Here is a 115,343-nt window from a genome sequence, read left to right as displayed (position 1 = left end):
GAACCATGGCTGTCACTTCAACTGAAGGCGACGCCCCTGGCCGAAAACCAGCCCAATTCAGGCCGGCCGAATATAGCACGGCCGGCGAGGTGCTTCAATTGGCGTCGCGGCGGCGGTATGATGCGCCCCATGCGAAGTACACCCCCCTCCGATACGGCCTCTGCGGCCACACCTTCCGATACCTGGAACCCCTCTGGCGGCGTGCAGTTGCTGACCGTGCCCGGCGAGCTCGCGGGCCAGCGAATCGACAACTTCCTGCAGGCGCGACTCAAGGGGGTTCCCCGGTCGCGCATTTATCGCATTCTGCGCAAGGGAGAGGTCAGGGTAAATAAAGGAAGGGTAAAGGCGGAGTACAAGCTGTGTGCTGGCGACGTGGTGCGCGTGCCGCCGATCCGCGCTGCCGAACAGGCGCCGGCGCCCCTCGCGGGCGACCAGCTGCGCCAGCTGGTGGAAGAATCCATACTTTACGATGCGAAGGGTCTGCTGGTGATCAATAAGCCGCCGGGTCTCGCAGTGCACGGCGGCAGTGGTGTGCGCCTGGGGCTGATTGAGGTCTTGCGGCAGATGTACCCGCAGAGCCCGTTCATAGAGCTGGTTCACCGTCTCGATCGGGATACCAGCGGGGCAATCCTGGTGGCGCGTAAGCGCTCGGTGCTGCAGCATGTGCAGGCTGAACTCCGCGGCGGCCGGGTCGGGAAGTCCTATCTGGCTTTGGCGTCAGGCAAGTGGCCGCGCGGTCGCCGCGTGGTGGAGGCGCCGCTGCGCAAGAATACGCTGAAAAGCGGTGAGCGCATGGTGTCCGTCGATCCGGACGGCAAGGCATCGGAAACCCGTTTCCAGGTGTTGGAGCGCTTCAAGGGGGCAACGCTGGTCTCCGCGGAGCCGGTCACCGGGCGCACACACCAGATCCGCGTGCACGCCCAGTTTGTCGGTTGCCCGCTTGCCGGTGACACCAAGTACACCGCTGACGAGGTCAATCGGGAGTTTCGCGATCTGGGGCTCAGGCGCCTGTTCCTGCATTCGGCCAGGGTGCGCTGCACATTGCCCGACGGCGAGCCGGTGGCAGTAGAGGCCCCGCTGTCGGCGGAGCTGGAAGCGGTGCTGGTGGCGCTGCGCAAGCAATAGAAGTGGTTGGACAGCTATGTTGGTAATCCTCGACTGGGATGGCACCGTGTGCAATTCCGAGGCGCGCATCGTTTCCTGTATGCAGCGCGCCGCCGACAGGGTGGGGCTGCCGGTGCTGGCGCCGGAGGCGATCGGCAATATCATCGGCCTCGGTCTGCCGGAGGCGATTCAGTCGCTGTTCCCCGAGGCTGCCAGTGATCAGCGCCATAAGCTGCGCGAACTGTACTCGGAAGAGTGGCTGGCTGCGCGCAGTGAGCCGCTGCCGCTGTTTGACGGCGTGCTGGAGACCCTGGATCAGCTGCTGGGCGGCGGCCACCAGTTGGCAGTGGCTACCGGCAAGAGTCGCAGGGGGCTCAATCGCGAATTTGTCGAGCACGGCCTGGAGGGGCTGTTTATCGCCAGCCGCTGTGCCGATGAGACGGCATCGAAACCGGACCCGCGGATGTTGCGTGAACTGCTGGACGAGACCGGCTGCGCGGTCGAGTATGCCGTGATGGTTGGCGATACCGTGTACGACCTGGAGATGGCCGCGTCGGCGGGCATGGCGTCTATCGGCGTCAGCTATGGCGTGCACTCTCCGGAGCGTTTGTCGCACTTCAGGCCGCGCGCGATCATCGATCACTTCTCCGAGCTGCTCGCCTGGCCCCCGCTGATCCCGTGATCGGCGATCGCCAGCGGGTCGATGCCAAATTCCAGCAGCAGATCGACCAATCGAATTAATGGGAGGCCAATCAGGGAATTCAGGTCTGACCCTTCCATTTTTTCGAATAATACTATGCCCAGGCCTTCCGCTTTGAACGAACCCGCACAGTCGTACGGGGTTTCCAGTTCCAGGTAGCGCCGGATCTGCCGGTCGCTGAGCTTGCGGAAGTGCACGGTGAATGTCTCCACCGCCGTCCGCTGTTTGCCACTGGCGGCGTCCAGCAAGCAGATGCCGGAGTGAAAGTGCACGGCGCGGCCGCTGCTGGCGCGCAGCTGTGCTGCGGCCCTCTCCGGGGTGCCCGGCTTGCCCAGCGCGCGCCCCCCGCACTCCGCGACCTGGTCTGAACCTATGATCAGTGCGTCCGGATAGCGGGGCGACAGTGCCTGTGCCTTTTCCTGCGAGAGTCTCCGCGCCAGCGCAATCGGTTGCTCGCCCGGCATTGCCTCTTCATTTATATGGGCTGGTGCGCACTCGAAAGGTATTCGCAGCTGTTTAAGCAGTGCACTTCGGTAAGGTGAGCTGGAGGCTAGAATCAAGGGGCGAGCCATATCGAAAGAGTCCAGTGAACGTGATGGAAACCGGCCGCAGAGCCCGATACTGCGGTGGTTGAATTGTTTTGACAAGGGTAGGGCTTGTCCATAGAATTGCGCGCTTATGTCGATACCCCCCTCTACAGCAGCACTTCCAAAGATCGTCGATGCGCGGAAGTTGGTGCAGCGCGAGCAGCATCTGGTCGGCATTCTGCCGCACGGCTCGCTGGGGCGACTCAGTGCTGCAGTGGAGTCGATTGACGGAGATGTCCGCGCCGATCTCCAGTTCGGGCGGGATCTGCAGAGACACCTCACGGTGAGCGGCAAGTTGCAGTGCAGCGTGCAGCTGCAGTGTCAGCGCTGCCTGCAGCCGATGCCCGAACAGGTGGAGGCGGAGTTTCGCTGGGGTATCGTGTGGTCCGAAGAGCAGGGCAAGGCTCTGCCGAAGGACTTGGATCCAGTCGTGCAGGACGGCGATGAACTGAACCTGTACCAGATACTGGAAGATGAGATTTTGCTCAATCTGCCGATGGTGGCCTACCACGAGCAGGAGTGTGTCGCCCGCGACCGCTTCCAGTTCGGGGCGGATGCCGACAAGGCGGATGAGCAACGGGAAAACCCCTTTAAAGTGCTGGAACAGTTGAAGGGTTCATCGAACAAACCGTAAGGCTGTTGGGTGAGTTTGGGCTCGCCGGTAGGCGCCCCGGTTCCAGTGAAATCTGTTTATTTTAGGAGCAAGACATGGCTGTTCAGCAAAACAAAAAGACTCGTTCCCGTCGCGGTATGCGTCGCTCTCACGATGCCCTGGGCGCCGGTGCGACCCTGTCCGTTGACCCGACTACCGGTGAAAAGCACCGTCGTCACCACGTGACCAAAGACGGTTTCTACCGCGGTCGCAAGGTGATCGAAGTCGGCGGCTCTGAAGAAGAGTAAACTTTGTCCAGCCAATTGCGATTGGCCGTGGATGCGATGGGCGGGGACTTAGGTCCCCGCTCTGTCGTTCCGGCCTGCATCAGATTCCTCAAAAAATTCCCCGAAGCTGAGCTGAAATTATTCGGCCCCAGCACCCAACTCCAAGCGCTGATCGATGAGGCGCGCCAGCCACAGTTTTGCAGCCGGCTGCAAATTGCGCCCTGCGAACAGGTCATCACCCAAAGCTGTAACCCGCTTCAGGCAGTGCGCCACAAGCGCGAATCCTCTATGGCGCTGGCATTGCAGGCTGTGGCCAGTGGCGAGGTGCAGGCCATGGTCACCTCGGGCAACACCGGCGCCCTCCTGGCGCTGAGCCGCAGCATTCTCGGCAATATAGAAGGTGTGCGAAAACCCGCGCTGGGCAAATCCGTGCCAACGGAGCAGGGATCCTGCTTCCTGCTGGATCTCGGTGCTAACATCGACTGTAGTGCCGAAGACCTGCTGCAGTTTGCCCGCATGGGGATCGAGGCTCAGCGGGTTCACACCGGCAGGCGAGACCTGAAAGTCGCGCTGCTCAATATCGGTGCGGAGGCGCACAAGGGCACCGAAGAGATTCGTCGCGCGGCCGAGCTGCTCAATGCGGATCCGAAGATCAACTACGCTGGATTCGTCGAGGGGCACGATATTTTTACCGGTGTGGTGGATGTCGTGGTCTGCGACGGCCTGATGGGAAATGTCGCGATGAAGTCCGCCGAGGGCGTCATTCGACTAATGGGTCAAAAAGCGTTCACCATCGAGAAAAAGGGGTATTTCAAACGTTTTTTTGGCCAATTAGCCATAAAGCTGTTGCGAAAATGGCGCACACAGGTAGAACCCGCCCGCTATAATGGCGCCAGCTTTTTAGGGGTGAAAGGCAACGTGATCAAAAGCCATGGCGGTGCCAGCAGTGAGGCATTTTACCGGGCCCTGGTCACCGCCAAAGAGTGTGCCGAAGCCGATCTGGCAGCGAGAGTCGGTCGCGCCATGGCTCAGCCCTGAGTACCCCGCGATCGAACAGTGCAAACCAGGTTTAAGGATGTGCCATGACCAATGCAAGGCTCGCATTCGTCTTTCCCGGCCAGGGCTCCCAGCAGATAGGTATGCTGGCGGAAGCTGCGGCTGAATTTCCCGAGATCCACGCCACTTTCTCCGAGGCGTCCGACGTCCTCGGCTACGACCTCTGGGACCTGTGCCAGACCGGCGAGCAGGCCGATATCAATCTGACCGAGCGCACCCAGCCGCTGTTGCTGACTGCCAGTGTAGCGCTGTACCGCGCCTGGTGCGCCCGCGGCGGTGCGCGTCCCGCGCGCATGGCGGGTCACAGTCTGGGCGAGTGGTCCGCGCTGGTATGCGCCGGCACTCTGTCGTTTAAGGATGCCGTGCGCCTGGTGCGCGAGCGCGGTCGCCTGATGCAGGAGGCCGTGCCGGCCGGTGAGGGCGCCATGGCCGCCGTTATCGGATTGGACGATACCGCGGTGGAATCCGCCTGTGCGGAAGCCGCCCAGGGGCAAGTGGTCGCGGCGGTGAACTACAACTCGCCGGGCCAGGTGGTGATCGCGGGCAGCAGTGCCGCAGTCGCAAGGGCAATTGAGGCCTGTAAGGCCGCGGGCGCAAAGCGCGCCATGCCGCTGCCGGTCAGCGCCCCGTTTCACACCGAATTGATGCGTCCGGCGGCGGACAAGCTGGCCCCGCAAATCGAAGCCACGGTTTTTCACGCGCCGGAAATTCCAGTGATTCACAATGTGCACGCCAAGCCGGAGGCAGAACCTCACGCGATCAAGGCGCTGATGGTGGAGCAGATCTACAGTCCGGTTCGCTGGACCGCCTGCGTTCAGGCGATGGTCGCCGGCGGAACAGCAGAACTGGTGGAATGCGGTCCGGGCAAGGTGCTCGCCGGCCTGGCCAAGCGCATCGATCGAGATCTCGCCTGTCACAATATCGACACACCCACTCAATTCAATGAGGCTTTACTGGCTACTGCCGGCTGAGCACGCCTTTGGCAAAAGCGTCTTTTGCCGAAATTACGTGGAGTAACAATGACACTAACAATTTCCCTCAACGACAAGGTGGCACTGGTCACTGGCGCCAGCCGCGGTATTGGCGCCGCCATTGCCGATACGCTCGGCAGTCTGGGTGCCACCGTAATCGGAACGGCCACCAGCGCCGCCGGCGCCGAGAAGATCAGCGCGCGTTTTGCTGAAAAAGGCATCGCCGGTGCCGGCAAGGTGCTGGACGTGACCAGCCCAGAAAGCCTGGTCGAGCTGCTGGATTCTGCCAAGAGCGAATTCGGCGCGCCCACCATATTGGTGAACAACGCCGGCATCACCAAGGACAACCTGCTGATGCGCATGAAGGACGAGGAGTGGGATTCGGTGATCGACACGAATCTCTCCGCAGTGTATCGCGTGACCAAAGCCTGCCTTCGCGACATGACCAAGGCTCGCTGGGGGCGCATCATCAATATCAGTTCAGTCGTGGGCAGTATGGGCAATGCCGGGCAGAGCAACTACGCTGCCACCAAGGCGGGCGTTGCCGGTTTTGCGCGTTCGCTGGCAGCCGAGGTCGGCTCCCGCGGTATTACGGTCAATACAGTTGCTCCCGGTTTTATCGATACCGATATGACCAAGGTATTGCCCGAAGCGCAGCGGGAAGCGCTGATGAGCAAGATTCCGCTGGGTCGTCTCGGCGCACCCGAAGAGATCGCTTCCGTTGTTGCATTTTTGGCCAGCGACGCCGGTGGATATGTCACCGGTGAGACTATCCATGTAAACGGCGGCATGTATATGGCGTGAGATTTTTTCTCAAAAAGCCATATAACGTATTGATTTAAAAGGCTTTTGTATTCAAGCTAACGGCAATGACAGGCTGCGCATTACATCCCGAAAAAGTTGGGGTACAATGCCGCCTCGCATTAACCAGAAGCTGTGTGAGCCGGTCGTTATCTCCGCAACTCAGTGCGGCCCAATCCCAATAATCAGGGAACAATAACGACTACAACAGATTTTTATCCACTAGGAGTTAAATTGAATCATGAGCAGCATTGAAGAGCGCGTTAAAAAGATCGTTGCTGAACAACTGGGCGTGAAGGAAGAAGACGTTAAGCCTGAAGCCTCTTTTGTTGAAGATCTGGGCGCTGACTCCCTCGACACAGTTGAGTTGGTAATGGCTCTGGAAGAGGAATTCGAAACTGAAATTCCCGACGAAGAAGCCGAGAAAATTACTACTGTTCAGCTTGCTATCGATTACATCAAGGAAAACCTTGGTTAATCCCCGCTGGGTAGTTTAGCTCCGGATAGCCGTTTGCTATCCGGCGCCGAATATATTGCGAGAGCCGTTCTATGTTGAGTAGTACGGCTCTCCTTTTATTGGCACTAAAGAATTGTGACTGCTGACATTGACTTTGTCCGGCTTAATCGAGGCGGTATCGTCAGCAGGCAGGAGAGTATTTCGGGGGAACACGAGTGTCGCGTAGAAGAGTTGTCGTAACCGGAATGGGTATGGTGAGCCCGCTGGGCAATACCCTGGGCGAGACCTGGTCTGCCATCCTCGCTGGCACCAGCGGTGCAGCGCCGATCGAGACGTTTGATGTTTCGGCATTTTCCACCCGCTTTGCGGCGACGGTTAAGAATTTCGATCCCACTCCCTATATGCCGGAAAAAGAAGCGCGCAAAATGGACGTGTTTCTGCAGTATGGCATGGCTGCGGCTATCCAGGCGGTGGAAGACAGCGGTCTCGAGGTGAACGAGGAGGATGCCCAGCGCATCGGTGCCTGTATCGGCTCCGGAATGGGCGGCATTCAGGCAATTGAAAACAATGCCATGCTGATCGCGGAAAAGGGCCCGCGCCGGGTGTCCCCCTTCTTTGTGCCGGGCGCCATCATCAATATGGTCGCCGGCAACCTGTCGATCAAGTACGGCATGAAAGGCCCGAACCTCTCCACTACGACTGCCTGCACCACCGGCACCCATGCGATTGGCCTGGGTATGCGCTGTATTCAGTACGGCGACGCCGATGTCATGGTTTGCGGCGGTGCGGAGATGGTCACTACACCCGTTGGTCTGGGCGGTTTCTGTGCGGCCCGCGCGCTGTCTACGCGCAATGACGACCCCCAGAGCGCCAGTCGTCCCTGGGACAGGGATCGCGACGGTTTCGTGCTGGGTGAGGGTGCCGGGGTGCTGGTACTCGAAGAGTACGAGCGGGCCAAAGCGCGCGGCGCCACTATTTATGCGGAGTTGACCGGATTCGGCATGAGTGGCGATGCCTACCACATGACCTCCCCGCCGGAGGACGGTGCCGGTGCGGCCCTGTCGATGCGGAATGCGCTGAGCGATGCCGGTCTTGGCCCGGACGGGATTCAGTACATCAATGCCCACGGTACCTCGACCCCCCTGGGCGACAAGGCGGAAATCACGGCGGTGCACTCTGTCTTTGGCAGTGCCGCCGACAAGCTGGCCGTCAGCTCCACCAAATCCATGACCGGCCATCTGCTCGGCGCTGCCGGCGCCGTAGAGGCGATCTTCTCGGTCCTGTCTCTGCGCGACCAGGTGGCGCCGCCGACCATCAACCTGGACAATCCGGATGAGGCCTGCAACGGCATCAATCTGGTGCCGCAGGAGGCCCAACAGCTGGCCATTGAGGCTGTGCTGTCAAACTCCTTTGGCTTCGGTGGCACCAACGGCTCGCTGATCTTCAAGCGCGTCTGATCCACTGCGCCCGCCACTAAGCCCAGAGCTGAGGCGGGCGTTTCTGTTTTTGGGGGAGGTATGACAGAGCTCCCGCAATTCTTCTGCCGCGGCCTGGCCGTGGCCTCGCTGCCGCAAGACCATGTCTACGACCTTGGGCTGCTCGAGACAATGCGTTGCCAGCATGGCTCCGTGCCACTCTGGGCGCTGCATCGGGCCCGCCTGCAACGCGGCGGGCATCTGAGCGTAGCGCTGCTGGCCGAAGTGGACAGGGCCGTGCGGAAGATCGCAGCGAACTGCCCATCTGCATCCGCAAAGCTGCGCCTGCGCTGGGGGTTGGTTGACGCCGAGGAGCGGTGGGATTTGAGCCTCCTGCCGCTGGAGCCGACCCCGGAGCTGACACAGGGCGCCCGCCTCTTTCCATGCGCCACGCGACTCGAATCTCCCGATTCTGCCAACCTGGGCTGCAAAACGCTGCGGCGCACGCGATATAATCGCGCCAGGAGCGAGTTGCCGGCCGGAGAGCCGACTGACGGGCTGTTGCGGGACAGTCGCGGCTGGGTTATCGAGAGCCTGCGCTGTAACCTGCTGGCCCGGATCAGTGGCACCTGGGTTACCCCGGACCTGAGTCGATGCGGCGTGCGCGGTGTGATGCGGGACTGGATAGCGCGTCACATCGAGTTGTCTGAAATGAACCTGGATCTCGAGTCTCTCTGCCAGGCGGATGAAGTGGCGCTGTGCAACAGTGTACGCGGCGTGATGCCGGTGACAGAGTTGATTGGCTATCGCAACTGGCCCATCGGGCCTGAGACGCGGAAGCTGCAGCAGCTGATAGCGGAAGAATTGTGGTGAAGAAGAAGCAAGTTAAGCCCCGTAAGAATATCTGGCGCTATGTCGTTGGTGCGCTCGTTCTGGTGCTGCTGTCGGCATTCATTGGACTCTGGGCCGCCAAGACAGCCCTGGTGCAGCCGCTCGCCGTGGGCGAAGACGGAATGCGCTTCGAAGTGGCAAGCGGCAGCAACCTGTCGCGGGCGCTTCGGGACCTGGGGCGTGAGGGAGTGATCAGGTGGCCGCGCCTGGTGCTGGCCTACGCCTACTGGCAGGGCGAAACGCGTATCCACGCCGGTGAATATCTGTTGCCCTATGGCAGTAATGCCATGGACCTGGTGGCCCGCCTCAATCGCGGCGACGTGACCCGCTACCGCCTCACTCTGGTGGAGGGCTGGACCTTTCGCCAGGCGCTGGATCAGATACGGGCGGGGCGAAACATCATCAAGTCGGAGGCGGGTAGCAGCGTGGAGAGCGCCAGCAGCGCGCTGGGTTTAGACGGCGCGACTGCCGAGGGATGGATTTTTCCCGACACCTACATCTACCGCTCGGGCACAACCGACATCGAGTTGCTGCGCCAGGCCTACCAGCGCATGCAGGGGGTGCTGGAAGAGGAGTGGCGGGCACGCGATGACAACCTGCCGTATGACTCCCCCTACGAAGCACTGATTATGGCCTCGCTGATTGAAAAGGAGACGGGCCAGCCTTCTGAACGCAGTGAAATCGCGGGCGTCTTCGTGCGCCGTCTCAACAAGGGCATGCGCCTGCAAACAGACCCAACCGTTATCTATGGACTGGGCACCGAGTTCGATGGCAACCTGACCCGGGCGCACCTGCGCCAGGCGACGCCGTACAACACCTATGTCATCAGCGGCCTGCCGCCCACGCCTATTGCACTGCCGGGGCGGGAGGCGATTCGCGCGGCGTTGAATCCGAAGCCCGGCAACAGTCTCTATTTCGTCGGCAAGGGTGATGGTTCCCATCACTTCTCGGCGACGCTGGCGGAGCACAACAGGGCCGTGCGCGAATATCAGCTCAAGCGCCGCGCTGACTACCGCTCCAGTCCGACAGAAGGAAATTGATTTTGCCGCGCGGAAAATTTATCACCCTCGAGGGTGTCGAGGGGGTGGGCAAGTCCACCAACCTGCAGTTTGTCACCGACTGGCTGCGCAAACAGGGGGTTGCATTTGTTCAGACCCGCGAGCCGGGCGGAACACCGCTGGCGGAACAGCTGCGGGAACTGCTTCTTTCGAAGCGCGAGGAGGTCGTGGACCCGACGGCTGAATTGCTGATGGTCTTTGCCGCGCGCGCGCAGCACCTGGCGCAGGTGATTATGCCCGCGCTCGAACGCGGGGACTGGGTGATCTGTGACCGCTTCACCGACGCCACCTATGCCTACCAGGGCGGCGGCCGCCAGCTGGACAGGTCGCTGATCGCGCTGCTGGAGCAAACGGTGCAGGGGGATCTCCGCCCGGATAGGATCCTGCTGCTGGATCTGGATCCGGACGTCGGCCTGCAGCGCGCCGCCCGCACCGGCGCGGCCGATCGTTTTGAGAGCGAGCAGCTGGCATTCTTCCAGCGCGTGCGGGCCGCTTATCGCGAGAGAGCCGCAGCCGACCCGTCCCGCTACGCGGTCATCGATGCGAGTCGTCCGCTGGAAGAGGTGCAGCAACAGCTGCAATCAGAGCTGGAAAAACTCATCCTGTAGGAGCGGCGGGGCGGCCATCCGCCCATGGCCGCGATCGAGCTCGGGAAACCACCCACCGCCGATCGCGGCCATGGGCCGCTCATACACAAACACTGTAAGACCGATATCAAGTGTCCGAAACCGACGAAATGCCAACTATTCCCTCACCGCTGCCCTGGCAAGCGGACCAGTGGCAGCGCCTCGGCGCCCAGTGGCGCGCCGGTCGCTGTCCGCACGCGCTGTTACTGAGTGGCCAGGCAGGCCTCGGCAAGCGGCGCTTCGCGGAGGCGTTTGCGGCGCTGGTGCTGTGTGAGCATCCGCGGGATGGTCTCGCCTGTGGCCAGTGCCGGGGCTGCCGCCTGTGGCAGGCCGGTTCTCACCCCGATTTTCTGCGGGTCGAACCGGAGAAGCCCGGCGGGCCACTCAAAGTCGAGCAGATCCGCCAGCTGGGCGCTTTCGTCGGTCGCACCAGCGGTCGCGAAGGCGCGAGGGTCGTGTGGCTGGCGCCGGCAGAGGCGATGAACGTCAATGCAGCGAACGCGCTGCTGAAGAATCTGGAGGAGCCGGCGGCCTCAGTGATTTTCCTGCTGGTTACCGATTCGCCGTCGGGCCTGTTGCCGACCATACGCAGCCGCTGCCAGGCCATTGCCTTTCCGGCGCCGGGCGAGGAGGCGGCACTGCGCTGGCTGCAAAAGGGGGGGCTGGATGGGCAGGCAGCGCGGCGCGCGCTGGTGCTTTCCGGGGGCGCACCGCTGCTTGCGCTGACGCTGGCGGAGCCGGCATCGCGCGAGGCCCGCGAGCAATTCCTGGGCGATCTCGCCACCCTGGCGCAGGGCAGTGCGAGCGCGGTGCCCCTGGCCGGGCGCTGGGAGAATCCCCCGGAGGGCGTCGAGCTGAGCCAGTTACTGCAGTTTTGGCAGCAGTGGCTGGCGCAGATGCTGCGTGTACGCAGCTGCGATCTGACTACGGACGCACAGATCATGGGGCTGTTGCAGCGCCTGCCGGGTACCGGCGAGGCGAGTCTCCGCCCGCTGTTCAGCTTCTATGACAAGCTCCTGCAGGCGCGCCAGGCGCTGAGTAGTGGGGCCAATCCCAACAAGCGGCTGCTGATCGAGGATTTGATGATTCATTGGGCAAAACTGTACGTTTAGTGAGCACCGCTCGCTGTACAGTTTTGCGACCGGCCATGGGCCGAAGGCGCCGTGAATACTTGGAGCGGCCGGACTGGCCGGGCCGGGCGGTGCTCCAGGGACGGCTGCTTGCGATAAGTCGGATTCGAGCCGGAGCTCCGCGAAGCCCAACTGGTGCCATGATCAAGCGCAGAGGCGGCCCTACTGCCGGTGGAAGTATGCGGGACACGGGCTAGGCGCCCCCCTTAAATACGTCCCTGTACGCTATCCTCGGCCATCCATGGCCGTGAAATGTCCCGCATACTTCCCCCCGGCATCAGATCCTGCGCTTCGAACTTAGGAATTCTTTTCCCGAGTCCCGAGTCCCGAGCCCAGGAATTCTGGACAGAACCGGTACGCTCAGATAAGTTACCGATAACCAAGAACAACGAGGTGCGGCAATGAAAGCCATGGGGGGCGGTGCCCGTAACGGCATCCTTTCACTGAAAATTCAGGACAAATCCGTACTCTATGCGGCTTATATGCCTTTCGTTAAGAACGGCGGCCTGTTCATCAGCACTGACAAGTCCTACAACCTCGGTGACGAGGTGTTTCTGCTGCTGAGCCTGATGGACGAACCGGAAAAGGTTCCGGTAGCGGGCAAGGTCGTCTGGATCACGCCGAGCGGTGCACAGGGCAACCGCACGCCGGGTATCGGCGTGCAGTTCGGTGACAAGGACAACATTGCGCAAAACAAGATTGAGACCTACCTGGCGGGCTCGCTCGAATCCAGCCGTCCCACCCACACGCTGTAATGCATTCAGACTTGCCCCTATCCCATGCTTGTAGATAGCCACTGCCATCTCGACAGACTCAAACTGGACAAGTTCGACGGCGGACTCGATGACGTACTGGATCTCGCCCGCAGTCGCGGTGTGGGCAAGTTCCTGTGTGTGGGCATCAGCCTGGAAAACGTCGATCGGGTAGTGGAACTGGCCGGGAAATATGACGACGTGGTCTGTTCCGTGGGCGTACATCCGCTGGATGTGGATTCAGGGCTTGCCGGCGTGGACGAATTGCTCGCGATGGCACAGAGGCCCAACGTCGTCGCCCTCGGCGAAACTGGTCTCGATTATTACTACAGCACCGAAACCAGGGAAATCCAGCAGCAGAGCTTTATCGCCCACCTGCAGGCGGCAGGGCGGGCGCGGCTTCCCGTGATCGTGCACACCCGCGATGCGCGCGAAGATACCCTCGCGCTAATCCGCGAACACGGCGACTCCGATCATGCCGGGGTGCTGCACTGCTTTACCGAGAGCTGGGATATGGCCAGGGCGGCGCTCGACCTCAATTACTACATTTCCCTCTCCGGTATTGTGACCTTCAAGAATGCCGAAGAGTTGCGCGATGTCGCGCGCAAACTGCCCCTGGAGCGCCTGCTGGTGGAAACCGATTCCCCCTACCTGGCGCCGATACCTTATCGAGGCAAGCCGAACATTCCAGCCTATGTCCGCGAAGTTGCGGAATTTATTGCCGAGTTGCGCGGCATGCCTTTCGAGCAGTTGGCCGAGATCACTACCGAGAACTTTTACCGTCTATTCCCCCGGGCCGCCTGAGCCCGGATACCGAATGACAGGAATCCCTCTCAATTACAGGAATCCCTCCCCAATGATGAAACAGCAATTGCAGGCCATGCTGGTACTGCAAGACGAGATCAATACGCTGGTTAACGACAACTGGCGCGCGCAAAACTTCGCCTGGTACCGTGCCATTTGGGTCGAGAGTGCTGAACTGCTGGACCACTTCGGCTGGAAGTGGTGGAAGAAGCAGGAGCCGGATATGGATCAGGTCAAGCTCGAGCTGGTAGATATCTGGCACTTCGGACTCAGCCTGGAACTGCAGCAGGGCAGCCCCGAGCAGGTAGCGGCGCATATGCTCGAAGAGCTCGGGGCAGGGCAGCGCAGTGTTGGGGACTTCCGTACCGACCTGGAGGCCTTCACCCTGAATACCCTGGCCAGCAAGCAGTTCGACCTGGTGGGTTTCGCGCAGTTGCTCGCGGATGCCGATATGTCCTTTGACGAGCTTTACCAACGCTATGTGGGCAAGAACGTCCTCAACCGTTTTCGTCAGGACAACGGTTATAAAGACGGCACTTACGTGAAGAGCTGGGCGGGCCGCGAGGACAATGAACACCTGGCTGAGATAGCCAACACGCTGGACACTTACGCCGCAGACTACAGCCAGCAGGTCTACCTGGCTCTGCGGGAACGCTACCGGGAAACCGCGATTGCGTAATGGGACTCAGGTTAAGTTGTTCATTAAATGCGCAGAGTCCAGCCTACGACCTAGGTCCTGGATCTCGCATGGCGAGATGAAATTTGCTCGCAAGGCTCTATAATGCGGGCCGCTTACAAACGAGGGAGAACTATCGTGAAAGCACCTGTTCGTGTTGCTGTTACCGGCGCTGCCGGTCAGATCAGCTATTCGCTGCTGTTCCGCATCGCCTCCGGCGAAATGCTGGGCAAAGATCAACCGGTCATCCTGCAGCTGCTGGAAATCACCCCGGCCCTGGAAGCACTGAAAGGCGTGGCCATGGAGCTCGAAGACTGCGCCTTCCCGCTGCTGGCAGGTATCGTGCAGAGTGATGACGCCACTGTCGCTTTCAAGGACGCCGACTACGCACTGCTGGTCGGTGCACGTCCGCGCGGTCCGGGTATGGAGCGCAAGGACCTGCTGGAAGCCAACGCCGCCATCTTCTCGGCCCAGGGCAAGGCGCTGAACGACGTCGCCTCCCGCAATGTGAAGATCCTGGTTGTCGGCAACCCCGCCAACACCAACGCGCTGATCGCCCAGCGCAATGCGCCGGATCTGGATCCGCGCAATTTCACTGCCATGACGCGTCTGGATCACAACCGCGCGCTGTCGCAGCTGGCCGGCAAGACAGGCTCAAGCGTGAACGACATCGCGCATATGACTATCTGGGGCAACCACTCGTCTACCCAGTACCCCGACCTGTACCATGCCAAAGTTGCCGGTGCTGCCGCTATGGATAAGGTTGAGCAGGACTGGTACGAGAACGACTTCATACCGACTGTACAGCAGCGCGGCGCGGCCATTATCAAGGCGCGCGGCGCTTCTTCTGCGGCCTCTGCCGCCAATGCGGCCATCGACCATATGCGCGACTGGGCTCTCGGCACCAAAGACGGCGACTGGACCAGCATGGCCGTTTACAGCGATGGTTCCTACGGCATTCAGGAAGGCCTGATCTACTCCTTCCCCTGCACCTGCAAGAATGGCGACTGGGAAATTGTCCAGGGTGTCGATATCAATGAGTTCTCCCGCGAGAAAATGACTGCCACCGAGCAGGAACTGGCGGAAGAGCGCGACGCAGTGGCACATCTGCTGCCGTAATTCCTGCGCCTAGCCGTTAAAAAACCCGCATCTCGATGCGGGTTTTTTTATGGTCTCTATATCGCGGTTATGTCGTTTCCGCGAGACTGCTTATTACGAAACGCCGCAGTCGATACGTCCCGCGCTTGAGCTGACATTCAGATTCCGTCCTGAAGGTCTGAAGTTTCACTATGTGTCCCTGCCTCGGAACCGCACTACACTGAAATCGAATGCCACCCGGAGCCGCGTGCTATGGTCACCGAAGTCGGCCGCAATTCTTCTCGTTGTGCGTGCATTCTCCTGCAGCCCAACCAGTCCCTGTCACTTTCCGGCAACCTCTGGGTATTCGTGTCGCTGGTGGCGGTATCCCTGGGTATCAGCCTCGCCTTCGCCCTGGCGGGTGCCTGGATGATATTGCCCTTCGCCGGCCTGGAGCTGCTGTTGCTCGCCGTACTGTTTGGCTACGTCTATCTGGAGGGCACGCGACGCGAAGTGATTCGAATCAGTAATGAACGGGTGGTGCTCGACTGTTGCAAGGGTCACAGGCAGCAGAGTGTCTATCACCGGGAGTTTGCCCGGGAGAGCCTCGCGGTACTGGTGCGGATGGGAGGTAGTGCAACGGAACCGGCCTCAGTCAGCTTCAGCGGGCCGGAAGGATGCCTGGAAATAGGGGACTTCCTGACCGATGCCGAAAGGGCGGACCTGGTGCGGAAGCTCGGCCAGTGTGGTATCTGCGCGCGGAGGGAGAAGGAGTTCCGGCTGCAAGAGTTTTGATGCGGGCTATTAGGAGCGACCGCAACCAATCACTTTGGCTATAATGCCCCGCTGACAATCAGCAGCAGCTAACAGGGGCTACACATGGCTTTTCCCAAGATCGGCAACCTGGCGCCGGCCTTTACTCTGACCAATCAGAATGGCGACAAAGTATCCCTGAAGGATTTTCGCGATAAGCGCAATGTCGTGCTCTACTTCTATCCGAAGGCGCTGACACCGGGCTGCACCACTCAGGCCTGCGGTATTCGCGATAGTGCCGGGGACTTTGAAAAGTTGGACACGGTAGTCCTGGGGGTCAGCCCCGACCCCGAAGCCAAACTCCAGAAGTTTATTGAAAAACACCAACTCAATTTCGATCTGCTCGCGGATGAGGACCACGGGATCGCTGACAAGTACGGCTGCTGGGGGCTCAAGAAGTTTATGGGCAAAGAATATATGGGCCTGCTGCGCACCACCTTCATTGTCGACAAGAGTGGTCGCTTGCGACACATTATCGACAAGGTGAAGACCAAGACCCACCACGAGGACGTACTTCAGTGGATAGGCGACAATCTCGCCTGACGTGCACAAGCGCTTTTATTGGCATGGGGTGACACCAAAGTCACTCCTGGCATCATTTCCCATCTACGGTTCGCCCGAATCGGCATAATAACGTCCCAAATGGTACTTTCGTGCCATTGTGGCGCTGATTTGCCTTTTGCGCTGGATTTAAAAAAATTTGCTGTCGCCCCTTGCATTCGGATTTCTTGGTCTATACTGGCTGGTGTGAAGGAAAGGTGCGCCGGTGAGAGAGTTGTATCCCGCTGGGATTTAGCCGGGGCAGAAAGTTTAAAAATTGTACAGCTCTGTGAAGGATTCGATGTCTGTTTCAGGTGCATCCCGCACCCGGGTAGTAGCCCGCTCTTTGTAAACAGTGTTAGGGGCAGGTTGAGGCAATAGGGATTCGCAGGAAGCGGACAAAGAAAAATAACTGCGGCTCACGGAACTCAAAAGGAGCAGCTCGATGAATCATATTCAGCCCGACCAGACTTCGCTCTCAGAAGACAAACCGCTACAGCAGGCCAGGATATCCGGTGATCCGAATATTCTCGATCAGCTGCTGGCACCGCCGGAAGCTACCAGCTTTGGGATTGCCGCGCGGGTCATCGATGTGCTGGAGCAACGTATCGGTAAGGCTTCCCTGGCTATTCGCCCGGTCGCTTCAGACCTCAGCATGTCAACCCGTACATTGCAGCGTCGCTTGCAGGAACACAATCTCAGTTTCGCTTCGCTGCGCGATCATGTGCGCTTCCGCCATGCGGTGCATTTCCTGAAAGACACGGCGCTCAGTGTGGACGGCATTTCGCGGATCCTGGACTTCTCTGACAGGACCAGCTTTACGAGTGCCTTCAAACGCTGGACCGGCATGTCGCCGACCGGCTACCGTCGGCAGGTGCGTCAACGCTTCTGACCGGGTAGAGAATCGGGTCGCCTCCAGAAGGGGGCGCTCCGATGCGTTGCCTCGGCAGGGTAAACCCGCTAGAGTTGGCGAAAATTTTATTGGCTGACTCTTAGTAGAGGTTTTGCATGAGCTTTTTTATTCCCGCTGCTGTGGCACAACAGACAGCTCCGGCGCCGCAGGGTAATCCGATGGTAACCCTGTTGATGTTCGCGGGCCTGTTTGCATTTATGTGGTTTTTTATCATTCGCCCGCAACGCAAGCGCCAGAAGGAACACCAGGAACTGGTCAGTGCGTTGAAAAAAGGCGATGAGGTCGTTATGACCAGCGGCATGCTGGGCCGCGTGGACAAGGTCGATGATGACTATATCGTGCTGGAAGTGGCCGACAATATGTCGCTCAAGTTCCAGAAAGTCGCCGTTCACGCAATACTACCTAAGGGCACCATCAAAAAGATCTGATGTGTCTGAAGCGCTTTCGACAAAAGAAACCCGGCAGTTGCCGGGTTTTTTATGGCGCACTATTTCATCGGCCTTCCAGCTTGTGATCGCGAGATCGCAGCCCATTGCCGGGAACCTGACCAGGAGGGGTAAAGTTTGACTGCGAAGATGCCTCTCTCATATCCCCCGCGAGTGGACCTGGCCCGCTTACCTACCCCTTTACAACCACTGGACCGTATTACGGAGAAATTCTCCACCCCCCACGGCGGGCCGCGGATCTGGGTAAAACGGGACGATCTGACGGAAACGGCAATGTCCGGCAACAAATTGCGCAAGCTGGAATTTGTAACGGGTGAGGCGCGAGCGCAGGGATGCGACACATTGATAACCTGTGGCGGGGTTCAGTCCAATCACTGCCGAACTACCGCGCTGGTCGGGGCAAGGCTGGGGATGCGCGTGCAACTGATACTGCGCGGTGAATTTGAAGGCATTCCCGACGGCAACCTGCTGGTCGATCAGCTGGCCGGGGCATCGACCGCTTTCTACCCGCCTCGCGAGTATTTCCAGGACCTCGACAAACTCTTCGCGCACTGGCTGCATTGCTATGCCGAGCGCGGCCACACGGCGTTCCTTATTCCTACTGGTGCCAGTGATGGACTGGGCATCTGGGGCTACATCGCCGCGTCCGAGGAGTTGTTGGCGGATTGCCTGAACCTTGGCTTCGAGCCCGAGCACATCATTTGTGCTACCGGCAGCGGCGGTACCCAGGCCGGTCTGACACTCGGCTGTCACCTAATGGGGGCGAGCGCCGAGGTAACAGGATTTGCGGTCTGCGACAACGCCGAGTATTTCCAGCGCAAAGTGCGCGAGGACATCCGGCACTGGCGTGAATTGACGGGCCACTCGGTCGATGAAAATGCGCTCAAGATACGGGTCAACGCTGACTACATTGGGCCCGGTTATGCGATCGCCGAAGAGCCGGTTTACCGCTCGATTGCGGAAGCCGCCAGTCTCGAGGGGCTGTTGCTGGATCCCGTCTATACCGGCAAGGCTTTTTACGGCTTGTTACAGGAACTCTACAAGGGGACGTACCGCGACTGCGAAAACCTGGTGTTTGTCCACACCGGCGGGCAGTTCGGCTTGTTTCCACACCGGGAAAACTTTCCGTTCCTGCTGTAAAAAGCCCCGTTACTGTTCTAGTGTTGCGGAAGCTGCTAATCTGCGCAACAAATTACAGATACAACTGTACAGAAAGCAATCAAAAATAAGTCAGAGTAGTGGGGGTTAGATTGGAATCCTTTAATCAACTGCTGTTGTCACTTGACGGCATGCTCGGTTCAGCGCCCTGGTTTCCATGGGTGCTGCTCGGCGTCGGTTTCTTTTTCACCATATACCTGGGATTCCCGCAGGTGCGCTATTTCGGGCACGCGATCAAGATCGTACAGGGTAAGTACGACAAGCCAGGTGATCCCGGTGATACCTCCCACTTCCAGGCACTCGCCACCGCGCTGTCCGGTACCGTCGGTACCGGCAATATCGGCGGCGTCGGACTGGCTATCTTCCTCGGTGGGCCGGCCGCGCTCTTCTGGATGTGGATGACCGCCTTCCTCGGTATGACAACCAAGTTCGTCGAAGTGACGCTGTCGCACAAATACCGCATCAAGGCCGCCGATGGCTACTACGCGGGCGGCCCGATGTTCTACATGGAGCGCCGCCTGAACATGAAATGGCTGGCAGTGATGTTTGCCATCGCCACTGTGATCAGCTCGTTCGGTACCGGCAGCCTGCCGCAGGTGAATAACATCGCCCAGGCCATGCACGACACCTTCGGCCTCAATAAGGCAATCACCGGCGGTGTGCTGGCGATTCTTCTGGGTATGGTGATTATTGGTGGCATCACCCGTATCGCCAAGGTGACTTCAACCATCGTGCCCGTGATGGCGGTGCTGTATATCATCGGTGCGCTGGGGGTCATCCTTTATAACTACCAGAACATTATTCCGTCCTTCGTCACCGTATTCCAGGATGCCTTTAGTGGCAGTGCCGCGGCCGGTGGCTTCCTCGGCGCGACCTTCGCCTATGCCTTTAACCGCGGCGTAAACCGCGGCCTCTTTTCCAACGAAGCAGGGCAGGGCTCGGCGCCGATCGCGCACGCCGCGGCACGTGCCGATGAGCCGGTTTCCGAGGGAATGGTGTCTCTGCTTGAGCCGTTTATCGATACCATCATTATCTGTACGCTGACCGGCCTGGTTATCCTGTCTTCGGGTGTCTGGACCGAGAAGCACATGAACAGGTTCGAGCGCGCCGATATGGTCGTCGCGGCCGGCAGTTACACCGATCAGAAGCCGGAAGACGTGCAGAAGCTGTTCAACTTCCTCAGTGGTCACGAGAGCGATGTCCAGCCCTATAGCGGATCTGTCGTCGTCGCCGACGGCCGCGCGCTGAACGGCAAGGAGTTTACTCTGATCCACGCGCGTTCCGTTGCCGAAGATCTCGAGTTCCGTGTGGGTGATGACAACTTCAGCGGAGTGCTGACCGTGGTGGACGGCAGGTTTGCCAACCCGAACGTCGATATCTGGGGCAATTCACTGGTGCATTCGGTGGCGCTGACCAACAAAGCCTTCCAGCGCGGATTCTTTGGCGATTACGGCAGCCTGATCGTGACTCTGGGCATTCTGCTGTTCGCCTTCTCGACGGCAATTGCCTGGTCTTACTACGGCGACCGCTCGATGATCTATCTGTTTGGCCCCCGCGCGGTGATGCCGTATCGACTGGTCTACGTGGTGGCCTTCTTCTGGGCGGCAATCGAGGACACCACGATTATCTGGAACCTGTCCGCAGTCGCTATCGTGATCATGACGCTGCCCAACCTGTTCGGTATCAGCGTGTTGGCGAAAGAGATGAAAGACACGGTGAAAGAGTATTGGCGGGATCCGCGCCACAAGTAGCAGCGCCCGCGGTGATTGCCGCGCGCAAACGCAATTGAGAGAGGGGGGCGGCCGGTTGGTCGTCCCCTTGTTTGTACCTCACTGCCTGCATGACGACAGTCCCATGCCCTTCCGGGGCGCTAAAGTTTCCATGCACAAAAAAGCCCCGAATTCGGGGCTTTTTTGTCGGCATTACCGTTTGAGCCTTTAAACATTCAGCAGCAGGTATTCCCGCTCCCAGGAACTGATCACCCGGTTGAACTCCTCGTACTCGTCGCGCTTGATTGCGCTCCAGGCGCGCACGAATTTCTCGCCGAACATTTCCGCCGCTTCGTCGCAATCCAGCAGCATGCTGAGGGCGTGCTCCTGGGTGCGCGGCAGGGTGATCGGCTCGGAGGAGCAGTCGCCTTTATAGGGCGCGCTGGGTTTCACCCGGTTGATCATGCCCAGGTAGCCGCAGGCGAGCGAGGCCGCGATCGCCAGGTAGGGGTTGCAGTCCGCACCCGGGAAGCGGTTCTCCAGACGCTTCCCCTGGGGCGAGCTGTCCGGAACGCGCAGGCCGGTGGTGCGATTGTCATAACCCCAGTGCAGGCTCGTGGGTGCCGCCATTTCCGGTGTGAACCGGCGGTAGGAGTTCACGTTCGGGGCGAAGAAGCTGATAAAGCCCGGGGTGTATTTCTGCATACCGCCGATAAAGTGCAGGAAGGTATCGTTTTCCCTGCCGTCGTCGTCGACAAAAATGTTCTTGCCGGTTTCGGCATCCACGATGCTCTGGTGGATGTGCAGTGCACTGCCGGGCTCATCTTCCATGGGCTTGGCCATGAAGGTGGCGTAGATGCCGTGGCGCAGCGCGGTCTCCCGCACGGTGCGCTTGAAGGTGAACACCTGGTCCGCAAGCTTGAGCGGGTCGCCGTGGAGGAAGTTGATTTCCATCTGCGCGGTGCCGGACTCGTGAATCAGCGTATCCACATCCAGGCCCTGTGCCTCGGAGAAATCGTACATGTCCTCGATGATCGGCTCGTATTCGTTGGCCGCATCGATACTGTAGGACTGACGGGTTTTTTCCGTGCGTCCGGAGCGGCCCACCGGTGCAGACAGCTTCTCGTCCGGGTCCAGGTTGCGCTTCACCAGGTAAAACTCCACCTCCGGCGCAACAATCGGTTTCCAGCCCCTGGCCTCGTACTTTTCCAGTACGAACTTGAGGATGTTGCGTGTGCTGATCGGGTGAGGTTTGCCCTCGCGGGTATAGCAATCGTGAATGATCTGCGCCGTGGGCTCGTTGGCCCAGGGGTTCAGTCGCACAGAATCCGGATCCGGTTCCAGCAGCATATCGGTATCTGCCGGGTCCACCAGTTCATTGTGTTCATCGACGTAGTCGCCGGTCACCGTCTGCACCAGAATGCTTTCCGGCAGGCGGCTGTCTTCGGTCAGGAATTTGTCCGTGGGGGTAAATTTGCCCCGCGCATTGCCGGACATATCGGGCACCAGACACTCGACTTCAGATATATCGTGTTCTGCAAGCCACCGTGTAATCTTGTCCATTTTGCACCTTGATCGAAATGATCTTCCCCGTTTTGGGTTGCATTAGTATACGCCCGGTCCCGCAGTCCGCGGCCACGAGTACTGCCACTCGCTGAGTGGGGTCGCCGCCGCGGGAGAAGTGCCGGGGAGGCGATCGGCAGGGAAAAACCGATCGCGGGCTTTGATTATGGCAAGAAACCGAATTATTATTCAATATAAATTGAATGATTGTTCGGTTTTGCCGCAATGTAGGCCCGAGGGCCCTGCTTGGAGACGCATCTATGACTGCCACTGGCACAGTGAACACCGGTACCGTGAGTAAACTCGTCGGCCACACCGATTCCTATTACGCCGCGAGCGCCAACCCGGCCCGCACTTGGCCGTCACTCGAGGGTACAGTGCAGGCGGACGTATGTGTGATCGGGGGCGGCTATACGGGCCTTTCCTCGGCACTGCACCTGGCGGAGCGCGGTTACAAAGTGGTCGTGCTCGAAGCCGAGCGTATCGCCTGGGGAGCCTCGGGCCGCAACGGCGGACACGTCGGCGTAGGGCAGCGCCGCGGCCAGGAGGATCTGGAAAAGATGCTGGGGCTGGATACCGCCAGGCAGCTGTGGGATCTGAGTGTCGAGGCCGTGCGGTTGGTCGAGGATCTGATCCACAGGCACAGCATTCAGTGCGACCTGAAACGCGGGATTATGCATCTGGCCGCTAAGCGCAGCCACAACCAGCATCTCCAGGAGGAGACAGACCTGCTGCGCGAGCGCTATGCGTACGAGCAGATGCGCTATGCGGATGAAGATGAGGTGCGGTCGCTGGTGGGTTCCGAACGGTATTTCGGTGCCCAGATAGACAGCGGCTCTCTGCACCTGCACCCGCTCAACTATGCGCTCGGGCTCGCGGATGCGGCCGCTGCGGCCGGGGTCGAGTTTTACGAGCACAGCCGTGTGACCAGGTATCGGGGCGGTGCGAACTGTGTCGTCGAGACAGCAAAGGGGCAGGTTCAGGCCAAGAATGTGGTGCTCGCCTGCAATGGCTATCTGGGTAACCTCGAGCCCCGCATGGCGGGGAAGATCATGCCGATCAACAACTTCGTGCTCGCCACAGAGCCGCTGCCCGACTCACTGGCCGGGGAGCTGATCGCCAACGATTACGCGCTGCAAGATACCCTGTTTGTCATCGATTACTGGAAGCTGTCCGGGGACAACCGCTTGATTTTTGGTGGCGGTGAAAACTATAGCTCGCGCTTCCCGCACGATATCCGCAGCTTCGTGCGCAATTACATGTTGCGTGTCTATCCGCAGCTCGCCGATACGCGCATCGATTTCGGCTGGGGTGGCACCCTGGCCATCACCCTTAACCGCATGCCGCACCTGGGCCGGCTGGAGCCCAATGTTTACTACAGCCAGGGCTACTCGGGCCACGGCGTGCCCACCGCCACCTTGGCAGGCAAGTTGATTGCGGAAGTCATTGCCGGGACGGAGGAGCGCTTTGATATACTGGCGCAAATTCCAACGCCGACCTTCCCGGGCGGTACCCTGCTGCGCTGGCCGGGGCTGGTGGCCGGGATGCTCTATTACAGCCTCAAGGACAAGCTGGGCAGCTGATGGCTGTCCTGCAATAGGGGGGCTGTGGCAACTTCGCTAGGAGCAAAATCTCAAATTTGAATAAACATTCGGTTTGTGGGATAACAGACCTTCAAGTTCACTCGCTGGGTTAGCGCCATCGGCGGTTTTGGATGAGCAACCCTGAATAAAAAAAATGACGGGGGCGACCATGCCTGTATCAACTAGACCTTTACACAGCCACAAGCACGCTCTGGCCACGGCCATAGGCGCGGCAGTTATTGCCGTGACCACCGGGGCCTCGGCCGCGGAGATCGAAGAGGTGACCGTTACCGCGCAGATGCGCGCCGAGTCACTGAAGGATGTACCCATGGCGGTGAGCGCCTTTACCGGTGACACCGTCAAGAACAGCAACCTGAGCGATTTCAAGGATCTGTTCGCGCTGACCCCGGGGGTATCCGGGGAGACCAATGATTCCTTCTTCGACTCGGTTTCCGTGCGCGGCGTCAACAACAACAGCTTCGGCAGCGGCAGCGATCCGGCCCTCGGCGTCTTCCTCGATGGCGTCTACCAGAGCCGCGCCGGCGCCACGCCGAGCATGTACGACCTCGAGCGGGTCGAGGTGGTGAAGGGCCCGCAGGGGACCCTGTTCGGCCGCAACACTGCGTCCGGCGCCATCTCCATGGTGTCCCGCAAACCGGGCGAGAGCTTCGCCGGTGAGATCTCCGTCGGGGCCGGCCAGTACGGTCGCCAGGAGTTTGAGGGCAGCATGGACATGCCACTGGGCGAGAACCTGGCCGTGCGCATTGCCGGTATGCACCAGCAGGAAGACGGCCACGTGGAGAACCTGGCCGGCGGCCGCGACCTGGGCGCCAGCGAAACCGATGCGATGCGCTTCACCGCGGTCTACGACGGCCTGCAGAACACCACCGTCACCCTGATGGCGCAGTACGAAGACCGCGTCAGCGACGGCACCATCTACCGCGCCTTCGATTCCGGTGCCGGCTATAACTACCCGATTCCGGAAGGGGATTACGACCAGGTCTACAACGACGTACAGGGTACCGACGAAGCCGAAATCGGCGACGTCATCCTGACCGTCGAGCACGAACTGGCCGGCGGTAATACCCTGTCGTCCATCACCGGTTACAAGACCCACAACTACACCTACATCGAGGATTTCGATGGCACCGCCGAGCCCGTCGATACCTTTGTGCGCGATCAGTCCGGCGATTTCTTCAGCCAGGAGTTCCGCCTGACCTCCAACAACAGCGGCCCGTTCAACTACGTGCTGGGTGCCTCCTACTACCAGGAAGACATCAAGACCTTCTTTGCCGGCATCGACCGGGAAGACTATATCTGTGACGGCATCTACGCGGACGAATGGGAAGAGGGTCTCGACAGCTTCGTGACCTGTGACATGCTGCCGCAGGACGTGCTGGACGAGGCCTTCGGGTTCGAGGGCGAGCCCTGGGAGTATGCTCCGGGCGGGCTATCCATCGAAGCGGCCGACACTGTCGGCGAGTATTCCGGCTGGGGCGTATTTGCCAACACGACTTACGACCTGACCGAGGCCACGACGCTGGGTCTGGGCGTGCGTTACACCGAAGACGAGAAGACCTACAGCGTCGACTCCCCGTGGCCGGATACCTGGACCGGGGGCTGGAATTACCAGTCCATGTATACCAGCGGACCGATCACCGGCGACAACACCTGGAGCAATGTGTCCGGCCGCGCGACCCTGACCCACGTGATCAGCGACGAGCTGACCACCTACGCCAGCGTTGCCACCGGCTACAAATCCGGCGGTTTCGACTACCTGTCCTACCACATCACCGATCCGGCCTATGGCACGGACGAGGACAGCCAGTATGCCTGGCTGGACGAGCAGGGCTATGAAGTCGATGCCTCCAACGCCGAGCCGAGCAAGTTTGACGAAGAGAACGTGCTCTCCTACGAATTGGGTGTGAAGGCGCGCCTGCTGGACAACCGCCTGGCCCTGAACGCCGCGGCATTCCAATACACCTACGACAACCTGCAGCAGGCCTTCTTCGTGGGCGCGGCGGCCATCACCCGCAACGTCGGCGAGTCTGAAGGTCGGGGCCTGGAAGTGGATGCCCGCTGGCTGATCACCGACAACCTGGACCTGTATATGGGCCTGGCCTGGCTCGACACCGAGTTCACCGGTGCACCTGCCGAGCTGTGTGAAGACTGTGACGGGAACGAGATGGCCTTCTCGCCGAATTTCTCTTCCGCCACCGTGCTGACCTACAGCCGCACGACCGGTCTCGGTGAGCTCTCCGTTTCCGGTGAGTACACTTTCACCGGCGAGCAGTGGTCAGATCTCGAAAATACCGAGGCGGTAAGACTGGACAGCCGCAATGTCTTCAACTTCCGTGTCGCCTTGACCTCTCCGGCGGACAGCTGGACCGCGGGCATCTATGCGGAAAACCTGACCAGCGAAGAGTACTACCACTGGGGTTACGCCGAAGCGCTGTACAACCTGCCGGCCACCAAGACTGATCCTTCCCGCGGTCGGGTGCTGGGTGTGGACCTGAACTACCGCTTCTGATCGGCATCATCGCTTTCGGTTGGGTAGCGAACAAAACCGGCGCTTCGCGCCGGTTTTTTGTTGCCGCAGATTGCCGTCCCGGGCAGTCGAAATGCGGGGGCAAATTGGTGGTAAACTGGCGGCAGTTCTACTCAGGGAAACTGACCTTGTCCAATACCGAGCAGAGAAAGCGCAAGAGCCAGCTGACCCCGCGCCGCGAACCGGTGCAGGCCCGCGCGCGTGAGCGAGCGCGGCAGATTCTCGATACGACGGGGCGTCTGCTGGAAGAGGTGGGTCTCAATGATCTGACCACCATTCTGATCGCCAAGGAGCTGGGCGTGTCCGTGGGGTCTCTGTACCACTATTTCCCCAATAAGCACGCGATTCTCTACGCAATGGGCGAACAGTGGTTGGCCAGCATGACTGCCGCACTGGACGAGTTGGCGCAGCAGGATCTGGAATCCATAGAATTGCAGCAGTTTATCGCCGAGCTGCTGCAACGTTTACTGACCGTTTACCGCGAACAGCGCGGCCTGCTGCCTCTGGTGCAGGCGATGTGGGGGATCCCGGAACTTCACGAGCTGGACGAGCGCCATGATGAGCTGGTGATCAGCCATCTGACCGCCATGTACCAGCGCCAGGGGTTTGTTTGCCCTCCGCACGAGATGAACCGCCTGGCCAGGGCCACGCTGGAAACCTGCCATGCGCTCTTGCTGGTCATAGTCAACCAGCGCGGTGTGCGCTCGCGGCGCACACAGGAGGATCTGCAGCAGATGCTGTTTACCATGCTGGACAGCCGCCGGCATGAGCCGCGCCCCGCCGGCCTCGATGATGTGGAGGCGCCCTGATGACACCGCGTGCAGAGAAATTGGTGATCGCGATTTCCTCGCGGGCGCTCTTCAACCTGGGGGACAGTCACCGCATCTTCGAGGAGCAGGGGCTGGAGGCCTTCTCCACCTACCAGGTAGAGCGCGAAAATGATGTCCTGGAAAAGGGCGATGCCTTCCCCCTGGTGGAGAAATTCCTGCAGATCAACGACTGCCTCGAGGGCGAGCCGCGGGTGGAAGTTATTCTGCTGTCCCGCAACAGCGCCGATACCGGGCTGCGCGTGTTTAATTCCATCGAGCACTACGGCCTGAATATCACCCGCGCGGCCTTTTGTAATGGCGAGAGCCCGTATCGCTATATAGCGCCGTTTGGTTGTCACCTGTTCCTGTCCACCGACGGTCTCGACGTGCGCCGGGCGCTGGAGCAGGGCGTGGCCGCGGCGACGCTGATCGCCGGCGGCGCCCGTGAGCGCCGCGACGATATCCTGCGCTTTGCCTTTGACGGCGACGCGGTGATTTTCTCCGACGAGGCGGAGCAGATCTTCAAACGCGACGGCCTCGCCGCCTTCACCGCCGCGGAGCGCGCCTCGGCACAGAAACCCCTTGGCGGCGGGCCGTTCAAAGGTTTTCTCGAGGCCCTGCAGCGGTTGCAGGCAGAATTCGGCGCGGATAGCTGCCCGATTCGCACGGCACTGGTGACGGCGCGCTCCGCGCCGGCCCACGAGCGTGTTATTCGCACGCTGCGCGCCTGGAATGTGCGAATCGACGAGTCGGTATTTCTCGGCGGCCTGCCGAAGGGGGAGTTCCTGCGGGCCTTTGGCGCCGACGTGTTTTTCGACGATCAGCCCAGCCACTGCGCCTCTGCCGCCCAGCACGTGGCCACCGGCCACGTGCCCCACGGCGTCGCCAACGAGATCAGCTGAGGACAGGGCCGTCAGCAGCATCCCGAGTCTCGGTCGAATGAACAGGCTTTGCCTCAAAAGGCCCGGTCATCGAATGTGGGATCATAGCGGCGAATATAGGCCTGTAAGGTCTGGTGTTCCTCTATTTGGAAAGTTTCGCCGGACGGCGCCAGATTGCGAATGCGATCCAGCCGGAACAGCCGGTGGTCCTCGCGCAGTCGGCACCAGGCGACAAGCGTCCAGGCCGCGCCCCAGTAGATCAGGCCGAGAGGATAGATACTGCGCTGCGAAGAATTGCCCTGTTCATCGCAATAGTCCAGCCAAACGGTTTCGCGCGCCCTGATCGATTGCCGAATACGGGCGCCGAACCGGGATTTCTCCGTGCGCTGATGTCCCGGTACCAGGAACACCGATTTCTGCTGCTCCTGATCCCTTAGCATTCGCTCAGGCAGCACCGAGCGAATTTTATGTAGTGCCGAATCTGCCGCCGTACCGATGTCCTCGTCTGCCCATCCCTGTACCATCCGCACGCCCAGCAGCAGGGCTTCTATCTCCCGGTCGTCGAACATCAGTGGCGGCAGAAAGGAATCGCGCCGCAGGCGGTAACCGACCCCGGCTTCACCCTCAATCGGCACGCCGGACAGTATCAGCGACTGAATATCGCGATACAGGGTCCGCACTGACACCCGCAGACGCCCGGCCAGCACCGCGGCGGTAACCGCCGTGCGTCGCGCGCGCAGCAGGATCAGCAGTTGTAAGAGTCGTTCGGATTTGGTCATGTTGTCGCCCCGGCAGTGGGGCAGAACGATAACCGGCAAATCGCGCATCGCCTAGGGAATCAGGCCGGTTGGGCCTTGCGCTCATCCCAGTGCATCGCCTCTATCTTGTGGCCGTCCGGATCGCGCAGGAAACAGCCGTAGTAGGCATCGCCGTACTGGGGGCGGGCGCCTGGCTCTCCCTCGGGTGTGGCGCCGGCGCGAATCGCCGCGGAATAGAAGCGGTCGACTGATTCGGGGCTGTCGGCGAGGAAGGCGAAGTGCGTGCCGTTGCCGACGCTCGCCGCCTCACCGTCGTGGGGCGGGTGTACCCAGAACTCCGGGAACACCTTTCCGTAGGCAACGGCTTCGGGAAAATCGAGAATGCGGCGCGCACCCAGCACCGAGAGTATCTTGTCGTAAAAACTCACCGCCTCATGGAAGCGGTTGGTGCCGATGGAGATATGGCTCATCAGGGAAGGGTTGGCGTTAACCGATTTATTTTGAGTCATGCTGAATTCCAAATGTTGTCGAATCCAGAGGTCAGCATAAAGAAAGCTTTTGTCAGTTAGTGTCAGTAGCCTGGTGCGGCTGGGGCAGGCAAGGCCCTGATGGCGCTATTCTGTTGGCCCCCCACTGGATTCACTGCTATTCTTTTCTCGCATAAACTTAGATAGTTTTTATAACCGGTCTGACTGCCAGGTTGGCGGTGATCGCGGCGACGGATATTTGAAGCATTAGGGAGATTCTATGAAGCTGCAGCAGTTGCGCTATATCTGGGAAGTGGCCCATCACGACCTCAATGTTTCTGCGACAGCACAGAGCCTCTACACATCTCAGCCGGGCATCAGCAAGCAGATTCGCCTGCTGGAAGACGAGCTTGGCGTGGAAATCTTTGCGCGCAGTGGCAAGCATCTGACACGCGTGACGCCGGCCGGCGAAGCCATCCTCAAGACCGCCGGCGAGATTATGCGCAAGGTGGAAAACATCAAGCAGGTTGCGCAGGAATTCAGCAACGACAAGAAGGGCAGCCTGTCGATTGCCACCACCCATACCCAGGCGCGCTATGCGCTGCCACCGGTCATCAAGTCCTTTATCGCCCGCTACCCGGATGTCTCACTGCACATGCACCAGGGCACGCCGATGCAGATCTCCGAGATGGCGGCGGACGGCACTGCGGACTTTGCCATCGCCACCGAAGCCCTGGAGTTGTTCAGCGACCTGGTGATGATGCCCGTGTACCGCTGGGACCGCTGTATTCTGGTGCCCAGAGATCACCCTCTGTGCCAGTTGAGCAAGCTTGAACTCGAAGACGTAGCCAAGCATCCGATCGTCACCTATGTCTTCGGCTTTACCGGGCGCTCGAAACTGGACGAGGCATTCCTGGAGAAGGGCCTGTCCCCCAAGGTGGTATTTACCGCGGCCGACGCAGACGTGATCAAGACCTACGTCCGTCTCGGCCTGGGTATCGGTATCGTTGCCGACATGGCGGTAGATGAAGCGGACGAGGATCTGGTGGCGTTGGATGCGAGCAAATTGTTCGAGTCCAGTGTAACCAAGATCGGTTTCCGCAAGGGGATATTCCTGCGCGGCTTCATGTACGACTTTATCCAGCAGTTTGCCCCCCACCTGACCCGCGAGTTGATAGACCGGGCCGCGCACGCCACGTCGCGCTCAGAGGTCGACGAACTCTTCTCGAGTATCGAACTGCCTGTCTATTGAGGCGTTGCTCCAGAAAAAAACGCGGCTTCTAGCCGCGTTTTTTCTCAGTTTCAGGTTGTCGGGCCTTTATTCGGACTGAGCCAATTCCGCTGTCTTCTTGGCCAGTACTTCTTTGACGAGCTTGAAATAAACCGTGTAAATCTCCGGCTCGCGCCCCTCCTGCTCCACCAGAAAAAACGGTGCGCGGTCCACGCCGTACTTGCGCGCAATCTGCATCCCCGCACTTTGTTCATCGCGTACGTCGGCGATCAGCGTCCGGTCGATAAAGCGCAACTGGTTGTGTTCCTCCAGCTTCTGCTGCACGTCGCGACACTTGGCGCAGGGCGCACCGTCGGCGAGTATCTTCTTGACCAGGGTAATTTTCACAGCGACTCCATCGATAAATGCCCGGCGGACCGGTCCCAATGGCGCTGAATCTACCAAAGTGCATAATAACTTTGAAATATCAATAGTGGATAGGTTTATAACTTTAAGGACTGGAAGTTGGGGGTTTGCGGCTGGGTGGGAAAGGGCGACGAGCGCAATGCGAAGGCCGCCGGCACCGGGGCCGCCCGGCCACTCGCCGATTACGGGCACTCCTCCAGAGTCTCCAGCAGCAAGCGCACCTTGTTCAGGCACTCCTCGTGTTCGGCGGCGGGGTCTGAATCGGCAACTATGCCGCCGCCGGCCGCACAGGTGATGCGCCCTTGGCTCGCGGTAAAGGTGCGGATGGCGATATTGGTATCCGCGCGGCCGCAACTGCTGATGTAGCCGATGCTGCCGCAGTAGACGCCGCGGGGGCTCAGCTCCAGCGCGCGGATAATCTCCATCGCGCGGCGTTTGGGCGCACCGGTGATGGAGCCGCCCGGGAAGCAGGCCGCCAGCAGGTCGGTGTAGCCGTACTCCTCCGGCAGCTCGCCGGTAATTACGCTGACCAGATGGTGCACATTGGCAAAGCTGGCGAGCTGGAACAGCTGTGGTACCCGCACACTGCCGCGCCGGCACAGCTTGCCGAAATCATTGCGCAGCAGATCGACAATCATCAGGTTCTCGGCCCGGTCCTTGGCACTCTGCTGCAGTGCCAGAGCGGCGCGCGCATCCTCCTCTGGCGTGGCCGCTCTAGGTGCCGTGCCCTTGATCGGTTCCGTTTGCAGGCTGGAGCCGTCGGCGCGGATAAAACGCTCCGGCGACATGCTGAGCAGGCTGCCCTGCGGCAGCGCCAGATAGGCCGAGAAGGGGCCGGCCGCACGCGCGCGCAGCGCCAGGTAGGCGGCGAACAGGTCGCCTTCATAAGTGGCGCTGAAACGCTGGGTAAAATTGGCCTGATAGATATCGCCGGCACGGATGTAGTCCAGCACCCTGCGAATGCGCGCCCGGTACTCGTCAGTGGAAAACTCGTGTGCAAAAGGGGACAGCAGCCGGAAGTCATCGCGGCGGACCTCCGTCTGCCAGCGCACCGCGGTGAAGCGGGCGATCAGGTCGCGCACCTGGACGCGGGTACAGGCCGGGTGGAACACCAGGTGCGTGGCTCCCAGCTGGTGGTCGACGATCAGCGCCCAGCCGTAGAGCCCGAAAAAGCCCGCCGGCAGGTCGGTGGGGCGCCGATCGAAGGGCAGGTAGTTGCCCTGCATGCCCAGTTCATAACCGGCATAGCCGATAACGCCGCCACAAAAGGGCAGTTGCGCATCGCTGTCCTGAGGGCTCAACTCACACAGCAAGTCGTCGAGCTGCACGAAGGGCTCTGCGCTGTCCGCCTGCAATGTAAGGGTGTTGAGCGGATCGGCACTGATGATGTCGTAGCGACCGCCGCTGGCAAGCGGCCGGCCGCTGTCCAGCCACACGGGAGCGGGCAGGTCCGCGATGGCCTGGAAGGCCACGGCAGTATTGATGGAATAGGGCAGAGAGACGATTTGCATTTAGGAATACGGCTGTCAGAAGACGGCGCACACTACACATTTTGCGCGTGCAAGAAAAGGTCGCGAGCAGCTCGCGCCCCTCAGCCGGCGCGCCGCTCGATACCCGCCTGTGACATCAGCCGCGTGGCCAGCTCCTCCACTGACAACTGAGTCGCGTTCAGGTAGGGCACCTGCGCCCTGCGCAGCATCTGTTCCACCTGGCGCACTTCGAATTCGCACTGCTCCAAAGAAGCGTAGCGGCTGTTGGCCCGGCGCTCCTGCCGGATCTGCATCAATCGGCGCGGATCGATCGTCAGGCCGAACAGCTTGTCGCGATAGGGCCGCAAAATCTTTGGCAGCGCGGTGGAATCCATGTCCTCTTCGGTAATGGGATAGTTGGCCGCACGCAGACCGAACTGCAGCGCCATATACAGGCAGGTCGGTGTCTTGCCGGACCTGGAAACGCCAACGAGGATCACGTCGGCGCGCTCGAACTCCCGCACGCGGCGGCCGTCATCGTTGTCCATCGCAAAATGTACCGCCTCGATGCGGTCGCTGTAGCGGCGGTCGTCGGCGATGCCGTGGGAGACGTTGACCGACTGCGCGGGGTCGCAACCGAACAGATTGGCCAGCGGTGTCAGGTAGCTTTCAAATACGTCCAGCATCAGTGCCGAACTCTGGTGCAGCTGCTGGCGGATCTGGTCGGAGACGATACTGGTGATCATGATCGGCTGCATGCCCGATTCGCTCGCCACCCGCTCAATTCGCAGTAACGCCTGCTGGACCTTTTCGGAGGAATCAATATAGGGCAGGGTGACCTGTTCCACGGTCTGATCGCGGAACTGCGCGAGCAGGCTGTGCCCGATAGCCTCCACCGTCAGGCCCGTGCCGTCGGAAATAAAGAACGCGGTGCGCTTGCCTTTTGCCATTTTTCTTCCATATTGAGTCGCTGAGACGCGGAGTGTAAAGCGTTTTGAAGTCCAGGGAACCTCTGCATAAGTCCATAGCCTCTATGGCTTTCAGAGCGGTTCACAATCAAGGCGCGGTTTCGCAGGAATGTCTAGACCTTTCAAGAAGCCCCAACGCGGAGTGTGAATCGCTCTGAAAGCCCCGCAGGGCGGGGCCTGAAGCGTGCATCTGCGGTGTTGCAGCTCTTGCAAAGGGCCCAGCCATTAGCGGCTAGCTGTGCCTTGCATCTGCACGCTTCAGATCCCGCAGAGAGGCTATGGGCTTATGCAGAGGTTCCCTAAGTCGCGGCCGATCTTGTAGAAAATTTACAACATTTTTCGCGATTTTTACGGGCTATTTTTTACAAGCCCCATCCTTATAATCGGCCGCCACAATTCCTGCTTCAGAGGGCCTTCACTTGACGAACTTCACCATCGAATTCGCAAAACTGGGTATGGGGGATGTCGACAAGGTCGGCGGTAAGAACGCATCGCTCGGCGAGATGATCTCATCCCTGGCCGGCGCCGGTGTCAGTGTGCCGGGCGGCTTTGCCACCACCGCGGAGGCGTTCCGTGCCTTCCTGTCCCACGAGGCGCTGGAACAGCGTATTGCCGCGCGCCTGCAGGAGCTGGATGTATCCGATGTCACTGCGCTCGCCGCCGCTGGTGAGGAGATCCGCGGCTGGATCCTGAACACGCCTTTCCCCGCGCAGCTGGAGCGGGAGATCCGCGCGGGCTACGAGGCTCTGGGCGGCGGCGAGACCGCGGTCGCCGTGCGCTCCTCGGCCACCGCGGAGGACCTGCCGGACGCCTCTTTTGCCGGCCAGCAGGAGACCTTCCTCAATATCCGCGGTATAGACGCGGTGTTGCGGGCAGTGCATGAGGTCTTCGCCTCCCTGTACAACGACCGCGCCATCGCCTACCGCGTACACACCGGCTATGCGCACGCCGGCGTAGCCCTGTCGGCCGGTATTCAGCACATGGTGCGCAGTGAGACGGGCGCGGCCGGGGTGGCGTTCACGCTGGACACCGAAAGCGGCTTCCGCGACGTCATTTTTATCACTGCCGCCTTCGGCCTCGGGGAGACGGTGGTCCAGGGCGCGGTCAACCCGGACGAGTTCTACCTGTACAAGCCGGCGCTCGATGCCGGGCGCCCGGCGATACTGCGCCGCAACCGCGGCAGCAAGGCGATCAAGATGGTTTACGACCAGAGCGGCGAGTGTGGGCGCTCGGTCAAAACAGTGCCGGTGCCCGACGAGGACCGCCTGCGTTTTGCGCTCAGCGACGAAGAACTGACCAGTCTGGCGCTGCAGGCGCGCAAGATCGAAGAGCACTACGGCCGCCCGATGGACATCGAGTGGGCCAAAGACGGCGATACCGGCAAGCTGTTTATCGTGCAGGCCCGCCCGGAAACCGTGCGCTCCCGCGACCAGGGTACCAGCATCGAGCGCTACCACTTGCGCGAGCGCGGCGAAGTGCTGTGCGAGGGCCGCGCCATCGGTCAGCGCATCGGCGCCGGACGCGTGCGGGTGCTGGAGTCCGTCGAGGACATGGCGTCCATGCAGGACGGCGAAGTGCTGGTGACCGATATGACGGACCCGGACTGGGAACCGGTGCTGAAGAAGGCCAGCGCGATTGTCACCAACCGCGGCGGCCGCACCTGTCACGCGGCGATTATCGCGCGCGAACTGGGCATCCCGGCGGTGGTCGGTTGTGGCAATGCCACCGAGCTGCTCGCCCCCGGCACCCCGGTAACCGTGTCCTGTGCCGAGGGCGATACCGGCTTCGTGATGTCCGGCGAGCTTAATTTCGAGCGCGAGGAGACCGAAGTCAGCGACATGCCCGAGCTGCCGTTCAAGATCATGCTCAACGTCGGCAATCCGGATCGCGCCTTTGCCTTCAGCCACCTGCCGAACCAGGGCGTTGGTCTGGCGCGCCTGGAGTTTATTCTCAATCGCATGATCGGCATTCACCCCAAGGCACTGCTGGAGCTGGATTCCCTGCCGGATGACCTGCAGCAAACCATTCGCGAGCGGATCGGCGGTTACGCCTCTGCGGAAGACTTTATTGTCGAGAAGCTGGTCGAAGGTATCGCCACGCTGGCGGCGGCCTTCGCGCCCAACCGCGTTATCGTGCGCCTGTCGGACTTCAAATCGAACGAGTACGCGCACCTGATCGGTGGCCAGCTGTACGAACCGAGTGAAGAGAACCCGATGCTGGGCTTCCGCGGTGCGGCCCGCTACCGCTCCGCGGATTTCCGCCAGTGCTTTGCGCTGGAGTGTCGCGCGCTGAAGAAAGTGCGCGATGAAATGGGGCTTACCAATGTGGAAATCATGGTGCCCTTCGTGCGCACGCCGGAAGAGGCCGCAGAGGTAGTCGGCTTGCTGGCGGAGAACGGCTTGCGGCGCGGCGAGGCGGGACTGAAGGTGATCATGATGTGCGAGCTGCCGTCCAACGCCTTGCTGGCCGAGGATTTCCTGCAGCATTTCGACGGCTTCTCCATCGGTTCCAATGACCTGACTCAGCTGACGCTGGGCCTGGATCGCGATTCCGGGCTGGTGGCGGACCTGTTTGACGAGCGCAACCCGGCAGTCAAGGCTCTCCTTTCCCGCGCGATAAAGGCGTGCAAAAATGCGGGTAAATATGTCGGTATCTGCGGTCAGGGACCGTCGGACCACAAGGATTTCGCCCGCTGGCTGATGGATGAGGGCATAGACAGTGTTTCCCTCAATCCGGACACGGCAGTAGATACCTGGCTATTCCTGGCCAATGAACAAGATTAATGTTGTCGTCAAAGCGGCCCCCACGGGGCCGCTTTTTCTTTTCTCGCCAAGTGAAGTCGCGTCGAAACTCATCTCCGATCGCGCCGCGTTTGCTGTTCCGTTTTTAGATTTCTGTTGCAACGACAGCCATTAATTTTCAGATTTTTTCCTGCCTTTTATATGGGCGACGTTTCGCTCACACGTTATGGTCAAGCTCCATTTCAATAACGCTTGGTGCATCGAGAATAATTCAATCTAAGTATCCACAACTCCCTCAATAGAATCGAATTAGTGCTAAGGCGAGGCTGGAAGCGGAAACCGCGTTGCGCTTATCGCCGCAAGGCATTTCTCCCGAGCTGTGAAATTACCGAGCGCAGCTCCCGGGAGGTCAGCAGTGCCGGGCGGACTATTTCTTCGGCCGGACTTCAAGCCAAGCAGACAGAGTAGTTGAGGTGAGCTATGCACTCGAACATACGAACCAGAATTTCATCGCTGTACGCCTGCCTGGTACTGGTGCTGGCTGTCTCAATGGGCCAGCCGGCCGCCTGGGCCGATCCCCGCGGGGTCAACTGGTTTGATGATCACGCCGCGGTAAACTCGTCCGGTCCCGCTTCAATCAGGATCAACCTGAGCGAGCAGCGTGCCTATTTCTACAAGGGTGGCAGGCTCATCGGTGTGTCCAGGGTCTCATCCGGTAAAAGCGGATACAGTACACGGCCGGGCCATTTCCGCGTACTGTCAAAGCATCCCAATCATCGCTCGACAATCTACGGCAGCTATGTCGATAGCCGAACCGGCCGCGTCGTGAAGGCCGACGTCAACACGCGCAAGGATCGCCGCCCGCCGGGCACCTATTATCGCGGTGCGAAGATGAATAACTATATTCGCTTCAACGGCGGTATCGGCCTGCACGCCTCCGGCCATGTGCCGGGCTATCCCGCCTCCCACGGCTGTGTGCGTATGCCGCCGCATATGGCTCAGAAGTTTTTTCAGCATGCGCGCGTCGGTACTCCGGTCAGGGTGACTTACTAGGTTCTCAACCCAGGCTCCTACCTCAGGCGCTGACACAGGCGCGTCGATACCGGGTGTTATCCACCGGGGTGATGCCCGGTATTTCTTTGGACGACTGCAATCGCCGGCCGGACTCGCTATTATCCGCCGCACTGACAGTGATTATTCAGAGGGAATTTACGGTGATTTCCACTCCAGATCTTTGCGATGCCCACCCGGAGCTGGTACAGGTGCTCGAGCCGATGTTGATCAACTACGGCGGGCGCGAGCGCTTCGGCGGACAGATTGTGACCATCAAGTGCTTTGAAGATAACTCCCTGGTGCGCGAACTGGTGGCAGAGCAGGGGGGTGGCAAGGTGCTGGTTGTTGACGCCGGCGGCTCAATGCGGCGGGCCTGTCTCGGCGACATGCTGGCGGAGAAAGCCTGTGCGAACGGTTGGGAAGGCATCGTCATGTATGGATGCATTCGCGATGTGGATGAGATTTCTGGGCTAGAGTTAGGGGTACAGGCACTGGGAACTCACCCGATGAAAACGGACAAGAAGGGCATCGGCGAGAAAAACCTGGCCGTGACTTTCGGCGGAGTGACTTTCCGGCCTGGTGAATATCTGTACGCAGACAATAACGGCGTTATCGTTTCCCCGCGGCAGTTGCTCTGACCGCCTGTACAGCTGCTGGGAATCCTGCGCCGAGCGTGACAAAACGAATAGAATCTTGGGTTTTATCACTTGGTTGTACCGGAAGCGCTTGTCTACGGGCTGGTCCTGCTGTCGGCACTGGCCCACGCCGCATGGAATGCGGTGGTCAAACACAGTACCGATGCATTTCTGCAACTGGCGATGATTCGCAGCGTCGGGTTGCTGACGGGCTTACTGTTAGCTTCTCAGCTGCCTTTGCCGGAAGCTGAATCCCTGGGCTTCCTGCTGGGCGGTGCCTGTTGCCAGTACGCCTATTTTTTTCTCCTGACCCGCTCCTACCGCGCACTCGATTACAGTACCGCCTATCCCATTGCCCGCGGTGTCACGCCGCTTCTGGTGACGGGGGCCGCACTGTTTTTTCTCGACGAATCGCTGCGCCCGCTGCAGTTGACCGGGGTGCTGCTGGTCAGCTGCGGCATTCTCGCGCTGCTGCTGAAGGATCGGCGTGTATCGGGCACGGGCATACTGCTGTCCCTGGCCACCGGTATCGCGATAGCGGGGTATACGACCCTGGGCGCCGCGGGAGTGCGGACGGTAAGTCATCCCCTGAGCTTTGTGGCGTGGCTGGAAATACTGTCGGGCGCCGGCATTCTGCTCTCCGTCCTGCTGACGCAGCCGGTGCAGGGGTTCGCCTTTGCGCGCGCCAATATCTTGCGCGGTTCGACATCGGGCGTCATCGCCTCGGGGGGATTCGCCGTCGCGCTCTGGGCGACCTCGGTGATGCCGGTGGCTGCGGTCGCCGCCACCCGCGAGAGTAGCATTCTGTTTGCTTCGGTGATCTCTGTCTGTGTGCTCAAGGAGCGCTTGTCGGTGCGGCGGTGGATTGCGGCGCTGATTATCTTTACCGGCATCGGCGCACTGGCACTCGCTTGAGATCGTCGCCTATCATTGTGACCGGATGTCCCTCACCGTCTTGCGGCGCGGCAACTGCCGAGCCGTATCTGCTTGCCCACGGAAGGTAACAATGAGCGACTTGCGCAAAAAGTGGATCACGGCGCCACTGCTGAACCTGATCAAGAAAATCCTGCCGCCAATTTCTGAAACAGAGCGCGAGGCCATGGAGGCCGGTGAGGTCTGGTGGGATGCCCAGCTGCTGTCCGGCAAGCCAGACTGGGAGCAGTTGCTCAGCATGGGGCCGCCGACCCTGAGCGATGAGGAGCAGGCGTTCCTCGACGGTCCGGTGGAAGAATTGTGCCGCATGGTGGACGACTGGAAGATCTCCTTCGAGGAGCACCGGATCCCCAAGGACATCTGGGATTTCCTCAAGAAGGAGCGCTTCTTCGGCATCATTATTCCCAAGGAATACGGCGGTCTCGGCTTTTCTCCCACCGCGCACGCGGAGATCGTGACCAAAATTTCCACCCGCAGTACCAGCGTCGGCGTGACTGTGATGGTGCCCAACTCCCTGGGGCCGGGCGAACTGCTGATGGCCCACGGTACCGATGAACAGAAGCAGCATTACCTCCCCCGCCTGGCCGACGGCCGCGATATCCCCTGTTTCGGCCTGACAAGCCCCGAGGCCGGCTCGGATGCGGCGGCCATGGTGGACAACGGCGTGGTCTGCTACGGCGAATACAAAGGCGAAAAGACCCTCGGCATGCGCGTGAACTGGCACAAGCGCTATATCACCCTGGGCCCGGTGGCGACGGTGCTCGGGCTCGCCTTCAAGCTCTACGATCCGGAGCATATTCTCGGCGAAAAAGAGGAACTGGGCATTACGGTAGCCCTGGTTCCCACAGATACCGAGGGCGTCACCATCGGCCAGCGCCACCTGCCGGCCATGCAGGCATTCCAGAACGGGCCCAACTGGGGCAAGGATGTGTTCATCCCCATGGACTGGATTATCGGGGGCCAGGAAAACGTCGGCCGCGGCTGGCACATGCTGATGAGCGCACTGGCCGCCGGCCGTGGCATTTCACTGCCGTCGCTGTCGACCGGTGGCGCGAAAATGGCGGCCCGCACGACCGGTGCCTATGCGCGCATTCGCGAACAGTTCAGCATTCCGATCGGAAAATTCGAGGGCGTGCAGCGGCGCCTGGCGGAAATCGCCTCGATCGCCTATGTACTCGACAGCGCCCACAAGACAACCACCCGCGCGCTGGATGAGGGGCGCAAACCCGCCGTGGTATCCGCCATCATGAAGGCGCACGCGACGCACGGCCTGCGCGAGGCGATCAATGACGCCATGGACATCCACGCCGGCAAGGCGATCATGGATGGCCCGCTGAACTATATCGGCAATGTATACCGCGCCGTACCGGTCGCCATTACCGTGGAAGGCGCGAATATCCTCACACGCAGTCTGATGATCTTCGGCCAGGGCGCCATCCGCTGTCACCCGTATCTGCTCGAGGAAATGATGGCGGCGGAAAATCCGGATACCGATGCCGGTATCGAGGCGCTGGACAAGCTGTTGCCGAAACATATGTGGTTTCAGTTCAAGACCTTGTTGCGCGGCGTGTTTCACGGCTGGACCGTGGGGCTCTTTGCCAGCAGCCCGCGCGGCGTGGGCGCCGCGGCCAAGTACTACCGGCAGCTGAATCGCTACTCGGCCGTACTGACGCTGGTGACAGAGATATCACTGATGTCGCTGGGTGGGGAGCTGAAGAGAAAGGAACTGATCTCCTCGCGTCTCGGCGATGTACTCAGCGAACTGTACCTGCTGAGCTGCGCCCTGAAGCGCTTCAAGGACGACGGCAGCCCGAAAGAAGACCGGCCATTACTGGAATTCGCGATGCGCGCCGGCCTGCACCGGATCGAAGTCAGTCTGCTGGAAGTCTTCCAGAACTTCCCGCGCCGATTTATCGGCCCTTGGCTGCACTTCCTGACCATGCCCTGGGGCCACAGTGTCCACACTGCCTCGGATCGCCAGGCGCGGGTCTGCGCGGACCTGCTGATGACGCCGTCGGAAACACGCGACCGCCTTACCAAAGGGGTGTTTCTGGGCAATCCCGGCGACGGGGTTGACCTGGTGGAGCAGGCATTCCTCAAAGTCTGTGCCACGGAAGAGGCGCGGGACAAGCTGAAAAAAGGCGGTATTCGGACCCTGAGCCGCGCGACCATCGACGAGGGCCTGGAACGAAAGTTGATCAATGAGGAAGAGGCGGCGTCATTGCGGGATACCGCCGACGCTGTGGATTTGGCAATTCAGGTGGATCACTTCGATCACCTCGGCCGGGAGAGCGCCGTCGCAGGTTAGGATCGGCAACTGACAAGAGAGCGTATGGATGAGTCCCAGGGCGAAAGTCCGCGGCGCTTCGATTGCGCCGAAAAATGCGTGGATGCGGTGCTGGAAAAAATCGGCAAACGCATCGTGCTCGGCTTGCCGCTGGGTATTGGCAAGGCCAACCATTTTGCGAATGCGCTCTATGCCCGCGCCGCCGCCGATCCATCCATTTCCCTGACCATCTTTACCGCGCTTACCCTGGAACGCCCCGTCGGCAGCGGGGAACTGGGGCGGCGTTTCGTGCAGCCGCTGCTGGACCGCCTCTACAACCATTACCAGGACCTGGGCTATACACCAGCGCGGCGCAAGGGATTGCTGCCGGGCAATATCGAGGTGTGCGAGTTTTTTATGCAGCCCGGCACTTATGTCGGCAACGCCAGCGCACAACAGGGCTATGTGAGTGCGAATTACACCCACGTGCCGAGAGACCTGCTGGATCGCGGCGTCAATGTCATTGCACAGATGGTGTCGCCGGGTGGGGCGGATGGGGAGTGTTTCAGTCTCAGCTGCAACCCGGACCTCACGCTGCCACTGCTCCGTCTGGCCGGGGAGCGGGCGGATTACCCGCTGTTGCTGGTGGGCGAGGTCAATCCACAGCTGCCCTATATGGTCGGCGACAGCGAACTGGCCGCGTCTGAATTTGATTTCCTGCTCGAAGGGGATACTTTCGACGCGCCGCTGTTCGCCGCGCCTTCGCTGCCGGTCAGCAATACCGACTACGCGCAGGCATTTCATATTGCCAGCCTGGTTCCCGATGGCGGCACGCTGCAGGTGGGCATCGGCGCACTCGGCGATGCCATCTGCCACGCGCTGCGTTTGCGTCAGACAGATAACCGTGTCTATCGCGACCTGGTACGCGACCTTACCAGCGACGATTCGCTGCAGTTGCGGGAAAAGCTGCCGCCGATGCTCGAGCCGTTCAAGAAGGGGCTCTACGGGGCCAGCGAAATGGTACCGCCGGGCTTCCTGCACCTGCGCCGGGCCGGTGTGCTGACCCGTGAAGTCTACCCGGATGCGGTACTGCAGCGGTTGCTGGACTGCGACGAGATTACTTCCACCGTCAATGAAGAGATGCTGCTGGCGCTGAAAAACAGCGGCCGTATCCGCTGCCCGCTGACGCCCGCGGATACGGAATTTCTGCAGGCACTGGGCATTGTCGATCCCAGCTACAGTTGGCGCGGCCACAAGCTACTGAACCCGCAGGGCGAAGAGGAAGAATGCGACCTGCACAGCGAGCACGGCCGGCGACGCCTGTTGGGCCGTTGCCTCAATGAACAGCTGCAAGGGGGCATCTGGCTGCACGGCGGCTTTTATCTCGGGCCCGAATCCATGTACCAGGAGTTGCGCGAGCTGCCGGACCCGGAGCGCGCGGGTATCGGCATGACATCGATTGATTTTATCAACGACCTGCAGTCGGATCGCGAACTCAAGGCCGCCCAGCGCCGCGATGCACGCTTTATCAATTCGGCGATGATGGTGACGCTGAACGGGGCCGTTGTTTCCGACACTGTAGCCGGCAATCAGGTGGTCAGCGGGGTAGGGGGGCAGTACAACTTCGTCGCCCAGGCCCACGAACTGGCGGGCGCCCGCTCGATCATCGCACTGCCGAGCACGCGTCACAGCAACGGTGAGCGGAGCAGCAATATTGTGTGGGAGTATCCGCAGTGCACAATTCCCCGCCATCTGCGCGATATCGTCGTCACCGAATACGGTGTCGCCGACCTGCGTGGCAAGAGCGACCGCGATGTGATGGTGTCGATGCTCTGTATCTGTGACAGCGCCTTCCAGGACGAGCTGCTCGACAAGGCCAAGGGCGCGGGCAAGGTGGAGAAAGACTACGCAATACCGCTGCAGTTTACCGCCAATACGCCGGAGCGAATCGCAGCGGTTTTCGGCGATGCCGCGGCAATGCAGTTACTGCCGTACTTTCCGCTGGGTACCGACTTCACCGACGAGGAGGCGCTGCTGGCGATTGCCCTCAAGCAACTGAAAGTCGGCAGCAAGAAGTGGTGGAAAATGCTGCCCCTGGTGCTCGCCGGACGCCGCATCTGGAAAGACCACTCAGAGCAATTCGCCTGGGTGCACCGCTGCCTGGCGCGGATGGAGTTCGAGCGCACCGACACCTATGAGCACCGGCTCGAGGCCTATGCCGTAGCGGGCGCCCTCGATAAATTTGTCGACCGAAAGCGCCCCCTGCGCTGGGACTGAGACGCTATCAGCACTTGCTCACCTTGCTCACCTTGCTCACCTTGCTCCCCTTGCTCTGAGCCGCCTGAATGGCAGTCAGGGCGATGGTGTAGACGATATCGTCCACCAGTGCGCCCCGGGACAGATCATTCACCGGCTTGCGCAGCCCCTGCAGCATTGGACCGATACTGACCAGGTCCGCGCTGCGCTGCACCGCCTTGTAGGTGGTGTTGCCGGTGTTCAGGTCCGGAAAAATAAATACCGTTGCCCGCCCGGCCACAGGGCTGTCGGGCGCCTTGGCCTCGGCGACATTTTCCATCACCGCCGCGTCGTACTGCAGCGGTCCGTCAATGATCAGGTCCGGGCGTTTTTCCTTGGCCAGGCGCGTCGCTTCGCGGACTTTCTCTACATCCGAGCCGCCACCCGAACTGCCGGTGGAGTAACTGATCATCGCCACGCGCGGATCTATGCCAAAGGCCCGAGCCGAGTCCGCGGACTGTATAGCGATCTCCGCCAGCTCCTCGGCATTCGGGTCCGGATTGATGGCACAGTCGCCGTAGACCAGTACCTGCTCCGGCAGCAGCATAAAGAACACCGATGACACCAGCGCCGCATCCGGGGCGGTCTTGATCAACTGCAGCGCCGGGCGGACGGTGTTTGCGGTGGTGTGCTCCGCACCGGACACCAGGCCGTCCACCTCGCCCCGCGCCAGCATCATGGTGCCCAGTACCACGTTGTCCTGCAGCTGCTCCCGTGCGACCACCTGGGTCAGTCCTTTATTCCGGCGCAGCGCCACCATCGGCTCCACATAGTCCTCGCGCACCTTGTCCGGCTCGACGATTTCGATTGCGTCCGGTAGCTCCAGCCCCTGTTGTTCCGCCACGCGGTGGATTTCAGCCAAGATGCCGAGCAGCACCGGCCGGGCGATACCGCGCTCGGCGCAGATCACCGCCGCCTTTACCGTGCGGGGCTCGGTGCCCTCCGGCAACACGATACGCTTGTCGGCCTGCCGCGCCAGCTCCGTCAGCTGGTAGCGGAACGCGGCGGGTGACAGGCGTTTCGGCCGCTCCGATTCGACCGCGAGTGACTCGATCCAGCGCTGGTCCAGGTGCCCGGCGATAAAGTCCTGTACCCTGTCGATGCGCTCCAGATCGTCCGCGGGCGTGCGCGTATTGAAGGTCTGCAGCTGCATGGCCGTCTGCCAGGTGTTGGTCTGCACCAGCAGTAGCGGCAGGCCAGTCTCCAATGCCGGCGTGCATAGCTTGTGCACCGTGGCCTGCATCTGGTAACCGCCGGTCAATAGCAGGCAGCCGATTTTCACGCCGTTCATCGCCGCCAGGCAGGCCGCCACTACCACATCGGGACGGTCACCGGAGGTCACCAGCATGGCGCCGGGCACGAAGCGATAGATCATGTTGCCCAGGGAGCGGGAGCAGAAGGTGATGCTGTGCAGCCGCCGTGTTTCCAGTTCGCCCCAATGGATGATTTCCGCATCGAAGTGCCTGGCCAGATCCACCGCCCGCGGTGCCAGCAGATCGGCACTCCAGGGGATGCAGCCGACGATTCGCAGCGGACTCTTGCTATAGAGCGACAGGATATCGAGCTCGCTGCGATGTGCACCGGTTTGCTGCAAGACCCCGCTGATCTCCGCACCCGGTGCATCGGCCATCCACAGCGGCGCGCCCACCTTGTTGATAATGCAACCGACCACCCGCTTGGCTTCCGCGCCGCCGAACAAGGTCGTGGCAAATTCCAGCCGCTCTCTGAGTTGCTGGGTGGAATTTCGGCTGGGGCAGGCCACCAGGACAACTTCCGCATCCAGGGCTTTGGCGATCTGATAGTTCATCTGGTTGGTAAACTGGCTGTCGGGCAGGGGCAGCAGGCCCTCCACCAGCACCACATCAGCGGCCGCGGCGCCCGCGCGGTAGCGTGCCACTATCTCTTCGAGCAGCTCCGACTGCTTGCCGGAGGTGATCAATGCCTCCGCATGCTGCGCACTGAACGATTCCGGGATTTCCAGACCCGATGCCTTGCGCAGTATCGCCGTGGAGCGTTCGTTCCCGGATTCGTGTGTCGGTGGCTCGGCAATCGGCTTGAAAAACGCGACTCCGACGCCGTTGCGCTCCAGCGCGCGGAGTATTCCCAGGCTCACCGACGTTATACCTACGCGGGCATTGAGCGGAACCAACATGATGGTGCGGGACATAGTTCGCTATCCCCGCGCGTCGCGCACCAGCGCCGCTGCGTCCCGCGCAATGATCCACTCCTCGTTGGTCGGTACGACCAGCGCTGCGGGCCCGGGGGCGGTGATGCGGCCCTCGGCGCCGAAGCGGGTCTGCTGATTGCGGGCAGTGTCGAGTTCGTAGTCGAGGCAGCGCAGCCACTGCAAGACCTTCTCGCGGACAAAGCAAGAGTTTTCGCCGATGCCGCCGGTAAACACCACGGCATCGACGCGCAGCAAAGGCACATGGTAGGCGGCGACATACTTAGCCAACCGGTAACAGAAAATTTCCAGTGCCAGGCGCGCGCCCCTGTGGCCGTCTGCAGCGGCTCGCTCCAGCTCGCGGCAGTCACTGCTGAGCTCGGAGACGCCCAATAGCCCGCTGTCGCGGTTCAACAGACGGCTGATCTGGCCGAGGGAATAGTCCAGCGACTCCGCCAGATGGATCAGAATGCCGGGATCCAGGTCGCCGCAGCGGGTGCCCATCACCAATCCTTCTAGTGGCGTCAGTCCCATACTGGTATCGACACTGACGCCGCCTTTTATCGCCGCCACCGAGGCGCCGTTGCCCAGGTGCGCGGAGACGATGTTGGCTTCAGAAATCGGCTTGTTCAGCAGTTGTGCCGCGCGCTCGCTGACAAAGCGGTGGCTGCTGCCGTGCATGCCGTAGCGGCGAATGCGGTGATCGCGGTAAAGCGCATAGGGCAGGGCGTAGAGATAGGCGTGTTCCGGCAGCGTCTGGTGAAAGGCGGTGTCGAACACCGCAACCTGCGGCAACTGCGGAAAGGCGGCCAGGGCGGTGCGGATTCCCAGTAGTCCGGCCGGGTTGTGCAGCGGTGCCAGATCCGAGCACTCGGCGATCGCGTCGATGACAGCGCGATCGATCAGCACCGAGCGGGAAAAATACTCACCGCCGTGAACCACACGGTGGCCCACCGCGATCAGTTGACGCCGCAGCTCCGGCAGATCCTGTTGCAGCATATCGACCAGGAAGTCGATAACGGCACCGTGGGCGGCTCCCGCAGGCAGTTCGCGTTCGGATTTTTCGTCGCTGTAGTTCCACGACAGGGACGGCGCCGGTGTGTCCAGCGCATCGCCGATGCCATCGAGTGCCGTCTCTCCGGACTCCGGGTCCATCACCGCGAACTTCAGTGAGGAACTGCCCGAATTGAGTGTCAGCACTAAACCGGAGCTACGCATGGGGCCCGCCAATAAACCAGACGTATGCCATAAGGCTAGACGCTTCCGGCACATTCTTCGTGGTTGCGGCGGCGAGTCTGCTGGTGGCGCGCAAAAAGGGGCCGCGTCAGCGGCCCGAATCATGCGTGAAGGGATATAGAGGCGTTGCTTACTTGAACTGCTCTTCTTCGGTAGAACCGGTCAGTGCAGTCACGGAGGACTGGCCGCCCTGAATCACATTGGTCATATCGTCGAAGTAGCCGGTACCCACTTCCTGCTGGTGCGCGACGAAGGTGTAACCGCGCTCGGCATCGGCAAATTCCTTCTCCTGCAGGCGCACATAGGCGGTCATATCCTCGCGGGCGTACTCGTAGGCGAGGTTGAACATGCCGTTCCACATGTTGTGGATACCCGCGAGCGTGATGAACTGGAACTTGTAGCCCATCGCGGACAGCTCGCGCTGGAACCTGGCGATGGTGGCGTCGTCCAGGTTCTTCTTCCAGTTGAAGGAGGGCGAGCAGTTGTAGGACAGCAGCTGGTCCGGGTACTCCTTGCGCACCGCCTCGGCGAATTTCTTCGCCTCGTCCAGGTTCGGAGTGGCGGTTTCACACCACAGCAGGTCGGCGTAGGGTGCGTAGGCCAGGCCGCGGGCAATTGCCTGGTCGATCCCGGCTTTCACGCGATAGAAACCCTCCGCCGTGCGCTCTCCGGTGAGGAAGGGGGCATCGCGTGCGTCGCAGTCTGAAGTCAGCAGGTCGGCGGCGTTGGCGTCAGTGCGGGCCAGGACGATGGTCGGCACACCTTCCACGTCGGCCGCCAGGCGTGCGGCGATCAGTTTCTGTATCGCTTCCTGGGTCGGAACCAGTACCTTGCCGCCCATGTGGCCGCACTTCTTCACGGATGCCAGCTGGTCCTCGAAGTGCACACCGGCGGCGCCGGCGCGGATCATGTTCTTCATCAGTTCATAGGCGTTCAGCACGCCGCCGAAGCCGGCCTCGGCGTCCGCGACGATCGGCGCGAAGTAATCGATATAACCGGCATCGCCCGGGTTCTTGCCGGTCATCCACTGGATCTGGTCGGCGCGCTCGAAGGCGTTGTTGATGCGGCGTACCACGGCCGGCACGGAATCCACCGGGTAGAGGGACTGGTCCGGGTACATGGTCTCGGAGGTGTTGGCGTCAGCCGCTACCTGCCAGCCGGACAGGTAGATTGCCTGGACGCCGGCCTTAACCTGCTGAACCGCCTGGCCACCGGTGAGGGCGCCCATGGCGTTCACGAAGTCTTTGTCCGGACGGAAGGAGGGGCGGCCGCCCTCGTTGACCAGTTGCCACAGTTTCTCGGCGCCGCGCTTGGCGATGGTGTTCTCGCGCTTGATGGAGCCGCGCAGGCGTACCACGTCCTCGCTGCTGTAGGTGCGCTTCACGCCTTTCCAGCGCGGATTCTCAGCCCAGTCTTTCTCAATGGCGGCGATCTCCGCCTTGCGATCGTAGTTGCCTGTCGTCATCTCTTGTTCTCCCTCGAAGATCTCGTAAACCAATGGCTGCGATCAGGTATTGAGTGTCTGGCGCCTGCGCAGCAGATTCGGCGATGGCATCGATGACATTCTGGTCGATCAAGACCGAATGGGCGAACCGCTCAATCACTACGGCGTGTGCCGCGTCGCTGCCCAGCGCCGCGCTGCGCTTCTGTCCCGGGGACTTACAGGGGAGCAATGGCCCGGGACTTCCCGGAGCCTTGCCGATACCGCTCATGTACTTTTCGCCACAGTGGGGGTCGAGCAGCGCAAACTTGAGCGAGGAGCTGCCGGAATTCAATACCAGAACCCGGCTTGAAGCTGCCATAGCATCCGCCAAGTCGACACAGTCATTCCCTAAGGCTAGTCGAATTTGGCGCGGTTTTTCCCGCTTCGAACAGATACAAAAAAGGGGCCACAAAGTGGCCCCAAAAAGTGAGTGAATAAAAGGCAGGAGCCAGCTATTCCGAGTTACTTGAACTCCGGTTTGCTGACTGCGAGGCCGCCATGGATGGCGGTCATGCAGGTCAAATGGCCGGGAGCAATTTGGCACAGCGAAGCTGCCCGAAGGGGCGGGCACATGGATGTGCCCGGTGCAAACGCAGGGAGCATTTTTCTGCCTTAGCCGAACTGGTTCATGGTGTTGTCTTTACCCGCAGCTTTCAGTGCGGCCTCGCCGGAGAAGTAATCCTTATGGTCGTCGCCCATGTCGGAGCCGGCCATATTCTGGTGTTTCACGCAGGCGATACCCTGGCGGATTTCCTTGCGCTGCACGCCTTCCACGTAACCCAACATGCCTTTTTCGCCGAAGTACTCTTTGGCCAGGTTGTCGGTAGACAGGGCGGCGGTGTGGTAGGTCGGCAGGGTGATCAGGTGGTGGAAGATACCCGCTTCGCGGGCGGCATCCGCCTGGAAGGTACGGATCTTCTCGTCCGCGACCCTGGACAGTTCGGAGTCGTCGTACTCGGCGCTCATCAGCTTGTCGCGGTTGTACGCGGAAACGTCTCTGCCTTCTTCCTTCCAGGCATCGAATACCTGCTGGCGGAAGTTCAGGGTCCAGTTGAAGGACGGGCTGTTGTTGTACACGAGCTTCGCGTTCGGAACCTGCTTGCGAATCTCGTCCATCATGGCACCGATCTGGCCCACGTGGGGCTTCTCGGTTTCGATCCAGATCAGGTCGGCACCGTTCTGCAGGGAGGTGACGCTGTCCAGGACGCAGCGGGCTTCACCGGTACCTTTGCGGAACTGGAACAGGTTGGAAGGCAGGCGCTTCGGTCGCAGCAGCTTGCCATCGCGATTAATGATGACGTCGCCATTGGCCAGATCGCCCGGTGCCACTTCATCGCAATCCAGGAAGGCGTTGTACTGGTCACCCAGGTCGCCCGGCTCTTTGGTGACGGCAATCTGCTTGGTCAGGCCGGCACCCAGGGAATCGGTGCGGGCAACGATTACACCGTTGTCGACGCCCAGTTCGAGGAAGGCGTAGCGCACCGCACGTATCTTGGCCAGGAAGTCCTCGTGGGGAACGGTTACCTTACCGTCCTGGTGGCCGCACTGCTTCTCGTCAGAGACCTGGTTTTCAATCTGGATACAGCAGGCGCCGGCCTCGATCATTCTCTTCGCCAGCAGGTAGGTGGCTTCCGCGTTACCGAAACCTGCGTCGATGTCGGCGATAATCGGCACCACGTGGGTGACGTGGTTGTCGATTTTTTCGATGATCGCCTTTTCCGCGGCCTTATCGCCGGCTTCACGGGCCGCATCCAGCTCGCGGAACAGGCCGCCCAGCTCGCGTGCATCCGCCTGGCGCAGGAAGGTATACAGCTCTTCGATCAGACCGGAGACCGCAGTCTTCTCGTGCATGGACTGGTCCGGCAGAGGGCCGAAATCGCTGCGCAGGGCGGCCACCATCCAGCCGGACAGGTACAGGTAGCGGCGGTCGGTGTTGCCTGCAAAATGCTTCTTGATGGAAATCATTTTCTGCTGGCCGATAAATCCGTGCCAGCAACCCAGTGACTGGGTGTACTTGGTGAAGTCCCGATCGTAGGCCGCCATATCCCTACGCATGATATCGGCGGTGTATTTGGCGATATCCAGGCCGGTCTTGAACTTGTTCTGGAGGCGCATACGGGCCACAGATTCCGGGTTGATGGCGTCCCAGGAGCTCCCGTTGGCTTCACAGAGCTTGGCTGCCGCTTCGATTTCTTGAGAATAAGTGGGCATGGCGGTATTTCCTTGAAAAGATGACTGCGAAATGTTGTTGCATATGCTAGAGGGCCAGGCATAATTTGCCCAATTTATTGATTTTATTTTCGCTATCAGTCTTACGAATACCCTATGAATCTGGAAAGAGCCGACCTGAACCTGCTGGTCTACCTGGATGTGCTGCTGCGCGAGCGCAATGTGACCCGCGCCGCCAATTACCTGGGGTTGTCCCAGCCCGCGATGAGCAACGGCCTGAAACGGCTGCGGGAGCTGTTCGACGACCCGCTGCTGGTGCGCACCCGGGAGGGCATGATGCCCACCGAGCGCGCGCTGGAACTGCAGCCGATGGTGCGCGAGGCGCTCGCCTCCATCGACCGGGTGATCCAGCCCAACCGGGATTTCGAGCCCGCCGAGGCGCGGCGCACCTTCCGCATTATGGCCAGCGACTACGCCGAGTCCACGCTGATTCCGGCCCTGCTGATCCTGCTGCGGGAGCAGGCGCCGGGTATCAGCCTGGACATCATGACCCCGAGCGACGTCAGCTTCGTCGATGTGGAGCAGGGCAAGGTGGACATGGTGATCAACCGCTTCGACAGCATGCCGCAGAGCTTTCACCAGGCCACCGTGTGGCGGGACTCCTTCTCCTGTGTCATGCGCGCCGATAACCCGATCCTCGAAGACTACAATCTGCAGAGTTACCTGATGGCCCAGCATATCTGGGTCAGCAAGACCGGTATGGGCGTCGGTGTGGGCGTCAATCCGGAGGATGTGCAGCGGCTGGGCTGGGTGGATGAGGCTATCGGACGCCTGGGGGAGAAGCGGGATATCTCGGTTTTCACCCGCCACTACCAGGTGGCCATGCTGCTCGCCGAGCAGAGCGACCTGATCGTCACGGTACCGACGCGGCTGGCGCAGCTGGCGAAAGACAACCCGCGCGTGGCGCGCCGCGACCCACCGCTGGAGATACCGCCATTGGAACTGAAGATGGCCTGGAGCCCGCTGCTGCAGCAGAGCGCGCCGCATCGCTGGTTGCGGCGGTTGATTCTGGATATCGGCCGTCAGCTATAAGAGCGTACCTAGTAGCGACCAAGTGGCGGCCCAGCTACCGCGGGCTGTTTGCGGGACACGCCGTGAATACATCCCTGTAGGCTTGTCTGCGAGGTCCCTCTCGCAGACAGTCCCGCAAACAGCCCCCGGCATCAGGGCCTTAGCATTGAGCGCTTCGCGAGAACAAGCTTTCTCGAAGCGAACACAACGACCTCAAAACAAAATTCAAAATGTGAATAGTGAGAATTGCGCCTATAAATTAGCGATATGGAATGCCGGCTGTTTAGAATGCCGCAACACCGACCATTGAGTTCCCACGACCAGCGAGAGGCCCAGGATATGACGGAACGAGTCCAAATCGGCGAACTGCAAGTCGCAGCAGTACTGCACAAACTGGTCAACGAAGAAGTCATTCCCGGCACCGGAGTCAGCGCTGATGTGTTTTGGGCCGAGTTCGAGAGAATCATCCACGACCTGGCACCGGTGAACCGGGCCCTGCTGGAGAAGCGCGACCAGCTGCAGGAAAAGATCGACCGCTGGTACAGCGACAACCCCGGTTCCTATCGCGATCTGGAGCGTTACAAGTCTTTCCTGCGTGAGATCGGCTATCTGGTCGAGGAGCCGGCGGACTTCACCGCGACGACGGAAAACGTCGACCCGGAAATCGCCACCATGGCCGGACCCCAGCTTGTGGTACCGGTAATGAATGCGCGCTATGCGCTGAACGCCGCCAATGCCCGCTGGGGCAGTCTCTATGACGCCCTTTACGGCACCGATGTGATCAGCGAAGAGGGCGGCGCTGAAAAAGGCGGTCAATACAATCCTGTCCGCGGGACAAAGGTCATCGAGTACGCGCGGGATTTTCTCGACCAGTCGGCGCCCCTGACCTGCGGCAGTCACAGGAATGCGGTGCAGTACCGCATTAACGGCTCGCTGCTGGAGATCGAACTGTCGAACGGCGATATCGCCACGCTGAAAAAATCCAAGCAGTTCGTCGGCTACAGCGGCGATTCGGAAAACCCGAGCGGGATACTGCTGAAGCAGCACGGTCTGCGTTTTGAAATCCAGATCGACCGCGCCAACGCGGTTGGCAAGGCCGATGCCGCCGGTATCAAGGACATCCTGCTGGAATCCGCGCTGACCACGATCATGGATTGCGAGGACTCGGTGGCCGCCGTCGATGCCGAGGACAAGGTGCTGGTCTACCGCAACTGGCTGGGGCTGATGAAGGGCGACCTGAAGGAGACTATCAGCAAGGGCGACAAGACCATCGAGCGCAAGCTGAATGCCGATCGCGAATACACGACACCAAACGGAAATTCCCTGACACTGCCCGGGCGCAGCCTGTTGTTTATCCGCAACGTCGGCCACCTGATGACCAACGACGCGGTGCTCGACGCCGATGGCAGAGAAGTGCCGGAAGGCATCCTCGACGGCATGATCACCAGCCTGATAGCGCTGCACGATATTCGTGGAAAGGGGCCGCTGAAAAATTCCCGCACCGGCAGCATCTATATCGTGAAGCCGAAAATGCACGGGCCGGAAGAGGTCGCCTTCGCCAATACGCTGTTTGATCGCATCGAGGATGCGCTCGGGCTCGCGCGCAATACGGTGAAGATGGGCATCATGGACGAAGAGCGCCGCACGACCGTCAATCTGAAGGCCTGTATCGCCGTGGCCAAGGAGCGGGTGGTATTCATCAATACCGGCTTCCTCGACCGCACCGGCGACGAGATCCATACCTCCATGCTCGCCGGCCCGATGATTCGCAAGGGCGACATGAAGCAGTCCAAGTGGATCAGCGCCTACGAAGACTGGAATGTGGATGTCGGCCTGGCCACCGGACTCAAGGGCAGGGCGCAGATCGGCAAGGGCATGTGGCCGATTCCGGACCAGATGGCGGCGATGATGCACGCCAAGCTGGCCCATCCGATGGCCGGCGCCAACACCGCCTGGGTGCCGTCGCCGACCGCCGCCACGCTGCACGCGCTGCACTACCACAAGGTGGATGTGGCCAAGCGCCAGCAGGAACTGGCCGGCCGACCCCGCGCGAAGCTGGACGACATCCTGACGGTGCCGGTAGCGGAAAATCCCAACTGGAGTGCGAAAGATGTTCAGCGCGAGCTGGACAACAACGCCCAGGGCATTCTCGGCTATGTCGTGCGCTGGGTGGAGCAGGGTGTCGGTTGTTCCAAGGTGCCGGATATCAACGATGTCGGCCTGATGGAAGACCGCGCGACGCTGCGGATCTCCTCGCAGCATATCGCCAACTGGCTCAGGCAGGGTGTCGTGACCAGGCAGCAGGTCATGGAGACCATGCAGCGCATGGCGGCGGTGGTGGACCGCCAGAATGCCGGGGATCCCGACTACCGCGACATGTCGCCCAACTTTGACAGCAGCATCGCCTTCCAGGCGGCCTGCGAACTGGTGTTCGAAGGCTGCGCGCAGCCAAACGGTTATACCGAGCCGGTGCTGCACCGCCGGCGCCGCGAGTTCAAGGCCAGCGTCGGGAACGCCTGATAGCGATAGCTTTCCTACGAAAACCCCGCCCTGCGCGGGGTTTTTCTTGCCTCACTTTTCCGGCCTGCCTCGCTGAATCTCACGCCTTTCGCTGTAATCGGCGACGCCATCGGTGAAGTGGCGCCCGAGCCATCCGCACACAAAATACGCCCGGTATATTCTTGGCCCTGTGACAATTGGCGATGCAGCGGCAACGAGGATGCGACCATGTCTGCTACGTCTTCGAAAACGACCAAGGCCGTTCCCGCGGTGCGAGGGTCGGTGGATAAGCTGATGCGAGAGGGGATTCAATACGCAATCCGGGCGGAAAGGGCTGCCGGGGAAGCTGCCGTTGCCGGCTTTCAGCAACTGGCTGAGGAAACCGCGGTGGCCATCAGCTACAACGGCGTCAACCACGCGGTGATGATGGCGACGCCTGAGGACCTGGAAGACTATGCCATCGGCTTCAGTGTCGCCAACGGCATAGTCCAGGATCTGCATCAGATCCTCGATATCCAGTTGCAGCGCGCGTGCGATACGGTCCGACTCGAAGTGCGGCTCAACCAGCGCGCACACCACGAGCTCAGGCTCGCGCGCCGGGCACTCGCCGGAAGCAGCGGCTGCGGGCTCTGCGGCGTCCAGGCACTGTCACAGGCGCTGGCACCGCTACCGCGATTCCAGCCGGAATCCGGCAATGCGCCGCCGCCCCCATCCGCGCACTTGCGTGGCCTGCGCGAGCGGTTCCGCAAGGCGCAGAAACACGGACGCCGCAGTGGCGCCATGCACGCGGCGATCTATGTCGATAGCGATGGTGAGACACTGCTGTGCCGGGAGGATATCGGCCGTCACAATGCGATGGACAAATTGCTGGGCGCCTGCCTGCGACGCGGTCTTGCGCCGCGCAGCGGTTTCGTGGCCATCACCAGCCGCTGCAGCCTGGAACTGATTCAGAAAGCCGCGCGGGCTGGTGTGGGAACGCTCGTCAGCCTCTCTTCACCCACCGACATGAGTGTGCGCTGGGCCCGGGAATACCACCTCAACCTGTTGCACCAGCCCGCCCAGGGGCCGGCGCGCCTCTATTCCCCTCTGGCGCAGAGCGGCAAGGAGCCCGGATGAAACCGCCCGCCGATCGATTCCGTTTCCGTCCCTACCAGCGTCCCGCGGCCGGCTGGGGCGCGTTGCGCAGCGTGGCCCATGCCTGGCGCGACAGCAAGCAACCTTTCAAGAACCTGCGCGCGATGTTGCAGACGAACCAGCACGGCGGCTTCGACTGCCCCAGCTGTGCCTGGGGCGAAGCGCCGGAAGAGGGCCGCATCCGCTTCTGCGAAAACGGCGCCAAAGCGGTCAACTGGGAGGCGACCGGGCGCGGCGTGGACGCGGCGTTCTTTCAGGGCAACAGTATCAGTCAGTTGCTGAAGCACGACGATTACTGGCTCGAGTACCAGGGGCGTTTGACCGAACCCATGTACTTTGACGGCCGCGCGGATCACTACCGGCCGATCAGCTGGGACCAGGCCTTTGCCATCATCGCCGACCACCTCAACGGCTTGGCGTCGCCCGACGAAGCCGCCTTCTATACGTCCGGCCGCGCCAGCAACGAAGCGGCCTTTCTGTACCAGCTGTTCGCCCGAAGCTACGGCACCAACAACCTGCCTGACTGCTCGAATATGTGCCACGAGGCGAGCGGTGTCGCGCTCAGTGAGAGTATCGGCACCGGCAAGGGTACGGTGACCTACGAGGATTTCGGGCTGGCCGATGCCATCTTTGTCGTCGGGCAGAATCCGGGCACCAATCACCCGCGCATGCTGGAGCCGCTGCGGGAGGCGGTGCGGCGGGGCGCCCAGGTAGTGGTCTTCAATCCGCTGAGGGAGCGGGGCCTGGAGCGCTTCCAGGCCCCCCAGGACCCAATGCAGATGCTGACCGACGGGGATTCCGCCATGAACACGGCCTATTTCCGCCCGGCGCTCGGCGGGGATATGGCAGCAATCCGCGGCATCGCGAAATTTCTGTTCCAGTGGCAGCGCGAAGCCGACACGGATGGCGCGAAAGCCCCGCTCGACCTGGAGTTTATTGCCAAGCACTGCAGCGGATTCGAGGAATACCGCGCGGCGGTGGAAGCGAGCAGCTGGGGGCATATCCTCGCCCAGAGCGGCCTGCAGCGCGCGGAGCTGGAAAGGGCCGCGCATATTTTCAGCCGCAGCGAGCGGGTCATCTTCTGCTGGGCCATGGGCATTACCCAGCACCGGCACTCGGTGCCGACCATTCAGGAAATCACCAACCTGCAACTGCTGCGCGGCCAGATCGGCCGTCCCGGCGCCGGCCTGTGCCCCGTGCGCGGGCACAGTAACGTCCAGGGCGACCGCACCATGGGCATCGCCGACAGACCACCGCCCAAATTGCTGCAGGCACTCGAGCAGCGTTTCGGTTTCACCTGCCCCCGGGCCGATGGCGTCAATGTGGTGAAGACCATCGAGGCGATGGAGCAGGGGCGGATCAAGGTGTTTGTCGGCCTGGGCGGCAATTTCGCGCAGGCGACACCGGACAGCGCGCGCACGCACAAAGCACTGCGCCGGTGCCGGCTGACGGTGCAGATCAGCACCAAGCTCAATCGCAGCCACCTGGTGACCGGTAGTGAGGCCCTGATCCTGCCCTGCCTGGGCAGGACAGATATCGACCGGCAGAAAGCGGGCCCCCAGGCCGTTACGGTCGAGGACTCCTTCAGCATGGTGCACGCCTCCTTCGGCCAGTTGCAGCCGCTGTCGGCGCAGATGCGCTCGGAGCCGGCGATTGTCGCCGGTATCGCCGATGTGACACTCGGAAAAGGCATCGTCGACTGGCTGTCACTGGTGGAGGACTACAGCCGGATTCGCGATCTGATCGCCGATGTGATTCCCGGTTTTGGCGACTTCAACCGCAGGCTCGAACAGCCCGGCGGCTTCTACCTGCAGAATCCGGCGGCCGAGCGGCGCTGGAACACCGATATAGGCCGGACAAAATTTATCAGCCACCCGCTGCCGGATTCCCTGCTCAATGAGCGCGTGCGCGGCAAGGCGCGCAAGCCCGATCTGATATTGCAGAGCCTGCGCTCCCACGACCAGTTCAACACGACGGTTTACAGCCTCAACGACCGCTACCGCGGCGTGAAAGGCGATCGCCACGTGCTGTTCGCGAACCTCGAGGATATTCACCGACTGGGATTCGAGGATGGCCAGAAGGTCGATATCGTGTCCCTGTGGGGCGACGAAATCGAGCGCCGGGTACGGGGCTTTACCCTGATTGCCTTCGATATCCCCGTAGGGCAGGCCGCGACTTACTATCCCGAGGCGAACCCCCTGGTGCCACTGGAGAGTTACGGCGTCGGCAGTTACACGCCCACGTCAAAATTCATTGCGGTGCGACTGGAACTGAATTCGGCGCCTGAGCGGATTGTCTGAGCGGGCCCGGAATCCGCCCACACTATTTTTTTCCATCTGATATCTTGACCTCAACCTTGCTTGAGCTCTTAAGCTGCACGCCTCGTTCATTGGCACAGAGGAAGCAGCCAAAATGCCCACAGCAGCGATAGACCTGGACGCATATCTGCAGCGCATCGACTTTAGGGGTAGGCCGTCGGCAGATCTCCACACGTTGAGCGCACTCGTCAAGCATCACACCCAGTTCATTCCATTTGAAAACCTGAACCCGTTTCTCGGCTGGCCCGTGGATATCGACCTGGCGTCGGTGGAGCGCAAGCTGGTGCGGGAAGGGCGGGGCGGCTACTGCTATGAGCAGAACAACCTGTTGCGCGCGGTACTGGAAGCGATCGGCATACCGGTTCTCGGGCTGGCGGCGCGCGTACTGTGGCAGGCACCGGCAGGTCACCAGCCCGCCCAGTCCCATATGATCCTTAGCGCCGAGATCGACGGCATCCCCTATTTGGTCGATGTCGGTTTCGGCGGACAGACGCCCACCGCGCCACTGCGGCTGGACGAGCGCGCGGAGCAGATCACCCCGCAAGGGGACTATCGCCTGCGCAGGGTCGACGGCGACTACCTGCTGGAATCGAAAATCGGTTCGAGCTGGTTGCCGGTCTACCGCTTCGACCTGCAGAAACAGTCAGCCGGCGATTACACGGTGTTCAACTGGTACTGCTCCACCCATCCCGAATCGCGCTTTGTCAGACAGTTGGTGGCGGCCCGCGCGTTTTCCGGCGGACGTCACACGCTGTTGAACCGGGAGCTTACCTATCATCCGCTGACGGGCCCGAAAACGGTCGTCCGGCTGGCGAGCCCACAGGATGTGCGCCGAACACTCGCCGACATCTTCGGTATCCGAGTGCCCAACGGGCCCGAGGTGGATCTGGCCATCGGCAGCCTGTTTGCACCGCAGGAGCAGCACGCATGACAAAGTTTGCCGTTGTCTATTACTCGGCGACAGGCACCAGCGAAATACTGGCACAGGCGGTTGCGGCCGGCATTCACTCGGTGGCTGGCGCCGAAGCCGTGGTATTGAAAATTGCAGACACTGATATAGACCACGGCCGCTACAAAAACAGGGAAATAATGCGGCAACTGGATCACTGCGACGGCATTGTGTTCGGCTCGCCCACCTTTATGGGTACGGTTGCCGCACAGTTCAAAGCATTTATGGACGCCACCAGCGAGCGCTACAGCCAGCGCGCCTGGGCCGGCAAGTTGGCCGCGGGATTTACCATCGGCGGCAGTCCGAGCGGCGACCAGCTGAACACGATCCAGACACTGCAGATTTTTGCCGCCCAGCACGGCATGCTGTGGATGGGCATCGATCTGCCGAGCGGCTGGGATACTTGTGGGCGCAACCCCTCGGGTGCCCAGGCGGGACTGATCGCGCAGCGGGCGGATTCCGGCGGTGTGCACAGGTTGGACCGGCTCACCGCCATGTATCTGGGCGAGAGGCTGGCCGGGCTGCGGGGCTTCGAGAAGCCAGCAGAGCCACGCTACTGCGCCGGCATTGCGGGGACGGCCGGCCAATAGATCGGGGATGAACAGTTTGCTGGCCGGGTTAACAAAACCGGTAGATCCGCAGGTGTTTGGCCCAGGCGCGGAAGGTCGCGCTCCCTTCGGGCAAGTGCTCGTGGATGCCAAGGACCAGGGCGGCCCCCGGATGCATGACCGCGCTGATGCGTTCCAGGGTGGCGCGCTGCAATCCCTCAGCGAAATAGGTAAACGCCAGATTGCGGCAAAGCACCAGATCGAAGGGCCCGAGGGGCGCACTTTGGCGCAGATCCTCCATCCTGAATTCGACACGGCGCCGATACCCCGGCTTTACGCAATAGTGACCGGCGCGGGAGGTGAAAGCGGTATCCAGCCAGTCCGCGGGCAGATCCTTGAGGCTGCCTCGAGGGTAACAGGCTTCGAGGCCGCGGCAGTACTGATTGGCATCGGCTTCGGTAGCCACGATATTCAGGTGCAGATCGGGAAAATTCGCTTGCAGTCGCAACTGCCAGATAATGGCCAGTGTGTAGGGCTCTTCTCCGGCGCCCGCGCCCGCGCTCCAGACGTCGAGGCGATCCGCCCCTCGCGCGCGGGCCTGCTGTGCCAACACTGGCAACACCGTCTCGGCCAGGTGGTCGAAAACGCCTCGGTCGCGGTAGAAGCGGGAAATGGTCACCCGGCACATGGCATCCAGCCTGTGCCATTCGTCCGGATGCCCGCCCAGGTAACGGCGATAGGCGGGCAGGTCTTCGAGTCCAAGTTGCCTGATGCGTCTTTGCAGGCGTTTGCAGACCTGGCCGCGCACGCTGCGAAAACCCGGCCAGCGCAGACGCAGTTGGGGCAGGGCCCATTGCAGAAAGGCCACACACTGCTGGTCGCGCATGGATCTGGGTAACCTCTAGTGCTTTTAGTGCTCTTCCGTCAGTGCTTTTCCGTGACCCCGATCAGTGGCGGATCGATCCAGGTGCTCCGGCATTTGGGGCATCTGCCGGGCCGGGTCATGTGGCTGCGACTGAAGCCGAAGCCGCAGTGTTTGCACTTGGCCGGTGTGATCTCGAGATCATAGGGGCTGTGGCGCAGGGACTTCTGTAAGTGCTGGAGGTCGGAGACCATGTCTTTGATGGGTTCTTCCATCAAGGCTGACAGGTCGCGTACCGACTGGGGATGGTTGAACAGAATGTCGATGAGGTCTTTCCGGTACATGGCGTGCTCGCCGCCCCGCAGCCTGTTTGCACAGCGGTGCCAATAAGCTTAGCAGAAGGAAGCTTAGCAGACGGCCTCCCCGTAAATCGTAGGGCAGACGGCAGGGCAAGTCAGAGCGACAGGCGTCTCAGATTGGCATCGGTAGTGGCCAGCGACCAATCGCGCTCGAAGATATCCAGCAGCTTGCGCGCGCGCACCTGGCTTTGTGGATGGTAGCTGCCCAGCCACAGGTCCCTGTCGTCGCACTGCAGGACACCGCGGCCGTCGGCGATTGCGAACTCCCAGTCGGGGGTATCCACCGTGGCCTCGATCTTGCGGATTTCTATCCGTGTGCTGAGGCGCTGGGCCAGGACCTGGGCGCGGTGAAACTGGCGCACTATGGGGTCGCTGTCGCGAATCAGGATACGCACTCGGGCGCAGCGGCCGCTGCGGGCGAAACTCGACAAGGCCTCTACCACCTCGCTGTCGTGATAGAGGGGGCGGGCCAGCCGCTCGGAGTAGATGCACAGTTCCCGTCGCGCCTCGCCCAGCAGTTCGATCAATGCGCCGCGAAAGCCGGCGAGATCCTCAAGTGGCAGAGCTTCAGTCAAAACGGCGCACCATCCGGATATGGGGAATATCCGCTTCGATAAATTCCTCTCCCGCGGGGACAAAACCCGCCTTGCGGTAGAAACCCTCGGCGTGGGTCTGGGCGTGCAGATAGACACTGTCGAAACCGCGCCCGCGCGCGTAATCGCAGATAAATTCCAGCAGGCGGAAGCCGAGGCCGCTGCCGCGCGCGGACTTCACCACCGCCATGCGGCCTATCTTGCCACTGGCGGTAATGCGCCCGGTGCCCAATGGCTCAGCGCCATTCATTGCCAGGAAGTGCTGTGCGGATTCCTCCTGGTCATCCCACTCAATCGCGGGATCGACCTTCTGCTCGCGAATAAATACAGCTTCGCGTATCTGGCGAATCAGCACCCGATCATCATTCCAGTCCGCAGCGCGAATGATGGTAGTCACGATCAGAAATCCTCAGGCGGGTATATCAGAGTGCCCTGGGACACCAGTTGGTCGATAAGACCACCAGTTTGGGCCAGCTCGGGAAAATCCTCGATATCAGCCTGGGTAATCGCGTGGCTTTCGCAGAAGCGCTCGGCGAAGGGCAGGGGCACCGGAAAGGATTCGCCGTCGACAAACAGGGTTTCAGGTTCCCGGCAGAAAGCACAGCGGGACGCCGGATTGAGCACCAGCTCGGCACCTTCCACCAGCTGTTCGCGCCAGTCTTCCGCCTCGCCCGCATCCAGCGCCACCGTATCCGGATACTTCGCCTCCGTCATCACGGCACCAAACCACTGGGCAATATTCTGCGGCTGCTGCAGCCAGCTGCTCAGCTGCTGCTGCAGCCGGGCCACGGAAGCGGGATCGATCTCCGCCGGCGAAGCCGCAGGCGCAATCTCGGGATCGGCATAGCGCAAATGGTCGGGCAAACGATGGGCAAGCTCTGCGGCGAGATCCTCGAGAATGGTCGCGGCCGAGGGCGCGCGAAAACCGACGGAAATGGTGGTACAGGCACCGTCGGCGACCCCCCAGTGACTGTACTGCGGCGGCAGATAGAGCATGTCGCCGGGTTTCAGCAGCCAGCTGTTTTCTGGCTCGAAGTTCTTGAGAATGTTCAGCGGCGTGCCCTCGACCCGCGGGCTGCTCTCGTCAACCTTCGGCCCCTGGTGCCAGAGTCGCTTGCCCTCCGCCTGTAGCAGAAACACGTCGTAGTAGTCGAAATGGGGGCCGACGCTGCCTTTGTCCGCGGCATAGCTGATCATCACGTCGTCCAGACGCCAGTCGGGAATAAAGCGGAAATGCCTTTTCAGCGCCGCGACTTCCGACAGCCACTGGTCGACGGCCTGCACCAGCAGTGTCCAGTGCGTGCGCGGCAGGGACAGGAAATCCTCTTCCGTGAAAGGGCCGGTGCGCAGCTGCCAGGGTCCCTGGTCACCGTGCTCCAGCACCAGGCGCGATTCCACCGCCTCTTCCAGCGCCATACCGGCCAGTTCCTCGCCGGAAATCGGCGAGACGAAGTCCGGGAAGGCATTGCGGATCAGCAGGGGCTTCTGTTGCCAGTAGTCGCGAAGGAAATCGGCTACCGGCATTTCGCCCAGATGAGTAAAAGGTTTCTCCACGCTTTCGTACCTGGTTTCTAGGGAGTTCCACTAAGTTATCGAGCCGGGAGGGGGAGCGCCTTCCGGGACTGTCTGCGAGAGGGATCTCGCAGACAAGCTTACATGGATGTATTCACGGCGTGTCCCGGAAGGCGCTCCCCCTCCCGGCCCGGCACCTAGTGGTCCATGCGGTTAATTCTGTAACCGATCTCTTCGCCACAGGCACCAGTGCTGCGTTGAAAAAGCTTGAATTAGCCCTGCTAGTCCTGCGCTTTTTCGCCTTGCCCCGGAGCCTGTGGCTGAGAGCTTAAGTCACCGAATTAACCGCATGAACCACTAGGCCCGGGTTGCCACAAAAAAAAGGGCGCCTGGCGCCCTTAAAGTATCCAATAGTTAAATTTTCTTCGCCTGATCAACCGCATTGCCGATATAGGAAGCCGGCGTCAGTTGGTGCAGGGATTTCTTTGCCTCGGCCGGAATATCCAGATTCTCGATAAAGGTCTTCAGGGTCTCCCGGGTGATGCCCTGGCCGCGCGTCAGCGCTTTCAGCTTCTCGTAGGGCTCCTCGATGTTGTAACGGCGCATAACGGTCTGGATCGGTTCCGCGAGCACTTCCCAAGCGTTGTCCAGATCTGCCGCCAGCCGGTCGCGGTTGATCTCCAGTTTGCCCAGCCCTTTCATGGTGGCCGCATAGGCGATTACAGAGTAGCCGGCGCCGACGCCCATATTGCGCAACACGGTGGAATCGGTCAGGTCGCGCTGCCAGCGGGAGATCGGCAGCTTCGCTGCCAGGTGCTGGAATACCGCGTTGGCGAGGCCGAGGTTCCCCTCGGAGTTCTCGAAATCGATCGGGTTGACCTTGTGCGGCATGGTGGAGGAACCCACTTCGCCGGCCACGACCTTCTGCTTGAAATATCCGAGGGAGATGTAGCCCCAGATGTCGCGGTCGAAGTCGATCAGAATGGTATTGAAACGCGCGATCGCATCGAACAGCTCGGCGATATAGTCGTGCGGCTCAATCTGCGTGGTGTAGGGGTTCCAGGTCAGTCCCAGGGAGGTGACGAAATCCTCGGCATTCTGTTGCCAGTCGATATCCGGGTAGGCAGACAGGTGGGCGTTGTAATTGCCAACCGCGCCGTTAATCTTGCCCAACAGCTCGACATCGTGAATCTGCTTGATCTGCCGGCGCAGGCGCGCCACCACATTCGCCAGCTCCTTGCCCACGGTCGTGGGGCTCGCTGTCTGGCCGTGTGTGCGGGACAGCATCGGCACATCGGCAAAGTTTTTTGCCAGCGCGGCGATTTCGCCGACGATCTGGTTCATCGCCGGCAGCAGTACCTGGTCCCGACCAGCGCGCAGCATCAGTGCGTGGGAGAGGTTGTTGATATCTTCGGAAGTGCAGGCGAAATGGACGAACTCACTGACTTTTGCCAGCTGCTCGTTGCCACTGATTTTTTCCTTCAGAAAGTACTCGACCGCCTTCACATCGTGGTTCGTGGTGCGCTCGATCTCCTTGATGCGCGCGGCGTCTTCCAGGGAAAACTCGGCGACGACTGCGTCGAGCAGCTGGTTGGCGGCGTCGTCGAACAGCTGTACCTCTTCGATCTGCGGGTGACTGGCAAGCTTTTGCAGCCAGCGCACTTCCACTTCCACCCGCGCGCGGATCAGGCCGTACTCGCTGAATATGTCGCGCAGCGGTGCGGTTTTGCCTTCGTAGCGGCCATCGATGGGAGAGACCGCGGTGAGGGCGGATAGCTCGACTGTCATGGTAAATCTCCGGATTTAGTGATTTGTAGATTCGATTTGCGCGATCAGTGCGTCGGTCGCCGCCAGCAGTTTCTTGCGCTGGAACAGCAAGTGCAGTCGCCGGCCGCCCAGCTGCCGCCACAAAGTGGCCGAGCGCACCCCGGCAAACAACATGGTGCGAATCTGATTGGCGATACGCTGTTGCTGTAAATAATTGAAGTCGCCGAGCACCTGGATACGGAAACGGAAAGTGCTCAGGGTGTCGCTGTAGATGCCGGCAAGATTGGAAAACACATTTTCATGGGTCGGGCTGAAATGCTCGGCCTGCGCCCTGGCTTTTTCCAGCCTGCTGCCGATGATCGCCAGCAGGTCGTTCTTCTTGCTCAACTGCCGCTGCAGGTAAAGGATCGACAGCGCATAGCGCAGGCAGTCGGTGTATTCCGGGTGTTGTCTGGATTGCAGCAGCTGGCGCGAAACTTTCAGACCGGGCAGCAGTTTGCCCGCGCCGCCAAACACATCCTCGGCAGAGTCCGGGTTGAGCTGGAACAGGCTGTAAACCCCTGTCTCCAACTGCTGCTGGGGTGCCGTACCGGTTTTCGCCAGGCGCTCCACCAGCGTAGCGGACTGGAATATCCCCGCCAGCGCCAGTGCCTGATCCCGCCAGTTGTCCAAAATCGTTCCTCAGTTCTTTTGATATTTTTCCGGCAGCGCGCTGCCCACACCGGTAGCCCGCTCGATCACGGCGCCACCCAGACAGACCTCGCCATCATAAAGGACCAGCGACTGGCCGGGGGTGATCGCGCGCTGCGGCTCGTCAAACTCGACCACCAGATCGCCGTTTTGCCGCACGTGCAGGGTGCAGTCCTGATCCGGCTGGCGGTAGCGGGTCTTGGCCCTGCAGCGCAGCCCTTCAGCGGTATGGGCGGGGGCCGGCGCGCTGCCGTTGATCCAGTGGGTCTGTGTCGCTTCCAGCCCGGTCGCGTAGAGCAGCGGGTGGTGCGCGCCCTGGGCGACCAGCAGCACGTTTCGCGCGAGATCCTTGCCGACTACGTACCAGGGCTCCTCGCCGCCGCCCTTGACGCCGCCGATACCCAGCCCCTGGCGCTGACCGATGGTGTGGTACATCAGGCCCGCGTGTTGCCCCATGACCTCTCCTTCCGGCGTCTCCATGTTGCCCGGCTGTGCCGGCAGGTATTGCTCCAGAAAGTCCTTGAAGCGGCGTTCGCCGATAAAGCAGATGCCGGTGCTGTCCTTCTTGTCATGGGTGACAAAGCCGTTTTCCTCGGCGATGCGCCGCACTTCCGGTTTTTCCAGCTCTCCCAGCGGAAACAGTGACCGGGCAAACTCCGCTTCGCCGACGGCGTGGAGGAAGTAGCTCTGGTCCTTGTTGGCGTCGAGCCCCTTGAGCAGGTAGGTGCGGCCGTCGATATCCCGGCGCCTGGCGTAGTGGCCGGTGGCAATGGCGTCGGCGCCCAGGACTTCGGCGTACTCGAGAAATACCTTGAACTTGATTTCCCGGTTGCAGAGGATGTCCGGATTCGGCGTGCGGCCCGCCCGGTATTCGGCCAGGAAGTACTCGAACACATGATCCCAGTACTCGGCGGCGAAATTGGCGGTGTGCAGCTTGATGCCGAGTCTCGCGCACACTGCCTGGGCATCCGCCAGGTCGGCCTTGGCGGTACAGTACTCGGTACCGTCGTCCTCGTCCCAGTTCTTCATAAACAGGCCCTCCACCTGGTAGCCCTGCTGTATCAACAGCAGGGCTGCAACGGAGGAGTCCACACCGCCGGACATGCCGACGATGACGCGCTGGGGCTGTTGGGAGGTGGTTTCAGGCATAACAGGCATAGATTGGGGCAATCGACTACATCAATGCGATAAAAAGGGGGCGAATTTTACCCGCGATTGGGGCTGGTGACCAAGACCGCTTTGAACTTCCATAGCGTAGCGCTGATAAATAGGAGCCTGGCGCTGGTATAGAGAAGCTTAGCGCCGCGTCCGGCCCCGCCGGCGATGGCGGGCGGAGTCGGCCTTCGGTGCCCCGTAGACCTCTTCGAGCCGGTGCTCCCCCGGCTGCAGTTGCCCCAGCCGCCAGTTGCCGATAGCGATCCGGATCAGGCGCAGGGTGGGGAAGCCCACGGCAGCAGTCATGCGGCGCACCTGGCGGTTGCGCCCCTCGCTGATGGTCAATTCCAGCCAGCTGGTGGGAATCGATTTCCGCTCCCGCACCGGCGGTACCCTGGACCAAAGAACCGGGGTATCCAGGCGCTGCGCCCTGGCAGGCGCGGTGGGGCCGTCCTTCAGGAGAACGCCGCGCCGCAGTGCCGCCAGGGCTTCGTCGCTGATCTCGCCCTCCACCTGTACCCAGTAGGTCTTCGGCAGCTTCTGGCGCGGATGGCTAATCTGGTGTTGCAGGGCCCCGTCGTCCGTAAGCAGCAGTAGCCCTTCGGAGTCGTAATCCAGGCGCCCGGCGGCGTAAAAGCCCTTCCGCTTGATATGGTCGGCAAGGGTGGGGCGCCCGCTGTCGTCGGTGAACTGACTAAGGACGCCGTAGGGCTTGTTAAACAGGATGATTTTTGGCATTTGGAAAGTGGGCCATTGTAATCCAGCTACAAAATCGGGCCGATGCTGATATAATCCCGCCGTTTTTTCATCCCGCCTTGAGGTTCAGGCAGGCGGGGCGAGCACCACGCGACCTAACATAGTCACAGATAGTCACAGAGTTTTGGGAGTTTAAGCAATATGGGTCATATCCAAGTGCCGGCAGACGGCGAGAAAGTTACAGTCAATTCCGACGGTTCGCTGAATGTACCGAATCGCCCGATCATTCCTTTCATCGAGGGTGACGGCATCGGCGTGGATATCACTCCGGTAATGCGCAAGGTAATCGATGGCGCCGTAGAGAAAGCCTACGGCAGCGACAAGGCTATCGCCTGGATGGAAATCTACTGCGGTGAGAAAGCTGCAGAAACCTATGCCGGCGACTGGTTCCCGGCCGAGACTCTGGACGCGATCAAAGAATACGTGGTCAGCATCAAGGGCCCGCTGACTACTCCGGTCGGTGGCGGCTTCCGCTCCCTGAACGTAGCCCTGCGCCAGGAGCTGGACCTGTACGTGTGCCAGCGCCCGGTGCGCTGGTTCAGCGGCGTACCTTCTCCGGTGAAGGAGCCGAACAAGGTCGACATGGTGATCTTCCGTGAGAACTCCGAGGACATCTACGCCGGTATCGAGTGGAAAGCTGACACCGAGGAAGCCAAGAAGGTCATCAAATTCCTGCAGGAAGAGATGGGCGTTAAGAAAATCCGCTTCCCGGAGCACTGCGGTATCGGCATCAAGCCGGTTTCCGCCGAGGGCAGCAAGCGCCTGGTACGCAAGGCCCTGCAGTACGCCATCGACCAGGACCGCGACTCCGTGACCCTGGTGCACAAGGGCAACATCATGAAGTTCACCGAAGGTGCCTTCGCCGATTGGGGCTATGAGATCGCCCGCGACGAGTTCGGCGCCCAGCCGCTGGACGGCGGTCCCTGGCACAGCTTCAAGAGCCCGAAGACCGGCAAGGAAATCGTCGTTAAGGACGTGATCGCCGACGCCATGCTGCAGCAGATCCTTCTGCGCCCGGCCGAGTACGATGTGATCGCGACCCTGAACCTGAACGGCGACTATCTGTCGGACGCCCTGGCCGCGCAGGTGGGTGGTATCGGTATTGCCCCGGGTGCCAACATGTCCGACGAAGTGGCCCTGTTCGAAGCGACTCACGGCACTGCACCGAAGTACGCCGGTCAGGACAAGGTAAACCCTGGCTCACTGATCCTGTCCGCGGAGATGATGCTGCGTCACCTGGGCTGGAACGAAGCTGCGGATCTGGTCATCAAGGGCATGGAGGGTGCTATCGAAGCCAAGACCGTGACCTACGACTTCGAGCGCCTGATGGACGGTGCAGAGCTGAAATCCTGCTCCGAGTTCGGTGACGAGGTGATCAAGCACATGGCCTAAACCCGGGCCCCGGGCGCAAGCCTACGGCTTGCGCCCACAAAAAAGCCCCGCGCCTTCCCGGTGCGGGGCTTTTTTGTGCCCGTTTATGCGAAATCTGCAGCGAAGCGCATTTTTTGCGGGGTTCTGGTCCGGCTGGCGGGGGCTCTACTCGAGCGCTTCCGCCTCTTTTTCCCGCTGCGCTTGACTCTTTTCCTGGTTGGAGTCGGCGTCTTTGGAGACTTGCTGGTCGCCGGCGGCGTCCGTAGCCGTTAGGGCGGAAATATTGGCTGCGTGGTAGCCCTTGTCCCCTTTGATAATGTCAAAAGTGACTTGCTGACCCGCCTTTAATGTTCGATATCCTTCCATTTGGATCGCGGAGTAGTGCGCGAACAGATCTTCTCCCCCTTCATCCGCAAGAATAAACCCATATCCCTTGGCGTTATTGAACCACTTGACGGTACCGGTAGGCATGGCGAATTCCCTCTAATTGCCGGGGCGACTGCTGGCCGCCTTACAGAGTCTTTATATTTATCTGCGCTTGCTTGCACATTGACCGCGAATCCAGTTCCTCGTTTCGCGATTGCCGCCCTTGACAGAGCAGGCACTACCTCTTGTAGCTAACTGATTTGCGAATGTCAAGGACTGCTGGCGCCCGCTGTGTCCCCTGGCAAATGAGGTTACAATGGCAGCCTGTTGAATAAGTACGCCCGTTACAACTTTTAGTCATTGCAGGATCTCATTGATAAACGCTATGGGTATTTCTCTGGCCATTAAACTAAGCTCGAGCGACGCCGATGATGGCTTCCACTATCCGGGCGATCTGGACGGTGATCTGCTGTTGGAGGAGGCGCCCCCGCGACTGAAGCGCCCCCCCATGTACAAGGTGGTCATGTTGAACGACGACTACACTCCGATGGACTTTGTCGTCGAGGCGCTGGAGTTGTTCTTCAACGCCAACCGGGAGCGGGCCACTCAACTAATGTTGCAGGTTCATACACAGGGAAAAGCGATCTGCGGTGTCTATACTCGTGATATAGCGGAGACAAAGGCCGCACAGGTTAATCAATTCGCCAGGGACCACCAGCACCCCCTGCTGTGTGAGATTGAAGCGGATGAAAGCGAAGAAGATTGACGCTGTACTGAAACTGCTTTTGCAACAAGGGTCCCGTCGCCTGAAAGGAATCAGGCACACTCAAGTCGCCGGCTTCCGGCGCGCGATTACCAGTGGAATCGGCGGGTGACATTGGCGATTAGGGTTTGAGGTTTAGATGCTCAGCAAGGATTTAGAGGTAACGCTCAATCTGGCGTTCAAGGGTGCGCGCGCGAAACGGCACGAGTTTATGACCGTGGAGCACCTGTTGCTGGCGCTTCTGGACAATGAGTCCGCCGCAGATGTGCTTCATGCCTGCGGAGCGGATCTCAGCGCCCTGCGCCGGGAGCTGCTCGAGTTCGTCGATTCGACCACACCCCTGATTCCCGAAGCCGATACCGATCGCGAAACGCAGCCCACGCTCGGGTTCCAGCGCGTGCTGCAGCGCGCAGTATTCCACGTGCAGTCGTCCGGCAAGAAGGAGGTGACCGGTGCAAACGTGCTCGTGGCCATCTTCTGCGAGCAGGAGAGCCAGGCGGTCTACTATCTGAAGCAGCAGAGTGTTGCGCGCATCGATGTCGTCAATTACATCACCCACGGCATTTCACGCGTCGGCTCCAGTGGTAACAATCACCACCATAATCCAGATCCGGCCCCCGAGCAGGTCGACGACGATATCGGTACCGGGGCAGAGCCGGGCGGTTCGGACCCGCTGGAAAGTTACGCCACCAATCTGAACCAGGAAGCCATACTCGGGCGCATCGATCCCCTGGTTGGCCGCGGTCCGGAAGTAGAGCGGGTCACGCAGGTGCTGGCGCGCCGCCGCAAGAACAATCCTCTGCTGGTGGGCGAGTCCGGTGTCGGCAAAACGGCGATTGCCGAGGGTCTTGCGCGACGCATTGTCGACGAGGAAGTGCCGGAGCCGCTGCGCAACAGCACCATTTATTCCCTTGACCTTGGCTCGCTGCTCGCGGGCACCAAGTACCGCGGCGATTTCGAGAAGCGCTTCAAGGCCCTGCTGGCCGAGTTGAAGAAGCGTGAACACGCCGTGCTGTTTATCGACGAGATCCACACGATTATCGGCGCCGGTGCCGCGTCCGGCGGCGTCATGGACGCGTCCAATCTGCTGAAGCCTCTGCTGTCGAGCGGTCAGCTGCGCTGTATCGGTTCGACCACCTTTACCGAATACCGCGGCATCTTCGAGAAAGACCGCGCCCTGTCGCGCCGGTTCCAGAAGATCGACGTCAACGAGCCGACGGTCCAGGAGACGGTCCAGATTCTGCAGGGCCTGAAAAGCTGTTTTGAAGACCACCACAAGGTGCGCTTCACCGACGCGGCGCTGGAAGCCGCCGCACAGCTGTCTAGCCGCCATATCACCGAGCGCTTTCTGCCGGATAAGGCCATCGACGTGATCGACGAGGCCGGCGCCTATCAGTCGCTGCTGCCGGTGGAAGAGCGCAAGGAAGTGATCGGGGTTACCGAGATAGAAACGGTCATCGCCAAGATGGCACGGATTCCGGCCAAGAGCGTATCCGCCTCCGACAAGGAGCAGCTGGCCAAGCTCGATGACAACCTGAAGATGGTCGTGTTCGGCCAGGACAAGGCCATCGAGGCCCTGAGTACGGCGATCAAACTGAGTCGTGCTGGGCTCGGGGCGGAGGAGAAGCCCATCGGCTCCTTCCTGTTCGCCGGCCCCACCGGGGTGGGTAAGACAGAGCTCTGCCGGCAACTGGCCAAGGTCATGGGCATCGAACTGATCCGCTTCGATATGTCCGAATATATGGAGCGCCATACAGTATCACGCCTGATCGGCGCGCCACCGGGCTATGTGGGCTTTGATCAGGGCGGCCTGCTCACCGATGCGGTCACCAAGCACCCCCACAGCGTTGTCCTGCTGGACGAGATCGAAAAGGCGCACCCGGAAGTCTTCAACCTGCTGCTGCAGGTCATGGATCACGGCACCCTGACCGACAACAACGGCCGCAAGGCGGACTTCCGCAACGTCATAATGATCATGACCACCAACGCCGGCGCCGAACTCATGAGCCGCCGCTCCATCGGTTTCTCCACCCAGGATCACTCCAGCGATGGTATGGAGGAGATCAAGAAGATGTTCACTCCGGAGTTCCGCAACCGCCTCGACAGCATTATCCAGTTCAGTTCCCTGGATCTGGATGTGGTCAAGACGGTGGTGGACAAGTTTATCGTCGAACTGCAGGCCCAGCTGGACGACTCCCGGGTTACCCTGCTCGTCGACAGCGAGGCCCGGGAGTGGCTCGCCGTGCACGGCTACGATGAAAAGATGGGCGCGCGCCCCATGTCCCGCCTGATCCGCGACAAGCTGCGCAAACCGCTGGCGGAAGCGGTGCTGTTCGGCGATCTGGCGGAAGAGGGCGGCCGCGTGGAGGTCACCATCGAAAACGACGAGCTGGCGATCAAGACCGCGGTGCCGGCCTAGGGTGCGCCGCGCGCACCGGGCGTAGGTAGGTAGGCGTAATAGGCGTAAGCAGGTATCAGCAGGTAGATGGTGCGCACGGCGCACCCTGTGGAGTGGTCAGCGCGAGAATGGCACGGAAATGAAAAAAGCCACCTTTTGGGTGGCTTTTCTCGTTTCCGTAGCCGGCATTTTCACTGATCTCTCACCTCCGGCCACGCATCACTCGAATCAGCGGGCGCGGTAGGTGATGCGGCCCTTGGTCAGGTCGTAGGGAGTCAGCTCTACCTTGACCTTGTCACCGGTGAGGATGCGAATATAGTTCTTGCGCATTTTTCCGGAAATATGCGCGATCACCACGTGTCCATTCTCCAGCTTTACGCGGAAAGTGGTATTGGGCAGGGTGTCGATCACCTCGCCTTCCATTTCAATGTAATCGTCTTTTGCCATGCGGCAGTAACCTTCGAAATAACTTAATCTGATCTTTCCCCGGCACTGTTTCCCATTTACAGGTGGCCGCGGCGCGACGGGCGAGCATTTTGCACGAAAAGGCGCAGTAGAGCAAAGGCTGAATACCCGCGGTTAGCGGGCTTTCAGCGCCCAGCGATTCTCCCGGCGCAATTCAATGGGCTGGAACTGGCTCTTGTAGGCCATCTTCTGGCACTGTTCGATCCAGTAGCCCATATACAGACTCGACAGTCCCAGCCGACGCGCCCATTCGATCTGATAGAGGATGCAGTAGCTGCCGAGGCTGCGCTTGACCTCGTCGGGCTCGAAGAAAGTATAGATAGCCGACAGCCCGGCGGTGAGCAGGTCGGTCACGGCCACGGCCACCAGCCTGCCGCGGGCGCGAAACTCGATGTAGCGGGTCGCTCCCCAGGCCTGGTTCAGGAAGCTGCGGAACTGATCGCGACTGGGCGGGTACATCTCTCCGTCCGCGTGACGCCGTTCGATATAGCGGGCGTAGAGCTCGTAGTGCTCGTCGGTGTCGATGGTTTCCACATGGAAGATATCCAGGTCGCGATTCCGTCGCCAGCAGCGGCGCTGCTTCCGGTTGGGTACGAACAGGCTGACCGGTACGCGGGCCGGAATGCAGGCCTGGCAGGCGGCGCACTGGGGCCTATAAAGATAGGCACCGCTGCGGCGGAAGCCCAGCTCCGACAGGCGGCTGTAGAGGCGCTGGTCGACGGGGGTCTGCGGGTCCACAAACACAGTGGTGGCCTCCCGGTCGGGCAGGTAGCCACAGGGGTGGGGCAGGGTCGCCAGCAGGCGCACGGAATCCAGTTGAGAATACTTACTCATAATCCTAGAAATCGCGGTTGAACGCGCCCGAGTGTGCGCCTGGGAGGTCGACTGGCCAGGCGCGACGACGCGCAGGTTGGACACCTGGAAGGAGAAGCAACACAGCCGGGCGGCCTCCCAGGCGTATAATCGGGTGCGTAGAGGCCCACAGCTGTTGAATGTGTCGCAAAAAATGTAATAGCGCGGTTCTCATGCGACCTCCACGAATGTTCAAAGCGGTCAACTGCGGTTTCTAGGATAATTCCACGACAGCTTCCAGGGCTGAGGGAAGGGCGGCTGTCGTATGCCGGCCTCCAGCAGGCGCTCGAAATCCTCTCGACAAACCTCTACCGCCCCCAGACTGGTCAGGTGAGGATTGCTAACCTGGCAGTCGATCAGCGGGCAGCCCCACAATTCTAATTGCCGCACCAGGTGGACAAAAGCGACTTTGGACGCACCTGTCTCGCGGTGAAACATGGATTCGCCGAAAAATATGCGGCCCAGCGCGAGACCGTACAGTCCCCCAACCAGCTGCTGGTCCCGCCATACCTCGACCGAATGGGCATGACCGAGTCGATGCATCGCCCGGTAGGCATCGTGCATCTCGTCGGTAATCCAGGTACCTTCCGCATCCGCACGGGATACCCGGCAGGCCTGGATGACCCGGTCGAACGCGCGATCAAATGTCACGCTAAAAACGCCGCGGCGCAGCAGCTTGCGCAGGCTGCGACCGATGCGGAACTGATCCGGCAGGACTACGCAGCGCGGCGACGGGCTCCACCACAGGATGGGCTGATCGTCGGAGTACCAGGGGAAGATACCGCGGCGGTAGGCCGCCAGCAGCCACTCGGGGCTCAGATCGCCGCCAATGGCCAGCAGGCCGTTGGGGTCCTTAAGCGCGAGCCTGGTGGGTGGGAACGCGATGCGCTCGGGATCGAGCAGGGTCAAATAGCCGTCCGTAGATTTGGTCACGCGCAGCTCCGCCCCCATGCGGTCTCGCCAGAGGGTTATCAAACAAAAAGGGCGATCACAAGGATCGCCCTCCTATTAACCAGCAGCTTGCAGCCTGTAGCAGTAGCTGCCTGATAGCGCGGGGCGATCCCTGTGATTGCCCCGGCGGCCTTGCGGCCCGCAAGCTGGGGCTCCGGGCTACTGGGCGTCCAGGAAGCGCTCCGCGTCCAGCGCCGCCATGCATCCGGTACCCGCGGAGGTCACCGCCTGCCGATAGATATGGTCGGACACGTCACCCGCGGCAAACACGCCGGGAACGGAAGTCTGGGTCGCATTGCCGTCCAGGCCGCTCTGTACCAGGATGTAGCCACCATTCATCTCCAGCTGGCCGGCGAAGATGTCGGTGTTCGGCTTGTGGCCGATGGCGATAAACACGCCGGAAACCTCGAGTTCTTTCGTGGTGTCGTCCTGGGTGCTGCGCAGGCGCACGCCGGTCACGCCGCTGTCATCGCCCAGCACTTCGTCCAGGGTATTGTGCCAGCAAACGTTGATATTGCCATTTGCCACCTTGTCCATCAGGCGGTCCTGCAGGATCTTCTCCGCGCGCAGTTCGTCGCGGCGGTGGATCAGGGTCACTTCACTGGCGATATTGGACAGGTAGAGCGCCTCCTCCACCGCGGTATTGCCACCGCCCACCACTGCAACCTTCTGATCGCGGTAGAAGAATCCATCACAGGTGGCGCAGGCGCTGACACCGCGCCCCTGGTAGGCCTCCTCGGATGGCAGTCCCAGGTACTGGGCCGAAGCGCCGGTGGCGATGATCAGCGCATCACAGGTGTAGGTGTCATTGCCTTTCAGGGTGAAGGGGCGCTGCTTGAGATCAACGGAATCGATGTGGTCAAAGATGATCTGGGTGTCGAAGCGCTCGGCGTGCTGTTGCATCTGCACCATCAGGTCGGGTCCCTGCAGGTCCGCCACACCGCCCGGCCAGTTCTCGACCTCGGTGGTGGTGGTCAACTGTCCGCCCTGCTGCATGCCGGTGATCACGACCGGGTTCAGGTTCGCGCGCGCGGCATAGATGGCTGCAGTGTAACCGGCGGGGCCTGAGCCGAGGATTATCAGTCGATGGTGGTTATTGCTCATGGAACACTCTTAAATCTGTCAATTGAACACAGTGTACTCAGTGATTCGGGTATCATCCCGCCCGACTACTTTTTGATCAGTCGAGACTATCAATTTGGCCGCCATGATAGGCGATAGTCACAGTTGGGCGAAATAGTTTGGGTTAATTTCACCGATTGTAGGCCGCTATTCCGCCGGCCCTGGTCTCCGCCAGGCCGCTATTGGACAAAACTCCAACCTGCTCACGGTTCGCATCAAGAAAGTGCTCTATGCTATTGATCTAATTGGATAAAAAGACTTCTAAAGGAAAGTCTCAAGTCGGCTGCCGGTAGCAATTCTGCGGTGTCTGTAGTACACAGTCCGGATTACGCCGCCATGCCATATCTAAATAAGCAGTAAGAAGAGCCGAGGTAAGCCATTGAAGGCCGATAGCGCGACCGACCAATCCAGCGACGAAAACGGCGCCTTGCCGGACTCCCTGATCGCCCGCGTGCTGCGCGAGGGCGCACTGATCGGACTCCTGGCCGGAGCGCTGCTGCTCGCGATCAGTCTGATGAGCTACAGCCCCCAGGATCCCGGCTGGTCGCATACGGGCCATGGTGGCGCAGTGCAGAATGCGATTGGCCCGACCGGTGCCTGGCTGGCGGATGTCTGTCTCTCCCTGCTGGGCTGGATGGCCTATCTCTTTCCATTGCTGATCGGCTGGCGCGCGTTCGGCATATTGCGCGACCGCAATGCGCGCTTTCACGGCCCGCTGTTCACTTTGCGAGTCTCCGGCCTGGGTCTGTTGCTGGCCACCGGCGCCGGTCTCGCGACGCTGTGCTTTGCCGAGGCGGACAAGCCGCTGCCGTTTTCCAACGGCGGCATCATCGGGGCAAACATTGCCGGGGCGGCAGAGGTCAGCCTGGGATATGTGGGTGCGACCATCCTGCTACTGGCGCTCTTCGCCATTGGTATCACCGTCTTTACCGGGCTGTCATGGCTGAAACTGGCGGACGCCATCGGCCGTAATATCCTCGGCTTCTTCGGCTGGCTGGGAAATCGCTACCAGCGCTCCCGGCAGCGGCGCGCGGAGGAGCGCGCCGCGCAGCAGGCGATAGTGGTGCGCAAGGCCGCCGTAGAGGAGGAAAAGCAGCGCACCGCCAAGCGGCTGCCGCCGACAATCGAGCCAGTGGCACCGAAGCCGAAGCAGAGCCCGCGCGCCGCCAAGGAGCAGCAGCGCGAGCTCTTCGCCAGCGGTCCGGTGACCGGCACGCTGCCGCCCCTGTCGCTGCTGGATGCAGCGGACAAGAACAAGAAGGCGGGCTTCTCCCGCGAGTCCCTGGAGGCGCTGTCGCGGCTGCTGGAGCTCAAACTCAAGGACTTCGGCGTGGTGGCCGAAGTGGTGTCGGTGCTGCCGGGTCCGGTGGTGACCCGCTTCGAAATCCAGCCCGCCCCCGGGGTCAAGGTCAGCAAGATCTCCAACCTGGCCAAGGACCTGGCGCGCTCGCTGGCGGTCATCAGCGTGCGGGTGGTGGAGGTGATTCCCGGCAAATCCGTGGTGGGTATCGAGATCCCGAATGAGAACCGCCAGATGGTGCGCCTCAGCGAGGTGTTGTCCGCGGATGTCTTCGACAACGCCAAATCCTCCCTGACCCTGGCGCTGGGCCATGATATCGCCGGCACACCGGTGGTGGCGGATCTGGCCAAGATGCCGCACCTGCTGGTCGCCGGCACCACCGGCTCAGGTAAGTCTGTCGGCATCAACGTGATGCTGCTGAGCCTGCTGTACAAATCGACGCCGGAAGAGGTGCGCCTCATCCTGGTCGACCCGAAGATGCTGGAACTGTCGGTCTACGAGGGCATTCCGCACCTGTTGACCCCGGTCATTACCGACATGAACGACGCCGCCAACGGCCTGCGCTGGTGTGTCGGCGAGATGGAGCGTCGCTACAAGCTGATGGCGGCCATGGGCGTGCGCAACCTGGCCGGCTTCAACCGCAAGGTGAAAGACGCCATCGCCGCCGGCGAGCCGCTGGAGGACCCCACCTGGCAGCCGGACCCCATGTCCAGCGTGCCGGAGGCGGAGCAGACGCGCCCGCACCTGAAGCCGCTACCGGCCATAGTGGTGGTGATCGACGAATTCGCCGACATGATGATGATCGTCGGCAAGAAGGTGGAGCAGCTGATCGCGCGTATCGCGCAGAAGGCCCGCGCGGCGGGCATCCACCTGCTGCTGGCCACCCAGCGCCCGTCGGTGGACGTAATCACCGGCCTGATCAAGGCCAATGTGCCCACGCGCATTGCCTTCCAGGTGTCTTCGAAGATCGACTCCCGCACCATTCTCGACCAGGGCGGCGCCGAGCAGCTGCTGGGTCACGGCGATATGCTCTATCTGCCGCCGGGCAGCGGCGTGCCGGTGCGGGTGCACGGTGCCTTCGTCGACGACCACGAAGTGCACAAGGTGGTGGCCGACTGGAGCCGCCGCGGCGAACCGGACTTTATCGACGGCATCGTCGACGACAGCAATAACAGCATCCCGGTGCCGGGCATGGAGACAGAGGGCGGCGACGGCGATGATCCGGAGGCGGATGCCCTCTACGACGAGGCGGTGGCATTTGTCACCAAGTCGCGCAAGGCCTCCATCTCCTCGGTCCAGCGCCAGCTGCGCATTGGTTACAATCGCGCCGCGCGTATCATCGACGCCATGGAGTCCGCCGGCGTCGTGTCCCCGGCGGAGCACAACGGCAATCGCACCGTGCTGGCGCCGCCGCCCGTCTGACCCGCGATGGGTGAATACGGCCTGTTCCGTGGTTCAGGCAGTATTCACCCGCTGCCAACTAATCTTTAGGGAAATCCCCAGACTGGAATCCTGATATGAAAAGTCTTCTGCGCAACTCCCTGGTGGCCCTGGGCATGTTTGCCGGTGCCGCCTGGGCCGATGCCACCGACGAGCTGAGCCGTCTGCTGCAGCCGCTGGCCTCCATTTCCGGCAATTTCCAGCAGACGCTGATCGACGAGCGCGGTGAAGTGCTGCAGAAAAGCAGTGGCAACTTCTCTGTGCAGCGCCCGGGCAAGCTGCGCTGGCAGACCGGCGAGCCATACCCGCAACTGCTGGTCACCAACAACAAGAAGCTGTGGCTGTACGACCCGGACCTAGAGCAGGTCACCGTGCGCCCGGTGGACAAGCGCATGAAGGAAACCCCGGCGCTGCTGCTCGGCGGTAAGGTCGAGGAAATCCGCGGCTCCTTCAATGTCAGCAGCAAGAAGGGCGCCTATCACCTGACTCCCAAAAATTCCTCAGCCCCCTTCAAGACGATGGAGATCCGCTTCGGCAATAATGGCCTGCCATCCGCGATGACCGTGCGCGACGGCATGGGCCAGACGACCAAGATCAAGTTCAGCGGGCTGAAAGCCAACCCGCAGCTGTCGTCCTCTATCTTCAACTTCAAGCCGCCGAAAGGCACCGACGTCATTCGCGATGAGTAGGACGATGAATAGGGCGGTGAATAGACCGCGATGAGCGACCTGTTTCAGTCAGCACCCCAGAACCAATACTCCAGGGGTCAACCCCTGGCCGCCCGCATGCGACCGAATTCCCTGGCCCAGTATGTGGGCCAGGCGCATTTATTGAGCCCGGGAAAACCGCTGCGCGAGGCGGTGGAGCGCGGTCAGCTGCACTCGATGGTGCTCTGGGGGCCGCCCGGGGTGGGCAAGACCACCTTTGCGCGCCTGCTGGCCCAGGAGTGCGACGCCCGCTTCGCGACGCTGTCCGCGGTGCTGGCCGGGGTCAAGGAAATACGCCAGGCGGTGGCCGAAGCGGAGCAGCAGCGGGCCCAGTTCGGGCGCGGCACCATACTGTTCGTGGACGAGGTGCACCGCTTCAACAAGGCGCAACAGGACGCCTTCCTGCCCTATGTGGAAGAGGGCACTGTCACTTTCGTCGGCGCCACCACGGAAAATCCAGCCTTCGAGCTGAACAATGCGCTGCTGTCCCGCTGCCGCGTCTACCTGCTGCGCAGTATTCCCGAAGAGGCGCTGCTCGGCCTCCTGCAGCGCGCCCTGCGCGACGATGAAGAGCTGGCGCGGCGCGAGGTCAGCATTGCCGATGACGTCCTGGCCAGGATCGCCCGTGCGGCCGATGGGGATGCCCGCAGCGCACTGAACCTGCTGGAGATCGCCTGTGATCTGGCGCGGGAGGAAGGCGGCGGCTACCTCGTGGATGAGGCGGTGCTCGCCGAGGTCCTCAGTGCCGACGTGCGCCGCTTTGACAAGGGCGGCGACTACTTTTACGACCAGATCTCGGCCATGCACAAGTCGGTGCGCGGCTCCGACCCGGACGCCGCCCTCTACTGGTTTGCGCGCATGCTGGACGGCGGCTGTGACCCGCTGTATATCGCCCGCCGCGTGGTGCGCATGGCCAGCGAGGATATCGGCAACGCAGACCCGCGCGCGCTGCAGCTGGCGCTCAACGCCTGGGACGTACAGGAGCGCCTCGGCAGCCCGGAAGGGGAGCTGGCCATAGCCCAGGCGGTGACCTACCTGGCGGTGGCGGCGAAGAGCAATGCCGTCTACACCGCCTACAAGCGCGTTCTGGCGGATATCCGCCGCGACCCCAGTTACGAGGTTCCGGTCCACCTTCGCAATGCACCGACCAAACTCGCGAAGAGCATGGCGCACGGCGCCGACTACCGCTACGCACACGACGAGCCGGATGCCTTCGCCGCGGGCGAGAATTATTTCCCTGAGGCGATTGCCGACCGCAGCTATTACCATCCGGTAGCGCGCGGCCTGGAGTTGAAAATCGGCGAGAAGCTGGACAGGTTGCGCGAGCTCAATCGAAACAGCGAGCGGCGGCGCTACAAGAGCGGAAAGTGATGGCTGATCAGTGGTCCGTGGAGGCCTGCCCCGCGGACGATTTAGGAGAATAACAAGTGCAATGGCTGGCTATCGCCCTCGGCGGCGCGGTTGGGGCAATCCTTCGCCATCTGATCACCGTGTGGAGCTACCCGGTCTTCAACGGCAAGTTTCCGCTCGGCACCCTGATCGTGAATGTCAGCGGCTCGTTTCTGATCGGAATCGTTTACGTATTGATCGTAGAGCGCGGCCTGCTCGGGCACGAATGGCGGCTGCTGCTGATGACGGGCCTGTTCGGTGCCCTGACAACCTTCTCCACCTTCTCGCTGGAAAGCCTCATGTTGTGGCACAATGGCCAGCCTCTGACGGCCCTGGGTTATGTCCTGTTGAGCCTGGTGCTCTGCCTGGCCGCCACCGGTGCCGCCGTCACCCTAGCGACGAAATATCTGTAAATACCACAAAGCTGTAGGAGCCTGCGCGCAGGCGAACTGGAAACAATGCTCGACCCAAAACTTATTCGCACTCAAATGGACCAAGTGGCCGCGGCCCTGAAAAAGCGCGGCATGGAACTGGATACGGCCCGGCTCGAGAGTCTCGAGGAGCGCCGCAAGGAACTGCAGGTGCGCACCGAGAGCCTGCAGAACGAGCGCAACAGCAAGTCGAAGAACATCGGCCGGGCCAAGGCAGCCGGCGAGGACATAGCGCCGCTGCTGAAAGAGGTCGAATCCCTCGGCAGCGAACTGAACAATGCCAAACACGCACTGACGGAATTGCAGGAAGAGCTGGATGGGATCCTCTCCGCAATACCCAACCTGCTGGACGACTCGGTGCCGGCAGGCGAGAGCGAAGATGACAACGTCGAGGTGCGCCGCTGGGGCCAGCCGCGTGCCTTCGACTTCGAGGTCAAGGACCATGTGGATCTGGGCGAGCGGCTCGGCGGCCTCGATTTCGAAATGGCCGTAAAACTCACCGGCTCCCGCTTCGCGGTGATGACAGGGCAGGTGGCCAGGCTGCACCGCGCGCTGGCGCAGTTCATGCTCGACACCCATATCGAAGAACACGGCTATTGCGAGGCCAATGTACCGGTAATCGTCAATGGCGACTCCCTGTACGGCACCTCCCAGCTGCCGAAGTTCGGCGAGGATCTGTTCAAGCTCACCGACGAGCGCGGTTTCTACCTGATTCCGACCGCAGAGGTGCCGCTGACCAACTTTTATCGCGATCAGATCGTCGAGGATGCGCAGTCACTGCCGCACAAGCTCGTCGCCCATACCCCCTGTTTCCGCTCCGAAGCCGGTTCACATGGCCGCGATACCCGCGGCATGATTCGCCAGCACCAGTTTGAAAAGGTGGAACTGGTGTGGGTCACCCGACCGGACCAGTCCGAAGAGGCGCTGGAAACACTGACGCAAAATGCGGAAACCATTCTGCAGAAACTGAATCTGCCGTACCGCACCGTGGTGCTGTGCAGCGGCGATATCGGTTTCGCCGCACGCAAGACCTACGATATCGAGGTGTGGATTCCGTCACAGGACAAATACCGGGAGATCTCCTCCTGCTCCCTGGTCGGTGACTTCCAGGCGCGGCGCATGAAGGCCCGTTGGCGCAATCCGGATACCGGCAAGCCGGAACTGCTGCACACCCTCAACGGCTCGGGCCTGGCGGTTGGGCGCACCCTGATTGCGGTGCTGGAAAACTACCAGCGCGAGGACGGCAGTATCGAGATACCCGAAGTGCTGCGCCCCTATATGCGCGGCCAGGAAGTTATCTCTCCGGAAACCGCGTAACCCTGAACTTGAAGGGCGAACTTGCTGTTCGCCCTTTTTTGGACCGGCGAATCCGGATTCGCCCCCGCTGAGCATCAACGGACAACCACCTTGCGCTACCTGCCTCTCGCTTTCGATGTCCAAGACAACTCCTGCCTGATCGTCGGCGGTGGCTCCGTCGCCACGCGCAAGGCGCGGCTGCTGGCCAAGGCCGGCGCCAGGCTGGTGGTGGTTGCCCCGCAAGTTTCCGCCGAATTACAGCAACTGGTTGCGAGTACGGATGGTGAAGTGCTTTTTCAGCAATACCGCTCGGAGCTTCTGCAGCAGGTTCAGCTGGTTATCGCCGCGACCGCCGATCCCGAAGTGAACCGCACCGTTTCTGTCGATGCGCAGTCCCGGCGCCTGCCGGTGAACGTGGTGGACTCGCCAGAGCTTTGCACTTTCACGTTTCCCGCCATTGTCGAGCGAGGGCCGCTGGCGATCGGCATCAGCAGTGGCGGGTCCGCGCCCGTCCTGGCCCGGCGAATCCGGGCGCAAATGGAAGCCCTGCTGTCGCCCGGGATTGCCTCGCTGGCGGAACTGGCGGCGCGCATGCGCGAAGAGGTGAAGGCGGCGCTGCCGGAAGCGAAGCGCAAGGATTTCTGGCAGTGGGTATTTTCCGGTCCCGTGGCCGCCAAGGTGGAAGCGGGTAACGTCGTCGACGGTGAAAACGCGTTGCTCGCGGCGCTGCAAAACTGGCAGGGCAGCCCGGCGCCCAGCGGTGAAGTCTACCTGGTCGGCGGTGGCCCGGGCGATCCCGATCTGCTGACTTTCCGCGCCCTGCGCCTGATGCAGCAGGCCGATGTAGTGCTCTATGACCGCCTGGTTTCGCCCGGCGTACTGGAGCTGGTGCGCCGCGACGCCGAGCGTATCTATGTGGGCAAGAAAAAGGAGTTTCACTCGGTACCGCAGGACGACATCAACCAGCTGCTAGTCGACCTCGCGCAGCAGGGCAAAAAAGTGCTGCGGCTGAAGGGTGGCGATCCGTTTATTTTTGGTCGCGGCGGCGAGGAGATCGACAAACTGGCCGAGGCCGGAATTCCCTTCCAGGTAGTGCCGGGCATCACCGCCGCTTCCGGCTGCGCCAGCTACGCCGGCATTCCGCTGACACACAGGGATCACGCTCAGTCGGTGCGCTTTATCACCGGCCACCTGAAGCAGGGTGAGCTGGATTTGCCCTGGCGCGAGCTGGCCTCTCCGGGGCAGACGCTCGTCTTCTATATGGGCCTCACCGGTCTCCAGACGATTTGCAGCCAATTGATCGCGCACGGCATGCCTGCGCACACCCCGGTGGCATTGGTGGAGAAGGGCACCACCAGCGAGCAGCGGGTTGTGGTCGGCGACCTGAATTCAATCCCGCAGCTGGCGGAGGCCGAAGCCGTTGAGGCGCCGGCCCTCACCATCATCGGCGGTGTCGTCAGCCTGCACGAAAAACTGCAGTGGTATAACCCCGCTAAATAAACCGCCGTTGCGCCGCGCCGGCGCGCGGCCGGCCCAACTCGAGCATCTATACTGCAAGGTAAGTTTGCGTCTGGTGCTCGATATGCTGTTGGCCCTGATTCGGTTTCACTGCACTCTTTTAGTGCGATTCTTCCTGCCGCGGGAAAGCGAGATCTGTGTACCGAGTCAGGACGACAGCCACACGCGCCGTTATTCGCAGCGCTACCGCCTGAAAAGAAGCTGGGTAAAAAACCTCTGGATAGCCACCTCGCTGCTGATGCTCTGCTTTCCGCTGCTGCCGTTCGTACTGGCGATCGGCCTGCTCACATCCTTTCTCTCCTTCGCGATACTGGACGAGACGGCCTGATACGAGTGGCCGGTGGCCGGTGATCGGAATACCGGGCACCAACCACCGGCCACTCGTATCAGCGAAGTCTAAGCACGTAGCGGCTTTCCCCCTCAGAGAGCGGCGACGGATTCCCCTCGACCCAATCCCCGTGGCCGCGGTCAAAAAACGGCGACAGCGGGTGTGCGCTCTGGCCGGTGGCCATATGGAAGATCGCCCGATTCTCGCGACCGGGTGCAACCACCATGCGCTCAGAGGCGCCGTGAGTGGGCGACTGGAACCTCGGCATATGGGTATCCCCGGACAATTGGTCGGCGGGCATCGCGGTCAACCAGTTCACTGCGGCCACCGCGCGACCGAGCGGATGCTGAATGCGCGCCGTATTTTCTACGCCCCAGGTCTGCTCGTGTAAGGGGCGCCCATCGGCGGCCATCTCGGCCAACACCTCATCCAGCGCGGACAGCTTCAAGGCCCGCCAGGACTCGAAATCCGGGTTGAGCAGATGTGCGGGCTCGTGTTGCGCCATTTCCCATAGCGCGTACTCGAACTGACGCTTCAGCGGGCCGAAGGAGAAGTCCGGCTGGTAGCGGCGCATATAGGTGAGGATGGGCGCGGTGGTAATTTCCATAAACTTCATACGATAGTTGCGCACTATGCGGTAGCCCACTGAATCGGCACCGGCGCGACCACCCCAGTCCCGCACCTGCTCACGCACATCGCGGTAGTTCTGCCGTCCGTCCAGCAGGGTGAGCAGGTGTTCCTGCCAGCGCTGCAGGAACACGGCGCGGTCGTCCAGCTGGATATCCAGCAGTGCCTGTTCATCGAAGCGATCGCGCGCGAAGAGGTCGTCGCGGATCTGCTGCTGACGCGCGCCGAGCGCGTAGCCGTGATTGCCCATGACGCGCAGGAATTCGCCGTCCATTGTGCGCGCGTTGGCAGTCCAGATTCGGTGGGAGGGGGGATCGTAGACCCGCGGTTGCTCTTCCAGCGTCAGGTAACCGTCCCAGTGGGCGGTGCCGTCTGCCCAGGAAACGGAGCGGCTGCCATCGAGACCCACGCGGCGGGGAATCGCACCGCCCACCGTCCAGCCGATATGCCCCTCACTGTCGCCCACCACCAGGTTCTGGTGCGGAATGCCCAGGCTGGGCCCCAGGTCGAGGGCTTCGCTGGCAGTGGTGACAGTCTCCAGGCGCAGCAGATTCAGATTGCTGCCGCGAATGTCATGGGCGATCCATCGGTAGGCGAGGGGGACACCGCGGTGGTTCTCGGCGACCACCGGGCCCCAGATGGTTTTGCGCACCTCCAGTGTCTCCGCCGCGGCGCCTTTGACGGCGATGGTTTCGCGCTCTATGTCGAAATCGCGCCAGCCGTCGGGTGTCAGGTACTGCCTGCCGTCCTCGCTCAGCTCCAGCGGAATCAGGTCGCCCCAGTCACCCGCCGTATTGGTAAAGCCCCAGGCTACCAGCCCGTTGCTGCCGACAACGGCGATGGGGCCGCCGGGCAGCGTGGCGCCGCGCATGGTGCGGCCGGTACCCGGCAGATTCCATCCGGCGCGATACCAGATATTGGGCACATTCAGGCCCAGGTGCATGTCGTCCGCCAGAATGGCGCCGCCGTGTTCGGTCAGGGCGCCGCCGACCACCCAGTTGTTGCTGCCGTAGATCTTGTCGTCGCTCTCCATCACTTGATAAGCGATAGGGTCACCGGGCTCCAGCAGTGAGGCGATGGATGTCTCCGGCATGGTTACCGGGCCGCGGACCTCGCCGATCAACGGAGCGTCCCAGCTGCCACCCAAGGGAAAGTAAAACTCGTAGAGATCCCGCGGCAACAGATCCGCCAGTGCGGTATCGCGCAGTTCAAACTTGCCGATGGGGCTCTGCAGGGTCAGGTACATGCTGAATATCGTCAGCAGGCTGTCGGCACTGGTCCAGGGTTCGGGTTCCTGGCCGAGCAGCGCGTACTCCCAGGGCTTGGCGGCCAGTTGCTGCAGGCCGAAGTTGACGCCGTCCACGTAACTTTCCAGCAGCAGCCGCTGGGCCTGGGGCAGGGCGGCGACGTTGCGCTCTGCGCGCTTGCGGAACTGGTGCAGACGCACCTCTCTGTCGTGCTTCAGTGCCGCCGCGCCGACCAGCTCTGACAGTTCACCCGCCGAATTGCGCCGCAACAGGTCCATCTGGAAGTAGCGCTCCTGGGCGTGCAGGAAGCCCAGCGCGTATGCCGTGCTGTTGCGATCTTCCGACTCGATCAGCGCAATACCCTGGGCATCGCGGTGAATGGTGGCGGGGGCCCGCAGCACACCGGTGTCGAGCACGCCGTCCAGGACTGGCAGGCTCTGGCGCAACCACAGCCAGGCTGCGCAGGCCAGCAAAAGGATGAATGCGGCAACACCGATGAGGATGCGCAGCGCCAGGCGGGTTGGCGGGGAACTCTTGGCCATGAGGTTTTCCAGCGGGACATTATTGTATTTGGTGTAATTTGTGATTCTAGCAAGGCGGGGAGGCCGCAAAATAGTTACTCGCGGACAAAGGGCGGTCACAAAAAATGATTTTCTGTAGAATCTGATGCCAGTACAGTGCCGCCTCAATATTGCGCGCCCGGCAGAACTGACCAGTCACTAGAAAAAAGTCACAACAGGCTTTCAAATCGACATTGGTGATCGTAAGATGGCGCCCAATAACAAAAAACTGACACAAAAAACATCACGCTTTTCATAACAACAAACGCGAGGACGCGATGATGCACGACGCCGATCAGACCGGAAAAACCCGGCATTTCAGCCTATCCATCCTCTCTGGAGCTATTGCTTTTGCCACTGCCATCAGCGGCACAGCCTACGCTGCAGAAATCGAGGAAGTAGTAGTTACCGCGCAGAAACGTGCGGAAAACCTGCAGGATGTACCTATTGCAATCTCCGCCTTTACTGGCGAGAACATGAAAGACATGGGTGTGGAGAACCTCACCGACCTGGGCAAATTCACCCCGGGCGTTGAGATGAACAACGACACCCCGCTCCAGCCCACCTATAGCATTCGCGGTATTCAAACCGGTGACTTCACCGTGGGTTCCGACCCGGCCGTGGCCGTGTACGTCGACGGTGTCTACACCGGTCGCGGTGCCGGCGCCGAAGTGCCGCTGGCGGATATCGAGCGCGTGGAAGTGCTGAAGGGCCCGCAGGGCACCCTGTTCGGCCGCAACGCCACCGGTGGTGCCATTCACATCATCACAAAGAAGCCGCAGGCCGATGACACCACCGAGCTGAGCCTGACCGCCGGTAACTACGGCCGCCAGTCTTCCGATCTGCTGGTCAACCGCCAGCTGACCGACAATCTGTACGGCCGCATCACCGCGTCCAGCAACCGCCGCGATTCTTTTGCCGACAATATGGCGGGAGGCTTCTCCGCCGGCAACCAGGACACCCAGACCTATCGCGCCTCACTCCTGTGGGAGCCGACGGCTGATACCGAAGTCCTGTGGCGCGCCGACTACGGCGTCATGGACCAGGGCAGCGCACTGCGCAGCAGTATCGTGCCCAGCCTGCAGGCCCTGGACGGCGGCACCGATGTATACGGCGACTACGCGCTGGACACCCCGACCATCGAAGATCGCGATTCGTTCGGCACCTCGCTGACCGTTACCAGCGACTTCGAAAACTTCACCCTGACTTCCATCACGGCCTACAGCAAGTTCGATGCGCACCTGCAACAGGATGAGGATGGCACTGCGAACCTGGACTACAAGTTCGGTTCCGCCAACTTCGACGAGCAGGAGCAGTTCTCGCAGGAATTCCGCCTGAACGGCGCCACCGACACGCTGAAGTGGACCGTCGGCGCCTCCTACTCCCAAGAGAAGCTGGAGCACGACACCTGGGCCTACTTCACCTCCGGCTCGCTGGAGTCCTTCGCGGTGTATGAAGGCACCAAGATGGAGTATGAGGCGCAGAAAGCTGCAGCGGAGGCCGCAGGTGTCGACTTCCCCGAGCTGAGCCAGACCGAACTGGAAGAAATGGCAGTACTGAATCGCCAGTACTACAAGGAACTGGGACTGGAAGGTATAGCCGCAGCCACTTTCGTCTATGACCTGATGCTGCAGACAGGTCAGGTGGATCAGCTGCTGGCCGCCTTCGGCGCTCCCGCCGGTGTTACCGGCAGCATGCTGAATTCCCAGGCCATGGCCATGCAACTGCTGGCCGGCTTCAAACCGTGGGTCGTGGGTGACGTGGCCTGGAACGAAAACGTCCTGAATACCGGCGACTATCGCTCCACCGCCGTCTACGGCGATTTCACCTGGAGCCTGACCGACAAGATGGACCTGACCGTAGGTGCCCGATACACCTACGACGAGAAGGATTTCACCATCCAGACGGCCTACCAGAACGCGATTCCGCTCGCTCTGAGCGGTGGCAACGTACCTCTGATGGGCCCGGACGGCAGCGTGGTCGGCTTCCTGCCTTTGCCTGCACTGCAACTGCCGGCGCAACCCTTCGGTATGGCCTTCTTCAACAACGGCCAGCCGATGCTGGATTCCAAGTTGAACGAGAACTGGAGCGATGTCTCCGGCCGTGTCGTGCTGGATTACCGCTGGACCGACGACGTCATGACCTTCGTGTCCCTGGCTGACGGCTTCAAGGCCGGTGGTTTCAACAGCCTGAACTTCGGTCCGAACGTGTCACCTTCCTTCGACCAGGAAGACGTGGTAAACCTGGAAATCGGTGTGAAGAGCAGCCTGTTCGACAACCGCGTGCGCCTGAACGCGTCCGTCTTCAGCTATGAGTACAAGAACCTGCAGGAACTGGACCTGGTCGGTACGCCCATCCCCAGCTACAACCTGCGTAACTCCGACGCTGAGGGCACCGGTGCGGAAATCGAGGTGCAGTGGGCCGCCACCGATAACCTGTTTATCGGCGGTAACTACTCTTACCTGGATACCGAGTTCACCAAGTACGGCTACATCGAGGCCATTGGCGAAACTGCAGAGGACGCTGCAGACAAGATCGGCCAGCCGCGCGTTGACACTCCGGAGAGCAAGTTCAACCTGATGGCGGAATACACCATCGGCCTGGCTTCCGGTGGCGACGTGGTGCTGCGCGGTGACTACAACTGGACCGACGAGCGTATCGGCTCCATCAGCGACCCGACCCGCATCGTCGAGGACTACCAGCTGCTGAACCTGCGCGCCGGCTGGAACAGCGCCTCCGACCGCTACTCCGCGGCCCTGTGGGTGCAGAACGCGACCGACGAGGAAATCGCCGGTGGTTACGGCGGCACCGGTGCTGCCATCGGCGCCAGCCCCGCCTGGCGTTACATGCCGCGCATGTACGGTGCAGACTTCACTGTCCGCTTCTAAGCGGCACGTGGAATCAGCCTGATGAGATTAGGGGCCGGCAATTGCCGGCCCCTTTTTTTTATGTCCCGCTGTTTTTCACGGTTACAGAAACTGGCGCCCAATGCTGCCTGCATTCATATGGGCGCATGGGAATCCCGCCAAAACTGCGTATGATCAATTCCGAGCAATTGAATTTAATCGCAGTTGGCTGTTGCCATGACAATACTTGCGGGTGAGGTAAGTTCAGACATTCAGCAGCGACTCCTCACGCACTACAAGCGCGTTCGCGGGGAGACAGAGCAGTTGGCGGATCCGCTGACCGCCGAGGACATGCAACTCCAGTCGATGCCCGATGCCAGCCCCACCAAGTGGCACCTGGCCCATACCAGCTGGTTTTTCGAGACGTTTGTCCTGGCAGACCGGCTTCCTGGCTACCGCCGCTTCGATCCCGACTTTCACCACCTGTTCAACTCCTACTACAACAGCCTCGGCACCCCTTTCAGCCGCCCGCAGCGCGGCCTGCTGTCCCGCCCCGACCTCGACACCGTGTTTGCCTACCGCCGCGCGGTAGACCGCAGTATCGAGCAATTGCTGAACGAAGGCCCGCTTACGCCGGACATGGAGGCACTGATCACCCTGGGCCTCAATCACGAGCAACAGCATCAGGAGTTGTTGTTGACCGATATCAAGCACGCGTTCTCCATTAATCCAACGCTTCCCGCCTATCTGGACATTACTGCCGATGACGAGGACCCCGGCGACGCAGATCCGCTGCGGTGGCTCGAGATCCCGGACGCAATCTATGGCATCGGCAGCGAAGGGGAACACTTCTTTTTCGACAACGAAAGCCCCGCACATCAGCAGTTACTGCACGACTTCCGCATCGCGTCGCGCCTGGTAACCAATGGCGAATATCTCGAATTTATCGAGGATGGCGGTTACCGGGAGCCGCGCCTGTGGCTGGCCGATGGCTGGACTCTCGTGCAGCAACAGGGTATTGACTGCCCCCTCTATTGGCAAAAACGCGAGGGCAGCTGGTACCAGTTCACCCTGGGCGGTCTCCAGCGGATTGTCGACGCCGAGCCCGTCTGCCATATCAATTTCTATGAGGCGGATGCCTACGCCACCTGGGCAGGATTCCGTCTTCCTACCGAGTTCGAGTGGGAGGCGGCTGCGTACATTTTGCGAAAGCCGGACCAGCTGGCCGCGGCCAATCTGCTGGAAAAGCGCGCGTTTCGCCCGCTCGCCGCGCAGGGCGGCCAGAACCAGTTTCTCGGCGATCTCTGGGAGTGGACCTCGAGCGCCTATCTGCCGTATCCCGGATTCAGGGCCAGCCCGGCGGCGGTAGGGGAATACAATGGCAAGTTTATGTGTAACCAGAAGGTTCTGCGCGGTGGCTCCTGCATTACGCCCGCGGAACATATCCGCATGAGTTACCGGAATTTCTTCTATCCGCACCAAGGGTGGCAGTTTAGCGGAATTCGCCTGGCAGGAGACTGAATGTGAATATGGCCCTGAAGCCTATGCGTGACGATGAGGTTCGGAATAGCGAGTTTCTCAGAGATGTGCTGGACGGCCTGAGCGGGAAGCAGAAAACACTGCCGTGCAAATATCTGTACGACGAAACCGGCTCGCGCCTGTTCGAGCGGATCTGCGAACTCGACGACTATTACCTCACCCGCACCGAGGCCGCCATCTTCGCCGAACATATCGCGGACATGGCGGAGTATATTGGGCCCCAGGCGCTCATTGTGGAACCCGGCGCGGGCAACTGCGAGAAAGTGGAACCCCTGCTCGAGAAGTTGGCGGCGCCCCGCGGCTACTTTCCCATCGACATATCACCGGAAATCCTGCTCGCCGCGCAGAGCAGGATCAACGCCCGGCTGCCGGATCTCGAGGTGCGGGCATCGGTTGGTGATTTCACCCAAGCAGACGCCTGGCAGCCACTGGGAGATCTGCCCGCGCACAGGAAGGTGGTGTTTTTTCCCGGCTCTACCATCGGTAATTTCGTTCCGCTACAGGCAGAGGCGTTGCTGGAGCTTTTTGCCTCGAATCTCGATTGCGGAGATGGCCTGCTGATCGGCACCGATCTGGTCAAGGATTCGGTGGTGCTGGAGCGGGCCTATTGCGACAGCGAGCATGTTACCGAGGAGTTCAACAAGAATATCCTCGCGCGTATCAACACTGAGCTGAGTGCGGATTTTGAGCTTTCCCATTTCGCGCACCGGGCTTTTTACCATCCACTGCGGCAGCGCGTGGAAATGCACCTCGTGAGCCTGACGAAGCAGTGCGTAAACCTCGCCGGCACTCGGCTGGACTTTGCGGAGGGAGAGACGATCCACACCGAAAACAGCCACAAGTATACCCTCGACGGCTTTAGCGACCTGCTTCGCCGTACCGGGTTTACACCGATAAAATACTGGACGGATCGAAAACAGCACTATGCCATTCATTTCGCGCAGGCCCGCTGATCATCTTCTTCGCGCAATTGCGCTATTTTTCGCACTCGCGAGCAGCTGCCTGATAGCAGAGGAAGACGCGCAACCGAAACACCTGACCGTTTTCAAGCACCCACTGTGTTTCTGCTGCAAGAAGTGGATGAATCACCTGCATAGCGCTGGCATGGAGACGCAGGCGGTTAACAGCTTCGACATGAGCAAGATCAAGGGCGAGTGGGCAGTCCCCAGTGGTATGGAGAGTTGCCATACCGCGGTTTGGCAAGGCAAATACGTATTTGAGGGACATGTTCCGGCAAAGTACATCGAACAGTTTCTGGCCGACCCGCCCGAGGGCAGTTTCGGACTGACGGTTCCCGGCATGCCGGAGGGCAGTCCCGGCATGTACGACGGTGAAAACTTTACCCCGTTTGTTATCTACCTGTTGCTGCGCGGAGGGGAGTATCGTTTCTACGCCCGCGTCGAAGAGCCCCAGAAACCCTGAAGATACCTATTTCTTCTATTCGGCCACCGGCAGTTGGTGCGCCAGACGACTGATGTCCCCGAACGCCACCTGCAAAACGCAAAAATCCACTATGGTGCGCATGAGCCCTCTTTGTCACGCGCTATTGCCGATAGATTGAAGTTCTATTGGCACTGCCCCCGCACATGAACTATTTAGATGGATGCGTCCCGCAACGGTTGTGTCATGCATCGTTGAGGAACCTCACTTGAAAAGCAAAATCCTGTGTTGCGGAGGAGCTTTATGTGCATCCAGACCTCTATTATTTCTGCCGGCGTCCGATGGATAGCGGCACTACTCGCCATTATTTCGCTGCCAGCCCTTGCGCAAATGAATGCGCCACCAAGCAGCTACGCGCCGGTCGTGGACAAGGAGAGTTTCACTAGCACCCTGAAACGGATGCAGGGGGAAAAATCCGAAATACTCCAGCGCCACAAGACCCTGCTGAATCAGCGCTACGACCTGTCCAACCGGCCGGTGAAGGGTGTCACCATGAGTGGCGGCAAGGCGGTGCAGGGTGGGGTCAGAGTCAAACTGCCCCGTGGCACCAGTTGGGAACAGCTAGCAAAGATGTCGCCGGACGACGTTATGAGCAAGGGCCTGTGGCCCGAGGGTTTCTATCCGCTGCCACACCCCAACCAGAATGAAGGCGGCATGCTGTTCCCGCAGTTCCATATCGACGCGATCAAGGAGCAGGAGGACAGGGACCTGACCCGCTTCGATCTCGACTTCGTACTTCCGGATGAATTTCTGCCCGAGTTCCCGCCGCCCATCTTCCTGACCACGCGCCCGGATCTCGGCGATGTCTCCCAGGGCAAAGCGGTCACCCTGACCAATTTCTACGACCTGTTTAACGGCATACTCAACCCGAAACAGCTCGAGGGGCTGCGCCTGCTGGTCACGCCTTTCCCGCAACAGCAGTTCAACGCCACCTGGGACAGGCGCTCGATCAAACCTAGCCAGGGTGTGTCCTGCCTGGACTGCCATATCAATGGCCACACCAACGCGGCCACCCACCTGGTCGGTGACATTCGCCCGCAGAAACATCGCCATCGCATCGATACGCCCACACTGCGGGGCGTGAATATCCAACGGTTATTTGGCTCCCAGCGTGCCCTGAAGAGCGTCGAGGACTTCACCGAGTTCGAACAGCGCGCCGCCTACTTTGACGGCGATCCGGTCATCGCGACCAAAAAAGGCGTCAACATTCTGGAGCGGGGCAGCCAGGTGCACTTTATGGCGGAGGTGCAGGAACTATTCGACTTTCCGCCCGCGCCGAAGCTCGGCCTGCTGGGACGACTGGACAAGAGCAAGGCCACAGAGCAGGAAATCAGGGGCGAAGCGGTCTTTTTCGGCAAGGGCCAGTGCTCTGTCTGCCATACACCGCCTTACTTCACCGACAACCTGATGCACAACCTGCGCGCGGAGCGCTTCTTCAAGCCCAAGATGATCAACGGCCGCCTCGCCAGCGCCGACGGGCCCATCAAGACCTTCCCGTTGCGCGGTATCAAGGATTCGCCGCCCTATCTCCATGACGGCCGCCTGATGACCCTCGACGATACGGTGGAGTTCTTCAACCTGGTCCTCGGCACGCAACTGACAGAGCAGGAGAAGAAGGATCTGGTGGCCTATATGTATACGCTTTGACGTCGAGGGCGTGCGCGGCTTCGCCGACAACTTGTTTCACGATAAAAAAACGGTAAGGTGCACACTGAGCTTGCTGGATTAGAAGTATGACCGAGAAGTTCTCGCCTGCCACAGGGCTGGGCAATTGCCATCTGCAGACGGTATTTGCCCGGTTCCACCGCCCAGAACCCTGGATACAGACCGACTGCCGCTGGTATGCGACCCCCGACGGCGATCGGCTGGCCGTGCATACGCCGCGGCCGCTCAGGGACGATCCGGCCGCGCCACTGGTCCTGGTACTGCACGGCCTGGAAGGCTCTGTGGCATCTCCATATGTCCAGGGCCTGATGGAAAGCCTGCTCAAGGGAGGCTACCAGGTGGCGGTAATGCACTTCCGCGGCTGTGGCGGTATCCCCAACAAGCTGCCGCGGGCTTATCACAGCGGCGACAGCGAGGATCCGCGCTGGCTCCTGGGAGAATTCGGCAAGCAATTTCCGCATACGTCACTGATGGCCGTCGGTTACTCCCTGGGCGGAAACGTACTGCTGAAGATGCTCGGTGAAGACGGGCAGGGCAGTCCCCTGACGGCGGCGGCGGCGGTATCGGCGCCACTGGACCTGCATGCCTGCAGCCGGCGTATCAATACCGGCATGTCGCGAATCTACCAGCGACACCTGCTCAGCTCCCTGAGACAGAGTCTGCGGCTGAAGGCCAGCGATCCCTGTCTCGCCGCGGCCCTGCCAGATCTGGAGAAGGGCGTCTATTTCGCAAATTTCCGCCACTTCGATAACGCCTTTACCGCACCTCTGCACGGATTCCGCGACGTCGACGACTACTACACGCGGGCGTCCAGCAAGCCGCTGCTGAGGAACATCCGCGTGCCCACACTGATCATTAATGCGACGGATGATCCGTTCATCTGTCCGTCAGCCCTGCCGGAGCCAATGGAGGTGAGCTCAGACGTACAGTTACAGATCAGTGAGAAGGGCGGCCATGTGGGCTTTGTCGGCGGCAGTCTCTGGCGCCCGAGCTACTGGCTGGAAACCCGGATCCCCGCGTTTCTCGACTCCGTGCGCTAATCAGCTCCGCGCAACACTGACACAGAAACGTCAGAGCTCGCGAGTTGCCGCCTTGCCTGGCGCGACCTGGCGCAGGCATTCACCACAGAGGACCGGATCGGTGCGCATTGCTTTCGGTACGCGCCGACCGGCATAGACGTCGGAGAAATAGAACTCGCCGCCTTCTTTCTGCAGCCGATGTATGCCCCGCAACACCGCCTCCCTGTCCGTGGACAGGATCACCACGCAGTTGGACACATTCACGTCAAAGCTGCCTGCCTCCAGATCCAGGCGCTCAAGCCGTTCGATACAGCCGTGCGGGAAGCGCACATTGCCAAAACCGAACTGCTCTGTGTAACAGAAATGCCGCAGAAGCGACTAAATACAAGCGGCCCGACGACCGGCGGTTCTGCCGCAGGCCCGATTTCGGCCTGTGCGAGCGCGAGCCGGTTTCGGGTAGTATTGCCTGATCCCAGTGATTTGTATCGAGGATATGGCCATTGAGCGAGAACGTCGCCGCTGACAGCATAAACCTGGTCGAAAGTAGGGAGCAGTCCCCCCTGTCGGACCCGCAATTCCTGCAGGAATTGCGAGGGCAGATGCTCCGCTTCGCCAGCCTGCAACTGAACGACCACCAGCTGGCGGAGGACGCGGTGCAGGAGGCCTTGATCGGCGCCTTCAAGAATGTGCGAACCTTCGCCGGGCGGGCTGCGCTCAGAACCTGGGTTTTCGCGATTCTGAAGAACAAGATCGCCGACATTTTGCGTCAGCGCCAGCGCTATGCGGACGCAGACCAGTTGTTGCGGGCGGACCGGGAGCAACACGACCACGACGAACTCTTCGACCTGCGCGGCCACTGGCTCCGGGACGAGAGACCCGCGCAGTGGGAGGATCCCGAATCGGCCGTTTACGACAAGCACTTCTGGCGTGTCTTTGAGGTCTGCCTGAATCACTTGCCAGTGCGCCAGGCGCAGGTATTTATGATGCGCGAGTTTATCGAGCTGGAGAGCCACGAAATCTGCGCTGCCGCGGAGATCACCGTAAGCAACCTAAACGTGACACTCTACCGGGCCCGTGTGCGGTTGCGCGAGTGCCTGGAAAACAACTGGTACATGCTGGAGGACTGAGTCGTGCTCAAGAGTTGCCGGGAAATCACCCGCCTGGTCTCCGAGGCGCAGGAACGCCAGCTATCGCTGAGCGAAGGTGCGAATGTCAGGCTGCATCTGGCGGTATGTTCCGGCTGCCGGAATTTCAGTAACCAGATGAAGACATTGCGCGAGATTGCGCGCTGCTATACCAATGGCTCCGGTGCGGCCAATGACGCCGCCGCCGATTCCCGGAATCAGGATAACGGCGACAGGTGAAAGGCCTCGGAAATCCATACCGGCGCGGCGGCAATCAAACAGGCGCATTGTGATAAGGGACAATCTCTGCGAGTTGCCGGGCGAAAATTGCTGCGTCTTCACAGGGCAACTGACAGCTCCCCTCCACACACACATAGGCGGTGGCTCGGCCGTGCAGGGCTACTTTCCCCTGGAGTTGCGGAACCAGCTTGGCGTGGCGCTCCAGTTCGGAACCTTCCTCTACCACGACAAGGACGCGATTCGGCAGAAAGGTCTGCCGCAGCGCCGCGAGCATGGGCGCGGCACTGTCCCGTTCGCCCTCAGGGGTGACGACTATTATTGCCTTGACCTTATCGCAATAAAATTCCAGCGCCAGTAGCATTTCGGACAGCGCCAGCGGATTGGATTGCAGATTGAGGGAAAAAGCCCGCAGACCGTTTTCGGCGCGCTGGCGATAGCGGTCTTCACCGGTCAATTCGTGCAGGCGCAGCAGGTTCAGCAGCGCCACTGAATTTCCCGAGGGCTCGGCGCCGTCAAAGGCGGGCTTCTCCTGCGCGAGAAGCTGTTCCTGGTCATCGCCGGTCCGGAAAAAGCCGCCGTGCTCGCCATCCTCGTAATGCTGCGCCAGCACCCGATCCAGTAGCAGTGCCTGTTGCAGCCAGTGAGTTTCGCCGGTGGTCTCGTACAGATCGAGCAGTCCCGCGACGGTAAACGCGTAGTCCTCCAGGAAACCCGCATGTCGGGCGCGGCCGTCCTTGTAACTGCGGTACAGGCGCTGCCCGTCGCACAGCTTGTCCAGCAGGAAGCTGGCCGCCGTCCTGGCAATTGCCGTGAAACTCGGTTCATCCAGTACCAGGCCAGCCCGGGCAAAGGCGGAAATCGCCAGGCCGTTCCAGGCACTGAGTATCTTTTCATCGCGGTGCGGGGCGGGGCGCCCGGCCCTGGCGCGGTAGAGTTTCTCCCGCGCAGAGCGCAACAGGGATTGGGCGCGCTGCAAGTCTAAGCCCAGAGCCTCGGCCACCGTTGCCAGCGGCTGCGCGACATGCAGGATACTGCGGCCCTCGAAGTTTCCAGCCGCGGTAATCCCGAAATGGCTGGTAACCAGTTTTGCTTCATCTTCGCTCAACACCGCGCCTATCTCCGCTGGCGTCCAGGTGAAGAAGCGGCCCTCTTCGAGATGCCCGTTCGGGGCCAGACTGTCGGCATCCGTGGCGGCGTAGAAGGCCCCTTCGGGTGAAGCCATATCCCTGCGCAGAAAGTGCAGTATATCTTCCGCCACAACCCTGAACTGCGGGTCCCTGGTGACCTGGAACGCCTCGAGATAGGCGATCGTGAGCAGCGCATTATCGTAGAGCATGATTTCGAAATGCGGCACCAGCCATTGCGCATCGGTGGCGTATCGATGGAAACCGCCACCCACCTGGTCGCGCATTCCACCCGCCGCCATTCGCTTTAGCGTGGTCGCGGCCATCTCCAGCGCGAAAGCCTCACCACTGTGACGGTAGTGTCGCAGCAGCAGGCGTATCGGCAGACTGCTGGGAAACTTGGGTGCGCCGCGCACCCCGCCGTATTGCGGGTCGTAGATATCCCGGTAGCGGTCCACGGTGCTGGTCAAAAGCGCGGCACCGGGCAGGTCGCCACCGGGTTGCGGGGCCAGGATTTGTGCCACCGCCTGGGCCAAACCTGCACTCGCCTGGGTCACCTTTTCCCGCTGGAGGCGGTAACTTTCCGCCAGGTTTTGCAACAGAGTGAGGAAGCCGTAGGGCGCGCCGCGGTCGCCGGTGCGGGGCGGAAGATAGGATGCGCCATAGAAAGGCTTGCCGTCAGGCGTCAACCAGACTGTCATCGGCCAGCCGCCGGTACCCGTCAGGGCCTGCACTGCGCCCATATAGACCGCATCGATATCCGGTCGCTCCTCGCGATCCACTTTGATCGCGATGTAATGGCGGTTCAGCGCCTCGGCAATTTCCACATCCTCGAAGGATTCTTCTTCCATCACATGGCACCAGTGACAGGTGGAATAGCCCACACTGAGCAGGATTGGAAGATGGCGTCTCCTGGCCGCATCAAACGCCTCAGCGCCCCAGGGATACCAGTTAACCGGATTGTGGGCGTGCTGCAGCAGATAGGGGCTGGTTTCCAGCAACAGGCGGTTGGTGTACTTGGCCGAGCCATCCGCATTCAAGTGGCGACTTCTCGGGCGGTAAGCATCACCTTTGTTCCGGTAGGCTGCTGCCAGTTCTGCCTGCAGGGACTCATCGTAAGGCTCGATGCCGGGCAGGGCGGCGGTGACCATGTTGGGTGTTTCCGGCATCAGCCCATCCTTCACGTGACTGCGTGCATTGGCCACCGGGCTATGCCACGGTCGCTATTGCAATGTTCACTGTTGCGCAGCGCACAATACTGCAGCTGGCAGCCATTGGCCGACAAACGTCCGCCGCCGCTAGCGCGGCGCCGCGACAGATTCGTAGGCGATGTGTACGCCCGTGTAGTGAGGGCGATACCAGGCTGAACCACACTGTTCATAGGTGATGCCGCCTATGGAAATTGAGGTGCAGTCCGGCGGCAGCGAATAAATCCAGCTGCCCACTGCGGCCGCGCCGGCTGCGGCACCGGCCCAGTGTCCGGGGCCGGCGTACGGCCAGTAGTGCGGATAATAGTGCTGGTAGGGGTGGTAAGGGCGGATTGGGTGTGCAGGGTCATCCGGGCGTAACGGCCGGTCCAGTGGGCGACCGCCGGCGAATCTTCCCTGAAATTCCGGTCCGCGCAAGTCCGGGCGAAAACCCAAACCGCCTATCGGCCGCATCGCATTGAAATGGCTTCCGACATTGAAATGGGCTCCGCCTCCGCCAAACCGCCCGAGTGCTTCGGCCGGTGCGCTCAGCAGCACAAGCAGAACGCTCGACAAAGCCAGAAATGCTAGCGGGCGACACGAATCGTGACTCGCGCGGCAACTGCTGCCTATCATTCTCAACCCTCCTGTTTCGGCGGGGCTTTCTTGAACTCGATGCGCTTCAGTTCCTTCGCCAGCGCTGGCGAAAATTGCTCGGCCTTGGGCACCTGTGCCTCTGACCATTTGAGCGTCGCCACGAAGCGTGGCCTGGTCGGATCCCGCGTGTTAACCGTGGAAATCCGCAGGGGGAGCGGCTTGTCTCCGGTTGCAATCCAGATTTCCCAGTCCAGGTTCGGGCCTCTGAATGCCCAGTGTTGGGTCTCCTTGCCGTCCACTTTATCCATACCGACTAAAAACCCCTCGCTGATATTCTTCCAAGCGTCCCGCGTATGGCCCCATTCGAGCAAATCGGCAAAGGGGACCTCGATACCGAAATCGCGCGCGGCCATCACCAGCGCGTCGCGCGTCGATGAAGCCGCGTCGAGTTCGGCAAAATATCCCTCCCGGGGTGCCACCAGCGTGAATTTCGTGCCGTCGTGGTAGAAGTGCCGCTTAATAGATTCGCCGAGCAGTTCCACCCGCAGCTTGTCCGGCTTTACCGCCAGGTAGCGCACGACACCGGGAACCAGCAGTTTCTGCTGGTTATCCAGCACCGCCTCGGTGAATGTCGCGGCGTCGAAGGCGATGGATTTCAGCGAGCCGAGATAGGTCGCCATCTCCTGCAGCGCTTTGATCGATGCGGGGTCAACGGCGCTCTCACCACGTTCAGCACTGCCCCTGTCCGCGGGCGCCTGGTTATGAGTCTGCGCACTGGCTGGCAAACCGACCCACGACAAGGCAATAAATATCAACGCCAGAAGCAGGGCGCCCATTTGGTGGTTTCTCAGCATCCAGGGTATCTCCGCGTATCCCGCAGTCTTGCGCGACCGTTGAGCCGGGTCGATATACGGCGCAACGCTGTGGCCGCCATATGAGTGAGTTTAGAAGAGGATTCTCAAGATGGCGGTAAATCCGACGGGTATCGGCGCCGAGCAGATGGGGGCAGGGCAAACCAGCCTGCTGCAGACTTCAGGCATCCTGGACTCGGCGCCAGTATTTTGTGCTATTGCTAATGCGGGCAATTGCCGTGACCTGACCGCCCCAGCGGCGAGCAGCACTGGAAAAGGAGCATGTAGATTGAAGCCGTGTCCACCTTGGCGATCCTATGAATGAAGCCGTCGCTGCCCATGAGCCGACCATCCGCCTGGTGTTCTTTCTGGGCATTCTCACCGCTATGGCGCTCTGGGAAGTCGCGAAGCCGCGCCGCAAGCGGGAAATTTCCCGCCGCCTTCGCTGGACCAACAATCTCGGCATCGTCATCGCCAACACGGCCATTCTTCGTTTGGGGTTCCCGATTATTCCCGTCGGCCTTGCGCTCGTGGCGGATGAGCGGGGCTGGGGGCTTTTCAATATCGTCGACGTGCCCGCATGGCTGGCCTTCACACTGTCAGTGCTCGCACTCGACCTCGCCATCTACCTGCAGCATGTGATGTTCCACGCGGTGCCCGCACTGTGGCGGCTGCACCGCATGCATCACGCCGATCTCGAATTCGATGTAACCACCGGTCTGCGCTTTCACCCCGTTGAGGTAATTCTGTCGATGGGTATCCGACTTGCCGTGGTGATGGTGCTCGGTCCTCCAGCCGCCGCCGTGCTCGCTTTCGAGATCCTGTTGAACGCCACCTCCATGTTCAACCACAGCAATGTCCGTATTCGGGTCGGCGTAGACCGGGTATTGCGCTGGTTCGTGGTCACGCCCGACATGCACCGCATCCACCACTCGATCCATCCGTCCGAAACCAATAGCAACTTTGGCTTCAATTTGCCCTGGTGGGACCGCTTGCTGGGCAGCTACCGCGCACAGCCGCGCGACGGCCACGAGGGCATGACCATCGGCATCGAGCAGTTCCGCACCCGCCGGGACCTCTGGCTGGACCGCATGCTTGTCCAGCCCTGGCGGGGCCCCGCGAGCGGCTATCCGATCAATCGCGACACGTGAAACAGGTGGCCGAATTGCTCATCGACCAGTTGCTCCAGCCGAAAAGCTTCCCGAATGGAGACTCTTCATCGGGAAGCCGGTTGCACAATAAAAGAGAATCAAGCCTCACTTCATATAGCGGTCGAAGAACGCAAGGATTTTTTCCGGGTGCCGCCCGAAATAGTTGTATCCGTCCTTTAAACGTCTCGTGGTGTTCTCGATCCAGAAGAGTTCCTTGTCTTCGCTCCCCAAAAGATCGAAGGTCTTTTGCCCGTCTTCCGGGTTCCTTGTCCAGGCGTCTTCGAGTACCTGGAACATGAGCACCGGCATTTTCACTGCAGGCGCGAACAGCTGGGGATTCATTTCGGCAGCCGTGTAGGCCCCCATCCTTATCAGCTCCAGATCTATAGGCTCCTGATGCTGGCTGATCCCTTGCAGTTCGGAAAAGGCATCGAAAATTGCCCACATGGAAACCACCATCGGGCTGCACATATTTGACACACTTGGCAAGCGTCACTCCCGCAATAACTCGCCCGTCTCCGGTAAATTAACGGATTCGCCAAAGGATCTGGTATGAAACCTGGACATGGAAACGGGCTCCAGCGACAACTACGTCAGGTGTAAGGTGAAGAAAGCCATAAGGGCAAACAGACTGAAGACGAGCCCCACCAGCAGCAGGTCGAACGGCCTGGCCTCATAGTCCGGTCCCGTTGGCGCATCAATCTGTCTGCGCTGGACGCGCATGCGGGCGTACGACAGCAGCACGACAAACCCACCACAGACAAGTAACGCGACCTCCGACCAAGGTGACGCCGGCTGCTCGCTCAGCCGCCCGGCGGCGAGTCCGAAGCCAACGACCGCCACTGCGGTTCGCACCCAGGCGAGGAATGTACGCTCATTGGCGGCATGCTCTTTGAAGTTCCGAGCCATCTGTGGCTCCCGTGCTGTATCGGCTTGCTCCGATGTCGAAGTCTAGATGACGCAGGAGCGTGATCTTTCGATCCGAACCCATACGGTAAAGGCAGGGAGGCTGGTGGAGATCGGTTGGTGCGGAGGACTACAGTGGATGCCGGGCTATTTGACTAAATCGAGAGAAATGTTGCGTAATAAACCGCTAACCTATTGATTTATATGAATTCGCTCGGTGTAAATTTGACTCATGGCTTTTAGGTGGAATGCGGCTATGAGAATCATTCTCACATGTGGCGTCATCAAATTCTCGTCCTAAATGCTCGCGCCACTGACCGAGGCTTCCGAGGATTCGATCTCCATCTGTAGATGGAGATGATCCAAAAGGGCTATACCCCCGCTGCTCAGTACCAGCCGTTCTTTCCCGTTCCAGTGCGCCAGTTTGCGCGCGATCAACACGTTCTCTAGTTCTTTGGCAAAGCTGTTACGTAATCCCACAGCCCGCATGATGTGCTGATATTCTTCGTTCTCCCCAATCCTTTCCAGGTGCTCTTTACCGAGGCCTGCTGTGTACTCCGTCAAGATAGAGGTCAACAGTGGTATTTGTGTCGTTCCTCGCACCAGGATTACTAGTATGGCCTGTATCTTCATGGCCGCATCTGAAAGTATCTCGTTTTTCCCGATTTCGTTCAGGAAGAAGCATTCCCCAAGCTCTTTCAGCTCGTATCCAATACAGCGGTACAGCAGGTCGTAATGGGGGCGGTTGTCCGAGGATGCCAGTTCGTCATACAAGGGATTGTCCACCAAGTGGCCGTCGGCTGGCGTCTTCTTGTTGATGACCCCACCGTTGATGAGCTCTTGGTAGATTCTTTGGCTTGCTCCGATATCCATAGTTACTGATTCTCCCTTGCTTGCTCTTCTCTCTTGGCTAGATATACGCGTTTGCGGTAGCGGAGTCGCATATCCTTGTGATCAATTTCGGAAAATTCCGCCGGTTGGTGCGTCTGCAGTTGGCCCTTGGCACCTAGAAAGGGCAGGGCATCAAGCAGCAGGTTAAGCCTGTATCCTGGCATGGTCGCACACAGGTATTCATGCAGCACCCGGTATGCATCTTGGTAGTCTGCATCAAAGCCGAACCCTTCCATCGCCTCCATGATCCTACTGACCGCATTGCGCTTGGCAATCTCCGCGGCGCTGGGAGGTTCTTGTACGGGCTTGCGTCCGGCCTTCGGGTGCAGCGTCTCGTTTTTAAGGCGGACCCGCAACAGCTCGTTGAACTCTGCGAGTCCCCGGGATTCGGGCCAGTTCAGTTTCGCGTTGTAGCTACGGTTGTAGCTTTTCAGTCCGCCTAGTATCCGCACTGGATTGAATACCGGATCATCTGCGCGTAAAGCCCAGTTTCGCAGTTGCCCAGTCTGGCGCTCTTGGACAGCATCTTTCAGCACATTGAATAACTCTTCGGTGCGGTTGTAGCGGCGACGTTCGTCCTGCGCATACTTTATGTAGGTTTCCAGGCTGTTGGCTATTTCGCCCACATCCTGTGAGTTACCTAGAATATGCAATTGAATCCTGTTGAGCCGGGCCACGTGTTCGGTTTGATTGTGCTGCTGGAAGCGCTCGACAATCTTACGTACCAGCGCCATCGGCGCATAGCTACCGTCGAGCTCTGTGTCCAGCCGGCGTATATCCAATCGCTCATCCAGAAATTGCAGTGTCGGTGTCACATAGCGCTCGTGGATTTTCAATATGGAATCCAACGCCTCGCGCACTTGATCGGTATGCTCAAGGTCGTTAAATGCCTGCTCATCCACCTTGGCTGCCAGTGTCTCTGCCTGTCCTTTTAACGCGCGCACCGCGGAGCGGATGCGTGAGTCTACCCCGTGCAGGGTCTGATAGACCTGCTCGAGCATCTCATCAAACTGAGGAATTCCCACGACCCATGGGATCAGGGGGTTGCTGACCTGCTTGTAACACTGCTCAAGCTGCGCCATAAGCTGGTTTAGCTCTGCCGACGACAGCTCCCGGAGCCGGGAATTGTCCAGGTGACGCAGCATCTCCAATACGAAGTCTTTCAGACGGAAGCGGCCAGACTGGGGATCCCGGTAGTTGAGCAGTCCGCAATGCTCCAGATTGTCCAGAGACAGGGCGTCCAGTTGCTTTAGCCGCTCCACCACCTCCAGCCCGGCGACTGATTGCATCAGCAGCTTGTCGTAATCGCTGGTGGTGAACTCCATCGAGGGGTTTTTCTGATCCCGCTCTACCCGGTCCATCAATGTGAAGAACAGGTGCTTGTTCTGCAGCACCTGGATGAGCGTGATATCGACTCTGACTGGCATAGCGCGAGACCTCAGTGCGCCGTCACGACGTCGTGATCGGCTTTGGCTGTGTAAAGTGTCTCGGCCTGCCTGGAGTCGTCACTCTCACGTCCATTTAGGTTATCCAGAGGCCCGGATACCTCCTCCGTTTCCTCTTCCATGGCGGTAGGCGGTATGACGGTGAGGGATTCTTCCTCAGACAGATATACCGCATGGCATTTGCCCACCGCAGTGCCTTCAGTTAGATACTGCAGGTAGATATCGTGCCAGCGCCCGATGTGCTCGGCGATATATCCGTTGTTGTTGGGGTTGGCTACCAGCAGTACAAAGCGGTTCTGCTCCACCACTCGGCGCAGCTCCGGCAGGTTGTCCTCATCCAGACTGCCGATTTCGTCGAACACCACGGGGAGGGTGAAGGTGACGTCCTCCGGTACCAGTCTGCGCATCAGGATCGACAGCAGGACTGCATTGACCATGCCGTTGGTGCCATTGGACTGGGAGGTGGTTTCCTCCTGGCCATTGATCTCGTAGATGAAGTCGACCCCGGTGATGATCCGCTCAAGGTCCAGCTTTGCATATTGTCCCCGTGATGAAACTAAGTACTCCTGGCTGAACGCCAGCAGCCGTCGGTAAAAGGAATCACTTTTCAGATCAGTGCTGCTAACCCGGTAGTCTTTCAGTTCTCGGCGTAGAACATTGAATGCCTCTAGCGTCTCTATTTTGATTTTGACACCCGTCAAGTTGGAAATTTTCACTCCGGCCAGGGTTTCATTGATCCGCTTCTCGAAGCTCTCAATGGACACACCCATGCTATCCAGCATGCCGAGTTCGGCGCTGGTTTTGTGGTTGTGGTTGCTGATACGAACCTGGTGTTCCTGTTCCTTTTTAGCTAGATTTTCGAACTCAGAGCGCAATCTTGAAAACAGCCCGGCGAAAACCTCTGAATCCAGACTCACTTGGTGAAGGGTTTCTGGGTCCACTTCAATGATGCCGGCTTGGGTCAGCTGTCGGTATCTGCGCTCTGCTTCCTGCTGGGCGTCGCGGTATTTGGTCATAGAGCGCTGCAACGGACCATGTTCATCGGCGAGGGCGTTGTAGTCGGTGATCAACTCTCTTTCTAGAATGGTGGCTTTGACCATTTTCGGGAGTTCTGGTGCGGAGCGTTCCGTTAATCGGAGTTCTTGTTCCGTGTCGCGGACCTTGTTCTGCTGCTGCTCTAGCGCGTTCAGCTTCTCCTGCAGTTCCGCCATCGCCTGCATGATTTCATGATGGTGGGCGTTGGCTTCGGCCAGCTCTTCCTCAAGCTCCGCGATCTCGCTTTGCAGATCGAATTCTTGAGCCCGTTTTTCTTCGCGAGCTGCCATATCGCCCTCGTAGCGGTGGAGGCAGGTCAGTTCGCTTTCCATTGCAGTGATTTCTGCCTGCTTATTGGCAACCATCTCCTGTGTGAGTGGACCGCTGGATTTGATAAACCTGTTCAGCTTGGTAATCTTGTCGTCGCAGGTTTTCAGTTTCCCCGTAAGGTCCTCTTTTTCCCACTCTGCTTCTTCGCGGGCGCGGTCGGCGTCGAAGATCTTGATGGGCGTGCTGGGCAGGGGCTCACCAATGAATTCCAACTGGTCACTATTGACTTCAAACAGCAGTGAGAATTCATTGATGGCATCGATGTGCTTACTCATGGGTTCACCGGTCAGCCGCTGGAAGCCTGGGTTTAGGCTGTGTAACACGGTGGCGCTGTGAGAGGGCAGATAGCCGAGTAAGGGTTTTTTGTTATCCTGGAGCTGTTCGGTGAGTTGTGCCAGGCGCGTTTGGTAGCTCTTCTTATCATCCAATCGACTTTGTAAGGCCTGGTTGGCTTCCTCCCGCGACTTCAGAGCAGTGAGTTCCTCCCTGGTTTCAGACAAGACGTCGTTGAGATAGCTGATGATTTGCGACAGCTCTGTGGTCTTACACACCAAGCTGGTTTGCTTTATAGCCTCCTCGGAAGTTGCTATGCGCCTATCTATCGACTTCAGGTCATTTCTGACTGTGCCAAGGCTGGATTTTCGGCCAGTCAGAGATTCGCTCACAGCCTTGCGCGCGGACTTGGCACCATTCAGCTGTCCTTCGAGCCCGGTTTTTTCGCCATTGAGTTGTTCCTGCTTTGGTGCTTGGCCTTCTTTTATGGCCTGAATAGACTCTTTCAGCACCCAGTATTTCCGGTGTGCCTTGATGCGTTCCGATTGGTAGGTGCCTTCTGAGGACTTCAGGACTTTCCAGTGATCCATGTTGTTCTTGATGGCCTGGATCAAATCTGCTTCTCGGCGCAGTTGTTCTCTCTCTTCGTGAATACCTTTGATATCGATATTGATGGATTTTTTGTTGATGGAGATTTCACTGTCGATGATATTGGCCATCGCCAGGGGCAGGTTGGCGGTGTCGGCACCTTTGATGTCGAAGGAAAGCTGCAGCATGGCCTTGATGGACTTGAGTAGTGATGGTCCGGGAGGCTGTACTGTGGGGACGATGCAGAAACGAGTTTCGGGGCGTGCCGGATTGACGCGAGTGAACATCGCGGTACGGATACTCTCCGAGTCCGTGAACAGCCGGCCGCCGAGATCAAGCAGGCTTTTGGTGACCTCTGCCAGTGACAGTCCTGGGGGATGCTGTCCCAACCCCTGATTGGCAGAGGAATTGTAATCCCAGAACAGGTGACGAATGGCTTCATACGGGTGCGGGACGTTGATCCGACCGTAACCTAACTCCTCTCTGCTTTGGTGTAGGACGATACAGAACTGCCCGTGTACGTTCTCTGCTTCCAGGATCAAGAAAGATGCATCGCAGGGAAAGTAGTAGTTGTAACTCTCAATACCGGTATATACCTTACCAGCAGATTTGAACTCGAACTTTTTCTCACAGTTTCGGAAGTTCACCTCTGGCAGCAGGAACAGCTTCAGGGCGTTCAACGCGGAGGTCTTGCCCTTGTTGTTCTTGGATAGGAGGGCAGAGCTCTCGTCAATGGGGATTTCCACATAGGCGCAGCTGCCTGAATTGACCAGAATCAGTTTCTTCAGACGGTAGATGTCGCCTTCGTCCAGCAGAGTGAGGGTGTTATCCATGGATTCTTTCCAGATAGGTTTCCTGTTCCAGTTTCTTGCCTTTGGTGTACATGCAGGTTAATAGCGGTGCCAACTCCGGGTGCTTGGCTCTGGCAAGGTGTATGGCGCTACGCTCGTCTTGTGTCAGGTGCCACCGGGAGCGTTCGAGGTATTGCTCAAAGTTGCTGGGTGCCAGGAAGCGGGGCGTCATGTCCGCCGGCCCCAGCAGGCTTTTGAGATTTGCGTAGGTCTTTATCCCTCCCATATCGAGATCAAAGAGGGTGTAAACATTTCTGAATTGTCGGTAGTAGGGAAGGTTGCAGGCTTTGGCCGCAGCGTTTCCAGCACCAAAGGCCAGTACCAGCTGTTCGGGCTGGTCCTCTATATCGCAATCTGCAGTGATCAGATCGAGGGTTTCCCGGTACCGGAGAAAGTTCTGCAGGTTTTCCACGATAACCAGGCTGGTATTTTCCGGCGGCGGAGGCGACCAGCGTCTACCGTCCCAGCTCACTGCGACTTCGGGCCTTTGCCATGGGTGATACTGAATCATCAGAGCATTACCTTCCACAGACTGGCTGTGAGATTTACCGGTGTGGGAGGCAGATACACGATCTGTGATCGGAGTAGGGGAGGGGAATTGGGATTCGATGTCGGTAAACAAGGACTCGTCGACGATTCGGACTTGGGTTCTCTGTGCCAGCGGGGATTCAGGAGCCAGGCAGAGAATCAATGTACCCGGGGGAATGCCATTTTTTGACATGGCATTGAGGAGCCGGCGCCACTCTATTGGGGTGCCAGCTCTGATTGCGCTCAGGAACTCGTGGGGTTTGCGCATTTTTTAGGCATTCCTGGGGCTGTTTGAATAGAAGTCACATTCTAAACAGCGATCAAATGATTCGCTAGTAATAAAACATACAGTTCTTTATGATAGCTACGATCATATGATATAGAGTCAAGCTATGCTTGAATTGTCACAACATGCACTGAAGCGGTTACGTCTGATAGACCTATATTTGGCGTTTTCAGGTCGTGTCACCCGCGGAGATCTCATTGCGCACTTTGATGTGGGTACCGCAACGGCCAGCCGAACGTTTAAGGAGTATCGCGATCGATATCCTGACAATCTTACGTATTCCGTCAACGAGCGAAGGTATCTGGCTGCCCCTATGTTCAGACCGGCTTTTGAACATGATGTGGATAGGGCCCTTTCCCTTCTGGCTTATGGAGTGGATTATCACGAGATTGCCGGGGTCAGATTTGGCGCCCATGTTCCGACCAATCTCACCGCACCGCTGGACCCATTTGCTGTCAGCGCTATCACGCGCGCCCTAGTATCTGGTACTGGGGTGGACGCGGCTTATGCCTCTGGCAGCTCCGGGGAAACCTACCGGACCCTCTTTCCTACCTCATTATTTCAGGGGGGCGGGGCCTGGTATTTCCGGGCTTTTGACCCGGAGAAAGATGGGTATCGCACATTCCGTTTCAGTCGTGTCAGCTCAGCAGAACCTTCTAGGCGCGATTGTAGTGGTGATCGGATAGCGCCTGATCCTGAATGGGCTCAGCAGGTGACCGTCACAGTAGCCCCTCATCCATCGAGAGAAAATCAGGTTGCGCTAAGGGAGGACCTTGGCCTCTCCGACAAGCCTGTAAAGAACATCATGATCAATGCGGCGGTGTGTGGTTTTGTGTTGACGGATTTACGGGTGGATTGCTCCTTGGGCGGGGACATGAATGCGCTTGAATATCCCTTGCGGCTGATGAACCGCCATGAGCTGACGGGTATTGGCAGCATGGCCATTGCGCCTGGTTTTCGGCAGGACTGAATTCAGTGAATCGTCTTAAAAAAATGTCCCTTGACGTGTTCTGGGAAGGTGGTGTCAAAGCCGCCGTCCAGATTTCGTAGTGATAATCGTTCTCAAATGTACCAGCTCACCGGCCATTGCGCTTTGCGGTTAATTTTTGAACCATCTTTGATGGCAGGGGGTAGCTGGTGGGCTGAGAAGAATCTATATCTTTTTAGCGCTCTTAAGGGAGCTAATCAGAACATCTAACCCTTCGTGGGGGTCAGCATTCAGGACCGCGCAGTACTCCACGAAATCAACGATATCGATCTTCTTACGTTCCTGTTCAATCTTGCCGATGATCGAATGGTGACGGCCGAGCATCCCGGCCGCGGCACGGATAGAGAGCCCCCGCTCTTCGCGTTGTTGCTTGAGCCACTTGCGGAGCTTGTCAGCATCGGGTGAATAGGGGGAGGACTTCATTGTCTCGATAGTAGAGACGAAGTACAATGGCGCGAAATTCGAGACAGCTAGATGTACTATGAAAGCTTTGAGGGTAAAGCCCGAACTCGTCTCACTACTGAAGACCGGGAACTTTGATACCTTTTCTGTACCCCGTTTTAGGGATGCCTACCAGGAACTGGTAGGTGAAGCTTCCAAGCCCAAGAAAGTGGTCAGCCAGTTGGTCAAGCGGCACTTGCGCAAGCTGGAAGAGCGGGGAGTCCTGGAACGGATCAACACCGGTAAGCCCCATCCGATCGAGTATCGGATAAAAGATCTCACCCGGTTGGACCCTGTACCCACCACCCCATCGAACGTGGATGTCATGCCCGAACAGGCAGGCGAATCGCTGCCTGACGAAGTAATTCACACTCTCATAGTGAAGTTGAGCAGATATCGAACAGATATGCTCTCGGCAACGGGCGCGCTTGAAGAGTATGAAGCAATCGTTCAAGCACAGCCCGGCCTGAAAAAGACGATCCAGAAGAAGTATGATCAAACCCGTGAAGAATATGCCAAAACTCTCGGTAAAGTGAGAGCTCTGGAGTCCCTGATCGACCTCCAGCCTAGTCCTTAATCGCTATGAACTTACGCCGTTGGCAGGCCGAGAGTATCTCTCGGGCCTATGTACAGTATTGCTCAAATGTTCGCCACTTCATGTGCCTGGCTACCCCTGGGGCAGGGAAAACAATCATGGCGGCTTTGTTGACCAAGAAACTGTTTGAAGCCGGAATGATTGACATGGTGATGTGTTTTTCCCCTGCGATCGTCGTGGCTGAGGATTTCCAGAGGGAACTGGAAGTACAGACAGATAAAAGGCTGAATGGACGGCTCGGCGCAGATGGATGTTCTTTGACCTATCAGGCCATGAGCTCTTTGGATGCTTCCTTTTGGGAAATCCTGGAGAATTATCGAGTCTTCGTAATATTTGACGAAATCCACCATTGCGCGGCCACGGAAGAAGGTAGAAGCAATAGTTGGGGAGAAACCATCTATCGTTATATCCGCGGAAAATCAGCTTACTCCTTGGCGCTGACGGGCACACCGTGGAGGTCTGACAATATCCCCATCGTACTGGCGGATTACTGCAGGGAATCCGGCAAGGTACATTGCGACTACCGCTATGGTCTGGGCCAGGCGGTAGCTGACGGGGTCTGCAGAGAGCCACGCATCAACGCTGTCGACAATTCACAAATCTGGGTCACTGAAGGCACGGAGACCCATTGCTACCACTCCTTCAAAGAGCTGCTGTTGCAGTCAGATTGCTGCAGTTACCAGGATCTCTTGGATAACGATGCCCTGATTACAGAAGTCCTGCGCCGAGCGACGCGTAAACTCGATAGCCTGAGGAAAAGAGCCCCAAATGCTGGGGGGCTAATAGTTGCGACCTCCGTTTCTCATGCGCGGAAAATAGCTCATTTGCTGCATACGGAGCTCAATGAAACCGCAGAGATCGCCACTTACGCTGAAGACAGTCCGCTGGCTACCATCCGCCAATTCCGCAATAGCACCAGCAAATGGATTATTTCTGTTGGGATGATCAGCGAGGGCACCAATCTGCCGCGACTGCAGATCTGCTGCTATCTGACACGCGTCAAGACGGAACTCTACTTCCGTCAGGTGCTTGGACGCATTCTTCGCGCTACGGGCCAGGAGGGCGAGAGAGGCTATCTCTTTATGCCGGCAGAACCGACCCTGATCGAGTATGCCCTGCGGGTGTCGGAGGATATTCCCGATTCCAACATTCTGTCATTTGAATCGATAGAATCCGCAACTGATGTTTTTGTTGGCTCGAGTTCATCCTCAGACGAGCAGGAGAGGGAGTGGTCAAATGCCAACCCAGTGATCGATATCAGTACCGGTGCTGGTGGAGAATACGTCTCCGGAGAGCTGACCGGTACGCAATCGGCGCTGGCGCAATCCTATGAAGCCTGTATCAATATTTCTGGATACTTCGTACAGAAATTGTTGGAGATAAGCGGAAACGACCTTGGTGGTCGCGGCACTCCATCTGGCCGAGTACAGGCTCCTCTTTGAATTGGCGATGGCACGATTTCCGGTTGGGAGTAGGGGAGTTGAGGTGCGTTTGATGCTGGAAGGCGTTTCATAACTTGGGAAAGAGGATTCTTCGGTCAGGCTGGCTAGGGCTACCCGGTTCCAGGCGAGCCACGTCTGATCCGACTCGGATACCCCCTTTGTCTCGAGATTGTGACCACCGCGTTATCAGAGGTAATATAGTGCCTAAACGACACTATATGAGCTCTGAATGAATGAACGAGGAAGAGTACCTACAAGGCTATGACAAGGGGGCATTCGAGGCCCCTTTGCTCACGGTGGACGCAGTGCTGTTCACCTACCATCAAGACGAGCTGAAGGTGCTTCTGGTGGAGCGCTCCAACCACCCGGAGAAAGGGAGGTGGGCCCTGCCAGGAGGCTTCGTCGCAGAGGACGTCGATAAGACCCTGGAGGATACAGTCGTCCGCAAACTCAAGGAAAAGACTGGAGTAGAGCCCCCCTATGTCGAGCAGCTGTATACCTTCGGCGGTGACGACAGGGACAAGCGCGGCTGGTCGGTTACCGTCTGCTATACCGCCCTGATCGCCCACCAGGACTGCCAGACTCATATTGATACGGTTTCCGGCGTAGCCTGGGTGAAGGTCGCTCGTGCGGAGAAGATGGATCTGGCGTTCGACCATAGCAAGATCTTGCGCTACGCCCAGGAGCGTCTTCGCCAGAAGGCCCTGTATAGCATCGTACCCGCCTATGCGCTGCCCAAAAAATTCACCCTGCCGGAGTTGCAGCGAGTGCATGAGGCGATCATCGGCAAGCCGCTGCAGAAAAAGTCCTTCCGGCGCCGGATCGAGCAGGCGGACCTGCTGATCGATACCGGAGAGAAGCGTTCGGAGGGCGGACGGCCGGCGACGCTCTACCGGATGCGGGCGAAGTCCGGGGACTACACCTTCGTGCGCAATCTGGAACAGTAGTCGCCGCAATCGGTGGCCCGACGGTAAGAGGTAAACGATGTCTTGGCAAGATAAGACCGTAATCTACGTGGACATGGATCGCACCCTTTGCGATTTCGATGGTGCCTATCGGTATTACCAGTGCGAGCGGCCGGACGTCGCCTTTCCGCAGAGTATCCCCGGCTTCTACGCCGGACTGCAGCCGCTGCCCCACGCAGTAGAGACCTATCGCTGGCTGCACGAGCAGGAGGCGTTCGCCGTGTTCGTCCTGACCGCACCCTCGACCATGAATCCCCACTGCTACACGGAGAAGCGCCTTTGGGTGGAGCAGCATCTGGGTTTCGACGTGGTCGACCGTTTGATCATCAGTGCGCACAAGGGGCTCAATCGGGGCCACTACCTGATCGATGACAATGCCGAAGGACGGGGGCAGGAGTATTTCGAGGGAGAGCTGATCCACTTTGGACAGACTCCATTCCCGGATTGGCTGGAGGTTAGGCGCTTCTTTGAGCGCCTGTCGGCTGGTGCCGAGGTGGGCGCTTAGATCAAGTCGTACGTCACGTTAGTCATAGAATGGGTTTCTATGACCCATTCTGCGGGCAGATTGTGAGTCATAGAAATCGTTCGGTGGGCGTCGAACAATGCTTGCGCCGTGAAAACCCTGTACTGCCTCGGTTTTCACGGCGCAGCGAGAGGCCGCGAGACGCAATTTAAGAGGCAGCGGCCATTGCCGTCTCTCCGCGAGGGATGGCCGCGTGCTCGCGGATTTCCTCCAGGTCCTGCTCAACCAGCAGCTCCCCGTTGCGGAATACCGGCCGCAGCAGGTTAGGGCGATTCCCCAGATCCTGTTCGCGAATAGTCCCCAAGGTGCCATCGCCGCGACGGATCAGCGCCAGACGGCCTTTCTTTGAGCGTTTGCCGATATCGGTCACCGGGTCCTTGTAGACATCCCACCACAGGCCGTTCACCCTGACCGCGCTGGCCTTCATGGCGAACTTCATGGTGTCCCGGTTCACCTTCTGCAGCAGCTCGGCGCCCATGCCGAAGGCGATGTTGTCGGCGCTCTGCTTGCGAGCCTTCATCGCGGCCAGGATGCCCTCAATGGTATGCAGAGAGATGCCGTCCCCCTGGATCACCCGAATGTAGTCCGGCAGCACCCGATAGCCCTTGTCATTGATACGGGCCCCGAAGATGCGCATCAGGCGCTCGATGGTCTGAGTGACCACGTCAACGGGATCGCCGCTATCCGGGCGGATTACCAGGGTTCCGCCATTGTTCTCCACTCGCTCCTTCAGCTCGCCGCCCCAAATATTGTCGATGGCATTCCACAAGTCGTAGCTGTCACTGACCACCGCGACCAGGCGTCCGTCGCCCGCGAACTGGGTCAGCATGTTGGCATAGGCCTCGGCCTCGTGGTCCCGCCCCCAGCTGGTCATGGTGCTGTGCTCCGCAGCCGGAATAGAGAAGCCGGCCATGGGTGCGTTGTAGAAACGACGGCCTGCGACCAGCGCCGCGATGGTGTCGGTGCCCTGGAAGTTCACTAGGTGAGCCAGGCCACCCAGCGCCGCGGTCTCCTGGCTGCTGGCGCCGCGGGCGCCGAAGTCGTGAAGCTTGAAGGGCAGTCCGTCCAGATTGTCCGCGGTTTCCTCCAGGTAGCGGTGGATGACCTTCTTCGCCTCGCGGCTCTGGGTGGCCACGGTGGTGGGGTACCAGACGGCTCGGAGCAGGGCGGTCTCCACATAGCTGGTGAGCCAGAAGCACTTCGGATCAGTGTTGACTACCTGGGCCAGCACGTTTTGCACCGGGACCACCGTGCCCTCCGGCACTGCCTGTACCTCGATGGGCAAATGACCCCGGTGTTCCGCGAGGATGTACTCCCAGCCCTCGCGATTGAAAGGCACTCCGTGGGCCAGGCAGAGTTCCTCCGCTTCGTCGACGTCGGCCTGGCCAATGGGGCGGGTCAGGTACTGCTTTATGAAGGCCTGCAGGCCGAAGAAGACCGCCTCCTTGAACTGCCCGCCGCGGCTCTCGATATAGCTGCTGACGTATTGGGTGCCCTCCGGGTACTGGAGGTAGTGGCTGGTCTTGTAGCTGTCTACGTTCAAGATCGGGTTGTAGCTCTGCATCGCGGAAATCCTCCGTCGAAGTGGTGTTGGCGCCGGTCTATCCGGCACGTTGAGCAGCGGGAGCTGCCAGACCATTAGTGACGTTTCGCCTCTAATGACCAAATAGTGGCTGATAGACACTTTCGTGTCAAGAGCACGTCCATGGAATTCCGCGTTGCGAAGGCAGAAGGGTGCGGAGGTAGGATTAGCGACTCAGATCAAGTCGTCGAGAAGGGAGCAGTCGACGCGTGGAGCAAGCTTCACGGCCTTAGCCGAGACAGCTCGGAGCTGAACAGAAGGCCCCTCAACCCAGCGCCATCAATTCTCGAAACGACTTCGTCGGAGCAAAACAGATCGAACGACACTTCATTCCGGGCCTTGAAGATGTGGTCCTTCAGGGGCTCCGGAAAAGTCAGGGATTCAACTTCCACATGGGTTTCGCCGTGCATCCGGTAGGAAATCTGATCGACCTCTATCGGCTTGCTGTTGAGGCAGTGATACAGGCAACAGCGCCCGCCCGGAAGGTTGCACGGTAAGAACTCTCCGAAGGGAGACAGGAGATCGTGCAGCGCCTCCTCGGCTTTCTGATTCAGGATCAAAAAGCCGGGTCTCCACATGCCGATGTCCGGCAGCGCTACAGTGCCCTCGTTTTGAAAATAGGTGACGTCCAAAGGCTTCCAGAAATCGGCGACCGGCACGTCCAGGGTGCCCAGCTGCATTGCGACCTGTTCCCCGATGTGTGGATCGAGGAGGTCCAGATAGTCCTCGACGTCCAACGTAAAGCTCTGGTAATTCTGGCTGTCTTCAAAGATTTTATAAATCATGGGCTTTGTTACCTTAGAGGCGGCTGGGTGACGTAGTCGGGCTGCTGGCCATCGCGCAGAAGATTGCGCAAGGCTATCAACTTGGCCCGGAATACCTCGCTGTCGGAGATGACGTTCGTCGAGGTATGAACCCAGTGCTCATAGTTGTGCGTATGAATCTCGGAGTGCGCCGCGGCGTGGGGCATGGCCCAGTGCCCTTTGTCTTGCTTCTGCCGGGGATCCAAACGCCGTTGTCGGGGTCGTTGATGCGTATGCCGTGGAAATGCAGGTCGATTCGGGATTGCGCCGCGTATTGGGTTCTCCCCTTGCCCAGCACGATGTGGTGTGCCGTGAAACGGGGGTTGGGCTGGGGCCGTCCATCCGCGCGCATGAACCTGGCGAGCGTCTCCGTTGGGTGATGTTTCTCAAGCGCCATTGCCCCGCGCAAGGCCCGCTTTTCCTGGCGGGTTGCGCCGTCTCCCGGCTGAAGGGCTGCGCGATATTCTTCCAGTCGTGTCTGCACCTGAACCTGCGTCAAGGTGACCTGCCGCTGGGCTTTCAGG

105 protein-coding genes (1 of these 105 running past the window's edge) are annotated in these 115,343 nt (G+C 60.2%); 65 read left to right on the top strand and 40 right to left on the bottom strand.

All coding sequences use genetic code 11. The features are described 5' to 3' along the window. Positions 1-129 precede the first annotated feature (129 nt). Both rluC and RRF64_RS03595 read left to right on the top strand, forming a co-directional pair. Positions 130-1,125 (top strand): 23S rRNA pseudouridine(955/2504/2580) synthase RluC, encoded by a 996-nt coding sequence (gene rluC, locus RRF64_RS03600; RefSeq protein WP_323844455.1) that lies wholly within the window; start codon positions 130-132, stop codon positions 1,123-1,125. Positions 1,126-1,141: 16 nt separating this feature from the next. Further along, positions 1,142-1,786, top strand: a complete 645-nt coding sequence (locus tag RRF64_RS03595; protein WP_323844454.1) for an HAD-IA family hydrolase — start codon at positions 1,142-1,144, stop codon at positions 1,784-1,786. On the opposite strand, the gene RRF64_RS03590 is transcribed toward RRF64_RS03595, so the two are convergent. Beyond that, positions 1,744-2,376 carry a Maf family protein gene (locus RRF64_RS03590; protein ID WP_323844453.1) on the bottom strand — a complete coding sequence of 211 codons (633 nt, stop codon included), beginning with the start codon at positions 2,374-2,376 and terminating at the stop codon, positions 1,744-1,746. The genes RRF64_RS03595 and RRF64_RS03590 overlap by 43 nt on opposite strands. A gap of 106 nt (positions 2,377-2,482) precedes the next feature. Between RRF64_RS03590 and RRF64_RS03585 the strand changes: the two genes are divergently transcribed. The 21 genes from RRF64_RS03585 (at position 2,483) to RRF64_RS03485 (ending at position 20,605) form a co-directional block, all read left to right on the top strand. Then, positions 2,483-3,025 (top strand): YceD family protein, encoded by a 543-nt coding sequence (locus RRF64_RS03585; RefSeq protein ID WP_323844452.1) that lies wholly within the window; start codon positions 2,483-2,485, stop codon positions 3,023-3,025. Between the two features lie 74 nt (positions 3,026-3,099). Next, positions 3,100-3,291, top strand: coding sequence for a 50S ribosomal protein L32 (gene rpmF, locus RRF64_RS03580; protein WP_069947959.1), 192 nt, complete (start codon positions 3,100-3,102; stop codon positions 3,289-3,291). 3 nt (positions 3,292-3,294) lie between these two features. After that, positions 3,295-4,308 (top strand): phosphate acyltransferase PlsX, encoded by a 1,014-nt coding sequence (gene plsX / locus RRF64_RS03575; protein WP_323844451.1) that lies wholly within the window; start codon positions 3,295-3,297, stop codon positions 4,306-4,308. Between the two features lie 44 nt (positions 4,309-4,352). Then, on the top strand, positions 4,353-5,297 hold the full coding sequence (gene fabD / locus RRF64_RS03570) for an ACP S-malonyltransferase (RefSeq protein WP_323844450.1): 945 nt from the start codon (positions 4,353-4,355) through the stop codon (positions 5,295-5,297). Positions 5,298-5,345: 48 nt separating this feature from the next. Then, positions 5,346-6,101, top strand: coding sequence for a 3-oxoacyl-ACP reductase FabG (gene fabG, locus RRF64_RS03565; RefSeq protein ID WP_323844449.1), 756 nt, complete (start codon positions 5,346-5,348; stop codon positions 6,099-6,101). Between the two features lie 238 nt (positions 6,102-6,339). Continuing rightward, on the top strand, positions 6,340-6,576 hold the full coding sequence (gene acpP, locus RRF64_RS03560) for an acyl carrier protein (protein ID WP_067080870.1): 237 nt from the start codon (positions 6,340-6,342) through the stop codon (positions 6,574-6,576). A 194-nt stretch (positions 6,577-6,770) separates the two neighbouring features. Further along, entirely contained in the window at positions 6,771-8,012 is a 1,242-nt protein-coding gene (gene fabF / locus RRF64_RS03555) for a beta-ketoacyl-ACP synthase II (RefSeq protein WP_323844448.1), read from the top strand. Between the two features lie 60 nt (positions 8,013-8,072). Then, the gene (locus RRF64_RS03550) at positions 8,073-8,843 is read left to right on the top strand and encodes an aminotransferase class IV (RefSeq protein ID WP_323844447.1); all 771 of its coding nucleotides are present in this window, start codon (positions 8,073-8,075) and stop codon (positions 8,841-8,843) included. After that, positions 8,840-9,901 (top strand): endolytic transglycosylase MltG, encoded by a 1,062-nt coding sequence (gene mltG / locus RRF64_RS03545; protein WP_323844446.1) that lies wholly within the window; start codon positions 8,840-8,842, stop codon positions 9,899-9,901. The genes RRF64_RS03550 and mltG overlap by 4 nt, the downstream gene beginning before the upstream one ends. 2 nt (positions 9,902-9,903) lie before the next feature. Next, positions 9,904-10,527 (top strand): dTMP kinase, encoded by a 624-nt coding sequence (gene tmk / locus RRF64_RS03540; RefSeq protein ID WP_323844445.1) that lies wholly within the window; start codon positions 9,904-9,906, stop codon positions 10,525-10,527. A 128-nt stretch (positions 10,528-10,655) separates the two neighbouring features. Continuing rightward, entirely contained in the window at positions 10,656-11,657 is a 1,002-nt protein-coding gene (locus RRF64_RS03535) for a DNA polymerase III subunit delta' (protein ID WP_323844444.1), read from the top strand. A gap of 419 nt (positions 11,658-12,076) precedes the next feature. Beyond that, positions 12,077-12,430, top strand: coding sequence for a PilZ domain-containing protein (locus RRF64_RS03530; protein ID WP_323844443.1), 354 nt, complete (start codon positions 12,077-12,079; stop codon positions 12,428-12,430). A gap of 24 nt (positions 12,431-12,454) precedes the next feature. Further along, a complete protein-coding gene (locus RRF64_RS03525) occupies positions 12,455-13,231 on the top strand; it encodes a TatD family hydrolase (protein ID WP_323844442.1) in 777 nt (258 codons plus the stop codon). A gap of 55 nt (positions 13,232-13,286) precedes the next feature. Then, positions 13,287-13,910 carry a dUTP diphosphatase gene (locus RRF64_RS03520; RefSeq protein WP_323845588.1) on the top strand — a complete coding sequence of 208 codons (624 nt, stop codon included), beginning with the start codon at positions 13,287-13,289 and terminating at the stop codon, positions 13,908-13,910. A gap of 135 nt (positions 13,911-14,045) precedes the next feature. Continuing rightward, a complete protein-coding gene (locus RRF64_RS03515) occupies positions 14,046-15,026 on the top strand; it encodes a malate dehydrogenase (RefSeq protein WP_323844441.1) in 981 nt (326 codons plus the stop codon). A gap of 231 nt (positions 15,027-15,257) precedes the next feature. Further along, positions 15,258-15,779 (top strand): DUF2244 domain-containing protein, encoded by a 522-nt coding sequence (locus RRF64_RS03510; protein ID WP_323844440.1) that lies wholly within the window; start codon positions 15,258-15,260, stop codon positions 15,777-15,779. An 84-nt stretch (positions 15,780-15,863) separates the two neighbouring features. Further along, entirely contained in the window at positions 15,864-16,340 is a 477-nt protein-coding gene (gene bcp, locus RRF64_RS03505) for a thioredoxin-dependent thiol peroxidase (RefSeq protein ID WP_323844439.1), read from the top strand. Positions 16,341-16,782: 442 nt separating this feature from the next. Then, entirely contained in the window at positions 16,783-17,229 is a 447-nt protein-coding gene (locus RRF64_RS03500) for a helix-turn-helix domain-containing protein (RefSeq protein WP_073270827.1), read from the top strand. Positions 17,230-17,345: 116 nt separating this feature from the next. Further along, positions 17,346-17,678, top strand: a complete 333-nt coding sequence (gene yajC, locus RRF64_RS03495; RefSeq protein ID WP_323844438.1) for a preprotein translocase subunit YajC — start codon at positions 17,346-17,348, stop codon at positions 17,676-17,678. Positions 17,679-17,825: 147 nt separating this feature from the next. Further along, a complete protein-coding gene (locus RRF64_RS03490) occupies positions 17,826-18,836 on the top strand; it encodes a D-cysteine desulfhydrase family protein (RefSeq protein WP_323845587.1) in 1,011 nt (336 codons plus the stop codon). A 110-nt stretch (positions 18,837-18,946) separates the two neighbouring features. Beyond that, the gene (locus tag RRF64_RS03485; protein WP_323844437.1) at positions 18,947-20,605 is read left to right on the top strand and encodes an alanine/glycine:cation symporter family protein; all 1,659 of its coding nucleotides are present in this window, start codon (positions 18,947-18,949) and stop codon (positions 20,603-20,605) included. A 186-nt stretch (positions 20,606-20,791) separates the two neighbouring features. Here RRF64_RS03485 and RRF64_RS03480 read toward each other — a convergent pair whose 3' ends face one another. Beyond that, positions 20,792-22,126, bottom strand: coding sequence for a glutamine synthetase family protein (locus RRF64_RS03480; protein ID WP_323844436.1), 1,335 nt, complete (start codon positions 22,124-22,126; stop codon positions 20,792-20,794). A gap of 260 nt (positions 22,127-22,386) precedes the next feature. On the opposite strand from RRF64_RS03480, the gene RRF64_RS03475 reads away from it, so the two are divergent. From RRF64_RS03475 to RRF64_RS03460, 4 genes are all read left to right on the top strand, one after another. Beyond that, positions 22,387-23,709: an NAD(P)/FAD-dependent oxidoreductase gene (locus RRF64_RS03475; protein ID WP_323844435.1), complete on the top strand. Its 1,323-nt coding sequence runs from the start codon at positions 22,387-22,389 to the stop codon at positions 23,707-23,709. Between the two features lie 169 nt (positions 23,710-23,878). Next, positions 23,879-26,239 carry a TonB-dependent receptor gene (locus RRF64_RS03470; RefSeq protein ID WP_323844434.1) on the top strand — a complete coding sequence of 787 codons (2,361 nt, stop codon included), beginning with the start codon at positions 23,879-23,881 and terminating at the stop codon, positions 26,237-26,239. Between the two features lie 146 nt (positions 26,240-26,385). Continuing rightward, complete coding sequence (locus tag RRF64_RS03465; RefSeq protein WP_323844433.1) at positions 26,386-27,066, top strand: TetR/AcrR family transcriptional regulator; 681 nt, start codon at positions 26,386-26,388, stop codon at positions 27,064-27,066. Continuing rightward, the gene (locus RRF64_RS03460; RefSeq protein ID WP_323844432.1) at positions 27,066-27,968 is read left to right on the top strand and encodes a 5'-nucleotidase; all 903 of its coding nucleotides are present in this window, start codon (positions 27,066-27,068) and stop codon (positions 27,966-27,968) included. The genes RRF64_RS03465 and RRF64_RS03460 overlap by 1 nt, the downstream gene beginning before the upstream one ends. 53 nt (positions 27,969-28,021) lie before the next feature. Here RRF64_RS03460 and RRF64_RS03455 read toward each other — a convergent pair whose 3' ends face one another. Further along, the gene (locus RRF64_RS03455) at positions 28,022-28,726 is read right to left on the bottom strand and encodes a helix-turn-helix transcriptional regulator (RefSeq protein ID WP_323844431.1); all 705 of its coding nucleotides are present in this window, start codon (positions 28,724-28,726) and stop codon (positions 28,022-28,024) included. Positions 28,727-28,785: 59 nt separating this feature from the next. Next, on the bottom strand, positions 28,786-29,214 hold the full coding sequence (locus RRF64_RS03450) for a VOC family protein (protein WP_323844430.1): 429 nt from the start codon (positions 29,212-29,214) through the stop codon (positions 28,786-28,788). Between the two features lie 238 nt (positions 29,215-29,452). Between RRF64_RS03450 and cysB the strand changes: the two genes are divergently transcribed. Next, the gene (cysB, locus tag RRF64_RS03445; RefSeq protein ID WP_323844429.1) at positions 29,453-30,424 is read left to right on the top strand and encodes an HTH-type transcriptional regulator CysB; all 972 of its coding nucleotides are present in this window, start codon (positions 29,453-29,455) and stop codon (positions 30,422-30,424) included. A gap of 66 nt (positions 30,425-30,490) precedes the next feature. On the opposite strand, the gene RRF64_RS03440 is transcribed toward cysB, so the two are convergent. From RRF64_RS03440 to ppsR, 3 genes are all read right to left on the bottom strand, one after another. After that, a complete protein-coding gene (locus RRF64_RS03440; protein ID WP_323844428.1) occupies positions 30,491-30,790 on the bottom strand; it encodes a hypothetical protein in 300 nt (99 codons plus the stop codon). Positions 30,791-30,990: 200 nt separating this feature from the next. Then, entirely contained in the window at positions 30,991-32,319 is a 1,329-nt protein-coding gene (gene pabB / locus RRF64_RS03435) for an aminodeoxychorismate synthase component I (RefSeq protein WP_323844427.1), read from the bottom strand. An 80-nt stretch (positions 32,320-32,399) separates the two neighbouring features. Further along, positions 32,400-33,227: a posphoenolpyruvate synthetase regulatory kinase/phosphorylase PpsR gene (gene ppsR / locus RRF64_RS03430; protein ID WP_323844426.1), complete on the bottom strand. Its 828-nt coding sequence runs from the start codon at positions 33,225-33,227 to the stop codon at positions 32,400-32,402. Between the two features lie 437 nt (positions 33,228-33,664). Here ppsR and ppsA point away from each other — a divergent pair, with 437 nt between their 5' ends. From ppsA to RRF64_RS03400, 6 genes are all read left to right on the top strand, one after another. Next, positions 33,665-36,028 carry a phosphoenolpyruvate synthase gene (ppsA, locus tag RRF64_RS03425; RefSeq protein ID WP_323844425.1) on the top strand — a complete coding sequence of 788 codons (2,364 nt, stop codon included), beginning with the start codon at positions 33,665-33,667 and terminating at the stop codon, positions 36,026-36,028. A gap of 438 nt (positions 36,029-36,466) precedes the next feature. Beyond that, positions 36,467-37,039 (top strand): L,D-transpeptidase, encoded by a 573-nt coding sequence (locus tag RRF64_RS03420; RefSeq protein ID WP_323844424.1) that lies wholly within the window; start codon positions 36,467-36,469, stop codon positions 37,037-37,039. Between the two features lie 161 nt (positions 37,040-37,200). Then, a complete protein-coding gene (gene rraA / locus RRF64_RS03415; RefSeq protein WP_323844423.1) occupies positions 37,201-37,677 on the top strand; it encodes a ribonuclease E activity regulator RraA in 477 nt (158 codons plus the stop codon). Between the two features lie 69 nt (positions 37,678-37,746). After that, complete coding sequence (locus RRF64_RS03410; RefSeq protein ID WP_323844422.1) at positions 37,747-38,589, top strand: DMT family transporter; 843 nt, start codon at positions 37,747-37,749, stop codon at positions 38,587-38,589. A gap of 91 nt (positions 38,590-38,680) precedes the next feature. After that, positions 38,681-40,915, top strand: coding sequence for an acyl-CoA dehydrogenase (locus tag RRF64_RS03405; protein WP_323844421.1), 2,235 nt, complete (start codon positions 38,681-38,683; stop codon positions 40,913-40,915). Between the two features lie 24 nt (positions 40,916-40,939). Beyond that, a complete protein-coding gene (locus RRF64_RS03400; protein WP_323844420.1) occupies positions 40,940-43,150 on the top strand; it encodes an acetyl-CoA hydrolase/transferase C-terminal domain-containing protein in 2,211 nt (736 codons plus the stop codon). A 7-nt stretch (positions 43,151-43,157) separates the two neighbouring features. On the opposite strand, the gene pta is transcribed toward RRF64_RS03400, so the two are convergent. The 5 genes from pta to RRF64_RS03375 form a co-directional block, all read right to left on the bottom strand. Then, entirely contained in the window at positions 43,158-45,335 is a 2,178-nt protein-coding gene (gene pta / locus RRF64_RS03395) for a phosphate acetyltransferase (protein ID WP_323844419.1), read from the bottom strand. Between the two features lie 6 nt (positions 45,336-45,341). Continuing rightward, entirely contained in the window at positions 45,342-46,550 is a 1,209-nt protein-coding gene (locus tag RRF64_RS03390) for an acetate kinase (protein WP_323844418.1), read from the bottom strand. A gap of 148 nt (positions 46,551-46,698) precedes the next feature. After that, positions 46,699-48,033, bottom strand: a complete 1,335-nt coding sequence (gene aceA / locus RRF64_RS03385; protein WP_323844417.1) for an isocitrate lyase — start codon at positions 48,031-48,033, stop codon at positions 46,699-46,701. Continuing rightward, on the bottom strand, positions 47,987-48,370 hold the full coding sequence (locus tag RRF64_RS03380) for a hypothetical protein (RefSeq protein ID WP_323844416.1): 384 nt from the start codon (positions 48,368-48,370) through the stop codon (positions 47,987-47,989). The genes aceA and RRF64_RS03380 overlap by 47 nt, the downstream gene beginning before the upstream one ends. A gap of 293 nt (positions 48,371-48,663) precedes the next feature. Beyond that, on the bottom strand, positions 48,664-50,262 hold the full coding sequence (locus tag RRF64_RS03375) for an isocitrate lyase (RefSeq protein ID WP_323844415.1): 1,599 nt from the start codon (positions 50,260-50,262) through the stop codon (positions 48,664-48,666). A 114-nt stretch (positions 50,263-50,376) separates the two neighbouring features. Between RRF64_RS03375 and RRF64_RS03370 the strand changes: the two genes are divergently transcribed. The 6 genes from RRF64_RS03370 to RRF64_RS03345 all read left to right on the top strand — a co-directional run bounded on the left by RRF64_RS03370 (position 50,377) and on the right by RRF64_RS03345 (position 58,781). Beyond that, positions 50,377-51,312, top strand: coding sequence for a LysR family transcriptional regulator (locus RRF64_RS03370; RefSeq protein ID WP_323844414.1), 936 nt, complete (start codon positions 50,377-50,379; stop codon positions 51,310-51,312). A gap of 318 nt (positions 51,313-51,630) precedes the next feature. Beyond that, positions 51,631-53,811: a malate synthase G gene (locus RRF64_RS03365; protein ID WP_323844413.1), complete on the top strand. Its 2,181-nt coding sequence runs from the start codon at positions 51,631-51,633 to the stop codon at positions 53,809-53,811. 207 nt (positions 53,812-54,018) lie between these two features. Next, the gene (gene fdhD, locus RRF64_RS03360) at positions 54,019-54,906 is read left to right on the top strand and encodes a formate dehydrogenase accessory sulfurtransferase FdhD (protein ID WP_323844412.1); all 888 of its coding nucleotides are present in this window, start codon (positions 54,019-54,021) and stop codon (positions 54,904-54,906) included. Further along, a complete protein-coding gene (locus RRF64_RS03355) occupies positions 54,903-57,224 on the top strand; it encodes an FdhF/YdeP family oxidoreductase (RefSeq protein WP_323844411.1) in 2,322 nt (773 codons plus the stop codon). The genes fdhD and RRF64_RS03355 overlap by 4 nt, the downstream gene beginning before the upstream one ends. A gap of 112 nt (positions 57,225-57,336) precedes the next feature. Beyond that, on the top strand, positions 57,337-58,173 hold the full coding sequence (locus tag RRF64_RS03350; RefSeq protein ID WP_323844410.1) for an arylamine N-acetyltransferase family protein: 837 nt from the start codon (positions 57,337-57,339) through the stop codon (positions 58,171-58,173). Then, positions 58,170-58,781 (top strand): flavodoxin family protein, encoded by a 612-nt coding sequence (locus RRF64_RS03345; RefSeq protein ID WP_323844409.1) that lies wholly within the window; start codon positions 58,170-58,172, stop codon positions 58,779-58,781. The genes RRF64_RS03350 and RRF64_RS03345 overlap by 4 nt, the downstream gene beginning before the upstream one ends. A 28-nt stretch (positions 58,782-58,809) precedes the next feature. Here RRF64_RS03345 and RRF64_RS03340 read toward each other — a convergent pair whose 3' ends face one another. The 9 genes from RRF64_RS03340 to RRF64_RS03300 all read right to left on the bottom strand — a co-directional run bounded on the left by RRF64_RS03340 (position 58,810) and on the right by RRF64_RS03300 (position 66,415). After that, a complete protein-coding gene (locus RRF64_RS03340) occupies positions 58,810-59,625 on the bottom strand; it encodes a CheR family methyltransferase (protein ID WP_323844408.1) in 816 nt (271 codons plus the stop codon). A gap of 38 nt (positions 59,626-59,663) precedes the next feature. Continuing rightward, positions 59,664-59,945: a hypothetical protein gene (locus RRF64_RS03335; protein ID WP_323844407.1), complete on the bottom strand. Its 282-nt coding sequence runs from the start codon at positions 59,943-59,945 to the stop codon at positions 59,664-59,666. Between the two features lie 110 nt (positions 59,946-60,055). Then, entirely contained in the window at positions 60,056-60,535 is a 480-nt protein-coding gene (locus tag RRF64_RS03330) for a DUF7931 domain-containing protein (RefSeq protein WP_323844406.1), read from the bottom strand. Further along, positions 60,528-60,950, bottom strand: a complete 423-nt coding sequence (locus RRF64_RS03325; RefSeq protein ID WP_323844405.1) for a GNAT family N-acetyltransferase — start codon at positions 60,948-60,950, stop codon at positions 60,528-60,530. Before RRF64_RS03325 ends, RRF64_RS03330 begins: the two co-directional genes overlap by 8 nt. 2 nt (positions 60,951-60,952) lie before the next feature. Next, positions 60,953-62,107, bottom strand: coding sequence for a cupin domain-containing protein (locus RRF64_RS03320; protein WP_323844404.1), 1,155 nt, complete (start codon positions 62,105-62,107; stop codon positions 60,953-60,955). 372 nt (positions 62,108-62,479) lie between these two features. Next, positions 62,480-63,853, bottom strand: coding sequence for an adenylosuccinate lyase (gene purB, locus RRF64_RS03315; RefSeq protein WP_323844403.1), 1,374 nt, complete (start codon positions 63,851-63,853; stop codon positions 62,480-62,482). A gap of 15 nt (positions 63,854-63,868) precedes the next feature. Beyond that, positions 63,869-64,507 (bottom strand): high frequency lysogenization protein HflD, encoded by a 639-nt coding sequence (gene hflD, locus RRF64_RS03310; protein WP_323845586.1) that lies wholly within the window; start codon positions 64,505-64,507, stop codon positions 63,869-63,871. A 6-nt stretch (positions 64,508-64,513) separates the two neighbouring features. Further along, positions 64,514-65,671 (bottom strand): tRNA 2-thiouridine(34) synthase MnmA, encoded by a 1,158-nt coding sequence (gene mnmA, locus RRF64_RS03305; RefSeq protein WP_323844402.1) that lies wholly within the window; start codon positions 65,669-65,671, stop codon positions 64,514-64,516. 147 nt (positions 65,672-65,818) lie between these two features. Beyond that, a complete protein-coding gene (locus RRF64_RS03300) occupies positions 65,819-66,415 on the bottom strand; it encodes a pseudouridine synthase (RefSeq protein WP_323844401.1) in 597 nt (198 codons plus the stop codon). 159 nt (positions 66,416-66,574) lie between these two features. On the opposite strand from RRF64_RS03300, the gene icd reads away from it, so the two are divergent. Further along, entirely contained in the window at positions 66,575-67,825 is a 1,251-nt protein-coding gene (gene icd, locus RRF64_RS03295) for an NADP-dependent isocitrate dehydrogenase (protein WP_323844400.1), read from the top strand. 144 nt (positions 67,826-67,969) lie between these two features. On the opposite strand, the gene cspD is transcribed toward icd, so the two are convergent. Beyond that, the gene (gene cspD, locus RRF64_RS03290) at positions 67,970-68,275 is read right to left on the bottom strand and encodes a cold shock domain-containing protein CspD (protein WP_323844399.1); all 306 of its coding nucleotides are present in this window, start codon (positions 68,273-68,275) and stop codon (positions 67,970-67,972) included. A gap of 280 nt (positions 68,276-68,555) precedes the next feature. On the opposite strand from cspD, the gene clpS reads away from it, so the two are divergent. Continuing rightward, on the top strand, positions 68,556-68,936 hold the full coding sequence (clpS, locus tag RRF64_RS03285) for an ATP-dependent Clp protease adapter ClpS (protein ID WP_323844398.1): 381 nt from the start codon (positions 68,556-68,558) through the stop codon (positions 68,934-68,936). 136 nt (positions 68,937-69,072) lie between these two features. Further along, the gene (gene clpA / locus RRF64_RS03280; RefSeq protein ID WP_323844397.1) at positions 69,073-71,352 is read left to right on the top strand and encodes an ATP-dependent Clp protease ATP-binding subunit ClpA; all 2,280 of its coding nucleotides are present in this window, start codon (positions 69,073-69,075) and stop codon (positions 71,350-71,352) included. A gap of 207 nt (positions 71,353-71,559) precedes the next feature. Here the strand turns inward: clpA and infA are convergent, their stop codons facing one another. From infA to trxB, 4 genes are all read right to left on the bottom strand, one after another. Next, entirely contained in the window at positions 71,560-71,778 is a 219-nt protein-coding gene (gene infA, locus RRF64_RS03275; RefSeq protein WP_067081888.1) for a translation initiation factor IF-1, read from the bottom strand. A gap of 132 nt (positions 71,779-71,910) precedes the next feature. Continuing rightward, complete coding sequence (locus RRF64_RS03270) at positions 71,911-72,630, bottom strand: arginyltransferase (RefSeq protein WP_323844396.1); 720 nt, start codon at positions 72,628-72,630, stop codon at positions 71,911-71,913. A 219-nt stretch (positions 72,631-72,849) separates the two neighbouring features. After that, complete coding sequence (gene aat, locus RRF64_RS03265; protein ID WP_323844395.1) at positions 72,850-73,581, bottom strand: leucyl/phenylalanyl-tRNA--protein transferase; 732 nt, start codon at positions 73,579-73,581, stop codon at positions 72,850-72,852. Positions 73,582-73,758: 177 nt separating this feature from the next. Continuing rightward, the gene (trxB, locus tag RRF64_RS03260) at positions 73,759-74,703 is read right to left on the bottom strand and encodes a thioredoxin-disulfide reductase (RefSeq protein ID WP_323844394.1); all 945 of its coding nucleotides are present in this window, start codon (positions 74,701-74,703) and stop codon (positions 73,759-73,761) included. Between the two features lie 397 nt (positions 74,704-75,100). Between trxB and RRF64_RS03255 the strand changes: the two genes are divergently transcribed. The 7 genes from RRF64_RS03255 (at position 75,101) to RRF64_RS03225 (ending at position 83,130) form a co-directional block, all read left to right on the top strand. After that, a complete protein-coding gene (locus tag RRF64_RS03255; protein ID WP_323844393.1) occupies positions 75,101-77,443 on the top strand; it encodes a DNA translocase FtsK in 2,343 nt (780 codons plus the stop codon). 95 nt (positions 77,444-77,538) lie between these two features. Then, positions 77,539-78,150 (top strand): outer membrane lipoprotein periplasmic chaperone LolA, encoded by a 612-nt coding sequence (gene lolA / locus RRF64_RS03250; RefSeq protein WP_323844392.1) that lies wholly within the window; start codon positions 77,539-77,541, stop codon positions 78,148-78,150. Positions 78,151-78,180: 30 nt separating this feature from the next. Then, positions 78,181-79,539: a replication-associated recombination protein A gene (locus RRF64_RS03245; protein WP_323844391.1), complete on the top strand. Its 1,359-nt coding sequence runs from the start codon at positions 78,181-78,183 to the stop codon at positions 79,537-79,539. Between the two features lie 56 nt (positions 79,540-79,595). Next, a complete protein-coding gene (gene crcB / locus RRF64_RS03240) occupies positions 79,596-79,970 on the top strand; it encodes a fluoride efflux transporter CrcB (protein ID WP_323844390.1) in 375 nt (124 codons plus the stop codon). A gap of 45 nt (positions 79,971-80,015) precedes the next feature. Then, positions 80,016-81,305: a serine--tRNA ligase gene (gene serS / locus RRF64_RS03235; protein ID WP_323844389.1), complete on the top strand. Its 1,290-nt coding sequence runs from the start codon at positions 80,016-80,018 to the stop codon at positions 81,303-81,305. Positions 81,306-81,395: 90 nt separating this feature from the next. Next, the gene (gene cysG / locus RRF64_RS03230; RefSeq protein WP_323844388.1) at positions 81,396-82,784 is read left to right on the top strand and encodes a siroheme synthase CysG; all 1,389 of its coding nucleotides are present in this window, start codon (positions 81,396-81,398) and stop codon (positions 82,782-82,784) included. A 121-nt stretch (positions 82,785-82,905) separates the two neighbouring features. Continuing rightward, on the top strand, positions 82,906-83,130 hold the full coding sequence (locus tag RRF64_RS03225; protein WP_323844387.1) for a hypothetical protein: 225 nt from the start codon (positions 82,906-82,908) through the stop codon (positions 83,128-83,130). Positions 83,131-83,188: 58 nt separating this feature from the next. On the opposite strand, the gene RRF64_RS03220 is transcribed toward RRF64_RS03225, so the two are convergent. Next, a complete protein-coding gene (locus RRF64_RS03220) occupies positions 83,189-85,546 on the bottom strand; it encodes a penicillin acylase family protein (protein WP_323844386.1) in 2,358 nt (785 codons plus the stop codon). A 299-nt stretch (positions 85,547-85,845) separates the two neighbouring features. On the opposite strand from RRF64_RS03220, the gene RRF64_RS03215 reads away from it, so the two are divergent. From RRF64_RS03215 to RRF64_RS03190, 6 genes are all read left to right on the top strand, one after another. Continuing rightward, positions 85,846-88,452: a TonB-dependent receptor gene (locus RRF64_RS03215; protein ID WP_323844385.1), complete on the top strand. Its 2,607-nt coding sequence runs from the start codon at positions 85,846-85,848 to the stop codon at positions 88,450-88,452. 195 nt (positions 88,453-88,647) lie between these two features. Continuing rightward, positions 88,648-89,931, top strand: a complete 1,284-nt coding sequence (gene egtB / locus RRF64_RS03210; RefSeq protein ID WP_323844384.1) for an ergothioneine biosynthesis protein EgtB — start codon at positions 88,648-88,650, stop codon at positions 89,929-89,931. A 65-nt stretch (positions 89,932-89,996) separates the two neighbouring features. Further along, entirely contained in the window at positions 89,997-90,902 is a 906-nt protein-coding gene (gene egtD / locus RRF64_RS03205; RefSeq protein WP_323844383.1) for an L-histidine N(alpha)-methyltransferase, read from the top strand. A gap of 127 nt (positions 90,903-91,029) precedes the next feature. Beyond that, positions 91,030-91,371, top strand: a complete 342-nt coding sequence (locus tag RRF64_RS03200) for a DUF411 domain-containing protein (RefSeq protein WP_323844382.1) — start codon at positions 91,030-91,032, stop codon at positions 91,369-91,371. 348 nt (positions 91,372-91,719) lie between these two features. After that, positions 91,720-93,036: a hypothetical protein gene (locus tag RRF64_RS03195; RefSeq protein WP_323844381.1), complete on the top strand. Its 1,317-nt coding sequence runs from the start codon at positions 91,720-91,722 to the stop codon at positions 93,034-93,036. An 86-nt stretch (positions 93,037-93,122) separates the two neighbouring features. Continuing rightward, on the top strand, positions 93,123-94,094 hold the full coding sequence (locus tag RRF64_RS03190; protein WP_323844380.1) for a hydrolase: 972 nt from the start codon (positions 93,123-93,125) through the stop codon (positions 94,092-94,094). A 30-nt stretch (positions 94,095-94,124) separates the two neighbouring features. Here the strand turns inward: RRF64_RS03190 and RRF64_RS03185 are convergent, their stop codons facing one another. Beyond that, positions 94,125-94,445: a methyltransferase domain-containing protein gene (locus RRF64_RS03185; protein ID WP_422732619.1), complete on the bottom strand. Its 321-nt coding sequence runs from the start codon at positions 94,443-94,445 to the stop codon at positions 94,125-94,127. 128 nt (positions 94,446-94,573) lie between these two features. On the opposite strand from RRF64_RS03185, the gene RRF64_RS03180 reads away from it, so the two are divergent. After that, on the top strand, positions 94,574-95,200 hold the full coding sequence (locus RRF64_RS03180; RefSeq protein ID WP_323844378.1) for an RNA polymerase factor sigma-70: 627 nt from the start codon (positions 94,574-94,576) through the stop codon (positions 95,198-95,200). 3 nt (positions 95,201-95,203) lie between these two features. Continuing rightward, on the top strand, positions 95,204-95,437 hold the full coding sequence (locus tag RRF64_RS03175) for a zf-HC2 domain-containing protein (RefSeq protein ID WP_323844377.1): 234 nt from the start codon (positions 95,204-95,206) through the stop codon (positions 95,435-95,437). 34 nt (positions 95,438-95,471) lie between these two features. On the opposite strand, the gene RRF64_RS03170 is transcribed toward RRF64_RS03175, so the two are convergent. Further along, the gene (locus tag RRF64_RS03170) at positions 95,472-97,766 is read right to left on the bottom strand and encodes a thioredoxin domain-containing protein (RefSeq protein ID WP_323844376.1); all 2,295 of its coding nucleotides are present in this window, start codon (positions 97,764-97,766) and stop codon (positions 95,472-95,474) included. 620 nt (positions 97,767-98,386) lie between these two features. Next, positions 98,387-99,199, bottom strand: coding sequence for a DUF2092 domain-containing protein (locus RRF64_RS03165; protein ID WP_323844375.1), 813 nt, complete (start codon positions 99,197-99,199; stop codon positions 98,387-98,389). Between the two features lie 314 nt (positions 99,200-99,513). Between RRF64_RS03165 and RRF64_RS03160 the strand changes: the two genes are divergently transcribed. Beyond that, the gene (locus RRF64_RS03160) at positions 99,514-100,347 is read left to right on the top strand and encodes a sterol desaturase family protein (RefSeq protein WP_323844374.1); all 834 of its coding nucleotides are present in this window, start codon (positions 99,514-99,516) and stop codon (positions 100,345-100,347) included. A 105-nt stretch (positions 100,348-100,452) separates the two neighbouring features. On the opposite strand, the gene RRF64_RS03155 is transcribed toward RRF64_RS03160, so the two are convergent. The 6 genes from RRF64_RS03155 to RRF64_RS03130 all read right to left on the bottom strand — a co-directional run bounded on the left by RRF64_RS03155 (position 100,453) and on the right by RRF64_RS03130 (position 107,462). After that, complete coding sequence (locus tag RRF64_RS03155; protein ID WP_323844373.1) at positions 100,453-100,818, bottom strand: alpha/beta hydrolase; 366 nt, start codon at positions 100,816-100,818, stop codon at positions 100,453-100,455. Positions 100,819-100,935: 117 nt separating this feature from the next. Beyond that, positions 100,936-101,256: a YidH family protein gene (locus RRF64_RS03150; protein WP_323844372.1), complete on the bottom strand. Its 321-nt coding sequence runs from the start codon at positions 101,254-101,256 to the stop codon at positions 100,936-100,938. Between the two features lie 294 nt (positions 101,257-101,550). After that, on the bottom strand, positions 101,551-102,126 hold the full coding sequence (locus RRF64_RS03145) for a condensin complex protein MksE (RefSeq protein ID WP_323844371.1): 576 nt from the start codon (positions 102,124-102,126) through the stop codon (positions 101,551-101,553). A gap of 2 nt (positions 102,127-102,128) precedes the next feature. Continuing rightward, positions 102,129-103,571 (bottom strand): hypothetical protein, encoded by a 1,443-nt coding sequence (locus tag RRF64_RS03140; protein ID WP_323844370.1) that lies wholly within the window; start codon positions 103,569-103,571, stop codon positions 102,129-102,131. 11 nt (positions 103,572-103,582) lie between these two features. Further along, positions 103,583-106,648, bottom strand: a complete 3,066-nt coding sequence (locus RRF64_RS03135; RefSeq protein ID WP_323844369.1) for a hypothetical protein — start codon at positions 106,646-106,648, stop codon at positions 103,583-103,585. Next, on the bottom strand, positions 106,641-107,462 hold the full coding sequence (locus RRF64_RS03130; RefSeq protein ID WP_323844368.1) for a Wadjet anti-phage system protein JetD domain-containing protein: 822 nt from the start codon (positions 107,460-107,462) through the stop codon (positions 106,641-106,643). Before RRF64_RS03130 ends, RRF64_RS03135 begins: the two co-directional genes overlap by 8 nt. A gap of 124 nt (positions 107,463-107,586) precedes the next feature. Between RRF64_RS03130 and RRF64_RS03125 the strand changes: the two genes are divergently transcribed. Then, on the top strand, positions 107,587-108,450 hold the full coding sequence (locus RRF64_RS03125; RefSeq protein WP_323844367.1) for a helix-turn-helix transcriptional regulator: 864 nt from the start codon (positions 107,587-107,589) through the stop codon (positions 108,448-108,450). 183 nt (positions 108,451-108,633) lie between these two features. Here RRF64_RS03125 and RRF64_RS03120 read toward each other — a convergent pair whose 3' ends face one another. After that, the gene (locus tag RRF64_RS03120; RefSeq protein ID WP_323844366.1) at positions 108,634-108,891 is read right to left on the bottom strand and encodes a helix-turn-helix domain-containing protein; all 258 of its coding nucleotides are present in this window, start codon (positions 108,889-108,891) and stop codon (positions 108,634-108,636) included. Positions 108,892-108,949: 58 nt separating this feature from the next. Between RRF64_RS03120 and RRF64_RS03115 the strand changes: the two genes are divergently transcribed. The 4 genes from RRF64_RS03115 (at position 108,950) to RRF64_RS03100 (ending at position 112,416) form a co-directional block, all read left to right on the top strand. Next, complete coding sequence (locus tag RRF64_RS03115) at positions 108,950-109,486, top strand: hypothetical protein (protein ID WP_323844365.1); 537 nt, start codon at positions 108,950-108,952, stop codon at positions 109,484-109,486. A gap of 5 nt (positions 109,487-109,491) precedes the next feature. Next, positions 109,492-110,946, top strand: a complete 1,455-nt coding sequence (locus RRF64_RS03110; RefSeq protein ID WP_323844364.1) for a DEAD/DEAH box helicase — start codon at positions 109,492-109,494, stop codon at positions 110,944-110,946. A 233-nt stretch (positions 110,947-111,179) separates the two neighbouring features. Then, entirely contained in the window at positions 111,180-111,893 is a 714-nt protein-coding gene (locus tag RRF64_RS03105) for an NUDIX hydrolase (RefSeq protein ID WP_323844363.1), read from the top strand. A gap of 37 nt (positions 111,894-111,930) precedes the next feature. Continuing rightward, positions 111,931-112,416 carry a 5' nucleotidase, NT5C type gene (locus RRF64_RS03100; RefSeq protein WP_323844362.1) on the top strand — a complete coding sequence of 162 codons (486 nt, stop codon included), beginning with the start codon at positions 111,931-111,933 and terminating at the stop codon, positions 112,414-112,416. Between the two features lie 166 nt (positions 112,417-112,582). Here RRF64_RS03100 and RRF64_RS03095 read toward each other — a convergent pair whose 3' ends face one another. The 3 genes from RRF64_RS03095 to RRF64_RS18780 form a co-directional block, all read right to left on the bottom strand. Then, positions 112,583-113,998: a nicotinate phosphoribosyltransferase gene (locus tag RRF64_RS03095; protein ID WP_323844361.1), complete on the bottom strand. Its 1,416-nt coding sequence runs from the start codon at positions 113,996-113,998 to the stop codon at positions 112,583-112,585. A gap of 239 nt (positions 113,999-114,237) precedes the next feature. Further along, positions 114,238-114,801, bottom strand: a complete 564-nt coding sequence (locus tag RRF64_RS03090) for a hypothetical protein (RefSeq protein ID WP_323844360.1) — start codon at positions 114,799-114,801, stop codon at positions 114,238-114,240. A 76-nt stretch (positions 114,802-114,877) separates the two neighbouring features. Then, a complete protein-coding gene (locus tag RRF64_RS18780) occupies positions 114,878-115,171 on the bottom strand; it encodes an AHH domain-containing protein (protein ID WP_422732618.1) in 294 nt (97 codons plus the stop codon). Between RRF64_RS18780 and RRF64_RS03085 the strand changes: the two genes are divergently transcribed. Further along, a protein-coding gene (locus RRF64_RS03085; protein WP_323844359.1) for a hypothetical protein crosses the window boundary here: on the top strand, positions 115,058-115,343 show its 5' portion. The gene runs 206 nt beyond the window's last position; 286 of the gene's 492 nt are visible here — the first part of the coding sequence; its start codon is at positions 115,058-115,060; the stop codon falls past the right edge of the window. The two genes, RRF64_RS18780 and RRF64_RS03085, sit on opposite strands and share 114 nt — an antisense overlap.

This window comes from Microbulbifer magnicolonia, from assembly GCF_035117725.1.
In the GTDB taxonomy this organism is placed as follows: Bacteria; Pseudomonadota; Gammaproteobacteria; order Pseudomonadales; family Cellvibrionaceae; genus Microbulbifer; species Microbulbifer magnicolonia.
The sequence above is the reverse complement of the archived record's forward strand: the minus strand, read 5'-3'. Positions and strand labels throughout refer to the sequence as shown.

Bases quoted from the DNA above. Each gene is read 5' to 3' on its own strand.
- rluC (WP_323844455.1), top strand. From the start codon at position 130: ATGCGAAGTACACCCCCCTCCGATACGGCCTCTGCGGCCACACCTTCC.
- RRF64_RS03595 (WP_323844454.1), top strand. From the start codon at position 1,142: ATGTTGGTAATCCTCGACTGGGATGGCACCGTGTGCAATTCCGAGGCG.
- RRF64_RS03590 (WP_323844453.1), bottom strand. From the start codon at position 2,376: ATGGCTCGCCCCTTGATTCTAGCCTCCAGCTCACCTTACCGAAGTGCA.
- RRF64_RS03585 (WP_323844452.1), top strand. From the start codon at position 2,483: ATGTCGATACCCCCCTCTACAGCAGCACTTCCAAAGATCGTCGATGCG.
- rpmF (WP_069947959.1), top strand. From the start codon at position 3,100: ATGGCTGTTCAGCAAAACAAAAAGACTCGTTCCCGTCGCGGTATGCGT.
- fabD (WP_323844450.1), top strand. From the start codon at position 4,353: ATGACCAATGCAAGGCTCGCATTCGTCTTTCCCGGCCAGGGCTCCCAG.
- fabG (WP_323844449.1), top strand. From the start codon at position 5,346: ATGACACTAACAATTTCCCTCAACGACAAGGTGGCACTGGTCACTGGC.
- acpP (WP_067080870.1), top strand. From the start codon at position 6,340: ATGAGCAGCATTGAAGAGCGCGTTAAAAAGATCGTTGCTGAACAACTG.
- RRF64_RS03550 (WP_323844447.1), top strand. From the start codon at position 8,073: ATGACAGAGCTCCCGCAATTCTTCTGCCGCGGCCTGGCCGTGGCCTCG.
- RRF64_RS03535 (WP_323844444.1), top strand. From the start codon at position 10,656: ATGCCAACTATTCCCTCACCGCTGCCCTGGCAAGCGGACCAGTGGCAG.
- RRF64_RS03530 (WP_323844443.1), top strand. From the start codon at position 12,077: ATGAAAGCCATGGGGGGCGGTGCCCGTAACGGCATCCTTTCACTGAAA.
- RRF64_RS03525 (WP_323844442.1), top strand. From the start codon at position 12,455: ATGCTTGTAGATAGCCACTGCCATCTCGACAGACTCAAACTGGACAAG.
- RRF64_RS03520 (WP_323845588.1), top strand. From the start codon at position 13,287: ATGAAACAGCAATTGCAGGCCATGCTGGTACTGCAAGACGAGATCAAT.
- RRF64_RS03510 (WP_323844440.1), top strand. From the start codon at position 15,258: ATGGTCACCGAAGTCGGCCGCAATTCTTCTCGTTGTGCGTGCATTCTC.
- bcp (WP_323844439.1), top strand. From the start codon at position 15,864: ATGGCTTTTCCCAAGATCGGCAACCTGGCGCCGGCCTTTACTCTGACC.
- RRF64_RS03500 (WP_073270827.1), top strand. From the start codon at position 16,783: ATGAATCATATTCAGCCCGACCAGACTTCGCTCTCAGAAGACAAACCG.
- yajC (WP_323844438.1), top strand. From the start codon at position 17,346: ATGAGCTTTTTTATTCCCGCTGCTGTGGCACAACAGACAGCTCCGGCG.
- RRF64_RS03490 (WP_323845587.1), top strand. From the start codon at position 17,826: ATGCCTCTCTCATATCCCCCGCGAGTGGACCTGGCCCGCTTACCTACC.
- RRF64_RS03480 (WP_323844436.1), bottom strand. From the start codon at position 22,126: ATGGACAAGATTACACGGTGGCTTGCAGAACACGATATATCTGAAGTC.
- RRF64_RS03475 (WP_323844435.1), top strand. From the start codon at position 22,387: ATGACTGCCACTGGCACAGTGAACACCGGTACCGTGAGTAAACTCGTC.
- RRF64_RS03470 (WP_323844434.1), top strand. From the start codon at position 23,879: ATGCCTGTATCAACTAGACCTTTACACAGCCACAAGCACGCTCTGGCC.
- RRF64_RS03460 (WP_323844432.1), top strand. From the start codon at position 27,066: ATGACACCGCGTGCAGAGAAATTGGTGATCGCGATTTCCTCGCGGGCG.
- RRF64_RS03455 (WP_323844431.1), bottom strand. From the start codon at position 28,726: ATGACCAAATCCGAACGACTCTTACAACTGCTGATCCTGCTGCGCGCG.
- RRF64_RS03450 (WP_323844430.1), bottom strand. From the start codon at position 29,214: ATGACTCAAAATAAATCGGTTAACGCCAACCCTTCCCTGATGAGCCAT.
- cysB (WP_323844429.1), top strand. From the start codon at position 29,453: ATGAAGCTGCAGCAGTTGCGCTATATCTGGGAAGTGGCCCATCACGAC.
- pabB (WP_323844427.1), bottom strand. From the start codon at position 32,319: ATGCAAATCGTCTCTCTGCCCTATTCCATCAATACTGCCGTGGCCTTC.
- ppsR (WP_323844426.1), bottom strand. From the start codon at position 33,227: ATGGCAAAAGGCAAGCGCACCGCGTTCTTTATTTCCGACGGCACGGGC.
- RRF64_RS03420 (WP_323844424.1), top strand. From the start codon at position 36,467: ATGCACTCGAACATACGAACCAGAATTTCATCGCTGTACGCCTGCCTG.
- RRF64_RS03405 (WP_323844421.1), top strand. From the start codon at position 38,681: ATGAGCGACTTGCGCAAAAAGTGGATCACGGCGCCACTGCTGAACCTG.
- RRF64_RS03400 (WP_323844420.1), top strand. From the start codon at position 40,940: ATGGATGAGTCCCAGGGCGAAAGTCCGCGGCGCTTCGATTGCGCCGAA.
- pta (WP_323844419.1), bottom strand. From the start codon at position 45,335: ATGTCCCGCACCATCATGTTGGTTCCGCTCAATGCCCGCGTAGGTATA.
- RRF64_RS03390 (WP_323844418.1), bottom strand. From the start codon at position 46,550: ATGCGTAGCTCCGGTTTAGTGCTGACACTCAATTCGGGCAGTTCCTCA.
- aceA (WP_323844417.1), bottom strand. From the start codon at position 48,033: ATGACGACAGGCAACTACGATCGCAAGGCGGAGATCGCCGCCATTGAG.
- RRF64_RS03380 (WP_323844416.1), bottom strand. From the start codon at position 48,370: ATGGCAGCTTCAAGCCGGGTTCTGGTATTGAATTCCGGCAGCTCCTCG.
- RRF64_RS03375 (WP_323844415.1), bottom strand. From the start codon at position 50,262: ATGCCCACTTATTCTCAAGAAATCGAAGCGGCAGCCAAGCTCTGTGAA.
- RRF64_RS03370 (WP_323844414.1), top strand. From the start codon at position 50,377: ATGAATCTGGAAAGAGCCGACCTGAACCTGCTGGTCTACCTGGATGTG.
- RRF64_RS03365 (WP_323844413.1), top strand. From the start codon at position 51,631: ATGACGGAACGAGTCCAAATCGGCGAACTGCAAGTCGCAGCAGTACTG.
- fdhD (WP_323844412.1), top strand. From the start codon at position 54,019: ATGTCTGCTACGTCTTCGAAAACGACCAAGGCCGTTCCCGCGGTGCGA.
- RRF64_RS03355 (WP_323844411.1), top strand. From the start codon at position 54,903: ATGAAACCGCCCGCCGATCGATTCCGTTTCCGTCCCTACCAGCGTCCC.
- RRF64_RS03350 (WP_323844410.1), top strand. From the start codon at position 57,337: ATGCCCACAGCAGCGATAGACCTGGACGCATATCTGCAGCGCATCGAC.
- RRF64_RS03345 (WP_323844409.1), top strand. From the start codon at position 58,170: ATGACAAAGTTTGCCGTTGTCTATTACTCGGCGACAGGCACCAGCGAA.
- RRF64_RS03340 (WP_323844408.1), bottom strand. From the start codon at position 59,625: ATGCGCGACCAGCAGTGTGTGGCCTTTCTGCAATGGGCCCTGCCCCAA.
- RRF64_RS03335 (WP_323844407.1), bottom strand. From the start codon at position 59,945: ATGTACCGGAAAGACCTCATCGACATTCTGTTCAACCATCCCCAGTCG.
- purB (WP_323844403.1), bottom strand. From the start codon at position 63,853: ATGACAGTCGAGCTATCCGCCCTCACCGCGGTCTCTCCCATCGATGGC.
- mnmA (WP_323844402.1), bottom strand. From the start codon at position 65,671: ATGCCTGAAACCACCTCCCAACAGCCCCAGCGCGTCATCGTCGGCATG.
- RRF64_RS03300 (WP_323844401.1), bottom strand. From the start codon at position 66,415: ATGCCAAAAATCATCCTGTTTAACAAGCCCTACGGCGTCCTTAGTCAG.
- icd (WP_323844400.1), top strand. From the start codon at position 66,575: ATGGGTCATATCCAAGTGCCGGCAGACGGCGAGAAAGTTACAGTCAAT.
- cspD (WP_323844399.1), bottom strand. From the start codon at position 68,275: ATGCCTACCGGTACCGTCAAGTGGTTCAATAACGCCAAGGGATATGGG.
- clpS (WP_323844398.1), top strand. From the start codon at position 68,556: ATGGGTATTTCTCTGGCCATTAAACTAAGCTCGAGCGACGCCGATGAT.
- clpA (WP_323844397.1), top strand. From the start codon at position 69,073: ATGCTCAGCAAGGATTTAGAGGTAACGCTCAATCTGGCGTTCAAGGGT.
- infA (WP_067081888.1), bottom strand. From the start codon at position 71,778: ATGGCAAAAGACGATTACATTGAAATGGAAGGCGAGGTGATCGACACC.
- RRF64_RS03270 (WP_323844396.1), bottom strand. From the start codon at position 72,630: ATGAGTAAGTATTCTCAACTGGATTCCGTGCGCCTGCTGGCGACCCTG.
- trxB (WP_323844394.1), bottom strand. From the start codon at position 74,703: ATGAGCAATAACCACCATCGACTGATAATCCTCGGCTCAGGCCCCGCC.
- lolA (WP_323844392.1), top strand. From the start codon at position 77,539: ATGAAAAGTCTTCTGCGCAACTCCCTGGTGGCCCTGGGCATGTTTGCC.
- RRF64_RS03245 (WP_323844391.1), top strand. From the start codon at position 78,181: ATGAGCGACCTGTTTCAGTCAGCACCCCAGAACCAATACTCCAGGGGT.
- serS (WP_323844389.1), top strand. From the start codon at position 80,016: ATGCTCGACCCAAAACTTATTCGCACTCAAATGGACCAAGTGGCCGCG.
- RRF64_RS03220 (WP_323844386.1), bottom strand. From the start codon at position 85,546: ATGGCCAAGAGTTCCCCGCCAACCCGCCTGGCGCTGCGCATCCTCATC.
- RRF64_RS03215 (WP_323844385.1), top strand. From the start codon at position 85,846: ATGCACGACGCCGATCAGACCGGAAAAACCCGGCATTTCAGCCTATCC.
- egtB (WP_323844384.1), top strand. From the start codon at position 88,648: ATGACAATACTTGCGGGTGAGGTAAGTTCAGACATTCAGCAGCGACTC.
- RRF64_RS03200 (WP_323844382.1), top strand. From the start codon at position 91,030: ATGAATCACCTGCATAGCGCTGGCATGGAGACGCAGGCGGTTAACAGC.
- RRF64_RS03195 (WP_323844381.1), top strand. From the start codon at position 91,720: ATGAATGCGCCACCAAGCAGCTACGCGCCGGTCGTGGACAAGGAGAGT.
- RRF64_RS03190 (WP_323844380.1), top strand. From the start codon at position 93,123: ATGACCGAGAAGTTCTCGCCTGCCACAGGGCTGGGCAATTGCCATCTG.
- RRF64_RS03165 (WP_323844375.1), bottom strand. From the start codon at position 99,199: ATGCTGAGAAACCACCAAATGGGCGCCCTGCTTCTGGCGTTGATATTT.
- RRF64_RS03160 (WP_323844374.1), top strand. From the start codon at position 99,514: ATGAATGAAGCCGTCGCTGCCCATGAGCCGACCATCCGCCTGGTGTTC.
- RRF64_RS03155 (WP_323844373.1), bottom strand. From the start codon at position 100,818: ATGTGCAGCCCGATGGTGGTTTCCATGTGGGCAATTTTCGATGCCTTT.
- RRF64_RS03150 (WP_323844372.1), bottom strand. From the start codon at position 101,256: ATGGCTCGGAACTTCAAAGAGCATGCCGCCAATGAGCGTACATTCCTC.
- RRF64_RS03145 (WP_323844371.1), bottom strand. From the start codon at position 102,126: ATGGATATCGGAGCAAGCCAAAGAATCTACCAAGAGCTCATCAACGGT.
- RRF64_RS03140 (WP_323844370.1), bottom strand. From the start codon at position 103,571: ATGCCAGTCAGAGTCGATATCACGCTCATCCAGGTGCTGCAGAACAAG.
- RRF64_RS03135 (WP_323844369.1), bottom strand. From the start codon at position 106,648: ATGGATAACACCCTCACTCTGCTGGACGAAGGCGACATCTACCGTCTG.
- RRF64_RS03130 (WP_323844368.1), bottom strand. From the start codon at position 107,462: ATGCGCAAACCCCACGAGTTCCTGAGCGCAATCAGAGCTGGCACCCCA.
- RRF64_RS03125 (WP_323844367.1), top strand. From the start codon at position 107,587: ATGCTTGAATTGTCACAACATGCACTGAAGCGGTTACGTCTGATAGAC.
- RRF64_RS03120 (WP_323844366.1), bottom strand. From the start codon at position 108,891: ATGAAGTCCTCCCCCTATTCACCCGATGCTGACAAGCTCCGCAAGTGG.
- RRF64_RS03115 (WP_323844365.1), top strand. From the start codon at position 108,950: ATGAAAGCTTTGAGGGTAAAGCCCGAACTCGTCTCACTACTGAAGACC.
- RRF64_RS03110 (WP_323844364.1), top strand. From the start codon at position 109,492: ATGAACTTACGCCGTTGGCAGGCCGAGAGTATCTCTCGGGCCTATGTA.
- RRF64_RS03105 (WP_323844363.1), top strand. From the start codon at position 111,180: ATGAACGAGGAAGAGTACCTACAAGGCTATGACAAGGGGGCATTCGAG.
- RRF64_RS03100 (WP_323844362.1), top strand. From the start codon at position 111,931: ATGTCTTGGCAAGATAAGACCGTAATCTACGTGGACATGGATCGCACC.
- RRF64_RS03095 (WP_323844361.1), bottom strand. From the start codon at position 113,998: ATGCAGAGCTACAACCCGATCTTGAACGTAGACAGCTACAAGACCAGC.
- RRF64_RS03090 (WP_323844360.1), bottom strand. From the start codon at position 114,801: ATGATTTATAAAATCTTTGAAGACAGCCAGAATTACCAGAGCTTTACG.
- RRF64_RS18780 (WP_422732618.1), bottom strand. From the start codon at position 115,171: ATGCGCGCGGATGGACGGCCCCAGCCCAACCCCCGTTTCACGGCACAC.